This is a genomic window from Roseibium sp. MMSF_3544, assembly GCF_030732845.1.
Lineage (GTDB): Bacteria > Pseudomonadota > Alphaproteobacteria > Rhizobiales > Stappiaceae > Roseibium.
This window is the reverse complement of sequence record NZ_JASHKA010000021.1, coordinates 1-114,540: the sequence shown is the minus strand read 5'-3', so window position 1 is coordinate 114,540 and position 114,540 is coordinate 1. Positions and strand designations below refer to the sequence as shown.

The following is a 114,540-nucleotide window of genomic DNA, read 5'->3' as shown; positions in this document are numbered from 1 at the left end:
GACGGCGCGCTAAAACCCGTAAATGCAACAGCTGCAGCAGCCATCGCAATGAGTGTCTTCTTCATGCGTTCCTCCCAAACTGCAGGCACGTGATTGCGGCTTCTGTCATTGGAAGCCGTGCCTGAGATCAGACAATCACAAACGGGAAAATTTTGCAACCGGTTGCAAACAAATTGACCGAGTCTGTCATTCGTGTAGTTTCGAAGAGATCGGTGGCTGAATTGTTTGGACAAGCGACTTGGCAGTAACATTAAAGGATGTCGCGGAACTTGCAGGTGTTTCCCGCTCGGCGGTTTCGCGAACCTTCACGGTTGGCGCCAGTGTTTCCGCGCGTACGCGGGAAAAGGTGGAAAAGGCGGCCAAGTCACTCGGATACCAGCCGTCATTGATTGCGCGCAGCCTTGCGACCAGCCGGACGAAACTGATCGGTCTTGTCGCCAACAACTTTCAGAATCCGGCCTTTCTGGATGTCTTCGACCTCTTTACCAGCGAATTGCAGAAACGCGAGCTGCGTCCACTGCTGGTCAATCTCTCCGGAGAAACGTCGCCGAAAAAAATTGTCGATCTGCTAAGGCAATACAGTGTCGACGGAGTGATCGTCGCCACATCCACGCTGCCGACCAGCTTTGCAACCGCTTTTCAGGCAGCCGGTGTTCCGGTGATCCATACATTCGGAAAATTCCAGGCAAATGCGAATGTCCATGTCGTCGGGATCGACAATATTCACTGCGGCGCGATGGCGGCGCGGACGTTTGCCGAGCGTTCCTATCAAACCGTCGCGCTGCTCGGCGGCCCTGAATCGGCGACATCAACACAGGACCGGGCAACCGGGTTCCTGAACCTGGCCACAGAACTTGGCCTGAAGGTCGCGAAGGTTTGTTACGCTGACAACTACACTTATCAGTCCGGTCGCGAGGCGATGCGCGAGGTGCTGGACGATGCACGCGTCGAGGCGGTGTTTTGCGGTGACGACCTGATCTGCATGGGCGCGATGGATGCAGCGCGCGCTGCCGGCAAATCGATCCCCGAAGACATTGGATTTTTAGGCTTCAACGACATCGCGATGGCCGGGTGGGACGCCTACTCGCTGACAACTATCCGCCAGCCGATCCGTGACATCATCATGAGTTCGGTCGAACTTGTTGTCGGCATGGTGGAAAATCCGGGCCGAAGCCCGGAAATCCGGCTGTTTCCGTGTTCGGTGGTCGACCGCGGGTCGTTGCGGCCGATCGCCAAGTCCTAGGGTGCGCCCCCAGTCTCAGCATGCGAGGCGCACTGGATTTGCGTTAAAGATCCACCCAAGCGCCGCGGGATTTTGCCGATTTTGCTGCAGCTTCAATGGCGCGCATGGACCAGAGCCCGTCAACGGCGGTCGGGTAGTCGAGGGCGTGAGGGTCAGGCGCGTGGCCATGCTTTTCCGCCCTCAAGACGTCGGCCAGGTCATGGTAGATATTGGCAAAGGCGACCGGCATGCCTTCCGCGTGGCCAATCGGAATGCGCGAGGCACGGACTGCCTGGGGCGACAGGGCGGCGTCGCCGCGCTCAAGCACCTGTGTCCGGCCGTTTAGCGGTGTCCAGTGCAGCTGCTCAGGATGCTGCTGCTGCCAGGAGAGCCCGCCTTTTTCGCCGAAAACCTGCAGGGTGAGGCCGTGCATCCGTCCGACGGCGATTGCACTGGTCCAGAGCCTCAGGACCGTGCCCTCAGAAAGGCGCATGTTGATCATCGCGTCGTCTTCCAACTGCCTGTCTCCGACCATGGAAGAAAAGTCGGCGGAGAGTTCCGCCGGGGTTTGTCCGGAGACGAAACAGGCCATGTGAAAGGCGTGAATGCCGGCATCGGCGAACACGGCCGACGTGCCGGCCTGGTCCGGATCGTAGCGCCAGCGGATCCGGGGATTGTCGGCTTCGTCCGCGTCGGCGTGGAAGCCGTGGGCGAATTCCGCCTTGATCATGCGAACCTTGCCAAGCTCGCCATCGGCGACCATGGCGCGCATCTGCCGCACCAGCGGATAGCCGCTGTAGCCATAGTTGACGGCGCAGACCTTTCCGCTTTCCTTCGCAATGGCAACGATATGCTCGGCTTCTTCTGCCGTCATTGTCAGCGGTTTTTCACAAAGCACGTGAAAGCCGGCTTCCAGGAAGGCGCGTGAAATTTCGTAGTGTGTCGCGTTCGGTGTCGCGATCGTCACCAGATCGAGACGGTCCGGCCTTCCGCGCTCGCCCTCCAGCATCTCCTGCCAGTTGCCATAGGCGCGATCGTCCGCAATGCCGAGCGTTGACGCGAACGCCTTGCCGCGCGCCGGGTCGATATCGAGGGCTCCGGCGGTCAGGTGAAAATGTCCGTCCAAAGCAGCGCTGATCCGGTGAGCAGGCCCGATCTGGGAGCCTTCACCACCGCCGATCATTCCCCATTTGAGTCTGGTCATGCCGCGACCTCAAAGCCGATAGAGTGAAGATAAGTCCGGTTTTCCCTGGCATCGTCCAGGGGAGACTGCGCCTTTTCGGGGTCGCAGTCCTGTTCAACTGTGCACCAGCCCTTGAACCCTGCCGATTCAAGCTTGGCCTTCACGGCCGGGAAATCGACCGACCCCTTGCCGAGATTGCAGAAAATGCCGTCGCCACAGGCCTCATAAAAATCCGTCCTGTTGGTGACGGTCCTTTGACGCACCTCCGGGTCGATATCCTTGAAATGCATATAGGAAATCCGATCCATGTGACGATCCATGAATGCCAGTGGGTCAAAATCGGCATAATGGCTGTGACCGGTGTCGAGGCAGATTTTCAGCAGGCTCTCGTCGACTTCGTCGAGCAGGCGTTCGACTTCATCTTCGAAGTCCATAAACCCGCCGGCATGCGGGTGGATGGCGGTGATGAGCCCGTATTCCTCGGTTCCCATCCTGGCGATATCGCGGATCCGGTCGCGGTATACAGCCCATTCGGCTGCGGACATCTGTTCCGCCTCCGAAGGCCGTCCTGCGGTCGGCGCCCTGCGCGGCGAGATGGAATCAATCAGCACAAGGTGCCGCGCGCCGTGAGCCTTGAGTGCTTCGCAGGTGCGTACCGATCCGTCTTTGACATCGTCCCACTTTGCCGGATCATGGAAGGGGCGAAAGACAACGCCGCCGATCAGTTCCAGATCCCGCTCGGCCAGCGCATCGCCCAGTTCGGACGGGTCTTCCGGCATGAAGCCCACCGGGCCGAGTTCAATGCCCCGGTATCCGGCGTCGCGGCACTGATCCAATACTGTCTGCCAGGACGGGTTGCGCGGATCGTCCGCGAATTCAACACCCCAGGAGCAGGGCGCGTTTCCGATCTTGATGGTCATTCGATTTTTTCCAGATTTGACGATCTGTCTGACGCTGTGTCCTAGACGTCGGCGAGATTGATCCAGCTTTTGGAGTCGTTCGATTGCCAGGCCGCTTCAATGACCTGGTTCACATAAAGGCCGTCCTCGAAAGTCGGCCAGATGCTTTGCCCCGTCTCTATGGCGGTCAGGAAGTCCTTGGCCTCGATGATGATCTGATCCTGGTACCCGGTGCCGTGACCGGCTCCAAGGCAGAAATTCACATAGTCAGGGTGGTTCGGGCCTGTAAATATTTTCCGGAAACCCTCGCGAGACGGGTTTTGTCCGCCCTCGTATAGCCAGAGCGCATTCTGATCTTCCTGATCGAAGCGGATGGCGCCGTTGGTGCCGAAAATATCGTAGGCGTACCCCATTTTCCGGCCCCAGGCTGTGCGGCTGATATAGAGCGCACCGAGCGCGCCGGAGGTGAACCGGCACATGATTTGTGCCTGGTCGTCGTTGGTCACCGGAACCATGCCTTCGTCCGACGGGCGTTCCTTGACCACCGTGTCAATCTCCGCAAGGACACGTTCCATGGGCCCGGCAAGGGCCTGCGAGGCATTGATGATATGCGGTGCCAGATCGCCCATGTTGCCGTTGGCCCGGCCCTCGGCGCGCCATGTCCCTGGCAGGTTCGGATCTGCGAAAAAGTCCTCGGTATGTTCACCGCGCACATAAGTGACGTCACCGATCTCGCCGGCTTCAATTATTTCCCGCGCGAGCTGGGAAGCCGGTGTGCGGATGTAGTTGAAGCCGACCATGTTGATGCAGCCGGACACCTTGGCTGCCGCGGTCATGTCGCGGCTCTGGCTGAGATTCTGACCGAGTGGCTTTTCGCAGAACACCGGTTTGCCGAGCTGAAAGGCCGCTGTCGCGATTTCCAGGTGCGTGTTCTGGGGCGATGCAATCACGATTGCCTCGACACGGGGGTCATTGACCAACTCCCGCCAGTCAGACGTCGACCGCTTGAAGCCCAGTTCGCGGGCTTTTTTCGCAGCACCCTCCGGCGTGGTCGTGCAGATCATTTCCAGCACCGGGCGCAGTTTCGTTGCGAACACCGCGCCAACGGCATGCATGGCCACGGAATGGGCCTTTCCCATATATCCGCCGCCGATAATGCCAATGCCAATCTCGCGCGTTTCCATTCGTTTTTGATCCATTTTTGCAACCGCTTGCAAAACAGCTAAACACCCATTAGCTTTCACAGTCAAGGGTCCCTTGGACCACATTCAAAAAATCCGTTCCGGGAGGTGTCGAGGCTTATGGCCCAGAAGACAATTCGCCTGACCATGGCGCAGGCTCTTGTCCGTTATCTGTCTGCGCAATATGTCGAAATCAACGGGCAAACCGTGAGATTCTGCGCCGGTGGGTTTGGAATTTTCGGGCACGGCAATGTGACCTGCCTGGGAGAAGCTCTCTACGAGCATCGGGAGGCCCTGCCGCTCTGGCGAGGGCAGAACGAGCAGTCAATGGCCATGGCCGCCGTCGGCTATGCCAAGCAGCAACTGCGTCAGCGGTTCATGTTTGCGACAACCTCGGCTGGTCCGGGAACGACAAACCTCCTGACTTCAGCGGGCATCGCGCACACAAACCGCTTGCCTTTGCTGATGCTGGCGGGAGATGCCTTCGTCACACGTCTGCCCGATCCGGTGCTCCAGCAGGTCGAGCATCCAGGCAATCCCGGTCTTTCGGTGAACGACGCATTCAAAAGTGTCACCAGATACTGGGATCGCATCACCCACCCGGCCCAATTGCTGCAGTCGCTGCCCGCAGCACTCAACACGCTGATCGATCCGGCAGATTGCGGTCCGGTGTTTCTCGGCTTACCGCAGGACGTACAGGGATGGGCATATGACTATCCCGAAAAGTTCTTTGCACCGAAAACCCACTATCTGCGCCGGCAAGCTCCGGATGCCCGGGAACTGGCAGCTGCTGCCGAAAAGCTGAAGTCGGCAGACCGTCCGCTGATCATTGCAGGCGGCGGCGTTCAGTATTCTCTGGCGACGGCGGAAATGCAGGACTTTGCGCATCGCCACCAGATCCCGATCGTCGAGACCATCGCCGGGCGCGCCAATCTCGTCTATTCCGACGACCTGAATTGCGGTCCGATTGGTGTCACCGGCTCCAATTCGGCCAACAATCTTGCCAAGGACGCCGATGTCATCCTGGCGGTCGGAACCCGGCTTCAGGATTTCACGACAGGGTCCTGGACCGCTTTTGCAGCGGATGCCGAAATCGTTGCGGTCAATGTCGGGCGGCACGATGCTGGCAAGCATATGTCCCTGCCGGTGGTCGGTGATGCCAAGCTTACGCTGCCGGCTCTGTCCGGTACTCTCGGCTCTTATTCATCGCCTGCGGGCTGGCTGCAAAAAGCGGCGCAGGAGCGGCGCGAATGGGATGCATATCTTGACGAAAACACGTCACCGACTGCAAAGGACGGCAGCAACAGGCCCATGTCCTACGCCCAGGTGATCGGCGCAATCAATGACATTTGTGATGCTGAAGACCGGGTTGTCGCGGCAGCCGGCGGGTTGCCCGCGGAGGTGACCGCCAACTGGCGCACGAAATCCCTCGGTAGTGTCGACGTCGAGTTCGGCTTTTCCTGCATGGGCTACGAAATTGCAGGCGGCTGGGGCGCACGTCTCGGCCAGATGGAAAGCCATCCCGACAAGGAAACCATTATTTTCGTCGGTGACGGGTCGTATCTCCTGCTCAATTCGGACATCTATTCATCGGTGCTTTCCGGTGCGAAGATGATTGTCGTTGTCTGTGACAATGGCGGTTTTGCCGTCATCAACAAACTGCAGAACAACACAGGCAATGAAAGCTACAACAACCTGATCTCCGATTGTAAATTAGCCGTCGAACCTTTCGCAGTCGATTTCGAAGCCCATGCCCGCTCAATGGGGGCGAATGCGGAAACGGTTTATTCAATCGGCGACCTGAAGGAAGCCTTTGGAAGGGCGAAGCAGTCCGACCGAACCTACGTCATTTCGCTGAAAGTCGACGCATTTGATGGCTGGACCCAGGAAGGTCACGCCTGGTGGGAAGTCGGCACACCGGAAGTTTCCAACAGCGAAAAGGTCCGCAAGGCGCATGAAGACTGGGAAGCCGGACGAGCCCCCCAGAGAAAAGGCGTCTGATCTTGCCGACCTACCTAAATCCGCGATCGAAATTCTTGGTTCTCGGGCGCGCGGGAATGGATCTTTACGCCGATCCGCCGGGCACGGAGGCCGAGCATGCTGCCCGTTTCTCCACGGCTCTGGGCGGTTCTTCCGGTAACATTGCGGCCGGCCTTGCCCGCCACGGGCTGGCGGTCAGTCTGCTGAGCTGCGTCTCCGACGATGCTATTGGCCGTTTCGTGCTCAATGAGCTAACGAAATACGGCATCGGGTCGGAACATGTCCGTGTGCTTAGCGGAGAATCGCGGACCTCGCTTGCGGTCACTGAAACCCGGATCGAAAACACTCAGAACACGCTCTACCGGAACAATGCCTCCGATCTTCTGTTGAGCGAGGAGCAGGTTCTTGCAGTGCCTTTCGGGGACTTTGATGCCCTGATCCTGACAGGGACCGCGCTCGCCGCCAATCCGTCGCGGGAAGCAACACTTCGGGCCATGGAACATGCACGGCGCGCCGGGACTCTGGTGGTGATCGATCTGGACTACCGTCCCTATTCCTGGCCGAGCGCACACGAGGCAGCGGCCACCTATAGGGCGGCGATCGAGGCCGCGGACATTGTCGTTGGCAATGACGACGAATTTGCGGTTGTCGCCAATGGCACCCACGACGACGGGCTTAATCTTGCCCGAAGCCTGAGCACTGCCGACAAGACCGCAATCTACAAGATGGGCGAGCGCGGATCGTTGGTTTTCTCAAGCGAGGGCTCTTTCGAAACCGGGATTTTTGCGGTCGAAGCGCTCAAGCCGATGGGAGCAGGCGATGCCTTCATGGCTTCGCTAATGGCTTCGCTTGCGGCCGAATTATCTCTGAAGGAGGCCATCCTCAGGGGATCGGCCGCCGCAGCAATGGTTGTGTCGAAATTCGGATGCGCACCCGCGATGCCGACACCGGCCGAACTCGACGCTTTTCTTTCCAGACACTCAGCCCCACAGTCCTGAGGAGACACACGATGCATTTTCCTCCCTATGACAACGAAAACAAGGCCATCATCGATGTCGAGGACAGCAGGGTCCCGCTGAACTATTTCAACATCGTCAAACTGGCGCGCGGCCAGGCGTTCGAATACAGCGTGCCGGGCTATGAGACGGCGATCGTTCCTGCAACAGGCAGCGTCGACGTCGATGTCGAAGGCGTCGCCTTTGCTGCGTTGGGAAATCGCAGCAGCGATGTGTGGGACGGCGAGCCGGAAGGGGTTTACGTCCCGAGCGGTGCAAAAGCACGGCTCGTGTGTGTCAGCGATGACGCGGAAGTCTTCATCGCCGGTGCGAAATACGACAAGGTGCTGGAGCCGTTTGACGTGCGTGCCGCCGATATCGATCTCGTCCAGTACGGCTCGGACGACACCAAGACCCACCGCAAGATCAAGCATATTCTCGGAACCAAGTATCACGACAAAGTCGGCCGCCTGCTTGTTTCCGAACTGTTCACTGTCGGGCAAGGGGGGTGGTCCGGTTTCCCGCCGCACAAGCATGACACCGACCGAATTCCGGAAGAAAGCCGACACGACGAAACCTACAATTTCCGGTTCCGCCCCAACAAGGGGTTCGGCTTGCAGCTCGTTCAGCGCGAGGACGGCGCGGTTGGCGATGCCTATCATATTGTCGACGGGTCGACGATCGTGCTCGACAAGGGCTATCACCCCTGCGTGGTCGCGCCCGGATACGAAATGTACTACTTCACCATTCTCGGCGGTCTCTCGCAGCGCTCCCTGGTTCAGTACTTCCAGCCTGATCACGCCTGGCAGATCGAGACGATACCCGGCATCAAGGACATGATCGCGAAGTTCAAATGACCGCAGCGACTCTCGCGGAGGTTCTCGAGCCTGCCGAACGGGGCAGCTATGCACTTGCCGGGCTGGTCGTGCTCGGCTGGGAAGATGCTGTTGCCTTCGTTGAAGCCGCGGAAGAGGCAGGATGCCCGGTTATCCTGCAAGCCGGTCCCGGCTGCAGGGCGCATATTCCGGTGCCGGTCATCGGCAAGATGATGCGCCATCTTGCGGACCAGGCGAGCGTGCCGGTCGTTACGCATCTCGATCACGGTTATACGGTCGAAGACTGCCGGAGTGGCATTGATCACGGCTTCACATCTGTCATGTTTGACGGGTCGAAACTGCCAATCTCGCAAAATATCGAGCTGACCGCGGGCCTTGTTGAAGAAGCCCATGCCGCCGGTGTTTCGGTGGAAGGAGAGGTCGGCTATGTCGGATACGCGGAAGGGGCCGCTTCCGCCTTTACCGATCCGGAGGAGGCGGCGCGTTTCGACCGGGAAAGCGGCGCCGACGCCATTGCGATCTCGGTCGGCAACGTACATCTGCAAACGGAAAAGACCGACGGGATCGACTTTGACGCCCTTTATGCCATCGAGCAGGCCACCTCAAAACCGCTGGTTCTGCACGGCGGCAGCGGCATTCCACCTGAGATCCGCCGCCGTCTCGCGCGGGAAACCCGCGTCTGCAAGTTCAATCTTGGAACCGAGTTGCGCCAGACCTTCGGGGCGTCGCTCAGAAAGACGCTCGACGACGATCCGAACGTGTTCGACAGGCTGACTATTCTGCAATCGACCATGCCGGCGATGCGGGCCGGTGTCTCGGAAATTCTGGAAACGATAACGAAAACTTAGTCCATCACGCGTTCAGTCGAGCTGTGCCGTGGCCTCGATTTCGATCAGCGCGTCGTCTTCAATGAGCCCCGCAACAACGACCACGGACATGGCCGGGAAATGCCGGCCGAAAACGCGCCTGTAGGCCTGGCCAACTTCTTTTTGCCGGGCAAGGTATTCGCGTTTGTCGGTGATGAACCAGGTCAGGCGAACAATGTCGGTGACCTCGCCACCAGCATCCCTGACGATTTCGGCGATGTTGGTAAGCGTTTGTTCCATCTGACCGATGAAGTCGTGGCTTTCGAAAACCTGATCCTTGTTCCAGCCGATCTGTCCGCCGATATGCAACGTCCGAACATTGGTCAGCATTCCGTTTGCGTATCCCTTGGCAGGAGCCCAACCCTCGGGCTGAATGAGTTTCGATGGCATGGCTTCAGACTTTCCCTGGATGTTTCATACGCCGATATAGGTGGTGGTGATGTCGTCAGTCAGATCCGTGATTGATCCGGACCAGACGGTCTTGCCGCGCTCCAAAATGAGTGCGCTGTCGCACACTTCCTTCAATTCACGGATCGATTTGTCGATGACGAGGATGGAGAGCCCGGATTCGGCCTTCAGCTTGCGGATCACGGACCAGATTTCCTGGCGAATGATCGGTGCGAGACCCTCTGTTGCCTCGTCCAGAATAAGCAGTTTCGGATTGGTCATCAGCGCTCTGCCAATCGCCAGCATCTGTTGCTCGCCGCCCGAGAGCGAGGAGGCGTGCTGATTGCGCCGTTCGCCCAGCCTCGGGAAGAACTCGGTGACACGCTCGAACGTCCAATGGCCGGAACGCGCGGCTGCGATCAGATTCTCAAGAACCGTCAGGTTGCCGAAACAGCGCCGGCCCTCCGGCACCAGGCCCAGGCCAAGCCGGGCAGCCCGGTGGCTGGGGAGCCTCGTCAGATCATGACCGTCGAATGTCAGGGCTCCGGTTGAAGACAGCATGCGGCAAATGCATTTGACCGTCGTGCTTTTGCCCATGCCGTTGCGCCCGAGAAGCGCAAGCACTTCACCCTCGGCAATTTCAAGATCGACGCCGAACAGGGCCTGGCTGGCGCCATAAGAAGCCGTCACATTTGAAATGGTCAAAAGGCTCATGCGTCTTCCCCCAGATAGGCTTCTCGCACGGCAGCATCGGACCGGATTTCATCGACCGTTCCGGTAGCGATGACCTCGCCGTAAACGAGCACGCTGATCCTGTCGGCGAGGGCAAAGACCGCGTCCATGTCATGTTCGACAAGAAGGATCGGAGCTTCCGAGCGCAGTTCGTCCAGAAACTCCGTCAGCCGCTTCGACCCTTCTGAACCCATGCCTGCCATCGGCTCGTCCATGACAAAGGCCCGCGGTTCCTTGGTGAGAGCCACCGCCACTTCCAGCTGGCGGCGCTGCCCGTGGCTGAGCTCTGCCGTGCGGGTTCGTGCGTGATCCTGCAACCCGACCCGCTCAAGAGCACTCTCTGCTTTTTCGCGAAGGGCCCTGTCTTTCAAGGCGTCCTGCCAGAAGCGCCAGGGATTGCCCGCCGCGCCGAGCGCCCCGAGAACCGCATTTTGCAGAACCGTGTCTTCCATCGCCAGCGAGGAGATCTGAAAGGTGCGGCCCAGTCCTAGCCGCGCACGTTCCCGCGTTGCCAACTGCGTGACGTCCTCGCCGAGCAGCCTGACGGAACCGGAGTCCGGCTTCAGCGTGCCGCAAATCTGGCCGATGAGCGTTGTTTTTCCTGCGCCGTTCGGACCGATGACTGCGTGGATTTCACCCGCTTTCAGTCCGATGGAGATGTTCCGGCTGGCCCTGAGCGCCCCGAAGCTCTTGCAGATATCCTGCGTTTCAAGAACGAGTTCAGTCATGGGCAACCTTCCTCCCGGACGCCAGCCCGATCAGGCCGCCCCGGCCGAACAGGACGATGAGCAAGAGCAGGATACCGAGATAAATGTGCCAGTAGTCGCTGAGCCCGCCGAGCCAGTGTTCCAGCGCAACATAGGCGAGCGCACCGATCACCGGACCGTAAAGGCGTCCGACGCCTCCGAGGATCAGGAAGATCATGATCTCGCCGCTGGTCTGCCAGCTGAACATGGTCGGGCTGACAAAGCGGTTGAGATCGGCAAAGAGTGCGCCAGCAAGACCTGTGATTGCGCCCGAGATGACAAAGGCGATCAGCTTCAGGCGCGTCGGATCGAGACCGACGGTTTCCACACGGATGGGTGCTTGCCGGGCGGCATTCAGCGCCAGGCCGAAGGGCGATTTTGACAGCCGCCAGGTGAACAAGAGCACCAGGCACAGGATCACAAGGCACAGGCCGTAGAACTGGATCGGGGCAAGCGTGTTCAGGCCGGGAAAGCCGTTGCGAAGATAGATCGACAGCCCGTCCTCACCGCCGTATTCCGCCCAGGAGATCGTGAAGAAGAAGAACATCTGGCCGAAGGCGAGCGTGATCATGATGAAATAGACACCGGTCGTCCTGAGTGACAGCGATCCGATGACGAACGCGGCAAGCGAGGAGACGATCACCGCGACAAGCCAGATGATTGGCATCGACTTGGTGCCGTCGATCAGAAACGGCCATTCGGCAACAGGCGTATAGGTCTGTGCGTGGTAGGCGAGAATGCCCATCGCGTAACCGCCGATCCCGAAGAAGACCGCATGCCCGAGGCTGACAAGACCGCCGATGCCGAGTGCTATGTTGAGCCCGATGGCGGCGATGGCGAAGATCGCGGCCCGGGTCATCAGGGTGATTGTAAAGGGCTCGTCGGCCATGAGCGCCCAGGCCGGGATGAGGACGAAGAGCCCGAGTGTCAACGTGTTCAGATAGGTTTCCCGGATCATGCGCGTGCTCCGAACAGACCGGCAGGACGCAGGATCAGGACGGCGGCCATAAGAATGTAGATGGCCATGGAGGCGAGTGAGGAGCCCACCGATGTTGCGGTCGATGGATCGAGAAAAAGCTTCAGCGCTTCAGGCAGGAAGATGCCTCCGAGCGTATCGGTGAGGCCGACGAGAATGGCGCCGACCAGGGCGCCCTTGATCGAGCCGATGCCGCCGATGACGATAACGACAAAAGCAAGAATAAGGACCGGTTCCCCCATGCCGACCTGGACAGACTGGATCGCGCCCACAAGCGCGCCGGCCAATCCGGCCAGTGCCGCACCGAGGGCGAAGACGATCGTGTAGAGCTTGGCGATATCGATGCCGAGGGCGGCTATCATTTCACGGTCGTTTTCGCCGGCGCGGATCTGAATGCCGAGGCGTGTTCTGGAAATGAGCAGGTAGAGACCAAGCGCGACGAGAAGGCCGACGACGATGAGCGCCAGTCTGTACAGCGGATATTCGATCCCGCCGGGCAAGGTCACGGGGCCGGAGAGGAAGTCGGGGACATCGAGGAACAGCGGGAACGACCCGAAGACCCAGCGTGTTCCTTCCGAAAAAATCAGGATGAGTGCGAATGTTGCGAGCACCTGGTCCAGGTGATCCTTGTCGTAAAGCCGGCGGATAACGACCAGTTCCACGAGCGCACCCGCCGCCGCAGCGCCTGCGAGCGCGGCGACAAGCCCCAGAAGAAACGAGCCTGTCGCGGCGGCAACGGCTGCAGCGCAAAAGGCCCCGATCATGTAGAGCGATCCGTGCGCAAGGTTGATGAGCCCCATGACGCCGAAGATCAACGTCAGGCCGGCAGCCATCAAAAAGAGCATGATGCCGAATTGCAGGCCGTTCAGGACCTGCTCTATGAGCAACAAAAATGACATGGAAATTCAGCCCCTATGCCCTCCCGGCGCAAGGCCGGCAGGGCAACTGCGGAGATCGCTTACATGCTGCACTCGCCAGCATAGGCGTCTGCATGATCGGTAAGCGCGGCTGCGAGAATCTTGTTCGTGAACACGTCACCTTCCTTGATGACTTCACGGACGTAAATGTCCTGGATCGGGTGATGGTTTGGGCCGAATTTGAAGTCACCGCGCGTCGAAGCGAAGTCTGCTTCCTTTAGAGCCGCACGGAAGGCATCGGCATCTTTCACATCCGCCTTGGCCATTGCCGATAGGAGAAGGTTCGCCGTGTCATAGCCCTGTGAGGCGTAAAGCGACGGCAGGCGGCCATATTCGGCCTGAAACGCTTCGACGAACGCCTTGTTGGCTTCGTTGTCGATGTCCTTGTTCCACTGACTGGTGTTCTTCACGCCCAGTGCCGCATCGCCAACGGCCTGCAGGATGCCCTGGTCGAACGAGAAAGCAGGGCCAACCACCGGCAAATCAATGCCGCTGTCGGCATATTGCTTCAGGAACGAGATGCCCATGCCGCCGGGCAGGAAGAAGAAGACGCTGTCAGCGCCCGAGGCGCGGATCTGGGCAAGTTCGGCCGCATAGTCGGTCTGGCCGAGCTTGGTGTAGATCTCGCCTGCAAGGTCACCGCCGTAAAAGCGCTTGTAACCGGTCAGGGCATCCTTTCCGGCGGGATAGTTTGGCGCAAGGATGAAGCTGTTCTTGTAACCTGTTTCCTTGGCGTAGGCCCCAGCGGCTTCATGCAGGTTGTCATTCTGCCAGGCGACGTTGAAATAGTTCGGATGGCAGCCTTTGCCCGCCAGCGCGGATGGGCCCGCGTTCGGCGACAGGTAGAATTTGCCCTGGGCGGTGACCGAGGGAACGACCGCCATGGCGAGGTTCGACCAGATGATGCCTGTCAGGACATCGACCTTTTCGGACTGAACCATCTTGTCGGCCAGTTGCACCGCAATGTCGGGCTTGCGCTGGTCGTCCTCGACGATGACTTCAAGATCCGGGTTGCCGGCCTGTTTCACCGCGAGCATGAAACCATCGCGCACATCAATGCCGAGACCGGCGCCACCACCTGAAAGCGTGGTGATCATGCCGACCTTGACCGGTTCGGCCTGAGCGCCGGTTATGCCGATTGCCAGAGCGACTGTCGCCGCCATCGTCGTGAATTTCATTTCTTGCTCCTATTGGTCTCTTGAATGCTGTTCCCGTTGAGTTTTTTAGATCGGTGTCTTCTGTTGCCGGACACCGATTGCGGGGCTTTTGGTTTCTCCGTCGTCCACGTGCCCCAACGCAGATGATTACTTTATCTATTCGGTCTTGCGAAGCCGGAAGCGTTGGATCTTGCCGGTCTCGGTTTTGGGCAGGCTGTCGGTAAAGACAATGGACCGCGGGTACTTGAAAGGGGCAATGGCCGCCTTGACGTGATCCTGAAGGTCCTTTGTCGTCGCTTCGCCGGGATGTGTACCACTGCTGAGGACAACATGGGCCTCCACAATTGCACCGCGGGCTTCATCGGCGACACCTATGACGGCGCATTCCTGGACTGCCGGATGTGACAAGAGTGCCGCCTCGACTTCCGGACCGGCGATGTTGTAGCCGGAGGAGATGATCATGTCGTCGTTGCGTGCGGCAAAGTGGAGATGGCCGTCTTCGCTCATGGAGAAACTGTCGCCGGTAATGTTCCAACCATCGACAACGTAGTCCTGCTGGCGCTCGTCGGCGAGGTAGCGGCATCCGGTCGGTCCGCGCACGGCCAACCGGCCGACTTCGCCAGGCGGAACCGGCTTGCCCGCTGCATCCAGTATTTTGACTTCGTAGCCCGTCACCGGTTTTCCGGTGCAGGCGGGCTTGTGATCGTCAAAACGGTTTGAAACGAAAATATGCAGCATCTCCGTTGCGCCGATACCGTCCAGCATCGGCTTGCCGGTTTTTTCGATCCAGGCTTCATAAACGGGAGCCGGCAAGGTTTCGCCGGCAGATACGGCTGCCCGGAGCGAGGACAAATCGGCCCCTTCCTCCATGGCCTGAAGCATGACCCGGTAGGCCGTCGGAGCGGTAAAGCAGACCGTGGCTTTGTACTTCTGGATGATCTCGATCAATTTGGGCGGTGTGGCGCTTTCCAGAAGTGTAGCTGCTGCACCGAAGCGCAGCGGGAAGACCGCAAGACCGCCGAGACCAAATGTGAAGGCAAGGGGAGGCGAGCCGACGAATACATCATCCGGTCCGACTCCCAGGACTTCCTTGGCATAGCCATCTGCAATGATCAGGATGTCCCGATGGAAATGCATCGTCGCCTTGGGCGTTCCGGTGGATCCTGACGTAAAGCCGAGAAGCGCAACGTCGTCGCGGCCGGTTGGCACTGCCTCGTAACCGACCGCTTTTTCCAGCGCCAGGCGATCCAACTCGGCGTCGTGGTTGGACGTGCCGTCGAAGCCGATGACTTTCTTCAGGAAGGAAGAGGTCTTGGCGCAAGCGACGAGTTCGTCCATCAGACGCGTGTCGCAGAGAGCGAACTCCACTTCGGCCTTGTCGACGATTTTGGTCAGTTCACCGGCGCGCAACATCGGCATGGTATTGACGACGACGGCTCCGGCCTTGGTCGCCGCAAGCCAGCAGGCGACCATAGCGGGATTGTTGGCCGAACGGATCAGGACGCGGTTGCCGGGCTTCACACCAAGGTCTTCGGTGAGGGCATGGGCCAGCCGGTTGGTCCAGTCCGTCAGCTCCTTGTAGGTCCGCCGCCGGCCGTTTCCGATCAGCGCGGTGTGATCGCCGAAGCCCTTTTCAACCATTTTGTCCGTCAGCTCAACGGCCGCGTTGAGCCGTTCCGGATAGTCGAAGCCATCCAGCAAAAACTCAGGCCACTGATCTTCCGGCGGAAGATTGTCGCGTGAAAACGAATCCACATGGGCTGAAGGCGAGAGCGCACCGGCCATGACGAAAAGGTCCTTCTAGTCGTTGGCTTCGGGTGGCAGAAAATCGACGTCGTGCTCGGCCGAGACGCGCACGACGGCTTCCACATCCGTCATCTCGTGCAACTCGTCGAACAGTTCCTTGAGCTTGCCGGCCGGCGACACCCAGAAAAGGGCGCGGCAGGGGCTTTCGGACTTGTTGAAATAGCCGTGGGGGACGCCCTTCGGCATGCGGACAAGATCCCCGGCGCGGGCCTTGACCCATTGACCGTCAAGTTTGAGGTCAAGTTCACCTTCCTGCACCAGGATGAATTCGTCCTGGGTCGGATGAACGTGCACCGGCACGAACTGGCCCGGCATGGAATTGGTCTCGAACGCAAACGTGCTTTCGCACCAGGCCTTTGGATAATAGGTCTGTCCGAGAATATTGAGCGTTACACCGTTGAACCCTTCGCCATTCGGTGTGATGCCGCCGTCAAGTTTGTTGGTCATGGTCCTGTCTCACTTTCTTCTTGGAAGTCAGATTGATTGCTGCATGGTCTGGCGCGCAATAATAATCTTCTGGACGTCCGACGCGCCTTCGTAGATGCGCAAGGCCCGGATCTCGCGGTAGAGTCTTTCAACCGTGGTGCCCGACCGCACACCGTCTCCGCCGTGGAGCTGTACAGCCTTGTCGATCACCTGCTGCGCCTGGTCTGTTGCGAACAGTTTCGCCATGGCGGCTTCCCGCGTGATCCTGGGGGCGCCGCTGTCCTTGGTCCAGGCCGCCCGGTAGATCAGAAGCGCGGCCGCATCTATGTCGAGCGCCATGTCGGCAATGTGTCCCTGAACAAGCTGCAGATCGAAAAGCGGTGCGCCCTGGATCTTCCTTGTCGTTACGCGCTCAAGGGCCTCGTCAAGTGCCCGCCGGGCAAATCCAAGCGCTGCCGCAGCGACCGTCGAACGGAAGATGTCGAGCACGGACATCGCGATCTTGAAGCCGGTCCCGGTGTCTCCGATCAGATTTGTCTTTGGCACGCGGCAGTCCGTAAAGCGCAACGTTGCCAGCGGATGAGGGGCGATGGTGTCAAGGCGTTCGGTGACTTCAAAACCCGAGATGTCCGGTGTCACCACAAAGGCTGACAGGCCCTTGGCTCCCGGGGCCTCGCCGGTCCGGGCAAAAAGCGTATAGATATCGGCGATGCCGCCATTCGAGATCCAGGTCTTTTCGCCGTTAAGCACATAGGCGTCGCCATCGTTTTCAGCGGTCATCGTTGAGTTGGCGACATCAGACCCCGATTGCGGTTCTGTCAGGGCAAAAGCGGAGATCGCCTTGCCGCTGCGGGTGAGTGGTAGCCATTCTTCCTTTTGCGCATCAGTTCCGAACAGGGAAATGGCGCCGGTGCCGAGACCCTGCATCGCGAAGGCAAAATCGGCGAGCCCATCATGCCGCGCCAATGTCTCGCGGATCAGGCAGAGGCTGCGCACGTCCAGCGTACCCTCCGGTGATCCGGTATGTTTGAGAAAGCCGGCGTCGCCTAGATCGGTGACGAGCTGCTTGCAAAGCCCGTCAGTGTCGCCGTGATCAAGGTGTGCAAGATGGGTATTTGACCAATTCTCCAACTCGCCGGCCAGGACCCGGTGCCGGTCGTCGAAAAAAGGCCAGTTGAGGAAGGTCCTGTCAGCCATCAGTCACCCTCGAAAACCGGTTTTTTCTTGGCGACGAACGCTTCATAGGCGCGGCGGAAATCATTTCCCTGCATGCAGATCGCCTGGGCCTGCGCTTCCGCTTCGATCGCCTGTTCAAGGCCCATCGACCATTCCTGCGCCAGCATCGTCTTGGTCATGGAATTGGCGAATGTCGGACCGGCGGCGATTCGCCGAGCAAGTTCCATGGCAGCACCTTCGAGTTCTTCAGCGGTGACGATCGAATTGAAGAACCCCCAGGCATGCCCTTCTTCCGCCTTCATGGAACGGCCGAGATAAAGAAGTTCAGCAGCTCGCCCCTGGCCGATGATCCTTGGCAGGATGGCACAGGCGCCCATGTCGCAGCCGGCCAGGCCGACCCGATTGAACAGGAAAGCGACCTTGGCGTGCGGGGTCGCGATGCGCAGATCAGACGCCATGGCCATGATGGCTCCGGCGCCTGCACAGATGCCGTCGACAGCCGCGATCACCGGTTTGCCGCAGCCCAGCATTGCCTTGACCAGATCGCCGGTCATGCGCGTAAAGGCGAGAAGCTCCTTCATCGACATGCGCGTCAGTGGACCGATGATGTCGTGAACGTCACCGCCAGAACTGAAATTGCCACCGTTTGGCAGGATCACCACGGCATGCACATCGTCGGCATAATGAAGATCGCGGAACCAGTCACGCAGCTCGGCATAGCTTTCGAAGGTAAGGGGGTTCTTGCGCTCCGGCCGGTCCAGGGCGATCCGCGCGATGCCGCCTTCAATTTCACAACGAAAATGCTCGACGTCGCTACGCATCAGCGCGCTCCTTTTCCGTGCTTTGGGCAAGAACTCTTTCGAGCGTGTCCGACAGGGTTTCGAGGTCTTCCAGGCTGAGACCATCAAGCAGCGTATCGATCCAGTTTTCGTGATGACTGGCAAGGTTCTCGAACTCGGTCTTGCCCTTTTCGGTCAACCGGGCAACCTGGGCGCGTTTGTCGCCTGGAACGGCAACGCGCTGCGCCATGCCTTCTTCCGTCAATTTGTCGACAATGCCGGTGACGTTGCCGTTTGAAACCTTCAGGTAGGTGGAGAGATCGCTCATCTTGAGACCCTCGGGAAAGCGGGCGAGGGCAGACATGACGTCGAAGCGTGGCAGCGTTGTGTTGTGCCGGTCGCGAAGGTTGCGGCGGATCTCTGCTTCAATGCCGTTGGATGTTTTCAGCAGCTTCAACCAGACACGCAAACGCGCCTTGGAGAGCGGCTCTGAAACAGCGGTCATAGTTCCCCTCCCGACAAGCTGAGGGCCTGGCCGTTGACGGACCTGGCGCCATCGGAACAGAGCCACAGCGCCATTTCCGCAATCTCATCCGGCTGAATGAAGCGGCCCTGCGGATTGTCGGCCTTCAGCGTGTCTTCCGCCTCCTGGCGGCTAAGCCCGGTCTTTTCGATAATGTTTTCCAAAGAGCGCTCCAGCATCGGCGTCTCGACAAATCCCGGGCAGATCGCATTGACGGTGATCCCGGTCCTGGCGAGTTCCTTGCCGAGTGCACGCGTCAGCCCGACGACGGCATGTTTCGCGGCGCAATAGGCGCTCACATAGGGATAGCCTCTCAAGCCAGCCGTCGAGGCAATTGCGATCATCCGGCCCCAACCAGATGCCTTCATGTCCGCCAAGGCAGTTTGCCAGACATTGGAGACACCGATCAGATTGACGGCCAGCATGTCTTGCAGAACCTGCGGCTTCATCTTGGCAAAGGGCACGCTCTCGGCAGCTCCGGCATTCGCGATGACGACGTCGATCGGTCCAGCGTGCTCACGGGCGTTTCGAACAGCCGTTTCGACAGCGTCTGCATTCGTCACGTCGCACACCTGGAAGGGCAGGGATTGTGTTGCCAGTGTTGCTTCGGTTCGGCCAAGGATCGTGACCCTGGCGCCACTGTCAGCGAGAAGCCGGGCACAGGCTGCCCCGACGCCGCTGCCGCCGCCGGTGACAAGAATATGCCGGTCCGCAACACTCATGCCCTCAAGGTCTCCGCGTCGCGGTCCGCAAGCCGCCAGGCCTGATCGCGGCCAGCAAGGTAGGGAAGAGGCCAGTCCGTCGCGTTTCGATCGCCAATCCGGCTGGCTTCGTGCAGCGTCCAATATGGATCGGCCAGATGCGGACGCCCGACCGCTACGAGATCAGCACGGCCCGCCATAAGGATCGAATTGGCATGATCGGCCTCGTAGATGTTCCCGACGGCCATGGTCTGCATCCCACCTTCGTTGCGGATCTGATCGGAGAACGGTGTCTGGAACATGCGGCCATAAACCGGCTTGGCATCCGGGGTTGTCTGGCCCGCGGAAACGTCGATCAGGTCTGCGCCTGCCTCCCTGAACATTTTTGCAATCAAAACGGCGTCCTCGGGTGTGATTCCTTCTGCGCCGACCCAGTCGTTGGCTGATATGCGAACGGACATCGGCTTTTCCTGCGGCCATACCGTGCGCATTGCCTGGAAGACCTCGAGCGGCCAGCGCATCCGATTGTCCAGGGAGCCGCCGTATTCGTCGCTGCGCACGTTGGACACCGGCGAAATAAACGACGAGAGCAGGTAACCGTGGGCGGCATGGAGCTCGATCATGTCGAAGCCTGCGCGCTCTGCCATTTCAGCCGCCTGGACAAACTGGTCTTTGATCTCCGCCATTTCCGGTCTGGTGATTTCACGCGGAATGGCGTTCTTTCCGGACCAGGGGATCGGGGAGGCCGAGACAATGTCCCAGTTCCCACCAGGCAGCGGTTCGTCCATGCCTTCCCAGCCGATCTGGGTCGAGCCTTTCCGGCCCGAATGTCCAATCTGGCAGCAGATCTTTGCGTCGGTTTCCGTGTGCACGAAATCGGTGAGGCGCTTCCAGGCCGCCTCGTGTTCCGGTGCATAAAGGCCCGGGCAGCCGGGCGTGATCCGGCCTTCGGCGCTGACACAGGTCATCTCGACATAGACAAGACCGGCACCGCCCTTTGCCCGTTCGCCGTAATGGATCAGGTGCCAGTCGGTGGGTGTGCCGTCGACCGCCTTGTACTGTGCCATCGGCGAGACGACGATCCGGTTTTTCAGCGACATGTCGCGCAGCTTGAACGGTGTGAACATGGGTGCACGCACCGGAGCATTGGGTGAGACACCCGCCTGGTCCATGAACCAGCGTTCGGCCGATTCAAGCCACTCGGGATCGCGCAGGCGCAGGTTTTCGTGGCTGATCCTCTGGGACCGCGTCAGCAGATTGTAGTTGAACTGGACAGGGTCCTGATCGAGATAGCGCTCGACATTTTCGAACCACTCAAGCGAGTTGCGGGCCGCTGATTGCAGCCGCAGAACCTCGAGACGCCGCTCGTCCTGGTAACGCTGGAAGGCCTGCTGCATGTCCGGCTCGCTGTGCAGATAGTCGGCCAGCGCAATCGCGCTGTCGAATGCAAGCCTTGATCCGGAACCGATGGAAAAGTGGCCGGTTGCAGCAGCGTCACCCATCAGCACGACGTTCTCGTGATACCACTTTTCGCAGATAACACGCGGGAAGTTCATCCAGACGGCAGAGCCACGCAGATGGGCCGCGTTGGACATGAGGTCGTGACCACCAAGGTACTTTTCGAATATCTTGCGGCACGTCTCTACGGTTTCTTCCTTCGACATATCCGCAAAGCCCCAGCCGTCCCAAGTCGGTTGCAGGCATTCGACGATGAATGTCGCCGTGTTGTCGTCGAACTGATAGACATGCGCCCACACCCATCCATGCTCGGTCTTTTCGAAGATGAAGGTAAAAGCGTCATCGAATTTCTGATGCGTGCCGAGCCAGATGAACTTGCAAAGCCGTGTGTCGATGTCCGGCTTGAAAACGTCCTCATATTCGCCGCGAACTCTCGAGTTGATGCCGTCCGAGGCGACGACCAGATCGTAGTCCTTGCGAAACGTTTCGGCGTCTTCGAACTCGGTCTCAAATCGCATTTCGACACCGAGCTCGCGCGCCCGGTCCTGCAACAGGATCAACATCTGCTTGCGGCCAATGCCCGCAAACCCATGTCCGCCGGAAACGGTTCTGACGCCGTTATGCTCTACGGCAATGTCATCCCAATAGGCGAAATGATTTCGAATGGTTTCCGTGCTGACCGGGTCATTGTCCTGCATGCGGCTGAGCGCGTCGTCGGACAAGACCACACCCCAGCCGAATGTGTCGTTGGCACGATTGCGCTCAAGCACGACGATCTCATGGGAAGGATCGCGCAATTTCATGGAAATTGCGAAATAGAGCCCAGCCGGCCCACCGCCCAAACAAGCAATCCTCATCTGATCCTCCAAGAGATGCGAACAGGACCAGCGAACCACGTTTCCGAATTTGCTTCAAGTCTAAAATTTCAAACTTAAAATATTACCAAGCGACCGATACCTGCACTGTCACCGAATGGATTAGAGAATCTGCGAGCACAGATCGAAAAGTGAGCTTAGCGCGCGTGATGATCACGGCTCAGAATCCGCCTGTAACCACGCCTCAGATTGTTCGTAGCCAGTTCCTAATCGCGTTGCTTGAAGCTGACGGCGTCATTCCTGTTGTGTCGATCTTGAGTAAATTAACGGCATCACCGCCATAAAGCGTTTTGGCCTCGCTTTGGTTCCTTTTTGCCATTTCAGGATCGCGCGGCTTTCGTTTCATGTCTCGTTCTTCCAATTGAATTCGCCTGATATTTTCTTCAAGTGCGCATTCCACATGGACAACGCAAAAGGGCGGGCGGGCTTGGCCCAGGGCTACGATCCTACCCCACTCTTCATCGCCCCATTCTCCGCTGCCGGCAAGAACGGTTGTCAAAACGACGGGTTGACCAACGGGTAACTTCAGGATCAGTTCGTGTGCAATCGTCTCGACTTTCGCTACCGTTTCCCGAAACTCAGGTGATTTGAACTCGGTGAGCGCGAAGGCAACATTGTAGACAGAATGAATGTCGAGCAGCTTACCATCAAGCAAGTCTGCGAGCTTACGTCCGATTGTCAGTTTGCCGACGCCCGGATATCCGTTCAGGACCACGATCATTGTTTCTTTCAATCTATGTGTTGCAAGTGTTTGTAGAAACAATCTTCGCGGGTGGTTTTCGCAAAGTTTCAATGGCGCGGCAAGTGCAGCCTAGTTCTGACCCTAAACCTAAACCCTGCGACTGACCTGGCCGCGGACCCAGGTCAGGAATTCTGCGGCAGAGGGACTGAGTTTGCCGGGCGGTGTTGCGAGGTAGTAGTTGTGGCCGGAGCCGTCGCGGACTGGCGCCAGGCTGACAAGAGCCCCTGAAGCGAGTTCGGTTTCAATCAGATACGTCGGCAAAATTGCCGCCCCCATTCCGCTGACCGCAGCGGCGATCACAAGCGAAAACTGGTCGAAATAACTGCCCATCTGGACGTGTCCATCTGCACCTGGAATGCCTTTATGGAACGCCTTCCAAAGATGCGCTCTGGAAGTCATGTGCAGCAGCGGCATTTCAAGAATATCGGATTTCTCGGTGACCGGATGGGCCTCAAGAAGGGCCGGAGAGGCAACGACCACAAGATCTTCGGGACACAGCGGGCTCAGTTTTGCTCCCGGCCAGTCGTTGGCGCCGAAATGAATGGCGACATCGACACCCAGTTCGACAAGGTCGAACGGCTCTGACCGGCTGTAGACCATGAGATCGAGATTGGGGCGCTTTTCCTTGAAGTCCTTGAGCCGGGGCACGAGCCAGCGGGTTGCGAAGGTGGGCAGTGCTGCGATCGTCAGAAGCTCTTGCGTCTCACCGGCTGCGACCGCTTGCGAGATCGTCCGGCGCAGCCTTGAAAGATCGGAAAAAACGCTGTCTGCCAGAGACTTGCCAGCCTGCGTAAGCCTGATGCCACGTCCTTCGCGCCGGAACAGCGTCGCGCCGATCTGCTCTTCCAGTTCCTTCACCTGCCGGCTGACACCACTTTGGGTCAGGCCAAGTTCTTCCGCTGCAGCCGTAAAGCTCTGATGCTTCGCCGCAGCCTCGAAACATCGCAACACGGAAATGCTGGGGATCGGAATATCGCGTTCCATTTCAGGGTCCAAATGCATGAGTAATAGTCATGAATATAACTATTTTTCAGGTGTTTTTGTGCTGGTCAAGGGAAGGTATTCTGTGAGGAACACTTCTTCGGGGAATAGTTGCACATGCAAAGAATAGCGGTTCTTGGACTGGGCAAGGTCGGCGCGCTGGCGGGCGAGCTGCTTCACGAATGCGGCTTTCAGGTAACGGGCTTCGACGCCCATGACCCGCACGACCTGCACTACGACACGAAGCATATTGATGTCAGCCATCTGGATCAGCTCAAAGATGCCCTGTCCGACTTTGATGCGGTTCTTTCCTGCCTGCCGTATTTCCTGAATGTTGGCGTTGCCAGCACTGCGCATGAGCTTGGCATCCATTATTTCGACCTGACCGAGGACGTGCCGACGACCAAGGCGATCATGGAAATGGCCAAATCCTCCGAAGGACTGATGGCGCCGCAATGTGGCCTGGCGCCGGGCTTTGTCGGGATCGTTGGCGCCAGCCTGATCGAGGAGTTCGAGAACTGCCGGTCCTGCCGTATGCGTGTCGGCGCCTTGCCGCAGAACCCAACGGGCCTGATGGGCTACTCGTTCAATTGGTCTCCGGAAGGTGTGGTGAACGAATATCTCAACGATTGCGAGGTCCTGGAAGACGGTGAGATCAAGTGGGTGTCGCCGATGGAATGGATCGAGAAGATCGTCATCGGCGGGATCGAGCTTGAGGCTTTCACGACCTCCGGCGGACTGGGCACCATGTGCGAGACCTACAAGGACCGGGTGCCGAACATGGACTACAAGACCATGCGCTATCCGGGGCACGTGCAGCTGATGAATTTCTTCTTTCATGAACTGCTGATGCGCGACAGGCGCCAGGAGGCGGGCGAGATCCTTGTCAACGCAAAGCCGCCGGTCAGCGACGACATCGTTTACATCCACGTCGCCGCCGAAGGCGACGTGGACGGACGCATGCAGCGCCGGGAGTTCGTGCGCGGATTGAAGCCGGTTGAAATCGCCGGAAAGGAACGGACTGCCATCGCGTGGACGACGGCCTCTTCTGTTGTTGCCATCATCGAGATGGTTCGTGACGGAACGCTTCCGTCCAAGGGCTTCCTGAAACAGGAAGACGTCCCTTTGCAGGCCTTTTTGAAGACGCGCAACGGCGCGCGCTACAACGCGTAAGTTTCCAGGGAGACAAAAATGGAACACGCACAGGTCCTGAGCGCGCTCAGGTTCGGCGACAGTGAGCTGTCCGGCGGAACCCTCACAGTTCGCTCTCCAATCGACGGAGCAGATGTCGCGAAACTGGCAGAAACACCGGTCAGTGAAATGGCTGCCGTGATCTCCCGGTCCAAAGCAGCCTTCAAATCCTGGCGGACCGTTCCAGCACCCCGCCGTGGTGAACTTGTGCGTCTTCTGGGTGAAGAACTGCGGGCGGCCAAAGAAGATCTCGGCGCGCTGGTAACGCTGGAAGCAGGCAAGATCACGTCTGAGGGTCTTGGCGAAGTTCAGGAAATGATCGACATCTGCGATTTCGCCGTCGGTCTTTCACGTCAGCTCTATGGTCTCACGATTGCCTCGGAGCGGCCCGGTCACAAGATGTCTGAAACCTGGCACCCGATGGGTCCCTGCGGTGTCATCACGGCCTTCAATTTCCCCGTGGCCGTCTGGTCGTGGAATGCAGCGCTTGCTCTCGTTTGCGGCAATCCCGTCATCTGGAAACCGTCCGAGAAGACACCGCTGACAGCACTTGCCTGCAAGAAGATCTTCGACAAGGCGGTTGCCCGCTTCGGCGACGATGCGCCGGAAGATCTGATGCAGGTTGTCATTGGCGGCGCCCAAATAGGTGAAGCGCTGGTGACCTCCAAAGACGTCCCGATCCTGTCGGCGACCGGGTCAACGCGCATGGGCGGTATCGTCGGCCCGAAAGTATCGGCGCGCTGGGGCCGTCCTATCCTGGAACTCGGCGGCAACAACGCCATGATCGTTGCCCCGTCCGCGGACCTGGAAATGGCCGTGCGGGCGATTGTCTTTTCGGCGGTTGGCACCGCGGGACAGCGCTGCACATCACTTCGCCGCCTGATCGTGCACAAGTCGATCAAGGATGAACTCGTGGCCAAGCTGGTCAAGGCTTATGGCAGTTTGCCGATCGGCGATCCGCGTTCTGACGGAACGCTCATCGGTCCGCTTATCGACCTTAGATCTCTCGATGCCATGCAGTCAGCTCTCGCCAAAGCAACGGCCGAGGGTGGATCCGTCCATGGCGGGGGGCAGGTCACAGACGGCGTCCCGGGTGGCGCTTATGTTGCGCCGGCGCTCGTCGAAATGCCGGGCCAGACCGAGACCGTGAAGACCGAGACCTTTGCCCCGATCCTTTACGTGATGGAATACGAGGATCTGGAGGAGGCGATCGATCTGCAGAACGATGTCCCGCAGGGTCTTTCCTCCTGCATCTTCACGCTCAACATGCGCGAAGCCGAAACCTTTTTGTCCGCGACCGGCTCCGACTGCGGCATTGCCAATGTAAACATCGGTCCCTCCGGTGCGGAGATTGGCGGGGCGTTTGGCGGCGAGAAGGAAACCGGTGGCGGTCGCGAGTCCGGTTCCGACGCCTGGAAAGGGTATATGCGGCGGCAGACCTCGACCGTGAACTATTCGGCTGAACTGCCGCTCGCCCAGGGTGTGAAGTTCGACATCTGAGCGCAGACGGGCCCGCGCGTTGCGGGCGCGCCGCGTGCGGCGTCCCCATCAGTTGAGCGGCAGGACCCGGTGGTGTTTCGGCCGGGCCGGATCGTAGAAGTGGCTCATCGGGCCGTTTTCCGCGAACTGGCCTGCCCAGTGCCTCATGGCGTCGGGATCGAGTTCGACGCCAAGCCCCGGTCCTTCCGGGACGCGAATGACGTCGTTTGTCTGCCGGAACGGGCCGTTCTTGATCACATCGCCGACCTGCCAGCGGAAAAGGGATTGGGACGCTTCGCTGATCAGGGGTGTCGCTGCTGACACGTGAAGATAAGCGGCGGTCATGATGCCGAGATCATTTGAATAGCACCAGAAGCCCTTGCCCATCGCCTCACAGGCGGCAATGAATTTCAGCGTCCTGGAGATGCCGCCGAGGGCGGCAAAGTTGCAAACGAAATAGTCCGGTGCGCCCAGCGCGACAGCCCGTTTCAGATCCGGCACATGGGTCGAAAAGGGAATGAAACTGTGCTGGCGCAAAGCCGCCATTTCCTCGAAGGTTGCGACCGGGTCTTCATAATTGCGAATATTGAAGGGCTCGAGTTCGCGCAACAGCCAGCGGGCAGTGGTCAGCGAATACTGCATGTTGGAATCGAGCTTGATCTGCGCTTTGTCTCCAAGGCTTTCCCGCAACAGCTTGACTGTCCGGATCTCCAGCTCGGGATCGCCGAGGATCAGTTTGCCCTCGAAGATCGTCGAGCCGTGCTCTTCACGCATCCTCAGACAGTAGTCGCGGATGGCCTCGGGGCTCATCTCGCCGCCGGCACCATTGTGTTCCGGCCGGAAGGAGAAGTACTCGGAGAACTTGATGTCCTTGCGCACGGCCCCGCCGAGCAGCTTGTAGAGCGGCATGTCGAAGACCTTGCCGCGAATGTCCCAGAGCGCCATTTCAACCGCGCCGAACGCCACGGATGCCGCGCCTTCACCGGTGTTTGCCGTGATCTGCCAGGGTGGCACACAGCGGCTTTCACAATCGGCAAGGTCAAGCGGATCGGCGCCGATGAGGGCAGGCGCTATTTCCGCCTTGATGATCTCGCCGAAATGGTACCAGGGCGCTTCGCCGAGCCCAACGACCCCCTCATCCGTTTCGACTTCGATGATGGATTTGGAGGCTCCGGGATAAAGCCCGCCGGTCCACCAGAAAGGTGCATCGAACGGGACGTTGACATGTGTCACGCGGATATTTGTGATCTTCATGGGAAACCTCAGTGCCAGCGGTCTTCTGTTGCGGCCTTTTTCCGTTCGACGAAATCGCGCAGCGCGTCGTCGGTGCCGGGGTCGAGCGGCGGCGCCTCGTAATTGGCAAGGGCTTCTTTCCAGGCCTTGTTGGCGCGTGTTGCCGCATCGAGAGATCCATTTTCCTGCCAGGTTTCATACGGATCGTTGTCCGCGACCGACGCGTCGAAAAAGGCAGTCTCGTAATTACGCATGGTGTGCCCGCAACCAAAGAAGTGGTTGCCGGGCCCAACTTCCCGGAACGCGTCAATGGCAAGCGAGTTGTCATCGACCACAACGCCGTCGAGATAGGTGTGCAGGGCACCGCAGAAGTCCGCATCCATCATGAATTTCTCGTAGGACATGGACAACAGACCGTCGAGGAAACCGGCAGAGTGCAGAACAAAGTTCGCACCGCAGTGAATGGCCGAAAGCATCGACATGGTGCCTTCGTTCATGGCGTGGGCATCGGCGAGTTTCGACGTCGTGAAATTGCCGGCGCATCTGAGCGGCAGGTTCTGCCTGCGCGCCAGTTGACCGACGACCAGCGATCCCGACGCAGGCTCCGGTGTGCCGAAGGTCGGCGATCCTGACCGCAGGCTCATGGAGGACAGGAAGTTTCCGTAAATGACCGGGGCTCCGGGGCGTTCTAGCTGCGCAAGCGCACATCCTGCCAGCGTTTCGGCATGCGCTTGCGCGATTGCGCCGGCTACAGTCACCGGCCCCATGGCACCACCGAGAATGAACGGTACCAAGACCGATCCCTGGTTGGCGCGCGCATAGGCGCGAACCACCTTTGTCATGGTGCCGTCCCAGACAAGGGGTGAGTTCACGTTGACGTTGCCCATGATGACGCAGTGGTCTTCGACAAAATCCCGCCCGAAAGCGATCCGAGCCATCTCGACGGAATCCTCTGCGCGTTCTTCTGCGGTCACTGAGCCGAGGAAGGGGCGGTCCGACAAGGAAATATGGGCATAGACCATGTCGAGGTGCCGTTTGTTGACAGGCACATCAACTGGCTCGCATATCGTGCCACCCGAATGGTGCAGCCAGGGAGAAGACTGCGCCAGCTTGATGAAGTTCCGGAAGTCTTCGATCGTGCCGTAGCGGCGACCCTCTTCAAAATCCATCACAAACGGGCTGCCATAGGAAGGCGCGAACACCACGTTGTTGCCGCCGATCTCGACATTGTTTGCAGGATTTCGGGCATGTTGCGTGAATTGTCTGGGCGCCGTTTTCAGAACGTCCTGGACCATGCCCTTGGGAAACCGCACGCGGACGCCGTCGAGTTCAGCGCCGGCTTTGCGCCAAAGTTCGAGTGCCGCCGGATCGTCGCGAAACTCGATACCAATCTCGGCCAGAATCGTGTCGGCGGTGTCTTCGATGCGCACGAGGCTCTCTTCCGAAAGGAGATCGAGCGGCGGCAGATTGCGGGTAATGTACGGACGCCCGTGACCGGTCTTGACCTGCGTGCGCTTGGCCCTTCTTCCAGACCGACCGCCGCTGCGTGACGGCGGCTTGTGCGCACCGGGCCCACCACTTTCGAAACTATCTCCTCCCAAAGACATGTTTTCCTCCCGCTAACATCTCAATAATCGATGCTAAACTGCATTCTGACCCTTGTGATGCTTGAAAATTCTCATGTTTGGCATAAGGTTTTTTTATGACAAACTATCGCCGACTGCTCCCGTCCTTCCGCGGGCTGGTCGCCTTCGAAGCGGCCGGACGTCTTGGATCCTTTACCAGGGCCGGTCAGGAGCTGGGCATGACCCAGTCGGCTGTTTCCTACGCGATCAGGGCTCTTGAAACCGACGTCGGCCAACCTCTTTTTGAGCGGCGACATCGCGAAGTCAGCCTGACAATCGCCGGGACCCGGTTTCATGAAGACGTGTCGAAGACCCTTTCTCAGCTCGCAGAGAGTATCAACTCCGTAAGGACCAAACCGGCGGACGATGTCGTCACGCTGTCGGTGTCGACTGCATTTGCAACGCTTTGGATTGCCCCGCGCCTTCAGCTCATGCGCACGGACCTTCCCGACATTGAATTGCGGCTCCACACGGCGGACAGGGATCTTGATATCGAGGCTGAGGATATTCCACTTGGCATTCGAGGTGGCCGGCCGAAGAACTGGCCAGGTTACATTTGCGATCAGTTCGACACGGAGGAAGTGATTGCTGTTGCATCGCCAAGATATCTTGAGGCGCACGGTACGCCGGAGCATGCGCACGAGTTGTTGAACCATCACCTGGCGCATCTCGATGAACCCTACCGCTATGCGGCCACCTGGAAGGACTGGCTCAGATCGGCAGGTGTGAGCGGTGCGCATCAGGTCCGGGGATCTCGTGCAAATGAGTATGTGGCGGTCCTGCAAATGGCGCTCGACGGCGATGCGGTCGCACTCGGATGGCGGCATCTGGTGGATGTGTTTGTGAAGAACGGGCGGCTCAAGAAAGTGACGAACCACACCTTCAGGACCGGGAACAACTACTATCTGGTCTCATCAAGGTCCAAGGCCCTGGATGAGAATTGCCGAAAAGTGCGCGACTGGATTGTTGCCCAGGGTACAGTGGCGGAAAGGCAAGCGTCAGATAGGTTGGGACAGAGCAAACCGCGGCTGAACGCCATCCAGCCCGGACCTCGCGTTACCACAAGCCGAAAGCGTCGATCTGCATCTTGAGCGCCAGAATTCCCAGAATGTAAACCGGAATAAATATCAAGGGCGCATATCGGTCGACACGGACGACAAGATCGTCCCTGTTCCGTCCCGTGAGATACTCCACCACTGTGTTGGTTATGACGACGCAAAAGAGAACCGCCAGCGAAAACAGCGAGACAAGTTCGGGAAACGTCAACTCGGGAACTTCGGGATGCTGACGCATAGTGATGTTGCTGAAGGCGATATTGGTCAGGATTGCAGTGAAGGTAATCGCGTGCCGTCCGGTTGAGGCAGATCGCATCCAGAAAACGGAAAAACTTGCCAATGTGACCAGCATCTGCGGCAAAAGCATTCTGATGTAGAGGGGTCCAGACACGCGTGAGATCTCAACGCCGGCAACCAGCACGGCGAAATCTGTTCCGGTGTTCTCCGTGAAGACGGAAGGTTCCAACGCGCCGATGCTGTCAATCCGCCAGGACGGCACGATCAGATCGGTATCGATCGGCGTGCTTCTCAAAAGCGGGACCAGTTCGACCTGGGACAAGTCATAAGAGAAGGATTTGATGCGGATGTTCAGGACCTGGTCGTCAAAGGGGTATCGGCTGGAATCGATGCTCGTTTTCAGAATGGTCGTGAAGGATTCCGTATATTCGACCTTGTGGTTCTGGTCGACTGTGACGGCGAAATCGAGAATTGTCCGGGCAGCGGTTCCGTTGCCGAAGATTACGTCGGGGATCCAGATTTCGCGCAGCACCGCGGTCGCCTGGTTGTCGACGTAAACGTTGCGGACGCCGTCTCCCGTTTCCTTGTAAGGCACCCTTGGGTCGCACCAGGACAGTTTCAGGCGGCCGTGCAGGCGAAAACTGTCGGTGATGTCGCTGATGGTATCGATCCACTCAATGTCGAGCGTCACCTGAACCTTTGTCGGCTCGTCCGTCGTGGGCGGCGTGATGATCGCCACGGTCTTGTCGCCGGAAAACTCGGCGCCTACCCCGGTGTTCGCGGTTTTGGGGCACGTTGCCGCCGGACCGGTCTGTGCATTCCCGGAGATGGAAAACAAAAGCAGGGTCAGGAGAAATAGAAAGGCACCGATCCATCCATTGAACCGCCTGGTTCCAAACTGCCGCATATGCCGTTCCGCCTGATGACACTCCGAGAACGTTACTAAAGCCTCGCACGATGCTCAATGCGTTCGTGCCGGAGGTGGCCGCGTGTTCCCGTCAGATGCCGAGGCGATCCCGCATCCGGTAGACCAGGATGGAAGGTGCCAGAAACCAGGGATTGCCCGCGTAAAGCGGGCGGGTCGGGAACGAAATCTTTTCGAATGCCGACGGAGCACTTTCACGACCTGAAGCCTTGTGGCCCATGCGCATGCCAAGGTAGCTGGCCATACCAACCCCGGAGCCGCAATATCCAGCTGCGAAGTAAAGGCCGTTGTCTTCACCGCAATGGGCAAGCGTGTCGAACGTGTAACCGACAAATCCCATCCAGGCGTGGCTGATCCGGGTTGTGCCGAGATCGGGAAAGAGGGCGACCATATCCTGGTGCAGCTTGGCGGCGCTGCTGTGCGGATCGGACTCGCTCAAGGAGACGCGACCGCCGAACAGAAGCCGCTTCCGGTCGGGCGTCAGCCTGTAATAGTAGACCAGCTTGCGTGTATCGGAGAGTATGCGATCTGTTGGGAACAGCCGGTCGACCGTTTCCTTCGGAATCTCCTCCGTCGCAATCACATAGGACCCGATCGGGATGATGCGGCGCTGGTGCCACGGAGACAGAGATCCTGAATAGCCGTTGGTTGCCAGGATCACCTTGCCGGCCTTCAGACTTCCTTCACTTGTCAGAACCTTGAATCCGTTGCCGATACGCTCGATCGAAAGGGCGCGGCATCCCGCCTTGACCATCGCGCCCGCGACAAGGGTGTTTTGAAGCAGGGAGGGTAGGTATTTCGAAACGTCGATGCTGCAATGCCGGGGCAGAACCATGCCCCCATGGTAGGCCTCGGTCCCGAGTTCCGCCGCCATTTCAGCTTCGGAAACCATGAATGCGTCTGTTTTCCAGACCGGGTGTCCAGCTTTGCAATCGCGCGCAAGCGCTTCGTAAAGGTGCGGCTTGTGCGCCCCGTGGAAGCGTCCAACTTCATTCAGCCCGATGTCAAAACCGCTCTCTGCCGAGAGCGTGTGCATATAATCGAGAGAGGCCTGGCCTTCCTCACAGAGCGCCGTGGCGTGCTCCTTTCCGTATCTGCGCGCAAGCTTGGAAAAGGACGGCTTGAGACTGGTTGAGAGTTGGCCGCCATTGCGCATTGAACAGCCCCATCCGGGGTGTTCCGCATCTATGACCAGGGTCCCAAGACCTTCGCGGCTTGTCTGGAGTGCAGCGTTCAGGCCGGTGTAGCCTGCTCCAACGACCAGGACGTCGATCTCATCGGGCAGATCGGTATCAGGCAGGTCCACCTGCGGTGCAAGATCCTGCCAATATGGCGTCGTTTTGTAGTCGTTCGTGAAAAGCTCCGCCTGCATGCCGTGACTACGCTGCCTTTGTGTCTTCTAGGATCAGGTCTGCCCCTTTTTCGCCGACCATGATCGCAGGGGCATTGGTGTTGCCGGACGTCACGGTAGGGAAAATCGAGGCATCGACGATGCGCAGACCCTCGATACCATAGACTTTCAAACGTGCATCCACGACGTTCTCAGTCTCGTCAGGGCCCATTCGGCAGGTGCTTACGGGATGAAAGACGGTCGAACACCGGTTGCGGACATCTTCGAGCATTTCCTCGTCCGACTGGATCTCCGGACCCGGGCTGATCTCTTCCGCGATGACGGACTGAAGAGCCGGGCTGGAGGCGATCCTTCGCATTAGCTTGCAACCTTCGATCATCTCGTTGAGGTCGTGGTTGGTGCTAAGCGAATTCGGGTGAATTTCCGGTGTGTCGAACGGATCCTTGGAGCGCAATCCAATATGTCCGCGACTGGTTGGGCGGGTCGGCTGCATGCCAAGCAGAAAGCCGGGGAACGGATCCGGGTTCATCAACGGCCGCTTGCCCTTCGGCGCCTTTGTGTAACTCACCGGCGAAAAATAAAGCTGCATGTTCGGCCGTGCACAATCCGGATTGCTCTTCACAAATCCGCCGGCCTGATTGACGCTCAGCGACAGCGGACCGCGGCGCGTAAGCACGTAACGGATGCCTTGAAAGAGCTTGCCCCACCAGGGATAGAGCTGCTGGTTCAGCGTCGGCACCCTCGATTTATAGAGATAGTCGTGGCCAAGATGGTCTTGGAGGTTTCTGCCGACTGCCGGGCGGTGGAGCGCAGTTTCAATGCCCATGGCCTGAAGCGCATTGCCATCACCGATACCGGAAAGCATCAGGATCTGGGGTGAGTTGACGGCGCCTGCACACAGGACAACTTCCCGTCTGGCCCTGATCTCTGTCTCCTCACCGTTGCTGCTGTAGATGGCGCCGGTCACGCGCCCATCCTTCACAATGAGCCGTGTCGTGTGGGCCCTGGTGATGACAGTGACATTCGGGCGTCTCTTTGCGCGCGACAGATAGGCGCGCGCAGTCGACATTCGAAAACCGTCTTTGGCGGTTATCTGGTAAAGGCCGACACCTTCCTGGTCAGCGCCATTGAAGTCGGGGTTCCGTTTGAATCCGGCTTCAACAGCTGCGTCCAGGAAGTTTGTGCAGAGTGGGTGAACGTCCTTCGTCATGCTGGAAACGTGCAGCGGACCGTCGCCGCCGCGATACTCGCAAGGGCCGGCGTCGTTGGTTTCAGAGCGTCGGAAGTAGGGTAGGACGTCGTCCCAGCCCCAGCCCGGGTTGCCCATCGCCTTCCAGTCTTCGAAGTCGGCATGCTGACCGCGGATATAGACCATCGCGTTGATGGAACTCGATCCGCCCAGAACCTTGCCGCGCGGCCAATACCCGGAACGATCGTTGAGGCCAGGATCTGGTTCGGTTTGGTACATCCAATTGATGTGTCGGTTATAGAAGGCTTTGCCGTAGCCGATGGGCATCCAGATCCAGAAGTTCAGATCCGATCCACCGGCTTCCAATACACAGACGGAGTACTTACCGCTTTCAGAGAGACGGTCCGCAACAACTGCCCCGGCCGATCCTGCTCCGACGATGACAAAGTCGAATTCGGTCATGTTCGTGTTCAATCCACTCACCTGGATTTATCGGGCCGACTTGTCGCGTTGAACCACGATTGACAAGAGCGCAAGCAAACCTGAGCCCACCATCAGGAAGAAGGAAACCGCATTCAGAACCGGTGTCGAACCGACCTTGGCCATGCGGTCATACATCGTGATTGTCAAAGGGGCTTCAGATCCGACCAGGAACAGGGTTGTGTTGAAGTTCTCGAACGAAACCAGAAAGGCAACGATGCCGGCTGCGATCATTGCCGGGCGCAGGAACGGAAGGGTGATCGTACGCAGCACGCGGGCTCTGGATGCCCCAAGGTTGAATGCCGCTTCTTCCATGGTCGCATCGAATTTCTTCAGTCTTGCTGTGATCACCAGGGACGTGATTGTCGCAATGAACGAAAACTGCCCCAGCACCACAAGCATGAGTCCGGGCCTGAGGAACTCCAGTTCAAGGTCGAAGCGGTTCTCGACATAGTTGGCTGTATCGCTTGCTAGCACCAGGATGGAAATACCAAGGATCACGCCTGGGATGACCAGCGGCACCACCATCAGGATGTAGAAAAAGTTCTTTCCCGGAAATTCGCCGCGAACGAACAGGAACGCATTCGTCGTTCCGACAAAAACCGAGAGAGCCGACACGAAGATCGCAATGACGAAGGAGTAGTAGAGCCCTTGCAGCAGCCGCCGGTCGTGGAACATGCCGAGCTTTGGCTCCGTGTCGCCAAAGAACCAGTCCAGCGTGAAACCCTGCCACGGTAAGGCGGGGAAAAGACTGTCATTGAAGGCAAAAGCACCGGCGGAAATGAGTGGCGCCGCCAGGAAGATGAAGAAGGCCACCACATAGAGCCGGTATCCGAGAAGGAACGGCGTGGTCTTGTTTTGCGCAAGCATGATCGTCCTCCTCAGCTCTTGGCGACGGTGTTGGCCAGCGTCTGCCCACTCAACTTCAGGCCGAGCCAGATGACGAGGGACGTGAAGAGCAGGAGCAGCATGCCAAAGGCAGCCCCGCCCTCCCAATTGAAGCGGGTGATGAACTGGTTGTAGATCTGCTCGGTGAACCAGCTTGAGTTTTTGCCGCCGAGCAGGATTGGTGTCAGATAGGATCCCGCGGTCAGCATGAAAGTGACGATGCAGCCGGCGACGATACCGGGCATCGCGTAGGGGACGATGATCCGACGCAGCACTGTGAAGCCGTTGCCGCCAAGATTGTAGCCCGCCTCGATCATGGAATTGTCCATGCCATCAAGCGTTGAGACCAGCGGTACGATCATGAACAGGATCACCGTGTAGGTCAGGCCGATGATCACGGCGACGTCGTTATAGAGGAACTCGACCGGTGCGCCGACCAGACCGGTCCATTGCAGAAAATTCGAGATAACGCCTGTTTCGCGCAAGAGCAGGATCCAACCGAATGCACGGATCAGGTCGCTGACCCAAAGCGGAATGAGACACAGCAAAAACAAACCGCCCCGGGAGCGCGGGCCGGCGATTTTGGCAATGTAGTAGGCGATCGGAAATCCGATCAGAAGCGCCAGCGCCGTGACGAGCAACGACATTGAACCGGTTCGCAGGAGCGTATTCCAGTAGATCGGTTCGTTCAGAAATTCCAAGTAGTTGGCAAAACTGTACTCGTAGACGCGCGGAGCAACCTTTTCCTTCAGCGACAGGATCACCATGCCGATATGCGGCAGGATGATCAGAAGAATGATCCAGAGCGCAAAGGGCGCGAACAGCAGGAAGAGCGAGAGCCGCTTGATATCCTTGTTCTGCATTACGCGCTCCCCTGATCGGCAAAGCACATTGCCTGCCGGGACGACCAGACCAGTTGCACGTCTTCGCCCGGTTTCAGGTCGTTGTCGCCGGTCAGCGTCACGTCGGACTCGACCAGTTCACCGCTGCCGGTGCGCACGAGGACGCGGCTGTTTGCACCGTTGAAAAGCAGGCTGTCGACCACGCCCTCCATCCGGTTGTCGCCGGCTTCTGCAGTCGATTCTGCCTCGCTAGGCCGGACAGTCTTGATGAATTCCGGCCGGACAAAAATGGTGACTCTGGAACCTTCCTGGATGGCCTGTTTTCCGGCGGACGAAAAGCTCATCGGCAGGCCTTGTTCCGTTTCGACCTTGCCGCCGGTGCCATCACTCGCTTTCACAACACCGGACCAGCGGTTGCTGTCGCCGACGAAGCCGGCAACGAACGCGGTTTTCGGGTGGTGATATAGGTCTTGCGGTGTGCCGATCTGTTCAAATTCACCCTGGTTCATGATGGCGACATTGTCCGACATCACCAAAGCTTCGGACTGGTCGTGGGTGATGTAAACGAACGTGGTGTTGAACTGGTGCTGCAAAAGCTTGAGTTCGATCTTCATGGCCTCGCGCAGCTTCAGATCGAGGGCGCCAAGCGGTTCGTCAAGAAGCAACACATCCGGGTCGAGCACCATGCAGCGGGCAATTGCGATGCGCTGCTTCTGGCCTCCGGAGAGCTGGTGGATTTCGCGCTCCGCAACATCCGGCAAGGCGATGCGGTCCAGCACGTCCTGGACCTTGCGCTTGATTTCGGCGGTGCCGACACCGTTGCATCTGAGGCCGTAGGCGATGTTCTCGTAGACGTTCATCATCGGAAACAGCGCCAGGTGCTGGAACACCATTTTGACGTTGCGCTTGTTCGGTGGCGTGCCGAGCACCGACTTTCCCTTGATCTTGATGTCGCCGCCCGAGGGCTCTTCAAAGCCGGCTATCATGCGCATGAGCGTGGTCTTGCCGCATCCGGACGGCCCGAGAATGGAAAAGAACGATCCGCTCGGAATGTCGAAGGAGACCTCCTTGACCGCACGAAAGGTGCCGAAGTTCTTGGAGACACCGATGGCTTCAAGATCGTAGGTGGAATTGTCTGTCATTGGGGCACGCCAACTGGAAGGTCAGAAAGTTGGGGGGATACCGGGTTTCCGCGGCATCCCCCATATTTTAAGCGTTCTTACTCTTTTTGTTCAGGGCCGGGAGACCCGGCCCGTCATCAATCAGCCGCCGGTCGCAGCCTTGATTTTTTCGAGGGTCCTGCCTTCCATGTCCTCAACACCGGGAGGAATGTTGGCAAAGAATTTCAGATTGTCGATGTCCTCGGGTGTGAACGCAGCATTCACGGCAGCCTTCTTATCTTCCGGCAGCAGATCCTGACCGCCCTTGACGGCGGCAATCGCGCCTGTGCTTGAGGACATTGCAGTCACGTTCTCGGGACGCAGCACGAAATTGATCCACTTGTAAGCGGCATCGTCGGCCTTGCCCTTGCGCGGAAGAGCAAACGTGTCGATCCAGGCAAGCGCTCCTTCTTTCGGCGGAACGAAGACAATGTTTTCGTTCTGGTCGAAGAGTTTATAGGCCGTGGAGTCCCAGGTTTCGGAGCCGACGATTTCGCCCGACAACATCATGGCCGACAGGTCGTCACCGCTGTTCCAATAGGCCTTGATGTTGGCCTTGCACTCAATCAGCTTGTCCGCGACCTTGTCCAGAATGCCCTGATATTTTTCAAGGTCGGAATAGGCTGCAAAGGGGTCTTCGCCCATCGAGAACGCTGTGCCGAGCAGGATCGTGCGCTTCAGGCGCATGGACGTCTTGCCCTGGTATTCCGGGTTACAAAGATCGGCCCAGCTTTTCAGGTTCGGCGCCTTTGTCTTGTCGGCCATCAGACCGGATGTGCCCCACTGGTGCGGTACGGCATAGACCTCACCTTCGATGGTGGTGTTGGCCTTCACGCCGTCAAGCAGTTTGGCTTCCATGACGGAGGTGTCGATCTTCGACAGATCCAGCGGCTTGTAGATGTCATACTCGAGCTGCGCGGCGTAGATCCGGTCGTGGCTAGGCTGCGCAAGATCGAAACCGGCACCACCGGTTGCGCGCAGCTTTGCGATCATTTCCTCGTTGTTCGAGAACGTGACTTCGACCTCGATATCCGGATATTCTTTTTCAAACTTTTCGATGAGATCTTCCGGAGCATAGGATCCCCAGGTCAAGAGACGCAGAGTTTCCGCTTGTGCGGCTCCGGCTCCGGCGAGCATTGTCGCCGCCAAAAGGCCGGCTACGGTTGTTTTGAAATGCATGACTTCCTCCTCGAACACACGCAGAAAAACCAAATTTGAGCCTATGAGTGAATTGGCCTGTGAAATATAGCCATTGCAGATAATTTAGCAGTCCAATTGCTCAGGCCGACAAGCGGCCACTATGGCAATCTGGCAGAATTTTTTCCAGTATGTCGACACCTTTTCGGATTTCATCCGGTGTGGTGCTGCCGAATCCAAGCACAATGCCGCGCTGTTTAATCGGACTGAGCGCATAGCGGGAAAGCGATACCGTGGTAATGCCCTCTTCCGCCGCCTTGGCAACAATCCTGTCTTCGTCAATATGTGCGGGCACCAGACCAACTGCATGGAACCCGCTGCTGGTCGGTTGCAGATCTATCTGCCCGGCCAGCCGCTTGGCTTCTTCCATAAGCGTGTCGTGGCGCTCCTTGTAGAGCTGACGCATGGTGCGGATGTGTGTGGCGAACATGCCTTCGTCCATGAATTCGGCAACAATTGCCTGGGTGACGGTCGGAACGCCCGCCAGCCAGGTTTCGCAGACGCGCTCGAAGCTCTCCACGAGGGCTTCGGGGACCAAAGCAAAACCGAGTCTGAGCGCTGGAAAAAGGGACTTTGAGAAGGTGCCGACGTAAATTACACGGCCGTGGGTGTCGATGCTTTTCAGCGTCGGTGGTGGCTGGTCGCCGTAGTAGAATTCACCGTCGTAGTCATCTTCAACGATCATTGCGTCGGCATCGTTCGCCGCTTTCAACAGAGCGAGGCGGCGGGACAGGCTCATCACATGTCCAAGCGGTTGCTGATGCGACGGCGTCACGAAAGCCAGACGGAAGTGAGGTGCCTTGGACAGGCCGTCTTCGATACAAAGACCGTGATCGTCCACCTCGACAGGAACCGGGACGGCTCCGATTGCGATGAAGGCGTTGCGGGCGCCGATTGCTCCGGGATTTTCAAACCAGATCGGTTCGCCCGGATTAACCAGCATGCCACCGACAAGAGAAAAAGCGCGCTGGGCGCCGTTTGTTACGAATATCTGCTCGGGTGAACACTTGATGCCGCGCGATGCGTTCAGCTGCCGCGCGATGGCGTTTCTGAGTCCCGAATATCCAAAGGGTTCGCCGTAACCTGCAATGTGGTCCCTGTCTTTGCGCCAGTGCCGGGCGGACAGCTTGGCCCATTGCGCCATCGGGAAGGCATCAAGGGCGGGCAGCGCGGTCACAAATGCCTGGGACTTGTGCGGCAGGCGCGAACGCGGCGCGAAATCGGGGATGGCATGTTTTGACGCATGTGACAGCCGTGGGACGACCGCAACGACATTGTTCGCCGCGTGGGATGGTTTTGGGGCAAGGCGCGCGTTCAGCGCCTCGCTGACGAAAGTGCCCGACCCGACCCGGGCTTCCAGCAGGCCTTCCGAAATCAGCCGCTCGATGGCGTCGATCACGGTGGTGCGTGAAACGCCGATTTCCTGCGCCAGAGTGCGTGTCGCCGGCAACCTGTCGCCGGGGGTCAGCGCGCCGGTCAGAAGAAGATCGCGCAACGCCATATAGAGCTGGATCGAAATTTTCTTTTCTGCGGTCTTGTCGATCTTGATTGAAGACAGAACCGCGCCGGCATGCCGTTTCATGACGCCTCCCAATTGGTATGAGAGTTTCAGCAAAACGGACCTTATATCAAGTCCAATTATGAGTAGCTTTGCGTTTAAGAGCCAAAATTCCGCCTGGCGGAGACCCCGCCATAAGGACATTAGACGACATGAAAATACAATCCATAGAAACGTTTACAGATGAATTCGTCTGCTTCGTTCGGGTGACCGCGGATAGCGGCGCGACCGGGTGGGGCCAGGTGGCCCCTTATTTTGCGGACATTACCGCCGAAGTGGTGCATCGCCAGGTCGCGCCCTATGCACTGGGCGAAGACGTACTTGATGTGGCGCACCTGATGGACATCATTCCGGACCGGGAGCACAAGTTCCCAGGGTCTTATTTGCGCCGGGCCATGGGCGGGCTGGACACCGCGCTCTTTGACCTCAGGGGCAAGCTGGAAGGCAAGCCGGTCTGCGCGCTTCTTGGTGGTACTCCGGGCCGGGTGCGCGCTTACGGCTCTTCGATGAAACGGGACATCACACCGCAGGACGAGGCCGACCGGCTGAAGAGACAACAAGATGACTTCGGCTTCACGGCCTTCAAGTTCCGGATCGGCGCCGAATGCGGGCGCGACAAGGACGAATGGCCGGGGCGCACCGAAGAAATCGTGCCGACGATGCGCAAGGCCTTCGGCGATGAAACCGCCCTGCTGGTAGATGCAAATTCCTGCTACTCGCCACGCAAGGCGATCGAGATCGGACACTTTTTGCAGGACAATGGCATATCCCACTATGAAGAGCCTTGCCCTTACTGGCATTACGACCAGACCAAGCAGGTGACCGATGCGCTTGACATAGACGTCACCGGCGGCGAGCAGGACTGTTCGCTTGTTGACTGGAAACGCATGATCGATGAGCGCGTCATCGATATCATCCAACCGGATGTCTGTTATCTCGGAGGTATGCTGCGGAGCATGCAGGTTGCGCAGATGGCGCACGAGGCCGGCATCCCGTGCACGCCGCATGCCGCCAATCTGTCACTGGTCACGCTCTTCACCATGCATTTGCTGTGCGCAATCCCGAATGCCGGCAAATACCTGGAATTCTCCATTGAGCAGGAAGACTACTATCCCTGGCAGTATGATCTTTACGTCTCCTCGCCTTACGACATCACCGACGGTCATGCGACGGTGACCGATGCCCCAGGCTGGGGGGTCGAGATCAATCCCGAATGGCTGGCGAAATCATCCTACAAGATCAGTTCCCTGGAGCACTGACATGAGCGAAGCGAGCGACCTGATCGCCGAATACCGCGGTACCGGCACGCTGGAAGCGTTGCCGATTGGTCATTTCATCGACGGTGCCTTCACGCAGCCATCTCATAACCGAACCATGGAAAGTTTCGACCCGGGAAGAGGGGAAGCCTTCGCGCGGTTTACCGCCGGAACACGGGACGATATCGACCAGGCCGCGGCATCCTCCCGTCAGGCATTTGAAAACGTCTGGCGCGACATGGCACCGGTGGTACGGTCCCGGATCCTGCAGCAGGCCTCCGCACTGATCCTGGAAAATCTTGACCTTCTGGCCGTGGTTGAAACGCTGGACAGCGGCAAGCCTTTGCAGGAGGCAATGGGCGACGTGCGCGGGGCTGCCCGCACATTCGAGTATTACGCTGGCGCCTGTGACAAGCTGCAGGGAGACAGCTTCCCACTCGGTCCGGATTACATCGGCTATACGATCCACGAACCTGTCGGGGTGACGGCTCATATCATTCCCTGGAATTTCCCGATCTCCACGGCCGCGCGGGGGTTTGCACCGGCGCTGGCCGCCGGTTGTACGGTCGTTGCAAAGCCGGCGGAACAGACACCTTTCACCGCTCTGTTGCTGGCGGACCTTCTCTATAAGGCGGGGCTCCCGGCCGGTGTCTGCAATGTCGTGACCGGGACGGGCCTTGAAACCGGGGCTCCGCTGACGAGCCATAGCGGGGTCGACCACATCACCTTCACAGGCTCGGTCCAGACCGGACGCGCAGTGATGAAGGCCGCTGCAGAGGATATTACGCGCGTGGTGCTAGAACTCGGCGGCAAATCTCCTGTGGTCGTGCTCGGTGATTGCGACAAGGAACAGGCCCTTTCCGGTGTTCTCGGTGCGATCTATGAAAACGCGGGCCAGATCTGTTCCGCCGGGTCGCGGCTGGTGATCGAAAAGAGCATTCACGAGGAATTCCTCGCTGAACTTGTGGAGCGCACGAAGGGATTGAAACTCGGCCACGGATTGGACAATCCGGATGTGGGTCCGGTCAACTCCGCCGAACATCTTGCCAAGATTGGCGGCTTCCTGGACCGGGCCAGAACACGCGGCGCCGATGTGGTTGCTGGCGGGGCGATCACCCGGGATCCGGGGCGTGGGCGCGGCTGGTTCTTTGAGCCAACCATCGTCAATGATGTCGCAGCCGGTGACGAACTCGCCCAGGAAGAGATCTTCGGGCCGGTCTTGACCGTGCAGGTGGCCGATGATGCTGATCACGCACTCGAACTTGCAAATGACTGCCAGTACGGTCTGGTCGCCGGCATCTACACCTCGAACTTTGCCAAAGCCCATCAGCTCGCCCGCAAGATCGACGCGGGTCAGATCTACATAAATGAATATTTCGCGGGTGGTATCGAGGTGCCCTTCGGCGGCAACAAGAAGTCGGGCTTCGGCCGGGAAAAGGGTCTTGAAGGGCTTATCAGCTACTGCAAGACCAAAAGCATTGCGGCAAAGATCAGGTAGCCTGTACCCTCCTTTTCCAAGTCGCAAAGGCCGGCTTTCGGTTCCCCGAAGCCGGCCCTTTTTGTCCTTGTCTGACTTTCCATGCGAAGTCCGCGGAAACACACTCCGCAAATCGACTTCAGATTGGAAAATTTTGCCGCCTAAAAAAAGTCCAGAGGTCTTTGTTGACGGCCTGAGTCTTCAGAATTGTTTCCTTCACCAGCGAGATCTCGCGACTGTTGATCGGGCTGGACTTTCCATATTCGATGGCGTCCTTGTGATCGTTGATGCGCATGAGAATCGTTGACGCGTTCTGTCCCTCGTTGTCGAAAGAATAAATGCAATGATTGTATTTGTTTTTCAGTTTCAACGTGCTGTGCATTGCCTTGGTAAGTTTGAGAACATCCTTCTTGAGGGCATCGTCCGTGCCCTCCATCTTTGCGAGACGCTCAACCAGATCAATCCTGGCTCGGGACGTGTTCAGCGTTAGAAAAATGACGGTGGCGACATCCTTGTTGACGCGGGCCAGCCCGGCAATCATGTGGATCAGAAGACTTTCCGTATTCGTCCACGTGTAGTTCAGGTTGCCAACGAGGTTCAGAAAGGTCTGAAACTCGCTTTTGGTCCCGGACTGGCCGTTGTTTTTCATAGCTACATCCCCAGCATGGGCGTGCTCTGATCGGACTGCAGGTAGATTGCTGCCGCCTCCGTGCGGTTGGAAACACCAAGCTTCGAGATGATGTGGTGTATGTGAAGCTTGATGGTATGCTCGGACAGCGAAAGCTGCTGCGCGATGTTCTTGTTCTGGTGCCCTTCTGAAATCAGGTGAAGCACCTGGGTCTCGCGCTTGGTAAGCTTGTTGAATTTCTTCGTCGCCTGGGCAGGCTGAAATTGCTTAGCCGTCATAGCAAGGGTACCAGCTGCCTTGTCCGAATGCATGTACTTGATCACGTCGGCCGGCAGATAGTCTCCGCCGCTCAGCATCAGGCGGATAGCCCCAAGCCAGAGGTCCACCCGCAGATTCATCGGCAGGACGCTTTTGATCAGACCATTCTCGAAATAATCGCGAATTATCTTCGGAAAGGCCAGATCGTCGTTGATAAGTATGCAGAAATTCGCTTCCGGGTAGTGCCGGCGCAAACATGCGATGGCTTCGTTCTGCTCGGCGCCGAAATGCTCGTCGATCAGAAACAGGCGCTTGCTGTACTCGGCCTTCCGCTCGGCATTGGTCAGATCCTCTTTGCTGCCGAGGCGGATGAATTCGGCATCGTCCAATTCCCGATCGACACAGTCTTCGAGCTCCTTCGGGAATTTTTCAGATACACCAATATAATAAATTGAACCTTTATTCTGAAATTCTCTGCTGCTCATGTCTGTCACCTCCAAGGAGCAGGTTTTATTAAAATTTTATATTTTTGTTCTCGTAATTATTGCCGACCCCTGTCTGAACTTAACACAGGTTTCATTGATAATGTATGCATTCCTTCCGTAAGGTAAGTGACGCCCGTCACTGTCGCCGCTGTCTCTTTACAATCCTGTTTTTCAGTCTGGGTTGTATCGGGTTGCGGCGTATTTTTCCGCGTATAGGGTCTCCGATTTTTCCTTTAGGTCAAAAAAATATCTATATTTTTAAAAAACTTAGCCAAAACGGAATAATTATACGTAGCGGCTGTCCTGAAACGATATATATATCAAACCTACCTAGAGTAATACTAATAATTCGATATAGTTGCATAGCGATTGTACACCAAAGTGCCGAAAAACATAGCTTTTTTCCATCTGTTCAAATTTTCGATATCTAGACCTTTCGCAGAAATTTAATTGGTTAAGGTTTAGTTAACATTTCCGGCTTCTTTAAAACTCACCTTCTGTCATTGTATTGGATAGCGGATTGGGCGTAGACCTAACTAAAGCTGTGCTTAGATAATACAAAGAATAGATCACACCATCCCGCTAAAAAGTAAATGGCGCTTCAGGCAACGAAGATTGTTTGAAGTGAACGATGGACTTCGTCCATTTCCATTTAGAGCCGAAGCGGAAACGCTTCAAAAGACCTGACGGCTCCATGCAATTCGATAGAAGACGAATTGACGAGCTGTCCTAATTTGAGGACAGAGTTATGGTAGAATTTGTTTGGCATAAAGATGAGCTGGACATAGACGCGTACTACTACGATTGGTCGGATCACTACGACTATTCGCGCGACTATTCCCGCGAGTACAACTATGATTATTCTGATCATTACAAGTGGAACATTGATTATCGTTGGTCCGACGATGACACGACGCAGAAAATCAAGGACAACGATGACGTCGACAACGAAAACACTTTCACGCCGACCGTAAACATTAATTTTGGCGAAGAAGGTGGTCCGACAGACAACGACGCATTTGACCTTGACATGAAGGACAATGCCCACGTTGACGAAATGCTCGTCGGTGCCGGCGACATCAGCTACAACCCGGGCGATGACGTCACCGTCGAAGACCTTCTGAACGAAGCTCTGAACGGCAAAGGCAATGACACCGGCGTTGTGGTGACCAACACCAACCAGCTGGAAGACAACGACGTTGCGTCGGATACCTATGTTGATAACGATGGTTGGTTCCATCAGGACCTGAAGTCTCACGGTGGCTATTCCAATGCTGACGATGGCATTGCCTTCGGTGGCAACCGCCTGACCGTTGATGCCGGCGATGACGCAACTGTCATCGGTGACGTGCTTGCAGCGTCCAACGCCAGCAACATGACCGACGCGTTCACCAACGAGCTGGTCCAGGGTGCAAACATCCTGAACAACGGTGTCGACATGACGATCGTTGGTGGCAGCCTCTACACCGACAGCGTTGGTGAAGACGACGCATAAGTCATTTCAAGGCGCAGGACGGGTTAGTCCCATGTTCCGAGTGCCTTGCATTAGAACATTATGCGGTTTGTTTGCCTGCCATGCGATAGGCACACCGCTGGTCAAAAAGGAATATAGTTATGAGCAGACGTGGATCACATTACAACTATTCTGATTTCGACTCTGACATTGGCAATAACAACAGGAACGTCAACGACGTCGATGTGAACTTTGATAAGGGCTTTGTCTACGACGATGACGATGTCATTGACATTGATATGAAGGACAAAGCCTCCGTAGACGAAATGCTCGTAAGCGTCGATGGCGATATCGACTACAATCCGGGTGATGACGTCACCATTGAGGAAATTCTCAATGATGCGCTCAATGGTGCAGGCAACGACGCCGGTGCGGTGATCACTAACACCAACCAGTTGTCCGATAACGACGACGCATACAATACAACCGCCACGAACAGCAACAACTTCACGCAAAATCTGAACGCCAGAGGTGGAGACGCTGTTGCCGATGACGGTATCGCATCTGGTGGTCGTGACGTTACCGAAGACATCAGCCACGACGCGTGGGCTTACGGCCACGGCAGCTGGTACTACGGTCACTCGCACGGCATGCATACTGACTTTGACGGTAACCTGGAAATCGAAAACCTCGGTAACGGTTCTGCCACTATCAAAGCTGGTGACGATGCGCTTGTCGAAGGCCTTTCAACAGCAGAAGCTTCGGCTTCCAACGACACCTCTGCCTTCACTAACAAGCTGGTTCAGGGCGAAAACGTTCTGTTCAACACTGTCGAAATGACGGTTGTTGGCGGTGGCAGCGAAAGCTTCTCCACCGGCGAAGACCTGGTGGGTAGTTAAGCCCATTAACGCCTGAGTTACTCAAACCGGGCCGTTTTCCGGTTTGACAGACAAGGCGCGCGGAGCGGACGTTTCAAGCCCCGCGCGCCGAAAATGCGACCTCCTGTTAGCACTTTCGCCGTTTTGGCGAGTTCCATATATGTTCAGTATTGGGGTCTGGCATGTTTATTTATGATGACCTTACACGCCAATCTATTTCTCATTTTGTCGGAAGCTTTTACCTATCCATTGAAGAAGCGCGGGCGCGGCTAGACTACCTGAAATTCAAGGCCGCCCAACGCGAAGAGCAAGCCGAAGAAACCTCTGACGCGGAAGCGCCGGTGGTCAATGTCAGTGTCGGTTACAATTTGCCGGACCTGGATCCGGACATTCACTACGAGTATTCCACACCGTATCTTCTGGACGATATCCCCGCCCGGATGACATTCCCGGAATGGGATGAAATCGACTTCCGCGCGAGCATGGATTTTCCCGATGCCCCGCTGGGTTATCTGATGAGACCGCTGATTTTCGGCGAGTTCGAGTATGTCATCATCAACCTGCCGGTCCTGCCCAACCAGTATCTGATCCTGAGCATGTCGATCAACCATCTGGAAGACAATGACTACTTGTCGAACACTGGCATGGAGTACCAGTTCTCCGGAGCAGTGCCTGCTGTCGACGTGCTCTACGATGGTCTGATCGCAAACGGCATTCTGCACACCTTCGGGGTTCCGGATACTCCCGGAAAAACGGATGACCTTGCTGACGTTGTCACGGCATGGGCGGCGAGTGCTGAGAGCATGGCGGAGGCTGCGGGTGACCCCGACAGAGATCCGCTTCCAGGCGAACAGGTCATTGCCGTCGGCGAAGACACACAGGAGATTTACGTCAATGGCGTGATCAACGAGGAAGCGCCCGAGTTTGACACTGTGTTGAAGCTGCTCAAGGGCTATGAGGAAGAGGAGGACGAAGCGGAAGACGAAGATGAGGACGACGACGAGGCCCAAACGGAATTTTCTTCAGCGGCGGCTGAAGCTCCTCCAACATATGTCTCCGGCGAGTCAGCCCAACTGATTGAATTCAACGACAGCAAGACGTCGCTCGATGTGTCTGCCGGCGGCAACACGCTGACCAATCAGGCTGTTCTCAGGGACATTTGGGGGAAAGCCGGCGTGGTTGCTGTTGCCGGCGACTACTACGATCTCGACCTGATCAGTCAGGTAAACGTCAAGCTTCAATCAACGACGTCTCCCCACATGAACCTGGCTGGGGATCCGCTCGTCAGCAGCTACAACATTGCGTCCATTATCGAGGAAGACACAGCGCTTCCGATGGATGTCGCCAACGCTCCGAACGAGGCGAGTTGGCGGATCACTTATCACGAAGGCGACATGACGTTCGTGAATTGGCTGCAGCAGATCAATTACATCGTCGACAATGACACGATCATCTACCAGGAAGACAATTCGGGTACTACCCTGATCTCCGGCGACAATTTGCTCGCGAACTCGGCAACTTTCTTTGAATTTTCTTCCTTCTACGATCTCATCATTATCGGTGGTAACTATTACACTGCAAACGTGATCAACCAGACCAACGTCCTGGTGAACTTCGATGAGATGGTGCACTACGGTACAGCGGCTGGAGGCGAAGCCGGTACTGAAGGCGAGATCGACAATCTCCTTTGGAACGAGGCGTATATCTACTCCAATTACAACGCTGACGTCGAAAGCCTGGGAACCGGTCTGACAAGCGAGATTTCGGGTGCTGCCGAAGGTGAATTGGGTGACGATTTGATGGCGGCGCTCTATGGCAGCTCGACCACCATCTACGATGAAGTCAACGTGCTGTACGTTGCCGGCAGTGTTTACGACATAAGCTATCTTGAGCAGGTGAATGTTCTCGGCGACAGCGATTCCATCGCGACGTTCGGCGTAGACATGACCAGTGAGGACACCCAGATCAACGGCGATTCCAATCTGCTTTACAACGGGGCGGTGATCGAGGAAGTCGGTGTCGAAACGACCATCAAGGTCGGCGGGGAAGAATACTCCGAAGCGCTGCTTTATCAGGCGGAGTTTATTACCGACGACACCAGTTTTGCAGAAGCTGGTTCTTCGGACCTTGCTTCCGAAGCAGTGGTTTTCCTCGCGGACGGCATGCTCAGTCAATCAGATAACGAACTAGAAACTGTGAGCTTGAATCAGGTTCCAGACGAAGTGTCTGTGGACCCAATGGCCACAATGGTCGCTTAGAAGGTGCACGAAAATGAGCAATTCCCATGGCACTACGGAGCGGCCGGGAGACGGCCGTGCTGTCGAACCTGAGCTGATTACGCCCGACAAAAAGTGGGGCGACCCCAGGCTCGCTGGCGTCTCCGCGACGGCGACTGCCTCGCAATACGGTTCTACAATCGCTGCAAAACCCGCCCGGCGGGAGCCATCGACAGACGGCGGCAGCGGGTCAGAACCTCCGAAGTTTCATCAGCGGACCATTCCGCTCGATTTTTCCAAGGCGCTCGACAACGGCGTGTCCGCCGTCAGGCGTAACCTGTTCATTGTCATGGTTTTTTCATGCGTGATCAATGTGCTGGTCTTGTCCATTCCAGTCTATCTGTTCCAGATTTCGGACCGTGTTTTGACGAGTCGCTCCCTGGACACCCTGATCATGCTGACTGTGGTTATTGTCGGCGCGGTTGTCCTCCAGGCGGCTTTTGACGCGATCCGACGCTTTATCTTGATGCGGACAGCAGTTGAACTGGCGTCGCAATTGGGATCGCCTATCCTCGCCGCGGCTGCGAGAGCATCGCTACACAGCAACGGCAAGGAATATCAGATCCTGACCGATCTTCAGCAGCTGCGTTCGTTTCTGGTCTCAGGAACGATGATGTCGTTTCTGGACGGTCCGTTCGCGCCTCTGTTCTTGATTGCGATCTATCTCATTCACCCGCATCTGGGCATGATTGTCGCCGGAACCTGTGTCGTCCTTCTCGTGATCGCCGTCATTAACCAGAAGCTCACCGCGAAACATTTCGGCGAGGCAAACCAGAACCAGAGCAAGGCCAACCTTCATCTGGATGCGATGGCCAGGAACTCGCAGATCATCAATGCGTTGGCGATGATTCCGGAAGCCGTGCATATCTGGGGCAAGGATACGGCTACGTCTTTGAAGTCGCAGGTGAGCGCACAGGATCGGAACATTGTTTCAGCGTCAATCACCAAGGGCATTCGGCTGCTCACCCAGGTTGCCATGCTCGGCTGGGGATCTTTTCTTGCTATTCAGGGCGAATTGACCGGTGGGATGGTGATCGCCGCTTCCATCATCGGCGGTCGGGCTCTGGCACCTATCGAAGGGGCCATTGAAGGCTGGAACCAGTATCTGCTTTCAAAGAACTCATATGGCCGGATTTCGCAACTGTTGAAGTCTTCGCCTCTCAACAGTGAGCGCCTTGTGCTGCCGAAACCCAAGGGCAGGCTCGATGTTGAGCGACTTCTTTATGTGCCGCAGGGCACCAAGAGAGTTGTTCTCAATTCGGTAGGTTTCTCGCTCAAAGCAGGTGACTCGCTCGCGATCATCGGGAACTCCGGCGCAGGCAAATCGACGCTTGGCAAAATGCTGGTCGGTTCAATCCTGCCGACGTCGGGTTCCGTTCGTCTCGATCTAATGGATCTGCGTAACTGGAATCAGCGCCAACTCGGTGAAAACATCGGTTATCTGCCGCAGGATGTGCAGCTCTTCCCAGGTACGATCAAGCAGAATATCGGCCGGATGCGGGAAGACGCCTCTGATGAGCAGATCTACGAGGCCGCCTGTCTTGCCGACGTTCATGAAATGATTTCCGATTTGCCGCACGGCTATGAAACCGTCGTTGCTGCTGACGGTGCGCCGTTGTCCGGAGGTCAAAAGCAGCGGATCGCGCTCGCAAGGGCGTTTTTCGGTAACCCGAAGTTTGTCGTCTTGGACGAACCCAACTCAAACCTGGACACAAATGGGGATGAAGCTCTTGCGCGCGCTATGGCCCACGCAAAGGAGAACGGCATAACCGTTGTGGCAATTACGCAAAAACCGGCTCTTTTGAAGTGTGTCGACAAAATCCTCCTTCTTAACGAGGGAACGATTGGAATGTTCGGCATACGAAACGAAGTTCTTCAAAAGCTTGCGGAGCGCAGGAAACAAGGGGCGGTTCCGCAACCGGCCTGACCGGAAGCAGGTAGTTCACCGAGAAGACGGCGCCCGATTGAGGCATAGAACAAGCCCGCCGAGTGCGCCCTTCTTGGAAAAGAGTTTTGGGAGATGAACATGAGTAATGCGGTTGCAAATTATGAACATGTCGATTGGTATTCGACGGTTCCACGCTCAATCCGCTGGCATACATTTATTGGTGTGTTCTTGCTGGTATTCTGCATCGGAGGATTCGCGGCCTGGTCCTTCACCGCGCCTCTGGCGGCTGCCGTGATTTCCAGTGGTACCTTTGTTGCCACCGGCCAGAACAAACAAGTCCAGCACTATGAAGGCGGCATCGTAAAGAGCATTCTGGTCACGGAGGGCGCTTGGGTTGAACAAGGTCAGCCGATCCTTTTGCTCGACGAGACGGTTGCCTCGGCAAACGAGAGGCAGCTGTGGCTCAAACTGGCGCGCCTTGAGGCAATCAACGCCAGGCTCCGCGCAGAGTATCTTGGGCTGAAACAAGTTGAGTTTCCCAAGAGTCTTAGTGAAAACGACGGCGATTCGGAGATTGCGACAATTGTTGCGGGACAGAAATTGAACTTCGTAAGTTCGCGCAACAAGCTGATGAGCGATGTGAGCATTCTCGAAAGTACGATTGAAGCGCTTAAACACCGTCGGGACGGGTACTACGAGCAGCGTAAATCGATGGAAAGACAACTGGTTCTGCTCAAGGAAGAGCACGAGGGGAAGAAAAGCCTTTACGACAAGGGACTTGTTCTCAAGCCGACCATCAACGCACTTGAAAGAGCGATCGCAGAAGCTGAGGGACAAATTGGTCGGCTGACGGCTTCGATGGACGAAGCTCAAGCCCAAATCCTGCAGCACAATGAGCAGGTGAAACAGACCCATGCGGCATATTCGGAAAAGGTTCTTGATGACCTGCAGACCATTGAAGCCGAACTGGATGCGGCTAAAGAGCAGTCACGCAAGGCCCGCAACGTTCTGGAACGTGCGGTGATACAAGCACCGGTGTCAGGAACGATCGTGCGTCTCCACTATCACACGCCCGGTGGTGTTATCGAGAGCGGCAAGACAATTGCAGAGATACTTCCCTCCGACGCTCCGCTGATTATTGAGGCGCTGGTTTCACGCACCGATATCGATAGCGTTCATGTTGGCCAGTCCGCTACAATCCGGTTGAGTGCTTTGAATCAACGTACAACACCCGTTTTACACGGATCTGTAAATTACATTTCTGCTGACTCGATCACAGATAACAGCGCGGGTATGGTCCGCGAAGCTTATGTGACGCGAATTGACGTTTCACAGGCAGAACTCGGACGCGTACAGAATTTCAATCTGACGCCTGGAATGCCGGCGGAGGTGCTGATCCAGACGGAAGAAAGAACCTTCATGGAATACCTCACCAAGCCGATTACCGACAGTATGTCGAGGGCGTTCCGGGAAGAATAAGGAGCATCCTGATTTTAGGATCCGTCTTGTCGTTCCAAGCGGAGAGCCAGGCGATACAAATCGATCAAGATTTGGCAAGGCCGACGTTACCATCGTGACGCCGGCCTTGTGTTTATTGAAAGGCTTAGGCCGCGGGTCCACCCCCCAGCCCATAAGCCTTCAGAGCGTTCAACCCCAGAACCTTGCTGCGATCGTCCGGGCTCAGACCGTCAAGTAGTCTGTCGGTCGTCTCCACCCATCGCTCGTAACTGCTTGCCAGCAGGCAGACGGGCCAGTCGCTGCCCCAGATCAGCCGGTCGGGTCCGAAGGTGGACAGGAGGTGGTCGACATAGGGCTGCAGGTGCGGAAGCGACCAGTCCTCGTGTGCTTCGGTGACGAGACCGGAGAGCTTGCAAAAGGCGTTGCTGTCTTTTGCAAGGTCAGACATGTCCGCGGCCCAGGCGTCGATGTGGCCATCCCTGATCAGGGGTTTGGAGCCGTGATCGATCACGACCCGCATCTCCGGATACCGGTCCAGCAAGGTCTTCAGGTTGTCCAGGTGGTGCGGCAGCGTCAGGGCGTCGAAGGTCAACCCACCGGCGATCAAGGCCTTGAAGGCCGGCCCGAGATCGTCCCGCAGCATCCAGTCGTCGTCTTCAATGTCCTGGATCATCGGCCGCAAACCGACGAGGGAAGGGTGCTCAGCCAACTCTGCGATGGTGCCGGGCGCATCAGCGCTCTCGAAATCGACCCAGCCGACGACACCAAGGACTTCGGGACTGTCGTCTGCAATCGACAGCATGAAGCGGGTTTCGGCGACCGTTGGTGCTGCCTGCACCAGAACGGTGCCGTCAATCGCATGCCTATCCAGATGCGGGGTCAGATCGCCGGGAAGAAAATTGCGGTAGATCGTTTCCAGCTCGGGCGTGAGCCAGTGGTAATCGCCGCGGGCAAGGTCCCAGAAATGCTGGTGCGCGTCGATCCGCATCACCCGATCACTCCCTTTTTCAGGATGATGTTGCCATATAGGCGCCGTTCTCCGGTCTGCACGATCGCAAACGCGCCTGCCGCGCGTTCATAAAAGGCAAACCGCTCCAAAGTGCTGATCTTCGCCGGGTGATCGGCGGTCTGGTCGATGATTTTCTGAAAATCAGCGACCGCTTCGGGGATTTTGTCCGGATCGCCAACCACCTGCATTGTCTGGGCCGGGTCGGGTACAAAGCTGTCCAGCGGCATCACCGAAAGGATTGCCCGGAGCATGTCGCTTGCCGTTGAGCCGTCCGCGCGCACACAATCGGGTCCGAGGCTTTCGCCCGGAAAATTGGCATCCGAAATGACGATCTCGTCGCCATGTCCCATGGCCCTCAGGGCGTAAAGCAGTTCGGGCGACAGGATCGGGTCAATGTTACGCAGCATCACTGTCCTCCTTTGGAAGCGGCGCATCCGGACGGATCAGACCTTCGCTTCTAAGGTCTGACCAGAGCGCGGCGGGGACAGGTGTTTCAAGAACCTTGACGTTTGCATTGACCTGCGCGGCGTCGACAGCTCCCGGAATGACGGTTTTGACACTCGGGTGCCCGAACACAAACTGAAGCGCTGCTGCGATCAGCGGGGTGTCATGCGCTTTGCAGACAGCTTCGATCTTTTTGACCCGCTCCAGAATTTCCGGTGGTGCATCGTCATAATTGTATTTGGCGCCCGGGATCGGACCCGTGGCCAGAATGCCGGAATTGTACGGACCACCCAGAATGATGCCGACGTCGCGCTTTTCGCAGAGCGGGAGAAAGCTTTCCAATGCCTCTTGCTCCAGCAGGGTATAGCGGCCGGCCAGCAGAAAACCGTCAAAGTCGCCAAGCCCAAGAAGCTTTTCGCAGACCTGCCATTCGTTGACACCCGCACCGATGGCTGCGACGTCGCCGGCCTCCTTCAGTTCGCACAGGGCGCGGTAGCCGCCGCCGTCGAACAACTCCTTCACCTTGGCATCACTCTTTTCCTGCGATCCTTGCGAAAAAACGCAGACGTCGTGAACGAGCAGGATGTCGGCATTGGCAACATCAAGCCGTTCACGGCTGGCTTCGTAGCTGCGCATCACACCATCATAGGTATAGTCGAAGACGATGCGTTTTTGCGGCACGTCGACAAACGCCTCCGGGGTCACCTCATCCGGTTCGCAATCCAGCAGAAGACGGCCGATCTTGGTTGAGAGCTGAACATTGCCCCGGCCGAAACGTTTCAGCGCCACGCCAAATCTTCCTTCAGAGCGCCCAAGGCCATATTGCGGGGCCGTGTCGAAGTAACGGATGCCGGCGTCATAGGCCGCCTGGAGCGCAGCCTGCGCGTCTTCTTCGGAAACCTTGTGATAGAGGTTTCCGAGGGGAGCACCCCCAAATCCCATTCGGGTCAACGGCACTGGCTGACTGGTGCGGGCGTTCAATAATGTGGTGTCGGTGACCTTCATGGGTATCTGACCTAGCGAGAGTGGAAAAGTTCGGGTCGTTTTTGTGCGAGCGCTTCAATGCGCGGCATCAATTGCCCGAGATGGTGCTTCATCGCGCGTTGCGCGGCCTCCGGATCCCGGGCGCGGATGGCATCGTGAATGGCCTGGTGTTCTTCCAGGGTCTCTGTTGCACGGCCCGGTGTCGGCAGCAGCAACATTCGTGCACGTGTCACCTGAAGCGAGACCAAGCGAGCAACCGTTTTCAGACGCGGGAAACCGGTGAACAGCATCAAGAGGGCATGGAACTCTTCGTCTGCCTGGTAAAATCCCGGAAAGTCGCCGTCTTCGACCAAGAGGGCCTGCAGGCGCATGTTCCTGTTGATTTGCGTGAGCTGGTCCTCGGTACAGTCTTCGGCGACCTTCGCAACGCTGGCAAGTTCAAGTGCCTGGCGCAGAAACGTGCCCTCACGAATGTCTTCCATTGAGAAGTAAGCCACGCGTGTGCCGGATTGCGGGATGACATCGACCAGCCCCTCGTTGGCAAGACGCGCGATTGCCTCCGACACCGGAGACCTTGAGACGCCGAGCCTTTCGCAGATCGGTCCCTTGCGCACGACCTCGCCGGGCAGAAAATGCAGCGACAGGATCGCTTCCTGAAGGGCAAGGTAGACGCGTTGCGCCAGCGATCCGTCGAAGGCGTTGATATCCTGGAGTGTTGTCGCGTCGATATCGGTATTCGTCATATTAGCTCCCGGCTGACTAACATGTTAGTTGACATAGTAGGCAAGTCAAGCTAGTTCGTAGATACAACAGCACTTCCCAAAAGTGGAGGCGATCAGAGTTTCAGCTCTGACAGGGGAACGGGAGAGAGGCAGAATGACCGGAAGCGGGTTCATCAAGCTCAGGGCTGACGACAATGTTGTGGTCGCCTTGCGCACCCTTGCCGCCGGGACCGAGCTTGACGGCATTGAAGGCGCATTGTCCGCGCCGGTGCAGGCAGGCCACAAGATTGCCTGTGCGCCCATTCCCAAAAATGCGAATGTGCTTCGCTACGGGCAGGTCATCGGGCAGGCAAAGTCGGACATAAAGCCCGGCGAACATGTGCACTCACACAATCTTGGAATGGAAGACCACAGTCTCCAGAACCATGAGTTTGCCTCCCAGAACACGCCGCTGGCTCCCATCGATCACGAAAGAACATTTCAAGGCTACAGGCGTGCGGACGGCAGGACTGGAACCCGCAACTACATCGGCGTTCTCACCTCGGTAAACTGCTCGGGTTCCGTTGCCCGTTTTGTTGCGGAAGCGGCGGAAAAGACAGGGCTTTTGGACCGGTTCCCCAATGTCGATGGCGTCGTTCCGATTGTCCATGGCACCGGATGCGGCATGTCCGGGGTCAACGAAGGATATGCCGCTCTTTTCCGGACGCTGTCGGGCTATGCGCAGCATCCGAATTTTGCGGGAATTCTACTGATTGGCCTTGGGTGTGAGGTTATGCAGGTGTCCGATCTCGTCGGCGGCCGTCCGATCCGCTCCGACGGTGCCCTCAGATACATGACGATCCAGCAGGAGGGCGGGACCCGAAGGACGATTGAAAAGGCGCTGGCCGAGCTTGAGGGCATTGCCGATATCGCCAACAAAGCCGTTCGCAGCCCTGCTCCTGTAGGTGATCTGACCATCGGCATGCAGTGCGGCGGGTCCGATGGGTATTCGGGCATCACCGCCAATCCGGCTTTGGGATACGCCTCCGACCTGCTGGTGCGCCATGGCGGCACGACCATATTGTCTGAAACGCCGGAGATCTATGGCGCTGAGCACCTGCTGACGAGCCGGGCGGCATCGGCAGCGGTCGGCGAAAAGCTTCTGGAGCGCGTCCGCTGGTGGGAAGACTACACTTCGCGCAACGGCGGCGAGATGGACAACAATCCAAGTCCCGGCAACAAGCGCGGCGGCCTGACGACAATCCTGGAAAAATCGCTGGGTGCGGTCGCCAAGGGCGGGACGGCGCCACTTTCGGGCGTTTACGAGTTCGCCGAGCAGATCGACCGGAAGGGCTTCGTGTTCATGGACAGTCCCGGTTTCGACCCATGTTCGGTGACCGGCCAGGTTGCCTCAGGTGCGAACATTGTCGTCTTCACGACGGGCCGGGGATCCGTTTCCGGCTACAAGCCCACGCCTTGCATCAAGCTCGCGACCAATTCCGACATGTACCGGCGCATGTCCGAAGACATGGATCTCAACTGCGGTGACATCGTCACGGAGGGCATCAGCATCGAACGCAAGGGTGAAGAGCTGTTTGAACTCATGATCCGTGTTGCGTCGGGTGAACAGACAAAGAGCGAGGAACTGGGGTTCGGCGGCGTGGAGTTCGTACCCTGGCAAATAGGAGCGGTCATGTGAGTCGACTTCAGGGAAAAACCATACTGATGACTGCTGCCGGTCAGGGCATGGGGCGTGCCAGCGCACTTGCCTGTGCTGCCGAGGGCGCGCACGTGATTGCAACGGACAAGAATGAAGCCCTTCTGGACGGTCTCGACGGCATCGAAACGCGTGTTCTTGATGTCACCGACAAGGATGCGATTGCGCAGTTGGTAAGTGATCTGCCGGATCTGGACGGATTGTTCAACGTGGCCGGGTTCGTGCATCACGGAACGCTGCTCGACATTTCCGACGAGGATTGGGCGTTCAGCATGGATCTGAACGTGACCTCGATGATGCGGCTCGCGCGCGCTTGCCTTCCGGGCATGCTGCGGCGGGCAGACGCAACAGGATCTGCTTCCATCGTCAACATGGCTTCAATGGCCAGTTCGATTAAAGGCTTTCCCTTTCGCACGGCCTATGGCGCTACGAAAGCCGCGGTCATTGGATTGACCAAGGGGATTGCGGCCGACTTTGTCACCCAGGGCTTGCGGTGTAACGCGATCTGTCCGGGGACCGTGGACACGCCTTCTTTGCGTGGCAGGATCGATGCGGCTCCTGACCCTGTCCAGGCGGAAAAGGACTTCATTGCCAGACAGCCCATGGGACGCCTGGCGGTCGTTGGGGATATCGCGCCCCTTGCCGTCTATCTCCTGTCCGATGAAAGCCAGTTCGTTACCGGTCAGGCCCTTCTGGTCGATGGCGGCGTGACGATCTGAGCGTGGCATGGGGGGAGACGTGGCACCAATTGTGAAAATGACCGGCATCGAGAAGCGCTTTCCGGGCGTGCACGCGCTCAAGAACGTGCAATTCGAGCTGGAGCCCGGCGAAGTTCACGCGCTGATGGGCGAAAACGGTGCCGGCAAGTCGACGCTCATGAAGATCCTCGCAGGGATCTACCGGCGTGATGCGGGCGAATTGCTGATCGACGGACAGAGCGTCGATTTCGACTCTCCGCGCGCGGCACAGGATATGGGGATCGGGATCATTCACCAGGAACTCAGCCTGATGAATGACCTGACCACAGCACAGAACATTTTCATCGGTCGTGAACCGCGCAAGAGTTTCGGCCGGCTCGATGAGGTTGCCCTGAACCGGAAGGCAGCCGAAATCTTTGCGTCGATGAACCTCAGTCTGGAGCCGAAGACGAATGTCGGCAGCTTGACGATTGCCAAGCAGCAGATGGTCGAGATCGCAAAGGCGCTTTCCTACGAGTCGCGTGTTCTGATCATGGACGAACCGACCGCCGCCCTGAACGATGCCGAAATCGCCGAACTCTTCATAATCATCAACCGCCTCAAGGCGGAAGGCGTCGGCATTATCTATATCAGCCACAAGATGGACGAACTGAAGCGGATTGCCGACCGTGTCACCGTCATGCGCGATGGCGAATATGTTGCGACCGTCGGTGCCGCCGACACTCCGATTTCCAAGATCATCGCGATGATGGTCGGGCGGGAAGTCAAGGAAGACCCGGTCGATGTCCCCGACTTGTCTGACGCCGAAATTGCCCTGGAAGTGTCCGGGCTCACGCGCGGCAAGGAAATCCGGGATGTCGGTTTTTCACTTCGCAAGGGCGAGATCCTCGGCTTTGCCGGCCTGATGGGTGCGGGCAGGACGGAAGTGGCGCGCGCCATCTTCGGCGCGGATCCGAAGGACGCAGGTACCATAAGGGTTCACGGAAGGGACATAACTGTCTCGTCACCGCACGATGCGGTTGCTGCCGGCATTGGCTATCTTTCCGAAGACCGCAAGCATTTCGGTCTCGCAACCGGGATGAATGTGCGGGACAACATCGCGCTCGCATCCATGGCAAAGTTCACCAGCCGCAGTGGCGTTCTGAATGACGACGCGATGCGAAAAACCGCGCAGGAGTACATCCGCAAGCTCGGCATCCGTACGCCCTCCGACACGCAGGAAGTCAGGCTCCTGTCCGGCGGCAATCAGCAGAAGACAGTCATCGCAAAGTGGCTGCTGAGGGACTGCGACATTCTGATTTTCGATGAGCCGACGCGCGGCATCGATGTCGGTGCCAAATCGGAAATCTACAAGCTCCTGGAGAGTCTCGCGGCGGACGGCAAGGCCGTCATCGTGATTTCGTCCGAGCTCCCGGAAATCATGCGGCTCAGCCACCGGATCGCGGTCATGTGCGAAGGACGGCTCACCGGCATTCTGCCGGGCGGCAAGGACACAACGCAGGAACAGATCATGCAGCTCGCGACACAGCGTGAAGCGGCCATGCAACCGACGGGGGGGACACCGTGAAAACAGTGGAGGAATCGAAGCCGGTCAATCTGCTTTCGAGACTGGTCGATACGGGAGCGCACCAGAAACTGCTGGCGTTTGCATCTCTTATTGCGCTGCTGATCGCCTTTTCGATCGCTTCGCCGAACTTCATGCAGACGTCGAACATGATCGCGATCCTGCAGGCCACATCCGTCAATGGTGTTCTGGCCGTTGCCGCGACACTCATTATCATCACCGGCGGGATCGACCTCTCGCTCGGAACGCTGATGACATTCTGCGCCGTCATTGCCGGGGTCGTGTTGACGTATGCGGGCATGCCGCTGCCCCTGGGTGTTCTTGCAGCCATCGGTGCCGGTGCGTTTTGCGGACTGTGCTCCGGCACATTCGTCGCCAAGATGAAAATCCCGCCGTTCATCGCCACTCTCGGCATGATGCTGATCCTAAAGGGCCTGTCGCTGGTGATCTCGGGAACACGCCCGATCTATTTCAATGACACGCCGGGTTTTGACCAGATCTCCCGAGGCTCCCTGATTGGTGAGCTTATCCCCGCGCTGCCCATTCCAAACGGCGTCCTGATCCTGTTCCTTGTTGCGATTGCCGCCTCCTACATACTCGGTCGCACCGTGCTTGGACGCTATACCTTCGCGCTTGGCTCGAACGAGGAGGCCGTGCGCCTGTCCGGTGTGAACACGGACGCCTGGAAAATGGCGATCTATGCCCTTGCCGGGGGGATTTGCGGCATCGCCGGCATCCTGATCGCCTCGCGGCTGAATTCGGCACAACCTGCGCTCGGTCTCGGCTACGAACTGGAAGCCATCGCCGCCGTCGTCATCGGTGGAACGTCGCTCTCCGGTGGCCGCGGCACGATTATTGGAACGCTGATCGGGGCACTGATCATGGCGGTCCTGACCAATGGTTTGCGCGTTCTGTCCGTTGCCCAGGAATGGCAGACGGTTGTGACCGGCGCGATCATCATCCTGGCTGTCTATGCCGACATGGTTCGGCGTGGTCAGACCAAATGAATATCAAGAAGAGAACGATTGACGTTCCGAATTTTGAAGAAGCCTGTGAAACGTCTTAGAGGAGGAATTTTCATGTTTTCACGTCGTTTCGTAATTGGCGCAATCAGCGCAGTTGCATTGTCCCTTCCGGCGGCCGCCGTGCAAGCGGATGAAATGTACATTCCGCTCGTCTCCAAGGGTTTCCAGCACCAGTTCTGGCAGGCTGTGAAACTGGGTGCGGAAAAGGCTGCGGACGAGGAAGGCGTGCGCATCACGTTCGAGGGACCGGATAACGAAACCATGGTGGATCGCCAGATCGACATGCTGTCTGCCGCCCTTGCCAACAAGCCGGTTGCCATCGGTTTCGCAGCGCTTGACAGCCAGGCCGCCATACCGCTGCTGCGCCAGGCGCAGGAAGCTGGCATTCCGGTCGTTGCCTTTGACAGCGGCGTCGACAGCGACATTCCGGTCGCAACCGCAACCACCAACAATGTTGCAGCCGCTTCGCTGGCCGCCGACAAGATGGCCGAGAAAATCGGCGGTGCCGGCAAGGTCGCCGTTGTGGCTCACGATCAGACCAGCCGCACCGGCATTGATCGCCGCGACGGTTTCGTGAACCGCATGAACGAGAATTATCCGGACATTGAAATCGTGACGATCCAGTACGGACAGGGCGACCACCTCAAGTCCACCGAAGTAACCAAGGCGATCCTGACGGCCAACCCGGATCTGAAAGGCATTTTCGGGACCAATGAAGGGTCTGCCATCGGTGTCGTGAACGGTGTGCAGGAACTTGGCAAGGACGATCTGGTGATCATCGGATACGATTCCGGCAAGGCCCAGAAGGACGCGATCAAGAACGGCGTCATGGCGGGTGCAATCACACAGAACCCGGTCGGCATCGGATATGAGACCGTCAAGGCTGCTGTTGCCGCTGCAAACGGCAAGGAAGTACCGAATCTCATCGATACCGGCTTTTTCTATTACGATGCTTCCAATATGGATGATCCGGAGATTGCCGCAGTCCTTTACGACTGATTGGCAGCAATTCAATCCGATCCGCCGGTTCGCCGGCGGATCGAGAGCGCACAGGAAAGATCTGTTTCATGAAACTCTTGAGATACGGCCCCGCTGGGGGAGAAAAGCCCGGATTGCTTGATGACGAGGGGCGCGTGAGGGATCTTTCCGCGCAAGTAAATGATATCTCGGGCAGCGCGCTGCTGCCCGACACCCTTTCAAAACTGCAAGCCCTTGACCCGTCGGAATTGCCGCTCGTCGCGGGGCAGCCTCAGCAGGATCTGCGCCTCGGCCCGTGCGTCGGCAGCGTTGGCAAGTTCATCTGTATCGGACTGAACTACGCCGACCATGCAGCCGAATCCGGCCTGGAGGTTCCGCCTGAGCCCGTGGTTTTCGGCAAATGGACGTCGGCAATCGTCGGACCGGACGACGACGTTGAAATCCCGCGTGGGTCGGAAAAAACCGACTGGGAAGTCGAACTCGGTGTCGTGATCGGCAAGAGCGGCAAGTACATCGACGAAACCGATGCCTTGCAGCACGTTGCCGGTTTCTGCGTGATCAACGATGTTTCGGAACGCGACTTCCAGCTGAACCGGGCCGGGACGTGGGACAAGGGCAAGGGCAGCGATACATTCGGCCCGTTGGGACCCTGGCTCGTGACCCCGGACGAAGTCGGAGATTTCGACCAGCTTGGAATGTGGCTGGAGGTCGATGGTCATCGCTACCAGAACGGGTCGACGGCGACGATGGTCTACAAGGTTCCGCATCTCATCAGTTATTGCAGCCGTTTCATGAGCCTGCAGCCGGGTGACGTCATTTCGACCGGCACGCCACCTGGCGTCGGCATGGGACAGAAGCCGCCGGTCTATCTGAAGGGGGGCGAGGTCATGCGGCTCGGGATCGACAAGCTGGGCTCTCAGACGCAAAACGTCAAAAGAGCCGACTGAGCCATGCGGCTCCTCGGCTCACTTGGTTTCGGCAACGAATACGCCGTCCCAGTCGGCCGGCGGCGGTAACGACCGGAACGCTTCTATGCGCAAACGAAAGGTTTCGGCGAGCTGAGCAAGCTCGCCGTCATTGTCTTCCTGAACCTCTGCGCAATGTGACAGGGCGGCCTCCCAGTCCTGGTTCCGGTAGCTCTGCAACATTTCTTCAAAGCTTGCTTTTCGTCGGATGAATTCCTTGTCCAGCGCAAGGTCCATGTCGCCCAAGAGGCAATAGATCCGCTCCGGCTCCTTCTTGCCTTTCACCTGGATCAGGTCGGCTTCCACCATCGCGAAAAGGCCCATTGTCCTTTGGGCGGTCCTGTCGCCAATCAGGATCGTGACACCATACGTCTTTGTCTGTCCTTCCAGCCGAGCGGCCAGATTGACCGAGTCGCCGAGCACTGAGTAATCGAAACGGAATTCCGATCCCATATTGCCGACGACGACATCGCCGGTGTTGATACCGACACCCACATTCAGCGGGAAAAATGCGCCGCCGCCTGCGTCGGATTCCTGCTTTCGCTCCACGTTGATCGCCCGCATGCGCTTGACCATGAGAAGCGCTGCTTCACAGGCGTGAATTTCCTGTTCGTCATCGTCGAGCGGGGCGTTCCAGAAGGCCATGATGGCATCGCCCATATATTTGTCGATCGTGCCGCGTTTTTCCATGATGCCGTTGGAAAGGGGCGTGAGAAACCGGTTCATCAGGGTGGTCAGACCCTGCGGATTGTCGGCGAAACTCTCCGAGATCTTGGTGAAATTCCGGACATCCGAAAAGAGCATCGTCATGCGGCGGCGCTCGCCGCCGAGCGTCAGGCTTTCCGGGTCTCTGGCAATCTGCTCGACATAGTCTGGCGCAAGGTATTGACCAAAAGCCGACCGGATTTCCTGACGCTGGATTTCTTCGCGGCGGTAATTGATGAAGACCAGAAGTAGGAACACGCACAGGCTCGCAAACAACGGATAGCCGGCATCAAGAAGCAGTTTCTCACTGGAAAACAAGTACCAGCTTCCCGCAACCCAACTGGCTGCAAGAATGAATCCGAAAGCCATGACTGGCAACGCGCCGAGGATCGGGACCAGCAAGATTGTCAGCAGTGAGAGCACCGTCGTTGCCACGAGTTCGGCGCCGAGTGCGTAGTTCGGCCGTGTCAGAAACGACTGGCTGAGAATGTTCTCCAGGATCTGTGCGTGAACCTCAACACCGGGCATGGTCGGGTCGAGTGGCGTCGCCTTCAAGTCAAGCAATCCAGTGGCGGAAGGCCCGATCAGGATGAGGTGGTTCTGGATCTGAGCGAGATCGAAGTTGCCCGTGGCGATGTCAGAGGCGGACACATAGCGTTCGCCCATTGACGGCGTATAGTGGACCCAAATCCGCCCGTTTCGGTCGGTCGGAACTTCGACGCCGCCGACAACAAGGCCACTGATGCCTGCTTCATCGCTCTTGACGGCAAATGCGTTTTGTCCGGTTGCGACCCGCAGGAGCTCAACGCTCAAGGCGGGTTGGATCTTGCCGTCTGCCACGGCGGTGAGCGCCGCGCGCCGAACGATTCCATCCGGATCCGGGTATATGGAGAACAATCCTTTGCCGGCGGCCGCGTCTTCGAGCACCTGAATGTTCCGAAGAAGCTTGGGATATTCAAACATGTAGGCTGTCGGATCGGGGCCGAGTAGCGCGACTGGTGTCTGGCTCTGCTCCGGCCGGTCGGTTTCGACAAAGTCGACACCGCCCGCCTGACCGACAACAACCCGCATGCGGCGCATCGTGTCGCTCATGATCTTGTCGGTGCTCGGTAGTGCTGCCAATTCTTTGCTGACGTTCTCGCTCAGGCCGCTGATGGACTTGCTGTACTGATCCGGCGACAGCCGGTCTGCCTCCGGAAAAACGATATCGAAGGCGACCGCAATGCCACCGGCCTGCGCAATGTTCTGGAGAATGCTGGCCAGCGTCGACCGGGCCCAGGGCCATTGGCCGAGTTCGGCAAGGCTTTTCTCGTCGATATCGACAATCGTTACCGGGACGTCCTGATAGTCGCGGGGCTTGAGGACCTGATAAAAATCGAAAGTTTTCAGGCGCACCAGTTCAACGACGAGCGGGTCGAGCACCCGCACGGCCAAAAGAACAAACAACAGGAGAGTTGCCGACAATCGTGCGACACCGAAGACGGAATTCAGTTTTCTGAAAAGACGTTTCATCAAGCCCAGGTGTCAGCGGATCGAAAGGCCCGGTGCGTTACCCGGTCCATACCCTAGGCAACCACATTATCGGTTGACTGGACACCGTTATTTGAAAACACAAAGTCAATAATCCCCCCGGCCTCAACAGATTGAAGCACGGCGACGTCCCTGAAATCAGATCCATTCCCTGAGCCGTCCTTGTCAACGCTGACGATGGCGTCATCGCCGTCGCGTTCCACCTGAATGTAGTCAGAGCTTTCGGCCGGGGTAAAGTTGGCATCGAGAAGGGAAGACAGGTCCAGCCGGTCTTCACCGGAGCTGAAATCAACGATGATATCGGCATAATCATCGTGAGACAGGGCGAATGTGTCGGCACCAGCACCGCCGATCAGTATGTCGAACCCGGCACCGCCGTCGAGCGTGTTGGCAAGGTCATTGCCGATCAAGAGATCGCTACCGGCACCACCAATGGCGTTTTCGATCGATGTTCCCAGAGCAACACCGATGTTGTTGGTCATGCCGTTGACCGAGGAATAGGTGCCCGGGTTGAGGTTGATGATCGAAGGCGTGTCCCAACCGGAGAAGTCGAGCGTATCGACACCGGCAGCATCGTAGATCGTCAGGACCGGATCAGCGTTGGCTGCAAAATCGTAGGTGGAACCTTTTTCCGTGCTGTTGAAACCGTAGACCGTGTCACCGGCGCGCGTTTCCGTATTCACCCCGTAGGCAGCCTGAACGGCAGCAATGTCTTCAATCATCGGGGTTTGAGCGTAGATCCAGGTCCCACTTTCGTTCCACCAACTAACGCCCGAGGTATCCGGCGTGACATAAGAGATGACGCTTTGAGCCTGAGTTACGCCGCCGGCCGCTTGTTCCAGGCCAATCGCATGGCCCGTTTCGTGAAGCAATGCGTGGAAGCCATAGCTGCCGGCGTCCGGTGTGAGCGTTTCCGCGAACTCCGGATTGGTCGCGACCGTACCGATGCCATCTGCACCGAAATACTCAGCGAAGGAGACGTCTGCCGAGTTGAGAAACCTGACCGTGGCAATGTCGCCGACGCCTGCTTCGGCGATCGTCAGGTTGGACACCTCTGCCCACAGAGACAGGGCAGCAATGGCAGCAGCCTGTTGCGCGGGGGTGTAGCTGGTCAAAGCCGTTGCCGCCGGAGAGATCGTGGGAAAGGCATACGTCACCAAAGACCCCGGAAGCGGCGTGGGAAGGTCGACTGCGGTTCCTGTTATCGGCAAGTCGGCCGGGACGGTCGTTGTACTTGGTCCGCTCTGATCGGCAACCGGGTCGTAGGTCAGCGGGTCGCCATCCAGAAAGCCGCCTGTGCCAACAACACCGACGGATGCCCATGCCGTGCTGAAGCCGCCATTGCCGTCGGTGATGGTGTATTGAAACGAATCCGTTTCCGTTTGCCCGGGCAGCAGAAATCCATAGTTTCCTGTTGAGCTGTCAAAGACGACGTTGCCATTCACCAGAGTAACGGTTGCACCAAGAGCGCTTGTCGGCGCGACGCTGAACAAATCGAGGCTGTCGCCTTCCGGATCGGTTGCATTTTCCAGAAACTGAAGCTGGTCGAAGGTCTGGCTGTCTCCTTCGAGCACACCTGTGCGGATTATGCCGGCTGTTCCGATTGCGATACGGGCACCGACAACGCCGCCTTCAGTCGTGTCTTCGCTGCCAATCTTGAAGACAATCTTGTATTCGCCGGGATCAATGATGTCGACGGTAAGGTTCTTGGTGGTGCCTGCTTGCTCAAACGGCGTGTATTCGTAAAAAACCTCTGTGATTTCATTTGTTTGCTGGTTGATCAACTCGGCAGAGACGATTGCCGCGTCACCGTTGAGCACGGTTGTTCCGGCAAATGTGCGATACTCGAAAGTGACGATGTCACCTGCAAAAGCGGTGAAGGCCTGACTTTCGAGCGACGGACCAAACACGGTGCCACCGACGTTGTCCTGATCCAGCCTTCCCGAAAAACTTACGTCGGCGACATATGAATCGCCCGTAATGAGCGTTTCGGAAGTGTCGATCGTGAACGCGTTTTCATAGTTGGACAGCGGCAAACCATTTGGCACAGGTCCGTCTATCTCATTCCACTCTGCGTATCCGTTTTCGAAGCCGCTGTTGTTCGTGACATTGGCGACCAATGCAAAGTTATTGGCAACCGGCGGTTCGTTGCTTCCATTGATGGTGATCGTAACGTCCTGGTTCGCCGATGTTCCGTCGGCAGCTTGCGCTTCGACACCGAACGTTTTCACAATGACATCGTCGCCGCCGAGATCTTGAGCTGCGGCGTTGTCCAGCTGAAATTGCCAGTTTCCCTCCTGGTCGATCGAAAAAGGCCCGAGATCGTCCTGGATCGTTTGCTCAGTGAACAATACGGGCAGATCCGATGCGTCGGCGTCCGTCGCGGTCAGAAGGCCCGAGGCGACGAGATCGCCGTCTTCCTGCACTGTGCCACTGAGGTCGCCGGCAATCATCGGCGCATCTTCTGTACCGGTGATTACGAATTCTATGACTTCGCTGTCGACGCCGCCGGCGTTGTCGTCAACCGTTATCGTGTAGGAGAAGGTGATCGTTTCACCGGGAGACAGGAAATCGAGATCGGCGGTGGTGTCGAAGCGCCAGCTGTTGCCGTTCTGCAGATCAAGGCTGAAGCCAGCCAGCAATGTCGCAGCAAGGCCAGGCGCAACGGAGCCAAGATCGCCGCCATTCCAGACAGGTGTCCCATTTGAAACGAAACTGACAGTGTGCGTGTCCTGCTCGTCCACATCGCTTATTGCAATTGTTCCGGTCTCAAAGAGCTGCTGGTTCGAGGCGTCTTCCGCCTCGACGAAGCCGATTGGCTGTGACACCTCAAGGTCCGGGTCGTCGTTTTCACCGGTCACCGTGATTGTGACGATGGCCGGTTCCAGCGAAACGAGACCGGTGCTGTCCACCACGAAATATTCGAAGGTGATATCTTGCGTGGCCCCGGCGGACAGGCTTTCGAATTCGCCATTGGTGTCGAAAGAAAACGTTCCGTCGTTGAAGACGGTCAGTTCGCCGAGCGCCGGTTCCGTAAAGGACTCAAGCGCGAGAGTGTCGCCCGGGTCAGGGTCTTCGCCAAGAAAAGGCGTTGGCAGCGTGGTTCCGCTCTCAGTGACATTGACGGCAATATCGAAAGCCACTGGAGGGTCGGGAACAGGCTCGATCGCAATGGGAAGGTCGGCTTCAATACTTGACTGCCCGAAGCTCACGGTGATGTTCAGGCCACCTTCTTCAGCGTTCGGCGAGGGGGTATAGGTCAGGCCGGAAAGGGCAGCGTTAATGTCCGCTTCGCTTCCGGTGAACGTCATCTGTTCGTCGTTGAAGCCATCGCCAAGCGTGAATGTCAGCCCGTCGACCGAGGCAAGCGTGATTGTGGAACGCGCTATGATCGTGACCGTGCTGACGCCGTCTCCCGGGACTTCGATTGTCAGGCCGGTAATGTCAAACGACTGATCCTCAAATGTGATCGGCGTTGTCGGCGGCAGGAACAGAGCCAGATCGTCGCCCGGGGGAAGCGAAGACTGGTCATCGTCGTTGTTGTTGTTGTTTTGCGGCGGGGTCGAGGACCCGCCCGGGGACTGGAAAGAGTCCGATGGTGTCGGCGCACTCGGGGCCAGGAGTTCAAGGCCGCTCTCGTTGTTCTGCGCTTCGGAACCGTCACCACCCAGTCCGCCGTTCTCACCGCCAAGCGGGGAAAGGTCCGGATTTACAGGCTCGATCGGAGGACCGGCATCGGTCTGGTTCGGCTCATCGTCCTGCGACCCGTCACCGTCATTGTTGTTGGATTGACCCAGCCCAGCATCCCTGTAGGCATTGAATGCCTGTTGAAGCTGGTTTTGTTCGACACTGATATCGCCCGGGGACTTCGGGGTCACGACGGGCGTTGAACCGATCGACTCAACCAAAGTGGTGCTATCTGTCGTGTCCACAGTGCCGAGCAACTGGCCGGTCAGCCGGTCGAAGAGCTGATAGGATCCGAGCGGGCCGTCGGGGTCAACAGACAGGCCGAACCTGGTTGCCCCGTTCACGGCATCGATCTGGACGATCGGTGTTGTTCCGCGAATGCCCATCGTGGCGGTCGGCGTCTCAACGCGCATGTCGCCGGTGGGGGCCACTTGTCCGGTTACGAAAACGAAACTGCCCTGCACCAGGTTCATGACCATGGAATTGTCGGAACCGTTCGGTGAATAGACCAGTTCGTCCAAAACCATGCGCGCGTCAGCAGAAAGCGAGAACAGCGTCTCGTCAACGAAAACGATGATGAGGGAAGAGTCCCCACCTGTCTGGACGACGTCGCCCTGAAACACCGGGTCGCCGGTTGACAGCGTGACCGTGGTCCCGTCCGTTCGCTGGACGGTGACCTCGCCCGATGCGGTCTGGACGTTGCCTATCGGTGCGCCTGCAAGGCCGGAGCCTGCCTGCGCATACTGGCCCGGTGCAACTGGTCCGGCCAGACGCGCCACCGTGTCGCCATCGAGCATGGCGCCGTTGGAGGTTAATAGATTGGGCAGGTTGTCTTGAGCGAAATAATCGACAATTCTCAGCGTGCCGTGGTCCGGGTGACTGATCTGCAGGTCGGAGCCCAGGCGCGCGTAATCACCGCTGAAGACGAGCTCAGCATTCGGCAGCGGCGCAGCTGCGTCCGTGGCCGATACAACCAGCGCATCTGCTGTACCCGACGCTATGTTTTCGGCATACGAAATGCTCGACACGACCCACGCTCATCAGATGGTTAAAAAACTGCAGTAAAAGCGGTCACTAAGACTATCAATGGCAGTAACACTTTTTTAACAAAAAATCTTTGCTGCGTCCAAATAAACTGCGGTATGGTTATTGAGTGGGTTGAAAAATATACGAATCTTTCCGAGTTGGACGACGAAGGTGACGTTAAGTAAGATAATTGCAGCAGGTAGAGGCGGGTTCAGTTAGATTTATTTGTTGGTGTTGGGCAGGGTAGATGTTGTGCAGTGGTAAGTTGAGGCGCGTATGCGGAGGGTTGTCTTTTGGCCTTTTGCAATTGATCATACGTAGATCAAGCGATTTATACTTTTTGTTGCTTACTGCCGTTTCTGCAAGTCTTCTGATCTCCGAAGCGCAAGCAATGTCACTGGAGGAGGCGGTTACACGTGCCGTCACAACCAACCCGCAAGTGCTGGCTGCCGCGGCCAATCGGCGATCAGTCGATTCGGAGTTTGACCAGGCGCAGGGTGCCTATCTCCCCAAGGTGGATCTGGAGGCGTCGTTCGGCGCACAGTTTATCGACAGGCCGAATTCACTCGAAGTGACCGAGAATCGGGAATGGCGGAATGCCAGAGACGCCACCTTGATCGCAAGGCAGGTGTTTTTTGACGGGTTCGCGCGGGCCAACGAGATTTACCGCCAGTCTGCGCGGGTCGACGGGTCTGCCGCCAGGGTCATGGAGCGCGCGGAGCTGATCGGTCTCGACGCGACCGAAGCCTTTCTCGATGTCTTCCGCCATCATCGGATCCTGCGGGCTGCGGATCTGAATGTCCGCGAACACGTGCGGCTGCTGGGGATCGTTCGAACCAAGGTCCAGGGTGGGTCGGCCACCGAAAGCGAATTGCGCCAGGCGGAAGAACGGGTTGCAGCCGTTCACGCGGTGCGTGCAGATGTCCTTCGGGAACTCGGCGCCGCCAATGCGCGGTTTCAGAACGTTATCGGCGTTGCGCCGCCCGCTCTCAAAACGCCCCGGCGGCCGAAATCCCTGCCACAGAGCGAGGCAACAGCCATTGCGACCGCGCGCGGCAATCATCCCTCGCTGCGGGCCGGTACAGCCGACGTCGATGCGGCAACCGCCGATTTCGACAAGTCCCAGTCGCTGTTTCTTCCGAGTGTGGGTGTGGAAGGTGTCGCCTCGGTCGGAGAAGATCTTGATGGCACACCGGGCCGGAACAATGAATTTGCCGTGCGCATGACCATGTCGTGGAACCTTTTCAACGGGACCATCGATACGAGCAAGCGGCGCCAGCTCGGAGAAAAGGTCACCGAAAGCAAGATGCAGCTCGATCAGCTTCGACGCACGGTCGACGAAAGCGTCCGCAGATCCTGGAGCGATATCGTTGCCAACGACATTCGTCTCAAAGCCCTGAAGGAACAGACTGTTGCGGCAGACGCAGTGATCGCGAGCTACGAGAAGGAATATGAAGCCGGGCTCCGCGATCTTCTCGACCTCCTGATCGCGCAGAATTCAGCGTTCACCTCGCACGTGCAACTGATCAGCTCGGAAACCATAGCTGTGTTTTCCCGCTATCGTCTTCTTGCTTCCACTGGTAGCCTGCTGTCATCCTTCGGTGTTGCAGCACCGCCTGAAAGTCAGACGGGACCCGGGGAAGTTCCCTGGTTCGTGGGGTCCAGGGGACTGATCGAACCGCTGCGCAAGTGGTGAGACGGCAAACGTGGACGGCAGGGAGCCTACAGTCCGATTGGAAAGTCACCTTAGTGGTACCGAAAGCGGCGACGAGGCGTCTGATAACGCTGACGGTCAAGCCGGTGTGTCCAACGGCCTTCTTGAAGCCCTGATCCAGATTGCCCGGTATCACGGACTGGTCGCCAACAAGGCGGAGCTTTCCCGCGGTCTCCCCATGACAGAAGGCGGTTTGCCGGTCAGCGGTCTGGATGAAGCTGCGCGCCGGCTGGGTCTGGTGGTCCGGATCGAACAGCGTGATCTGTCTGCGGTTCCCAACGTGACCCTGCCGGTCATCATGCTCGTGGAAGGAGAACCTGCGGTCGTGGTTGAGAAGATCGACCGCGAACGGGGAATGGTTCAAATCCAGGGCGAAGCGCCGAGCGGGATCCGGGAGGTGGAGACAAAAAGCCTCATCGGGCCGAAACTGCCGGTCGTCGTTTTCGTCAGTCTGGCGTCCCGCAAGACCGAACGGGATTTACCAGCTGAAACACCGAGGGACTGGTTCTGGAGCGCTGTGCGCAGGTTCTGGCCCAACTATACGCAGGTCGTTGTCGCGGCCTTGATCGGCAACCTGCTGGGGCTGGCCAGTCCCTTGTTCATCATGAACGTCTACGACCGGGTGATCCCGAACCTGGCCATTCCGACGCTTTGGGTTCTGACGCTCGGCGTTCTGATCGCGTTTCTTTTCGATTTTCTCTTCAAAATGCTGCGCATGCAGATCGTTGACGAGACCGGCCGGCGTGTCGATATGGCTGTCGCCGGGAGGCTGTTCGACCACTTCCTGAGGCTCAAGATGATCGGCAGGCCGGCGTCGACCGGCGCAGTTGCCAACCAGGTCAGGGATCTGGATTCCGTGCGCGACGCCTTGACCTCTTCAACGGTCATTGCCGCGACCGACCTTCTGTTCATCGGTATTTTCGTCTGGGTGATGTGGTTTTTGGTCGGTCCGCTCGCCTGGGTGCCGGCACTCGCGGTTCCGATCGTCATTGCGGTAACAGGCTGCGTTCAGATCCCGCTCTCAAGAGCGCTATCGGAAAGCCAGACCGATGCCGCGCGGCGGCAGTCGGTTCTTGTTGAAACCGTGTCTTCTCTGGAGACGATCAAGGTCAGCGGCGGGGAAAGCTGGTTTCGCCGGGCGTGGGACAGGGCCGTTGCCGCCGCCAGCCGTTCGACCACGAAGGCGCGTTACTGGGCCAACATCGCCGCATCCTTTACCGGCGTTGTCTTCCAATTGGTCTCGATTGTGATCGTGGTCTGGGGTGTGTTCCTGGTCCTGGAGGGCAGGATTACGGTCGGAGCCCTGATCGCGGCGAATATTCTGGCCGGACGCGTCCTTGCTCCCCTGAACAATATCTCCCAGACACTGGCGCGATTGCTCCATGCCCGAAATGCGCTGCGTAGTCTCGATGCCCTCATGAAGTCGGAAACGGAAACGGGAACGACCTCGCGCGATATCGCCTCTTCTGCCAATGGCGGGATTACCTTCCAGAGCGTTTCCCTGACTTATCCGGGAGGCGGTGTGCCGGCACTCGACGGCATCAGCTTTGCCGCCGAGGCGGGCGAGAAGATCGGCATTATCGGGCGTGTCGGATCGGGCAAGAGCTCGCTGGTTCGAATTCTGTCGGGATTGTACGAACCGCAAAGCGGAACCTATCTCCTCGGCGGTATCGACACCCGGCAGTTCTCGGCTGCCGATGTGCGCGCAACGGTTGGCCTGTGTCTTCAGGATGCCGAACTCTTCACCGGAACACTGCGCGAAAACATTCTGATCGGTGCGCCTTATGCGTCTTCGTCCGATCTTGAAAGGGCCGTTCAATTGGCCGGCGTCGATTTCTTTTCCGCACGCCATCCCGACGGGCTGGACATGCATATCGAAGAGCGTGGCCGCAGCTTGTCGGGTGGACAGCGCCAGGCCGTTGCCCTTGCGCGATGCCTGATCAGATCTCCCAAGATCATCTGTCTCGACGAACCGACCGCATACCTGGATATCATGTCGGAACGTCAGCTCTGCGACCGTCTGCGCCAGATTGCCGGCGAGGGGATAACGCTGTTCATTGCAACGCACCGGGACGGGCCGCTCGATCTTGTCGACCGTATTCTTCTGCTCGACAAGGGCAAGCTCTTGATGGACGGGCCGAAGGATGTCGTGGTCGCACGGCTGAAGGCAGGTGCGCAGGCCGGATACAAGGCGCACTCCACTGGTACGGGAGGCAGCCGTGCCCCGGGTTGACGAGGACTTCGCAAACGATGTGCGAGCTGCACTCGATCGACGCAGCAGTGCCAGTGTCTGGGGACTGCTGCTCGCCGTGCTTTTGCTGTTCGGCGCGTTGCTGGTCTGGGCGTATTTTGCCGAAATAGAGGAAGTGACGACGGGTGACGGCAGGGTCATTCCTTCCAGCCAGATCCAGGTGGTTGAATCCCTGGAAGGGGGACTCGTTGCGGAAATTTTTGTCAGGGAAGGCGACGTCGTCGAGGCCGGCGAACCGCTGATCCGGATCGACGATACGGATTTTGCAGCCGATCTCGGAGAACTGGAAAAGCAACGTGACGCGCTGCAGATCAGGGCGAAACGTCTTGACGCGGAAGCTTTGGGCAATCCTCTCGTCCTTCACGGAGACGAGCGGGACCAGCCGGTGGCTGCGCGCGAACTGGCCCTGTTTGATGCCCGGGAGACCGCCCTGAAGCAGGAATTGTCGGTCATCGAGCAGCAGCTTTCACAGCGGCAACTGGAAAAGGTTGAGCTTGAAACACGGCTGGCCAGCGTTCAGCTGTCCTCAGGGTTGCTCAATGAGGAACTGGATCGGGCACGGGAACTCTCCGAAGCAGGCGCCTTTCCGAAGATGGACCTGTTGAGGCTTGAACGTGAGGCGCAAGGCGGCAAGCTTGAAGTCGAGCTTCTGAACGCTTCCATCCCGCGGTCGGAAGCCGCGATCACGGAAGCTTCGGCCCGTCTGGAAAGTGCCGTTCTGGGGTTTCGTGCCAAGGCACATGAAGACCTCACGCAGACTCTCAACGAGCTGACAATCCTGGATGAAACAATCAAGTCGGCGCAAGACAAGGTCAGGCGCACCGTGCTGAGGGCACCGGTGCGCGGCATCATCAACAAGTTCTCGGTGGCGACCATCGGTGCTGTTGTTTCACCCGGTGAAAGCATTTCGGAAATCGTGCCGCTGGACGACACGTTGCTGATCGAGGCACAGATCCGGCCGCAGGATGTTGCGTTTCTGTTTCCCGGTCAGCCGGCCCGCGTTCGCGTGACCGCTTATGACTTCACGGTCTATGGAGACCTGCCCGGAGTGGTCGAACGCATCGGTGCCGACACCATATCCAATGAAGATGGTGAAACCTTTTACCGGGTTATCGTCCGGACTGACCGGAACTGGCTCGGCTCCGAAAGCAACCATTTACCAATAATACCGGGAATGGTGGTAAGCGCTTCTATCTTAACCGGCAATAAAACAGTGCTCGACTATCTGTTGAAGCCAATAATAAAGGCGCGATCGGAAGCTTTAAGAGAAAGATAACCAAGTATCGACGCGCCTGAACAGGGCAGATGTCGATGCGTATCTTTTGCGACCTTCGGTGGTCACTTGCGCGCGCGTGTATTTTGCTAATTGCCGTTTGGTCCGGTTTCGGAGCAACGGCCATGGCGGCAGAGCTTAAGCGCGCAGCTCATATCGTCAATCACGTAACGGCGGCAAAGGCGGCCGGCCGTACGGGCGATGCGTTCCAGACTGTTGCGCTGACCGGACCGACGTCAAAACTGACACGCCGATCAGACACGGTCCTTGCACGGCGCTGGGCAATGGCGAGGGCGCGTTTGGTGGTTGAAGCTGACTGGCTTTCGTCCTGCGAAAGAGGTGCCTGCAGGGATCCGCGGGCCGCGACATGGCTGAAGACGGTCTCGCTCATCCGCTCCGTGCCGCACCTGGAACGGCCGGCGCTGGTTCAGAAGCTCTTTTCCCGCCGTATCAGGTATGAACGGGACCCGTCATTCGACGATCACTGGGCAACTCCGCTCGCAACGCTTCTAAGGGGCGCCGGTGATTGCGAAGATCATGTGCTGCTTAAGCGGGCGGTCCTGATGGCTGCCGGGTATGGCGACACCGACACGCGGCTCCTGATCCTGCGAACCGCGTCGGGAGCAGGTCATATGGCACTGGAAGTCGATGGCCCTCAGACACTTGTTCTCGACAACCGCTATCGATACCCGACGAATACCCGATCCATGACCGGCGACCGGGTTGCGGCGATTGCCACCGGACAGGGCTATTTTACGCTGAACTGACGGCACATCAGAACGTGTTCCTGAAACGCTGCCTGACCGGCCAGCCGCACGCCATTGCCGATGCTTTCAGTCCTAGCCACTGCCAGTGCTGCCCGTAGAGCGGCGGCTTATGTCTGTTTCGTATCAATCGTTTCAGGTTTTGCCCGCAACGCGACGACTTAGGTACAATCTTTACGCAATTCCTTCCCGCGCGATGCCTGGCAGACACGTTGCCAACCGATATAGGCCCTGTGGTTCAATGGGGTCGTTCTCAAATGCTCCAGCCACGTTGAAACGCTTGCGGCAGCAATCCGCACAACGCTGGAAGGCATAGGTAAATGGCACTGAGACATGCAACGAAGTTCAGGTGGAAGTCGAAATTTGAAGCGCGTGAAACTGATCGGCGCGCCCGCGACGGCAAACAGGACAAAGAGACTGACGCGCACATAGAACACTTGGATTTTGAGGACGCGACCGCAGACGGGTCTCGCAGGGGTCAGGAACCCGGCCGATTCGATACCAGCGGGAGCGTCGGTCGGCAAGACAATGACACCATAGAGACCTCGCGCCTGCGAGAAGAGGTTCAAGAGATTGCGGAAGAACGCAGCGCGGCCTCGGAAGAATATGCTTCTGCCGCGACGGACGCTGTCTGGCTGGGTCGATCCGGTATAGGCGGCAGCTTTGTCTCCGGATTGTTGCAGACTGCCCAGTTTGTCGGTTTGCCGGGCAGCGGCCTGATCCAGAACCCCTGGTGGGACGTTGCCGAAATTGTGCCGATCAATATCTGGGTCGACTGGAACGGGGACGATTTCTTCAACGGCACAAACGGCAAAGACATCGCCTACGGCCTTTGGGGCGACGATGACATTTTCCTGTTCGATGGCGCCGACACGGCTTACGGCGGCTTCGGCAACGATCTCATACAGGGCGGGCGCGGCGACGATGCGCTTTACGGACAAGTCGGTAACGATGTTCTTGTCGGTGATGTCGGCGACGACATGCTGGACGGCGGTGCCGGCAACGACAGCCTGAAGGGCGGGCATGGCAAGGACTTCATCCTCGGTGGCGACGGCAATGACCGGATCGAAGGAAACGGCGACCGGGACTGGATCTGGGCGGGTGAGGGCAACGACCGGATTGAGGGCGGCAGCGGCGACGATCAGATCATGGGCGAAGACGGCCGCGACCTGATCTTCGGCGACGACGGCGACGACAACCTGTTTGGCGGATCCGGCAACGACGACATTGAAGGCGGCCTCGGAGACGACACCATCCATGGCGGCACGGGCAACGACCTGCTTCAAGGCGGCCTGGGAAATGACTCGCTTTATGGCTCCGTCGGCAACGACCGGCTGTTCGGGTTTTTCGGAGATGACTACCTTGATGGCGGTTCCGGCAACGATGAACTGGACGGAAGCTCCGGTGACGACACGATCCTCGGCGGTGAAGGTTCAGACATCATCTCCGGCGGATTTGGCAATGATATCATCAACGGCGGCGACGGCATCGATCACATCACCGGTGGTCAGAACGGCGCAGGAACGCTTGGTGACACCATGGCCGGTGGCGCTGGCGTTGATGCGTTCTACTTCAGTCCCGGTGACAGTGGTGGCGCGTCCAGTGCAGTGGATCTCATCGAGGACTTTGTTTCCGGAGAAGACCTGCTTGTCATCCAGGGTTTTGCAGCCTCCTACATGGGCGAGCAATCCGGCTTTTCCAATGCGCCCGGGGCAGAGGTTTATTTCGAACACACGCAGCGTGATGGTTTCGGTGACGTCACCAATGTGCATGTCCGCGACGACGGCGACCTTGTCGGTGACATGTCGTTTTCGCTGCTTGGCCATATCGCGCTTTCGGAGAACGACTTCTTTCTTGTCTGATTGAAATCATTCCAGGTCCTGTGGGCGGCAGGAAACCCTGCTGCCCGGACCGCATAGTCCCGCCAAACGTGTCGGCGGGCCCAAAGAAAAAGAGGTGAAACGCAACATGAAAGCCCACGGATCCTTTGCGGCGGCGCTAACAGCCCTGACGATGGGTGCCGCTGTGGTCATGTTCCAGCCTGGGTCGTCATTTGCTGGCGACCGGATCGTGGAATGCATGGACGGGACGGTTTTCAATCTCGATCCACGGAGTGCGATCAGCGGCAAGGCCGCTTGCACCGGGCATGGCGGGGTCAGGGCTTCTTCGGTATCAGAACCGCCAAGAATTGGATGAGGCGACAGGGTGGTATCAAACGCGAAGCTGTCGCCGCAGCAAGCAGGACTGAACGGCAAAGAAATCCCCGCAGCCGGTTACAGCCGCGGGGTTTCTTTTTTACGTTGATGGGGCAACGTGGAGAGGGTTCTAGTCGAATACGTAGCCGATGCCACGCACGGTCCGGATTGTTTCCGGTTTTGTCGGATTGAGTTCGATCTTTCTTCTCAATCTGGAAATACGAAGGTCGATGGAGCGGTCGAACGGTTCCCATCCCTTGTCATGGGCCTGTTCAAGCAACTGGTCGCGATTGAGGACGCGTCCCCGGTTTTCGGCAAAGACGCGCAGCAGGCTGAATTCCATGGCGGTGATCGGGATCTCTTCACCGTCCTTGCCGAACAGTTTTGCTCCATCCAGATCCAGGCGGCAGGTGCCGAAGCCGACTGTTCCGCCAATCTTTTCCTTTTGTTCCAGTTCAACATTCACAAGGTTCTGGCGGCGCAACGTAGCCTTGATCCGCGCTTCCAGTTCCCTCAGATCAACGGGTTTGCCGACATAGTCATCGGCACCCATTTCAAGGCCGATGACGCGGTCGATGACTTCGCTCGCGGCGGTCAACATGATGACCGGGATTTCGGACGTTGCGCGGAGCTCGCGCAGTGCGGTCAATCCATCGGTTCCAGGCATGTTCACGTCCAGCACGATAAGGTCCGGCTGTGTCGTCTCCAGGCGCGATTTCAGTTCGTTGGCATCGGATGCTTCTGTCACGCCATAGCCGCGCTCGCTCAGATACTCCGCCACCATTTCGCGCAAATGCGGCTCGTCGTCACAAACGAGAATGCTCCTGTTGTCCGGCATCGTGTTCATGACCGGTTGTCTCCTGCGCATAACCGCTTGACCAGGGCTTCCAGTTCTTCTGCGGTAATCGGTTTTTCAATAAAGGGACGCTGGCTCTCAGTCAGGAAGCGCGTGACTGCTTTGCCCATGGAATCGCCTGTTACAAATCCAATCCGGTCTGCATAAGCGGGCAGCCGTTTCTGCAAGGCCCGGTAAAATTCCTCACCGTTCATACCCGGCATCTTGAAATCGCTGATGATGATGTCGAATGCCTTGTGGGTCAGCTGCAAAAGCGCTTCACGCGCATCCGCGCACAGGGTCGGTTCGCAACCCAACTCCACGAGCAGGTCGTTGATGAGTTCACCGACGGCAGGTTCGTCGTCGATGATGAGAACCCGTTGTTTTGTCAAGGCTTCGGCGGTTGCTTCGCTTTCGGGGCGCTGCCCTGCATCCGGTTTGATTGCCCGAAGGCGCACATAGAAGCTGGTTCCCTTGGCGGGGTTGGAGACGACGTCCAGAATGCCGCCATGCGTGTCGATGATGCGGTGGCTGAAAGCAAGACCCACGCCCGTACCCTCGCCGACATCCTTGGTGGTGAAAAACGGTTCGAAAATGCGCGCCTGAAGATCCTCGGGAATACCGGGACCGTTGTCCCTGATCTCGATGACCGCGTGATCACTGTCGACATCGTAAAACGACCGGAATGTCAGAACGCCTTCTTCCCCCATCGGCGCAAGTGCGTGTTCCGCGTTGACCATCAGATTGGTGAAGACCTGCACGAGCTGGTCGCCGTCGCCGGAAACAAGCGGGAGGTCGTCGTCCAGCTCGGTGACCACCTTCGTTCCATTGGCACGCAGTCCATAGCCGGCGACTTCGTGGGCGACGGTGACGATTTCGTTGAGCGAGCACTGTTCGATCTTGGCCGGCTTCTGCCGCGCCATCGCCAGGAATGTCTTGACGATCCGCGCACTCCGGTCTGCCGCCTGAGCGATGCGGTCGACCCGTTTTGAAAGCACCGGATCATCCAGCTTGCCTTCCAGCATCTGTGCGTAGCCCACAATGATGGAAAGCGGGTTGTTAAGTTCGTGTGCGACCCCGGCAAGAAGCTCTCCCAGCGCAGAGAGTTTCTCGTTCTGATGCGCGATTTCGCGCTGCTTCTGAAGTTCTTCCTGCATCGCCAGTTGATCGGAAATGTCGCGTGTCGACGAGACGATCACGTCCTCACCCTTGTAGTCGGTGACGCGTGCAGCGGTCAGGCCCTGCATGATAGAACCGTCGGCGCGCCGGAACTGCACCCGGTAATCGTCAAGGGCACCGGTTGGAAGCAGTTCCGCCAGATATTTTTTCCGATCATCAGGTGTCAGGAAGAAACTCAGGGTCGTCTCGATCTTGCCGAAGCGTTCGCGCGATGCCGGCGGGCAATAGATGATCTTGCCGTCCTCGACGCGCGACACCAGGAAGTTCGCCGGACAGGCTTCGACAATCGTGCGCAAAAGCAGATCGGCTTCACGCTGTTCTTCTTCGGCTTTGCGCTGTTCGGTGATGTCCGTAAACGAAATAAGGTAGCCGTCCAGCTCGGTTTTGTGAGCCGAGGCAAGGAAAATCGTACCGTCGGCGAGCTTGATTGTTTCCCTCTTTCTGTAGCCACGGATCAATCCGATGAGTTTTTCCGTGTAGTCTTGCCGGTTCGTATCCTCCGGGATCAGCATGACACCGCCATCGAAGATCCGGTCCATCATCGGAACGATGTTCTCGTTGCCTTCCGGGCGCGCAATTTCGCTGAAAAAGAATTCGTACCAGCGGCGGTTGGCCATGACGAAATTCAGGTCGCCGTCAAACAGAACCAGGCCTTCGTCGAGGGACTGGATGGCATCGTTCAGAACTTCAAGACTTTTGGTCTCGGCCCGTTTAAGCGCGGTAATGTCGGTCACGACGACAACCCGGCCGTCATCCTCGGTCACAGCGCGCTCGACGATGTAGTGCCGACCGTCCTTGAAGCTGACTTCGAACGGCATCAGCGTCGCGCGCTGCAGTCTGACTGCCTGCTTGAAGACTTCTGCCGCATTGCCTTCCACCGGTTTGCCCTTGATCGCAGAGATTTGCGGCGCGAGGAGCGCAATGCGCTCCACGTCGGTGAGTTCCAGGATCTCCTTGGAGTTCAGGTGGAAAGGCGCAGCAAAGGCATCGTTGCAATGGGTGAACTGCCCGTCGGGACCTTCGATCGCGACGCCGACGGGAAGGCGGGCAACCGCGTCGGTGAACAGGCGCTCCGCCCTGACTTGTCCGGTCACGTCCTCGATCGTGAGCAATCGGCCCTGAAGCGCCGTTTCGTAGACATTTCCGACAAGCGTGCTGCCATGATTGTTGGGAATCGGGAACCCCTTCATGGCGTGCCGGAGCGTTAGATCCAGTTCGTCGAGCACGGCCTCTGCGGGAACACCGGGCGGCAAGGGAAACAGACCCGTTTTGATGGCGTCGGCATGGATTTCGCGCATGGTGCGCCCGGCCGTCAGGAGATTGTTGTTGGGATCGCCGAGTTCCCGGAATTTCCTGTTGGCAAAGACCAGCCGTTCATCATCGTCAACCAGAGCGAGGCCGAAATCGACGCCCTCAATGGCATCGTTCAGGAGTTCGCGCGCCCGCGCCTGTGTGGTTCTTTGCTGGGTAATGTCGAGCACCGTCCCGACGATGCCGCCATCGGTCAGTTTTGTAACGGAAATTTCTTTTTCGGTGCCGTCTGCAACAGCAACTTCCACCTTGAGGCTGCCCTGTTGCTCCAGGGCGCGCAGAATGCCGGGAAGACCGTCCTCCGGCCCCCTTGTGATCCAGATTTGCCCTCCGCGGATTGTCTCGCCAATGATCTCCAGCATGGGCGTGCCGGGAACCAGAAGGGACTTGTAAGGACCGAGCATGTCGGCGTAGCGGCTGTTTGCGAAAACCAGGCGTTTTTCACTGTCATAAAGGACGAAGCCTTCTTCGAGCGCATCAACCGCATCACGCAAACGCGCGTTGGCATGATCGTGTTCGTCGCGGAACGCAAACGTGTCTGCCTGGTCAATTGGCGAACAGGAGATCAGATAACCGCCGCTGTCGGTTCGGCGGCATGACATCAAGACGCAACGGCCGTCTCTTCGCCGCAGCCTGATGTCCTTGACACATTCGCTGAAGACGTCGACGGCGGCGGAACTGAACGCCCGGATGTCCGTGTTGTCGGGAAACAGGAACAGGCCGCTTGAAAAGTGCCTGTGCAACAAGCTCTCTGCGCTTTCGTTTACCTGCGGCGGAGGAATATCGGAGGAACAGGCGAGATCGGAGAACGTTTCATTGCACATCCGGAACTGCAGACCGGCATCGAACAAGGCGAAGCCTTCGCGCAGGGCCCCCATGGCTTCCTGCAGCATGGCCAATTTATCTGCGCTGTCCGGGACGCCGGCGTTTTGGCCGACAGGTCCACCTTCGACCTTGCGTAACATCACTACCCACTCATCCTGCCGGCTGTCCGCTCCTATCGGGAAAGACAGACCGCCCAATTCTTTATAAGGGGCCAAGTTATCAGTTTGGCATTGCCGAATGTATCAATTGTATCAGGAATGAAAAACGGGCGTCCGCGGGCCCTTCAGGGCGTGGGTGAAGCCGTCCGCTCAATTGCCGAGGAAAAGCATGTCTGCGACGCTGTCGCCAACGCGTTGGGCGAAGGCTTCCCTGTTTTCAGGCAGTGTGTTGGGAGAAATCGCGCCTGACTGGATCATTCTGATGAGGGTTGGCGAATTCGCAAAGGTCGCATGGGAGGCACCGTCCTTGCCGTCGCTGATCTCGGACAGATCAAGTACGGTGATACCGAGCTCCTGAAGGTCCTCAATGTTGTCGCCCTGGCCGATCCGGGATGTGCCACCGCGCAGATCCCTTGAGAGTTTAAGCGCCTTGTCTTTTCGGGATGCCAGAACAACGAACGGATCCGGTTTGGGATCGATCACCGAAATCTGTGACACAAACACGTCCTGGTCGATATCGGGAGACGCGAGCACAAGTGGACTGATCCTTTTGAGAACTGCTGCCTTCTTCGATAGGGCAAGCTGACGCACAGCTTCCATGGTCAGGAGCGTCCCCATCGAATGTGCCACGACCGCAACCGCCCGTGCATCACTTTGGGCGGCAAGCTCGATGGTGTCCTGCAAACCGTCGCGGGCGAACTGGACACTGTCCCTGTCATACAGATAAGCGCTGGTTTTGCCTGCTGACGGCCACGAGTAGTGAATGCCAACCACGGGCTGTTTGAAGTCGTGGATCAGCTGGGCCTGCCGGTAAATTCCCGAGACATACGAGACGTTGTAGCCATGAATGAAAATCATGACGATCCGGTCGGAGGGCGGCAGGCGCCGAAGTTGCGCGTTTACAATCGCAAGCGCGTCCCGCTGCGAGGCGACATCCCGAAACGAGGTTATGCCAAATTCAATGGAAGGGTCGGGCGCGCGTGAGGGTGTTCTTATCGTTCCAAGATCGCGATTTTCAGGAACCCAGACGCCTATGTCGGCATAAGACAGCTCAGAGTTTCGACCGCCGCCGTATCGCAGTGTCGGGTCGTCCACCGGTTTTCGCGGCGTGACCGCGAGAATTTCGACCGAGGTTCCGTTGGCTTCAGTCGCGTTATAGAACGCGAACTCGGCGGGACGCCCCGCGCAAGCAGCCAAAAACAGTGCCAATATAAGGATTGCAAGACCGGGTTGGAGTGCCAACAGGCTCACCCGATCCGCGTTCAGTCGCCGTTCCGCAAATGGCGGTCTCATCATCTGTGCGGTGTTGATGAGTGCCCTCTCAGACTTCATCGGTCAGACTGCCTGGCATTGAATATGGCGGCACCAGTTCATCCAATTTAGTGGGTCCTGACCCTGGATGATACAAATGTAAACCTGTACGTAAATGTGCTGCGATGCGCAGTGGCTGCGCGAATTTGCAGTCCTGACACTTTTTGCGGTCCAACTAAATAACAGGCGCAAAAAAGTTGAAGGGGCCCATGGAAAACTGGAATGAAATCCGCACAGCTTATGAGCTTTTGAGGTGCGGAACGGTCAGCGCTACGGCGGATGTTTTGAAGATCCATCGGGCCACTGTCATACGCCACATAGATGCCCTGGAGGCGCTGCTTGGCGAAAAACTCTTTATTCGGAGTGCGAAGGGATATGTCGCGACCGAGGTAGGTGCGGACCTGTTGAATGTCGCCGCCCAGGCAGATGAGCACTTCCGGCAATTCGCAACGCGCGCCAAATCGGGAGAGGCGGGACTGACCGGTGACATCATCCTGACGGCCGACGGGCCGATCCTGATGTTTCTGCTACCGACGATCCGGGAGTTCCAAAAGAGCCACCCGCACATCACTGTCAGGTTTATTGCAGAACGGCGCGTCCTGCGTTTGGACTATGGCGAAGCGCATGTTGCGATCAGACTGGGAAACAGACCCGAAGAGCCAGACAATGTAGTTCAGCATTTCAAGACGATCTGGTTCGGCCTTTACGGCAGTGAGTTGTACATAAAGAACCAGGGTGACATCGACAAGAAGAACCTCTTTACCGCGAACAGATGGGCGCTTGCCGACAACGACGACTACGTCCCGGATTTTTACAAGTGGCTGCGAGACCGGGTTCCAGAGGAAAACGTCGCGTTCCTGAGCAATGACCCCCTCGGCACGTTTCACGCGGTTGAGGCCGGCATCGGACTGGGATTTCTACCCCGTGACCGCGCGGCACGACAACCCGGTCTGAAACAGATCGTACGGTCGGATCCGGACTGGGGCCTGAAGCTCTGGCTTGTGACCCATGTCGATCGGCACAGAAGTGCGAAGGTCCAGACATTTCTGGAGTTCCTGAAGGAACACCCTGTCGAATCCGTGGACTACTAGGTGCCGCTTTGTGCTGGAACAGGTGCTCCTGTCACCGGCTTCTCGTTTCGCATGAGAAGGTAACAGACGCTCGGCACGAAGATCAGGGTCAGTGGAGAGGCAACGACCAGACCGCCGATCATGATGGTCGCCATCGGCTCAAACAGCGCCCCGCCATTTATTGCCATGGGAATGAGACCGCCCACCGTCGTCAGCGAGGTCAGAATAACCGGCCGCGCCCGTTGCTCGGACGCTGTCACAATGGCCTCCTTCACGTTCATCGCCTCCAGATTGATGTCGATCTGATTGATGAGAACGATCGCATTGTTGATGATGATCCCCATCAGCGACATCAAGCCGAGGATCGCGAAGAAAGACATCGGGCGGTCCGTCATCATCAATGCAAAGGGAGCACCAATCAGAATGATCGGGATTGTCATGAAAGTTATGAGGGTGCGGCGGATCGAATTGAACTGGAAGACCAATGCCAGGATCATGACGCCAACGGCATAGGGCAGGTTGCCCGCCAACTGGTCATTGACGTCCGCATTGTCTTCGAGCTCACCACCGATCTTGATCGAGTAGTCTTCGCCGAGGTTCAGATCATCCAATGTTGGTTGGACCAGTTCCAGAAGCTGGTTTGCTGCCATGCTGTCGCTTTTCGCCGAAACGATGATCTGCCGGACCTGGTTTTCGCGCCTGATCTCCGAATACTCGAGTTGCGGACGGAAATCGGCGACCTGGTCGATTGAAATCAGTTCTCCATTTGCTGCAATCGACAGGTTTGCAAGGTCCTCGACACTGTCTCGATTGTTCCTGGACGCACGCAGGACAATCGGGATCTGTTCGTCTCCCTCGCGGAATGTCGAATAGATCGTCCCTGAGAAATAGGAGTCCATGACACCGGAGATTTCTTCCGATGTCACCCCGAACTCCCGGGCCTTGTCCTGGGCTATGTCGACAACGACTTTCAGGACCTTGTTACCCCAGTCGCTCTCGTTCTTGACCACATCGGGCGCTTGAGCGAACGCCGCTTCGACCCTCGCTCCTGCCGCAAGGAGCGTGTCGGCATCAGGGCCGCTGATTTCCACATCCACCAGTCCGGCTTCGCCGCCACCGTTTGAAAGCCGCGTTACGCGAAAGCGTGCGGCCGGAAACTGCGCGACGAAAACGCGGCGCGCCCGTTCTACTGTTTCCTTCGCTTGTTCGAAGGTTGTCGTGTTGACAACGAAAAAGGCACTTGCCGGGTCAGGGTCGGCGGGGTTCAGCGAGAGATAGAACCTTGGCCCGCCTTCACCCACGAAAACCGTCGTTGAAACGACGCCCGGGTTAATGGTCTCGTCCATCAGCCACTGGTTCACCGCAAGTGCCTGACGCTCCGTTTCGGAAATCGCCGCCTCTTTCGGCATATCCATGTAGATCAGGAAATCCGCGCGTTCCGTGAGCGGGAACATTTCGGATTTTACCTGCGAGAACTGGGTGGCACTAAAGCCGACAGCCGCGTAGGTCAGGACAATGATCGGAATGCCGAAAGGGAGCAAGCGTTGTGTCAGTCCACCGTAGAAGCGCAGCAGCCAGGATTTTCCGGTTTTTTTCTTCGGCTTCTGTTTCAGCAGACGGACGCTGAGAAAGGGAAGGATGTAAAGAGCCGTCAGCCACGACCCCAGGAGCATCGACGCGACGACGGCTCCGAGCGAGAACGCGAACTCGCCTTCGACCCCATTCATGAGCAGCATGGGGATGAAAGCCGAGACAGTTGTAATGGAAGCGGCGGCCAGTGGGATGACATATTGGCCTCCCGCGTCGATGGCCGCTTCCTGCGGACTTTCGCCGGAGTTGATGCGCCCTTCGATGTCCTCCACAACGACGAGACCGTTGTCGACGAGGAGCCCGAGCGAAATGATGACTGCGGCAATGGAAACCTGTTCGACATCGACGCCGATAATGCCCATGCTGGCGAGTGCAAAGCCGATGGTGAACGGAACGATGCTGGCAATGACCACAGCTGCACGAAAGCCGAGGAAAAGCAGCATTGCCAGGAAGACGACTGCAAACGTCTGAGCGACATTCGACAGAGCTCCGGTCACCGCTTCGGTAACGTTTGTTTCCTGGAACGTGGAAACGTTGACCGAAATGCCGATCGGCTGGGTGTTCTCGAATTCGACAAGGCGCTTTGCCAGCTCCTGTCCAAGGATCTGAATGTCTGTGGCATCGGCCATCTCAAGGCTCAGGAGAACCGCCGGCTCACCATTGAAGAAAACGGGGGCGTCTTTCGGATCCACATAACCGCGCCTGACTTCAACCAGATCGGACAGACGGACATATCCTGACAGGCCGCTGACCTTCGTCAGAACGCCCCGGATTTCCTCGACCGAGCTTAAGTCTCCATTGGCCTCCAGGACAATACTCGTGCCACCCGCATCGATTTCGCCGGCGGGCAAGATGACGTTCTGTGCCTGGAGATCCTCCAGGAGTTGATTGAGCTGGACGCCGATGGACGCGAGTTTGCGCGTGTCGAGGTCGAGCCAGATCCGTTCGTCCTGTTCGCCGAAAAACGTGACCTTGGTGATGCCCGGAACGCGATAAAGGTCCTGCCTGAGATTTTCTGCGACGTCTTCCAGATAGGCCAGATCGAAACCGTCACCCGTCAGCGCGACAGTTGCGATCGCGACGTCGCCGTAGTCGGTGTTGACGAACGGACCGTTGGTTCCCTCCGGCAGTTCGACGACAACATCGTTCATCTTGTTGCGCAGGTCTTCCCAGGCGCTTTCGATATCCGCACCATAAACAGTGTCATAGAGATTTGCGTAGAAGAGCACCTGGCCGTTGGTGATGATGGTCTCGATGTCTTCGACTTCACCGATCTCCCGGATCTTTCGTTCAATCGGGATGGCGATCAGGTCTTCGATCCGGGTCGGTGCCATGCCGTCGAAAGTTGCCTGGACGGCAGCCGTGCGGATGGTGATTGCAGGGTCGGCGCGTTTGGGCAGGTTCAGATAGGATGTCACACCCATGATCAGGATGAGGGTCATGACCAGGTAGGTCATGCGGGACTTTTCAAGTCCGAAGCGCGTGAGGAAATCCATCTATTCCTCCGCTTCGATCAGGTTCACTTTCATGCCGTCACGCAGAAAGGAGACACCGGCGATCGCAACCCGCTCGCCGGGTTGAAGACCGTCGATGATCAGCAGCTTGTTTTCCCGAATGCCTGCCATGACGACTTCGCGCTTGCGCACCGTTCCGGTGTCAGCGTCGAAGACAAAAACCGGAACGGGCACGACACTGCCCGGCCCTGCGTCTTCGGGGATCTGCCCTTCGTTGATCGCCGCCGTCATCGGGATCAGATAGCCCTGGTCTGCAGGCAGCGCGAATTCAAAGGAAACTTCGACCGCCATACCGGCCCTGATCAGGGGGTGGCTGTCCCTGAGTTCGACGATCACCGGAAAGGACGACACCGTATCAGCGCGTTCGCCGAGTTCGTTGACGACCGCGGCGAGTGCAATCGAGGGATCGTCTGCGAGCCTGACGGTCGCCGGTGTGCCGACGACAAGCTGCGAGACCGTGTCGAAATTTACCGAGAAAGAAACTTCGTAGGAAGAGGCGTCATAGAGCGAGGTGATAACGGTGCCGGAGGCAACCGTTGCAAAGGAATCCGCGTCGACGCTGTTGATGATGCCGTCGAAGGGCGCGAAGATCTTGGTGTCAGCAAGGTTTTCTTCAGCCGACGTCAAACTCTTTTGCGCCTGGACAAGCTGCGCCTGCCGTGTCTGGACGTCGGTGCGGGCATTGTCGACGGTGACCTTGGAAACCACGCCACGTTCAAAGAGGGTTTCCTGCCGGCCCAGATCGTCCTCAGCCTGCTTGAGCAGCGCGGCCGCCTCGTCCACCGAGGCGCGCGCGTTTTCGATGGAAACGATGAACTGGGTGTCGTCGAGGACGGCAAGCTGTTCACCCTTCACAACCCTCTGTCCGACCGCAAGACTGACAACGTCGAGCTTGCCGCCGACCTCAAAGGAAAGCGACGTGATTTCCGAAGGTTCCAGGACACCCGGGTACTTTCGCTCGGTGCTTTCGGATGTTTCCTCGATTGTTTGCGTGATCAGCCCCCTGACGGGCGGGTCCTGCGGTGGAGCGTTCGAGTCCTGCGGGCTGCAAGCGACCAGAACAAAAAAGGCTGCCACCGACGGCGCTGACAATCGCATAAACCGACCTCGCAAACTTGGCACAGACGGGCAATGAGCCACATGCTGCTTTGCGACAGGTTTGCATCAAGCGCGTTCGATTTGAATGCATCACGGTCATACACCCCATGCGCGCTGGAGCGCATCAGGTTTGCGTCTGGATCCTTATGGTCAGAGGTCTGGAGCGGGCAGCAGCGTTGCCTAATCAAACATCGCGTTCGGGATCAGGAGCGCGATATCGGGGAAGGCGACGATGAGGGCCAGGGTGACGATCATCGCCAGCCAGAACGGCATGATGCCGGCAAAGATCGTTTCGATCGGAACGTCCGGAACCACGCTCTTGACGATGAAAACGTTGACGCCGACAGGCGGCGATATCAGGCCCATCTCCAGAACGATCACCATGACGACGCCGAGCCAGATCGGGTCGAAGCCGAGGCCGGTGACAAGTGGGAAGACGATCGGCAGGGTGATCACCAGCAACGAAAGCCCCTCGATGAACATGCCCAGGATGACGTAACCGAGCAGGATCAGGAACAGGGTACCGTAGGTGCCCAGCGCAAGCCCCGTCATGCCGTCGGCAATTGTCGCCGGCAGGTGGGAGAGCGCGACAAAAGGCGCGAAGACATTCGCGCCGATCAGAATGAAGAAGGCCATTCCCGTGGTTTTCAGTGTCTCTGAACTGATCTGGTAGAGCGCCGGCAGCGTGCATTTGCCCCGCAGGATCAGCATGATGAAGGCGAAGAAAGCGCCGACGCCGGCGGCTTCGACCGGTGTGAAAAAGCCGGTATAGATGCCCCCGATCGTGATCAGGATGATCACCCCGATGCCGGTTGCCCGGAACAGGCTGACCAGTTTTTCACGCAAGCTGAATTGAGGCCCCCTGGGCCCTTCTTCCGGGCGCAGGACCGTCACGGCTGCGATCGCGACAAGAAACATGGTTGTGAGCAGGAGACCGGGCAGGACGCCGGCCATGAAGAGACGGCCGATCGATTGTTCCGTCAAGATTGCATAGATGACGAAGCCGGTTGACGGCGGAATGAGAATGCCGAGCGTACCGCCGGCTGCGATCGATCCGGTGGCGAGCCGTTGCCCGTAGTTGAACCGGCGCATTTCCGGATAGGCGACCTTGCCCATGGTGACCGCGGACGCAATGGAGGAGCCCGAAAGAGCAGCAAAGCCCGCGCAGCCCATGATCGTCGCGGCTGCCAAGCCGCCTTTCAGATGGCCGATGACCTTGTGCGCCGCCTCGAAGAGATCCCGGCTCAGCCCGGCTGTCGAGGCGAGATTTCCCATGAGAATGAACAGCGGGATGATGGTCAGTTCATAGACCGTGACCGTCGCAAAGACCTGTCCGCTCAAGGTGAACGCCGCCGGGGTGAAGCCCGAAAGCAGCACTGTTCCGGAAAAGCCGACGACAAGAAGCGCAATGGCGACCGGTGTTCCGAGCGCCAGCAATGCGAAAAGGGCCAGAAAACCGAGCGCGCCGTAGATTTCCGGGCTCATTTCGTCAGTCTCTCCACCAGGAGAACCAGCGCGGACAGACCGCAGCCAAAGGCAACCGCATAATAGGACGGGGCGAAGGGAAGTTGCAGCAGCAAGGTCGTTTCACCGAAGGAGGCTGCCTCGAGAGCGTTGGAAAAAGCCCGCCAGGCGAGATAGGCGAGCATGACGATGCCGAGGACCGAGGATGCCCAGTCCAGAAAGACTTGCATTCTTTCGGGAAAGAACCGCATGAGCGTATCAATGGCGATCAGGCGGCCGGAGAGGACGCAGAGGGGAAAACTGACCGCGACGACGAAGGACAGAAGGATTTGCGCATAGTCGTTCGCGCCGAAGATCGGGCTGTTGAGCACCGACCGCAGGAAAGCATCGGTGACGGAAAGGCCCATGAGTGCGAACACCAGCACGGTGCCTGACAGGACGAGTGGAACTTCGAGCCACTTGCGCCAGCCCGCTTGACGCGGGCCGGCTTCTTCGGGGGCAGATGATGCCACGGGTTACTGGCCGCCGAGCGCTTTGACGATCGCGTGCGCGTCGCTCCCGGACTGCTTGCCCTTCTCGTCGATGACCTTTGTCAGCGAGGGGGCCATCTTTTCCCGGAATTCGGCTTCGGCTTCCGGCGTGATCTCGATCAGCTCAAGACCGCTTTCGGAGGCCAGTTTCAGCCCGGCCTGACCGGCCTCATAAAACGCCTTTGCACCGCGCAGGCTGAGCCCGCGTCCGGTCAACTCGTCAAGCTTGGCCTTGTTCTCGTCAGAAAGGCCGTCCCAGCTCGACTTGTTCATCAGGAGATAGAAGCTGTCGACCGCGGACGGAATGTTCGTGGTGACGTATTTGCCGGTTTCGTTGAGCTTGTAGGAGCGGATGCCGGACGGGCCGATCATGACCGCGTCGATGACGCCGGTGTTCATGGCGTTGTAGACATCGGGCACGGGCATCGAGACCGGAATGCCGCCCCAGCCTTCCACCAGCGCTGCCATCACCGGATTGGGGGTCCTGATCTTCATGCCCTCCATGTCCGCCACGGTGTGGACGGGCTTTTCGCGTGTGATCAGGACGGACGGGTTGTTCGCCCAAAGCCCGAGAAGTTTCGCCTTGGCGAATTCGTCTTCAATCAGGCCGATATTGTCCCAGAGCGCGTTGGTGGCATCGGTGCCGTTGGCGAAGAGGCCGGGAATGTGCACCAGCCCGGTCTTGGTGAATTGCGCCGGTGTATATTCCGGGATGCCGAAGACGATGTCGGCAACGCCCGTGACCACGCGCTTGTATTGCTGGACGGGCCCCTTGCCGAGTTCGCCGGAGGGGTAGATCCGCATGGTGACTTCGCCGTTGCTGGCCTCTGCCATTTCTTCTGCCAGCGGCGTCATGACACCCCGGTCCATCGGGTGCATGGACGGCATGAAATGGGCGATCTTGAGTTCGTCGGCAGAAGCCGATTGCGCAGCGAACAGGACGAAGGCAGAAGCCATCGCGGCCGTCAGTTTCGTCCGCAGACCTTCAGCATTCCCTTTCATTGTTTCTCCCTCCCGAAACTTGCACTTCAGTTAATTAACGTGAATAATTATCATTGTTAATTGTATATGAGGATATGGTGGAAACCAAGTCAACCGCTTTGTCGGCGACCAACAGAATGGCAGAGGGCTACCGGCTGCACAACCGGATCGGCTTCAAGGTCACGCGCCTTGCAAGGATCATGGAAGCGCGGCTGGAAAAGCGGCTGTCCGAACACGGTATCACCCGGCTGATGTGGTGCGTCCTCAGCGGTGTCGGCCTGGAGAGCGTCACCACGCCGTCGACGCTTGCCGACTATATCGGCATCGCCCGCCCGGCCGTATCCCGCCTTTTGAAAACCATGGAGGAGCGCGGCCTGATCGAGCGCACCTGCATCGGCGACGACAAGCGCTACACCGAGCTGGCGCTGACCACGCTCGGTCAGGAGAAGCTGAAGGCCTGCCATGTCTTGGTGCGCGAACTGAACGATCATTTTGCCGGCAAACTGGATCGCAGGCTCTACGAAACCTTCATGGAGACGATCGACGAGCTGACCCGGGACGAGCATGTCCAGCTGATGCGTCTTTGATCACACAGGCAGCTTTTGAGGGAGGGATGAAAGAGTGAAGTTGTTTTCCGACAAGTCGCGGCCCGTGCACCTTGGGCCCTTCCCCTTGGAGCGGCTTGCCAGGATGGCGGACCAGCCGGATTTCGGGCCTGTTCCGGGCTTTTCGCAGATGCAGTTCAAGCATGACGATCCGGAAAACATCATCAATGCCATGAGCGAAGCCCAGGCGATGCTGGATGCAATTCGCGACGGCATCGTCAACAAGCGTGCGGATGTCCCTTCCGACCCGCAGGAGCGGGCCAACCATCTGAAGGGTTTCGGTTATTTTTCCGACGCCTCGATGATCGGCACCTGCGCCTTCACGCCAGAGATGAAGCTGGAAACACCGGTCCGCAACCCGGATATCGACCGGCTGGCGGAAAAGCTGCGCACCACCCAGACCAAGACGCTGGCGTCCGGCATCGACATGATCATGGCGGACCTGCGCGATGCCATGAACGCGCCGCCGAAAGGTATCGACACCCACAAGCACGCGCTCGTCTTTATCATCCAGTCGCCGCGCGAATTGCACTCCGGAGAACCGGGCGAGGCCTGGTTGAAGGGGGCGGGTGCCCATCGCTCGGCGCTCCGGGCAACGGAAATCGCGGTGGTGCTTGCGCAATATATCCGCCTGCTTGGATATGAAGCTGCAGCCCACAGCCCGTCGACGTCGGACGCCGATCTCAACCGGCTTGCCGTTGCCGCCGGTCTTGCAACGGTCGAGGGCGGTGTCCTCAGCAATCCCTATCTCGGCACCGGGTTCTCAATGGCCGCGATCACGACCGATTTCGAGATCGCCCATGACAGGCCCTTGCTGCCAATGGCAGAGCAGCCGACATCGAAAACCCACGGGCTTGCCTGGAAGGTCGGCTACAGGACCGCGAAAAGCGCGCGCACGCTCGACCCGTTTGCCAAGCGCCGTTTTGTCGACGGGCCGCATCCGTTTGAAAAGCTGAAGCGGGTCGACAAACCGACCACCTATTTCGATGAAGAGCGCATTGCCCGGGTGCCCAAGCGCACCGACATGTTCGCCCGCTCCCAGTTCGGCGACATGGGCAAGAAGAACCAGCAAGCGGCCACCAACGGCCATTATGCGCGCAAGTCCGCCCCTTCCATGGCCCAGAGGCGCGCGCTCGGCGCCTTCGTGCTCTTGCAGGACGGGGATGCGGCGCCCGAAAAGGCCGCCTCGACATCCGATCCGCAAAAGAATGCCGAGAACCTGAAGGCAATGTCCTATTTCCTCGGCATCGATGCCGCCGGGGTTTCCAGGTGCCCCGACTGGGCCTGGTATTCACATGATGCCACCGGCGCGCCGCTTGATCCGCCGCATGACCAGGCAGTCTCCATGGTGATCGACCAGGGCTACGAGACCATGGAAGGCGCCTCCGGCGATGACTGGATTGCCGTTTCGCAGTCGATGCGCGCCTATTTGCGCTTTTCCATTCTCGGCAGCATCGTTGCCAAACAAATCCGCAATCTCGGCCACAAGGCCAAGGCGCATACGGTGCTGGACGGTGAGGTGCTGCAGCCGCCGCTGCTGCTGCTCTCCGGTCTTGGCGAGGTCAGCCGGATCGGCGAGGTGATCCTGAACCCGTTTCTCGGCCCGCGTCTGAAATCCGGCGCCGTCACGACGACGATGCCGGTCGCCCATGACAAGCCGATCTCCTTCGGCCTGCAGGCGTTCTGCGAGGCCTGCAACAAATGCGCACGCGAATGCCCGGCCGGGGCGATCACCGCCGGGCCGAAGCTGATGTTCAACGGCTACGAGATCTGGAAATCCGACAGCCAGAAATGCACCACTTACCGCATCACCAACGAGAACGGCGCCATGTGCGGGCGCTGCATGAAGACCTGCCCGTGGAACCTGGAGGGCATCTTCGCCGAAGCGCCGTTCCGCTGGGCGGCGATGAACATGCCGGGCACCGCGCCGGTGCTGGCAAAGCTCGACGACATGGTCGGCAATGGCGAGCGCAACCCGGTCAAGAAATGGTGGTGGGATATCGAGCTTGCCGAGGACGGCGCCTATCGGGCTGCCAGGAACCCGGTCAACGCGCGCGGCCTTCAAAAGGATCTTGATCTGAAATACGAGGACCAGACGCTGGCCGTCTATCCTGCCAACCTTGCCCCGCATCCCTGGCCGTTTCCCTTTCCGATGGACCGGGAAAAGGGGATCGAGGCCTATCAGGCGCTGATCACGGCGCGGGAATACAAGGCGCGGCTGGAGCGGGGCGAGACGGAGGGCCTTGCCCATGAATACCGGATTGCCGGCGATGCCCCGGTGATCCGGGTGGAGATCGTCAGGGCCGAGCACATGACAGACGGCGTCACCAAATACGAGTTCGGCGCGCTCAACGGCGAGCCGCTGCCGGAATGGCAGGCGGGCGCGCATCTTGATATTGTCGTCGCGCCGGAATTCCTGCGCCAGTATTCGCTCTCCGGCGATCCCGCCGACCGCAGCAAGTACCAGATCGCGGTCTTGCGAGAAGACGCGGGCAGGGGCGGTTCCAAGCTGCTCCACCGGATCTTTACCGAAGGCCGCAAGATCTTCATCTCCAAGCCGATCAACCACTTCCCGCTGCACGCGGCCACCAAAACCTTCTTGATGGGCGGCGGCATCGGCGTCACCCCGATGATCGCGATGGCGCATGAGCTTCACGCACAGGGCGCCGACTTCGAGCTGCATTATTCCGCCAGCCGAAAAGCCGATGCCGGGTTCCTGGAGGATCTGGCCGACTTTCCCTGGCACAACAAGGTGCAGCTTTATTTCAGCGACCAGGGCACGCGCGCCGATCTTGATCAGGTGCTTGGCGGCTACCAGCCGGGCAGCCACGTTTATGCCTGCGGCCCGGACCGCTACATGACCTCGGTGATGGAGGCGGCTGAGCGCGCCGGCTTCACCGACGACGAACGCCATGTTGAATATTTCAACGTGCCAGAGGTGCCCGACTACGTGAACCACCCCTTCACCTTGAAGCTCGCCCGCTCCGGCCGCGAGCTGGAAGTCCCGGCGGACAAGACCGCGACGGATGTTCTCAACGAAAACGGCATCCCCATCGACATCAAATGCTCCGACGGCATCTGCGGCGTCTGCAAATGCGGGCTGGTGTCAGGCGAGGTGGAGCACCGGGATTTCGTGCTGTCGAAAAAGCAACGGGAAGGGGCGGTTATTTTGTGCCAGTCCCGCGCGGCGGAAGCCGGGGGTGTGGTTGAGGTGGATTTGTAGAGGGGGGTGGAGTTTAGGTGTCTGCTTTGCGCCGCCAGTTAGGTCGTTCGACTGCTACCTCACTGTTCCTAAAAAGCAGCCGCCCGTTGTGGTCAAATTGAATGGGATAGATTTGGGACGGGGCTGCCCTTAGCATGCGAGTCAGTGTAGATCAAAATCGTTCGCTATCGGTTAAAAGTATCTAAGAATTCCAGAGTATTATCATACTTTCTGACTACTTCTGGCGGCGCATTTTTTTTCATTTTTAAAAGTGCTGTTCGAAAAGGGTTGCTGCCATTCACCTTTCCGTTATTAAACGCGAACGCATACAGGTAGTCCGCATCTGCCTTTCTCAAGATTTCTCGATTTGAGATTTTTTTGTAAAATGGCCGCTGTTCCAGCGGGAGGTCACACTTCAATTTTGTCTCAACACTAGGAGCTAAGCAGAAACCTATCCAGTCTAGGGCTTCCCCAAAGTGGTGAGCCTCTATCAGTGCAGAACCTACAAAAATATTCTTCCTCGCTTGGGAGTAAAGTTTGCCGTGGCTGATACAACCGCGGGCAGGAATACGCTTAATGAGAAGTAGCTCAAAAAAGATTCGTGCGGCATTCTCCAAGTATGCGAATTCTTGAAGGCTGTCAGACCGAGAGTAAATAATGAAGGTGTCTGAGAACCAAGAACTAATTAGTCCAACCTTTTTTTTCCCGAGTTCGCATGCCTCACTCATGCGCCCGATCGCCTCAGAGTAAACCGGAAGCACGTCTTCCATGGACTCCGAATGAACGAGGTTTGTAAACCCTAGCAGATCGATATAGGCGAACCAACGATTGTGGTATCGAAGGGGACTATAAGTGAGACTGGTCATGGTTTCCCCTTTTTATGTGAGATGACAATAAGATGAGATTGCACCTACGAGGTCAATGCGAATTGCTCATCAAAAAAACCGGTTGTCCGAGGCGGTAGGAACACCTGCTTCCGAGCCATCATCCGCTTCAAGGCAATCCTGCGAACGCCTGAAAAGAGCTCCAAGCCGACATTCATTGTGGGCGGAGTGTGCGCCCGCTTTGCGTCCTCATTTCGGTCGTTCTGCAATAAACCTGAACGCACCAAAAGCTGCGATTTCTGTTGCTGTTTTTGTGCAGATGATGTGCGCCATTTAGAGCAGACCATATCGACCGGTATTGGGATTGCTCGTAAACACAGTCAGAGCCACTTGCTCCTCGATACGTTCGGGTGGATGCTGGTTTTCGATGATGATGACTTGGCTATCCTTACCGTGGTGCTCAATGAGATAGTCGTAAAAACGCTCTTTCAGGTCTGTGCCTCTCAGAGCGACCTCTTCGTCTTCTTCAGGTTTGAAATAGGCAAGCAATGGAGAATCGAGAACAACGAAACCAGGATGTGATAAGCCGTACGACTGGCAGTATTCGAGCAAGGCTATGTTCACTGCGGCATGAGTGATCGCGCGAAGACCCTTGCCGCGACTGGATCTTGGTTTTCCGTCGATAACGAAATCGGACGAGTCCTTTTCGTAGTACACATGGCACTCGCCAGGGAAATGCCATGCCTTCAATATTTCGGAAACCTTTGATGAGAACTCGTGCGCAACAGACTCTGGTATGCCAGTCGTTACTTCCGAACTTTTAGATCCAAGATCTTCTTCTTCCAGCAAGCCGGCTTTTCTAACGACGAGCTTGTCGTATCTCGTAAACAGATCAGCGGCCTTTTGGGCACTTGAACGCTCCTCTACGAGCGCCGAGAATGAAACCCGCGCTTCGGTTACCACAGGACCAACAGATTCCTGGATTTCGACATTTAAGGAATCGTAAATGGTTTCGGTATCCTTCAAAGCTTCCGAAAGCTCTTCGGACTCTGCCTTCAAATCCGAAACAGTCGAGTTGAGTTCCACCTGAAAGCGCAGAATTTTTTCAATCTCGGCCGTTGCCGCCATGACGACGGCCTCGACATCACCGTCGCATGTCTCGTCAAGATGCTGCGCGTCAGGAGCTGCACCGCACATCGGGCAAACCACCTTTTCGACGTGGGCAAACATTGAGCCGCTCTCTTGAATAGCCGACAGTCTCTTTAGATCGATATCATAGTGGTCGGCGAGCAAATTGAAGCGGGCGAGAAGTTCGCCGATTTCATCGAGCCTATCCGAAGTTTCCTGCTTTTTCTCGAATAACTGCCGACGTTTGCCAATTAGATCGTCGAAAACTTTCTGTGAAGCAGAAAGCTCTTCGCGCCGGGTTTCAATTGCCCTCTCCAACCTTTCGAGTTGTTCTTCCAGCTCTTCTCTATCTTCGCCAAGGTCTTCGATCTCTGTTTGTAGGTCAGAGAGAAGCTCTTCGATAAGCGCGATTTGGCGAGCATTGTCGAGAGATTGATCGGCATCCGGTAAAACAGAAGAATCATCGATACCAGTCAGAAGCAGCTTGACCGTGGCGATCTCGGAGGTCTTGGTCGTGTACTGGCCACTCCAGAATGGTGAGCCAGTCTGCTGGATTTCGCCTTCTTGGACGATGACGAGTCGCGCAAGATTTCTGAAACTCAGGCTCTGGGTTGTGCCTTTGGCCTTGCTCTTGAGTATACGCTTTCCGAGGAGCCCGATCTTGTCGAGGAGATATCCTGATAGGTTATCTGTTTTCTCGTGCGCATGGTTCTGTTTGAGTGTTGAGGGCTCGGCGTCATCAATTTTGCTTGTATCAAACAGCTGAAAATTGCCGCCAGAGATGGAGCGTCGCAGTTTGAAGTCTTCGGCTCCGATTGCCGCCAAGCTAAGTCTGAGTTGATCATACTTTGCCCGTTCCGGAATTTCCTTCAGAGCAGAACCGCCCAACATGAAGTCGATTGAGTCGGCTAGGAACGATTTTCCGGTGTCGGAAGCACCACAAATCACATTGACGCCTGGCTTAAAATCCAGATCCGCTTCGGCCTTTGGACCACGGAAGCTTATGTTTCGAAGTTGGAGATAGTTATCGGTCATGCGCTATCTCCAATCCTCGGGATAGACTGGAACTGACTATCCCAGCGCGCGAAGAACTTATGTGTGAATCGGCGCACCTCATCCGTCGACGCGTCCGCGAAGCGGTGCACGGCCCATACGGCGCGCTCTTTTAGGTTCACGGAATATTCGTCGCTCAAGGAGGAGATGAAAGGAGCGGCGGCCTCACTGGCGATATAGGTGAAGCCTTCTTCAGAAGGCAATCTTTGCACGAGGCCACGGCTCATCATCAAAACCAGACCCTTTTCAATCAGGCCACGGCGAACAAGCAACTCCCCGGCTCGCAGGGGCGACGGTGCGTGGAGGCTTTCCGGCCCTCCGGCGTCACCTGAATGCACGACCAGATAGTCCATCTCAATCAAACGCTGGAGATCAAACGTCGCGGGAAAGGCAGCATGCAGGATTGCCAGCGACCGAACGCCAGTCTCTAGTGGGCTATTGAATGGTGTGGGTGTGAGATCGCTATCCATCTTTCGGTACCCACGTCAATAGATCATCGTTGGCTAACTGATGACAGATCCCTTGGCAGTCCTGCTTCTTGGTCACAGACGAGAGTGGATTTGCCGTAAGTGAGAGCGCTGCTGCCTGCGCCAGCGTTGCGCGCATTCTTTCAAACCCGTCCGCATGATGCCCCTCGCAGATATCGATGACACCATGGCAAACCTCATCTTGTAACGCTGCGTAAGTTCCTTCCGGCACGGTGTCACGCGCGAAATTGCGTAGCGACTCGGCATGGTAGAAGCGCTCCCGTTGTCGAAGGAAGTCGCGCTTTATCGGAGTGTGGGCATCAAGTGCAAACGGGTCACTGATTGTCGTTCCCAACTGATCACCGTAGGCGTTGAGGAGCTGTCTAATGTAGCGGCTTTCGATTTCCGCAGGGGTCGCTGGCGGTTTGTCCGAGGCAGGACGTAGGGGCAATCCTCCACCGAACCGGATGGCGTGATAGCCAGTCGTGCTATGACCTTCGATCAACTCGATATGAGACTTTGATGAAAAAATGCTAAAGTCAAAAGCGTCGAAGTAAGTTTCGAGAGCACTGGTAAGGGGTATTCCTTGGGTCGAAGAAATACCCTTTTTGCAGTGCTTATCCCAGTTTTCACACGCCTTGTTTTTGAGCGTATCGGGTTTGTTGAGAAGTTGTTCGAGGGAGGTGCCGATACCCTGCGAGGCCACGAAAAAGTGCTTCCTTGGCGGGAGATACTCCCCTTTGAACGAGTAGTAGACGATCTTCCCAATCTCGACCCATATATCGCTAGGACGCAGGGGGTGATCATAGCGCTTGCACTGGTAGTTATCCCAAATGTCTTGAAAACCATCCGCTGACGTAAACCCTGCAATATCGACACCAAGATCTCTCGATCCACCAAAACGTCTGACTTTGGCATATGCACCCGACATGCTCGTGGACCATTCTTCGATGAAATCTTCCCAATCGTCGGGACTGAAGGTGCGGATGCGCATGACCTTCGGGATCGGCACACCGCTGCCCACATGTTCCGGCGACGCCGAGCATGTCGAAGGTTTGGGCTTAATCTCCTTGAGGTCGGTATCCTTGATCAAGCGCTTCGTTCTTTAGAAATTTCGATCAATCATTGTTTTTCGGCGGCGAGTAGTTTGAGCATCAGAATTATGACAGACATTCTATTCGAATACCGCAACCCTTGGTGGTAGGCAAGAGTTCCTTGTCGTTCAGTATTGACGCGCATAAGAAAAGTCTTTGCATTTCTAGCGGTTTCTTCCACAAGCGCAGCCTTTAGACCGCCTTAACCTGTTGGCGCGTTTACTAACGCGCAACTGAAGCTGAGACGCGATCGGTACGTTCGAACGTCTGCAACGCGCCTAATACCCTCGATACGCGATAGTCCACTTTCGGCCCTACCGTGGACTTAGTGACAGCAACAAGGACGATCCAGTTTTTTTGCTGTATCAAACGTCGTAAGGTGCAAAATTCATCGTAAGAGCGATCCGAATATTCAACTTGGCAACTTCGCAGAATTCCTTTAGCGGCATACACTCGCTATCTTCCTGCTAAATAAGTACTAATTTGCTCCGCTAAGCCGGTCCAGGAAGCTGGAAAGCGTCGACAAGGGCGGGGACGGCTCGATTGTACGATCAACCGGTCCAACAGAAACGAGCCGCTTGGTGTTGTCAGCGTCTGTCCGATGAGAGCGGGCGAATTCGGAACCGATTTGACGGTCTAGGACGAGAATTACCGCGCAATCGTCTCACTGCCGCGCGTGGCTCGCGTCACATCGCACTCATTGTCACCACGTAGAGCGTGCTCAGGAGTGCCGACAGGCCGCAGCAGAACTGCGTCTTGGGACCGCCAAGAAACAGGGCAGCGGAAATCAAAGCACCGTATAGAGCAAAACATCCCGCCGAGAACTTGCTTGCACCGCCGTGTGGGGATGTTTCCCGGAGGCAGCGAGATATTGTTGCTGACGACCGTTCAAACCGGTGACACCTGCGGCCAGAACCTCTCCCAGGCGAACCGCACTCACGGACCCTTGTTGCGGCAGCCATCGCTGGCTCTAGACCGGTTGAAGCCCTTGAGACCGGTCTCGCGACTTCAGCCGGTGTTTATCAGCACTTTCGCATGACGTTCATTATGACGTCGCGTTGCGCGTTGCTCCTGGCGGCAATCAGTGCGGGGTTGACCCGGTCCTGCTTCTTTTTTGCCGTGATGGCCCGCTCCGCCTGGCCTTTGGCGGTGTCTATCATAAAGCCGCTCGTTGTCCCGACAATCTGTTCCATCTGGTCAGGGTCGATCGTTTTCTTGGCCTGTTCATAGGCCTTCTTGTATTGTTCAAGGCGCTTTCCGGCATAGTGGCTCACGCCCTCGCCGACGAGACCTGCCAATACATCAAGCCCGATCTTGGTAAGTGTTTCAGAGGCCGGCGTTTTTTCAACCGATCCTGCACCAACGGTAAAGGCGGCCCCCTGGATCATTCCAAGGCCGACCATGATGCCCTTACCAAGGCCTTCTACCTTGCCCACGCTGGCCGCAGCGCCCCAGCCAAATCCAACCAGCTGACCGAGGGATTCAATCGCGGCCGCTTCAAACTTGCCGGTATCCTGATACTTGGCAACGCCCTTGCCACCCGCACCGATCGCCGCGGCGCCGGCGCCCACCAGGGACGCCCCGCAGCAATTGGCGTAGATCATCACGATCGTAAATCCGGTGTCCCGGGCAAATTTCGCCATCTCAACATTTCGGGTTGTCCGGTCGATGGCTATCTTCTGGTATTTCTGTATTGTCGCAATATAATTCTGGTGTATGCCGCGCATCTGTCTTGTTGATGTCATGTAGTAAACAAGATCATCGAACGCCCGGCGTCCACTCGACCTGCGGGTTACATGAAAGAAGTTCAAGGAATCCTTGAATTCGTTCTTGGCTGTCTCCTTGATTTTTTGAAGATCGCAATCGATGACAGGCATCGTGCCGCTCATGTGGCCAAGCTTCTCATGCCGCAAATCCGAGTTGGCAGGCATCGCGCTCATGAATTCATAGGCCATTATCACGCGCTCGACCGTTACCGGATTATACTGCCAACGCTCACCGTAGGAATCTCTGTATGTTTGAAATGCGCTCATTGTCTTAAGCCTCCCTTGAAAAGTTTTTTTGTGCGTCCGGTTTCAAATTCCCTTGTGCAATATGCCGACCGAAACAGGTCGTGTTGGTCATCCGGTATCAGGCCGTTTGTTGGGGTTTGCCTTATGCGACGGGCCAAAAGGCCAGACCTTGCGAGTGCGGCGGCACCCCACCCCCCAAATGGCTGGCGCGTGCTTCACCGATCCGCGTATTTAAAAAGCGCCTGAAGCGATTGGTTCCCGATTTTGCCGTCAATTTTGCCGTGATAGGTTCCGGCCTCCTTCAGCCGGCGTTGAACCGCCTTGTTGAAAGAACGCGGGTAGTCGTCGGAATTGATCAGAAACCAGTGCTCTGCCTCGAGCCTGCCGCCGGACTTGAGCGCCTTCATGAGCCAGTCGACGGCGATTTCCTTCTGATCGCTCTGGAACGTACCGGCGAGGTATTGACGTGCCAGTTCCCGCATCGCAAGCACATCGTCTGCCGCTGCGGCCTGTTCCAGCAGCTCCCGGGCCCGCTCGGTGTTCTTGTCGCCACCGCGCCCTTCAAGATACATCGATGCAAGGTTGGTCGCCGCCAGACCATCGTCGTCCGACGTCAGGGCGTTCTGGTACCAGAAACGCGCTTTGACATCGTCCTGCGCAACGCCTTCGCCCCTGTCATAGGCTCCGGCGACATAAAACGCCGCCTCCGGATTTCCGGCCTCAGCCGCCCTTTGAAACCACTGGAATGACCTGACTTCATCGTAGTCGACGAGATTGCCTTCGGCATAAAGGTGCGCGAGATGGGTCATGGCTTCGGCGTTGCCGCGGCGGGCGGACTTTTTGAACAGCCGCAGCGTTTCTTCCGGCTGCCATTCGACGCCCTTGCCAAGGTCATAGGCAATGGCCAGTTCAATCATGGCATTCGTGTTGTTGAGTTCCGCCGATTGCCTGAATTGGCGTGCAGCCTCCGGTTCGTTGCCGTCGCGATCGAGAACCTTGCCGTAGAGCAGCCGGAGCAAGGCAGAGTTCGGGAAAAGCGCAACTGCGTCATAACAGGCCTGCACCGCGCCATCGGGCACACCGCGCCCAAGGTCAATGTCCTCAACCGCCAGGCAGGTTTTCACCGGCAACGACGTCGACTGAAGGGCCTTGGCATCCTGGTTGTCGGAGATGGAGGGATGCTTGTTGCCAAGGGCTTTGTTCAGCAGCTCCAAAGCGCTCTTTGCAAACTGGCCATTTGGATAACGCTTCAGGTAGAGGCGGACCTCATCCGGATTGTCTCCGTATCTGACGGCTTCCCATAGGGCCGCTTCGCTCGACGCCAGTTCCACCGGGCCCTGTTCTGCGGGCTTGAAAGTGAAATCCAGGACCAGAGACGAGTTTTCCCAGGGAATTTGAGCGCCATCGGTGGTCTCGATCACATCCGTCCTGACCCGCCGCAGCATGCGGGCAACGTCCAGATTGGGTGTGGAGATATGGTTCAGAAGCGCTTTGGTGAAAGGGCTGTTTCCGTCCGTTCCATCAAGCGCGACATTTCCCGGTTCCGTTGCGTAGGCGATCAACGTTCCAGGACCGGTATCCACCCGGGCGAGGCCTTGCCCGACCTCGACCGATCTTGTGCCCATCGAGCGGGCGAGACCTGCCGAAAAGGGGTTGTCCCGGCATGCGTCGAGCAGAATGATCTTGGTGGCTGCCGAGCCTTCCATCTGTTTCAAAAGCGCCTTGACGGGGATCAGTTCGACATTGATATCGCTCTCTTCCTGGAGATTGGCATCAGAAGGGACCAGATAATTTTCGCCAGCCACCTGGATGCCGTGTCCGGCGTAGAAAAACAGAGCAACATCGGCCCCTTCAAGGGACCTGGAAAACCTCTTGATTGCTTCCAGAAACGCGGAACGCTGCAGGTTTTCTTCCAGATGAACTTCAAAATCGAGATTTCTCAGGGTTTCGCCCAGTACGCGGGCGTCATTGACCGGATTTTCGAGCGTGCCGGCCCAGGTATAGGCCCCGTTCCCCACAATGAGTGCAACACGCTTTTCGGCATGTGCCGACGCTGTGAAAACCAGAAATGTGAAAACAAGACAAAAGGATCGCAATGCGTTGCCGCTTGTAAAAAACACCTGACCACTCCTTCGGAAAGGCTTCCTTGAAAATGTCTACAAACAAGTGCGCTGGCGAAAATAAATTCTCGAGGCCTGTTGTCACAGGAAACGGGATGCCAGCATCCCGATTTAAGCTGCTTTACTTTAGGGAAGCAAGTGCGCTTCTCAACTCGGAAACACTCCGATGAAATCAGGAGAAGCAAGGCCTTTGCGTCCGGCAATTCATCAGTACTGAGCCAAACCTCATCAGAGTGCGGTATCTGGCAGGACCGCGATCTGATTGATGGACCTTGCTGAAGCGCAAAGCAGGCGCTTCTTCTATTGTGTCCGCAACCGGGCTTTCGTCGCGAGCAAGCTCAAGGCGCCAACACGGCCCCGGGGTTCATGATCCCCTTTGGGTCAAGAGCGTGCTTGATTGCTGTCAATGCGGAAAGCTTGGCCGGGTCGGCATAGGTCTTCAGCGCTTCCACCTTGATACGCCCGATGCCGTGCTTCCTAGTCGGTCAAGCCAAAGCCAACCACATGAACGGTGAAATTGATACCGCTTTGCTCAAGCAGAGAAGCCATGGTGCACGGATCGGATCCGCAAGTTTCCAGTCCGTCACTGACCAGGATCACTGAAGCCGGATCTTTTACATGACGCAGTTCTTTGGCCGCGAGCAGCAAGGATCCCGCGATGGGTGTATTGCCTTTCGGATTGATGCTGCGGACGCGCAAGGAAAAATTGGAGGCTTCAAGCGGCGCAGCGGGTTGAATGACTTCAATGTCCGCACAATCACCCTTGCGGCGATGGCCATATGTGATCAGTCCCAGATCGACGGTCGGGTCCCATTAACCCAGGACATTGTCAATAACGTCACGGTCACTACTGATTTTCGGTACACCATCAATCTGGCCCCACATGCTTCCCGAGGCATCGAGCACCATCATAACCTTGCCGCGTTCTTTTGGGTCCTGATCCTTTGCGGGCTCAGTCAATATAATGCCGCTGGCAGCAACAAGGACGCCCCCTAGGCAGGAGGCAATATACTTATTCATGATTTCTGACTTCGATAAATTTACGTAATGAAACAGTTGAAACAGAATGTTCGGTAGCACGCTCTGAGACTTATGAATAGCGACCTTTCCGGTCACATTTTCATTATCTGTACGGTAGAGGATGTGCTCTTTTTACGGAAATTTCCTCCAATCCTCGTGTCCCCCTATGGATTTCCATAACTATCCGCTTGAGCATCCGTGTGGTTTGTTTCCGCCATCCGGTCTCTGACCGGACACGGATTTGCAGATTTCTTTTTTCACACCGCTGCTCTTGTGCGGCTTTCCAAATTTCAAAAGCCAGGACAATTCCATTGTTCAAAAACATCACGTTTCCCTTCCTCTTTGTGCTTGCGATCGGGCTGGCGGGCTGTAACGGGCAAGACTCTGAAGGAAGTAGCCAGCCGCAGAGCGTCGACGGTCTGACAATCGTTCCGGTGTTCGGTCCCGACCGGACCGACGTGACCGCTGACGTTGAGTGGACTTTCAGCCGGGTCGGCAAGGTGGAGAGCGTCGACGAGGGCGCGGACGGTTCGATTTTCTGGATCAACTGGGCCGAGAGATACGAGCCGCTTGGCGTTGATGGCGTCTATCCGGTCGCCGACGGCGAGATTGGCGTTGAGCTGAAATTCAAGGGACATGATCACCGCGAGCTCGTCGAACTGCCGCCTGCAGAGAACGGCAATCAGCGTCTCGAACTGGAAATCACCGGCCAGGGCCGCCTGGTGCTTGAAGCCGAGGGGCTGGCAGACGACGCGCTCATGGAACTCGGGTTTCATGGCAAGGGGGGCGGCGCGGGTGGCAGTGAAATCGGCAGGACCGGCTGGCGAAACCAGCGCGGCGCCAACTATGTGGCGCCGGGGATCTACGACATCACGCTGAAGAACGAAGACACCGGCGAAAGCCACACACAGTCGGTGACCATCGGCGAAGGCCAGTCGAGCACGCTGACATTCACCTTCACCCAGTAGGCGGCCAGAACCTCATGAATCTTCTGTTCGGAACCGAGGGAACGATCGGGCGCGGCAAGTTCTGGATCGGGTTCTTGATCCTGTTCGTCGTCGGCATACTGGCGTCCTTGCTGGTAACCGGCCTTGTGCTCGCTCTCGGTACAGTCGGCCAATGGATCAGTTTCGGGATCCTCCTCATTCTGTTGTACCCGGCCGTTGTCCTCTCCATGAAACGTCTGCGAGACCGTGGACGTGACAATCTCAACATCTGGCTGTTTGCCTATTTCGCACCGGGCGTTCTGGTGAATTTCGCGCAGACCACAGGCATCGGCTTTGTCCGAGAAGATCTTGGCGGGCTGACCGTTTCAAGCCCGACCGCACTCGGGGGCAGTCTCACGTTCCTCGCATTTCTCGCCTTTATCGTGGCGATCGTCGATCTGGGTTTTTTGAAGGGCGCTGAGCGACCCGCCTGAGGCGCGCAACGGAACAAACGCCTCCTGGCAACAGCGGGCGTTGCCGATGCCGCGCGCATTCTTTTTGCAGGCGCGATCCCTTGAGATCGGGATAAGTCGCTGGGCATATTTTACTTGTGCCAGGTGCGCGGCCAGTCCCAGTGGTTGGCTTTCCAGAAGCTCTGCAAATCAGCCCAGTTGTTGATTACGAACATCTGAGCGGAGGGGCGGCCGGTCTTGTTCTTGACCGGAAGGAAGACGATCAGCCGTTCGTCGATCCATTCGCCGTTTTTCTCGAACGGTTTCCAATGCCCCTGGCCGCGGGCATCCTGCATCGCCGCATGACCGGCGCTGCCGGTCCTCCCGCCGTGGTTTGCCGATGTCGTGGGCCGGTTTGTGAATTCATTTGAGTAGTCCCAGACCCGCCGGTTTATGTCGTATTCAAGAACCGCCGAGTCCTCGGGATTGCGGATTTTTTTATCCGTGTCCATCGAAGCATAGTGCCCCGGTCCCTTGGCACGCGGATCAATCCGGGCTGCAATGTCGACGTCAGCAGCGACGGGACCCTGGGTCTTGTTGACGACCATGTATTTTTGCTTGCCGTTATGGGCACCGAGATCGACAAGGTAGTGCCCCTCCATCATGACGTTGCCGGCTCCGGCATTGTCATAGTCGATGCCGGGTATCTTGCGGCCGTCGGTCGGCAATTCGTACATCGGCAATCTGCGCGTCCGGCCCTGTCCGCCCGGCTGAACATAGTTGTCGATCTCCTTGCTGATACCGATCAGATTGCCTGTGTCGTACGTCCCGGCGGGCTTGAGATCGTGCGACCAGTCACCTTTCTCAAGGCAAACAAACCCGTGAAAGCCGTCACTTGATTTCGCCTTGAGCCAGGTATGCTTGGAGCCGTGCCAGACCTGGGAACGGGCGATCTGCGTGCGCGCTTCTGATCCTTCGCGAACGACGATGACCTGAAAGCTGTCACGTGCGGCATCCGAGTGCGCCTTGATCTCGGCATGGGTCATCTGAACGTTGTGAGGATCCTTGAGGTGATGCTCGCCGCCATATCCCATGCGGGTTGCCTTGTTATGCGCCGCCTTGCTGTGAGCTTCAGCGTGCTTTTCCTTGGCCTTGGTACGCCACTCTTCAGGGCCAATCTCCCTGAAAGCGGCGCAGAGTTTGCGAACAAGCACTCCAAGCGCGTGAATGCCAAGGGCCATCACCAGGTCCTGCAACAGCCTGACAAGAATATCCTTGATCAGCTTGGCACCGTATTTCAGATCGCGTTCCTCGCGCCTCGGCTCGAGCATGATCTTGTTCAGCTGGCGGAAGTGGGATTCGTATTCGGCAATGTCGGCAGCAAGGTTGCCAACGCCCAGAATTGCCTGGACAGCGTAGACAAAGGCGGCTCCGCCGAGATATTCCGCGCCGACAAAAACCAGAAAAATACCCGCCATCGGCAGCAGGACCACCGGATTGGCGAACGCACCGAGATGTTTTTCCAGATCGTCCCGAAGTGCCGGATCCGTACAGGCGATATCAATCATCTCCGCCAGGCGGTCATAGGGTGACATGATGCTGACGTCGCGCACGCGCCACCAATAGGTCCGCAAAGCATAAAGGCTGGGATTTGACGGCTGCGTGCTCCAGTAGGCGTTTCCTTCAAGCGCCGGAGCAGAGCCCCAGAGATCGAAGTAATCGAGTATGAGAACGGGATCGTTGCGCCTGCCGAGCAAGGGAACCGTCTTGCCGCGGTTCGGGCTTGTGTCCACCGCCCCGGTGACGACAGGTTCCTTCAGGAAGTCGCGAAGCTCCTGCCAGTTTTCTCGCGCCACCCACATCCTGTTGTCCCAATCGACAAGCACGGACGCCATTGAACCTTGGGGCGATGCGGGGGGAAATCGATGCAGTGTTGCCGGCACCTTTTCCCATCTAAGCCGGACGCGGATCAAATATCTCGCCATCTGTTGCACCTCTCCTTTTTCACTTCGCGAACGCGGTGCAAAAAGGGCCTGCCAAACCGGCAGGTCGAGTTTCACTATTTTTGTTCTGTCAAATCATGCTTCCCGAGCGCTGCGTCCGCAGCGCACAGCCAATTCCAAAAACGAACCTGTCACGGTGTTTGCTCAGCAGGTGGAAACCCTGAAAAGCCTTGTCGACAGCAGTCGCTCGCTTTGCCAAAGAGCTGCTTGACCCTGAAAAGAAAGAAGTTTCGGTACACACATCTGGGCTCAGCGCCGTTGTCGACACGCCGAACGCGAGCATAAATCGGTCACGCCAGCGATTGTTGCCACCGGATCCTGACGACCCTTGAAAGAGTGCAGCTGCAGCCGAGGAAAACATTGCAAGGCTTACAGCTGCCGTGAACTGAAATCCTTTCATGAGGCGAGCCCCATTCTATACTTGAAAAAACTTCAATCCTTTTCAGGTTTGAAGCACGTTTTTTGGCTAACAGATGTATAAAATTAGCGCCTGTTGGTTATGTCAATATCGACAACAGGAGATTTTCAAAATGAAAATCTAATTTAATTTGACTTAGTCTCGATTTTATCCTGATCAACTTAAAAAATCATATGTTTCAGATAATTGACCCACATATGATCTAGCTTGCACCTGCGTCATTTTCAAAATGAAAACTAGAGTTTCGACTGCTTCGACCAGATCCTGACCGGTTGCGAGGGGGCGGCGGGCGACTCGATATAAGACCTGATGAGCCGGTCGATGGCGCGGCGCGTTACCATGTTGTGCTCCTCGGAATATCCGAGCGAAGCAACCATCTTCCAGTGTCCATACATTGTGCTGACAAACAGAAATGACAGCTCAGACGCTGATTGCTGGCTGAGTTCGGGATATTGAACGACAAATTCGTGGCTAAGAACCTGTCCGAGAAGTCCATACTGATCAGCAAGCGCTGTCCGGATCGGGTCTGATCTGGCTGCCAAAGCCATCATTGCATCGTAAACCTGATCGTCACGCGGCTTTGGTTTGTCCGACAGCAAATCAAAATAGAAATCGAGAAAAACTGTAATTCTCTCCGGGCCGTCGAGTGCGCTTGCCGCTGCTATCAAAGGTTCACTGTAAAGTCGCGCGAGATATTCACATAATGCGAGCATCAAAGCTTCGTGGTCGGGAAAATAATGACGAACCAGTTGTCGGGACATTCCGGATTTGCTGGCGACAAGATCGAATGACAGCTCCCCAAGCCCATGGGTCATGAGCGCGTCAAACGCTCCCTGAATTGCTTGTGCGCGTCTGTCCGGCGCTTCCTCTTCAGATGGTGGCATGTGGCAATATCCAAATTAACGAAACGGTGAAATGGTCACACAAAACACATCTGTAAAATTGCCTTCCTGTTCTGGTTCTTTCAAGTATCCGTTTTTGTTGGCACCGAGGCTTTCAATGAGGCATGGCCCTAGGTTCCATTCCCTAGTCTCCTGGTACACGTTTCACTGTCGCTTCTGATGTGATCGTCAACGCCGCCTCAGATCGCGCGTATCCGGTTGTTCCGTGCGTTGTGCTCGAGTTCTGCCAGCCCCAACAGTTCCAGTGTCGGGCCGACATAATTTGCAAAACGCCCCCGGTAGCCCTTTCGCAGACCGTAGTAGCCGCCGACGGGATTGTCTGCCGAGCGGGCCCAATCCTCCAGGGTGCCGGGTTTGGTCGGTTTTCCTTCGTCCGCGTTGCCGAGCGGCATCCAGTCGCCGTAGCTTTTCAGCATCTCGTGGGCGTCTTCAAGAGCGCGGAGCTGATAGGAGAGCCGTGTCTTGCCCACTTGCACCACCAGCGCAGGCGGGTCGTTCGCTTCGTCCTTCCAGACCTGGAATTCGGATGTCAGCGGCGGCGTTTTCAAGATCCACGGGTCCTCCTGAGTGCCCGATCCGTATACGACATCAGTCATGCTGCTCTGCCTTTTCCTTTAGTGCGTTTGCAAACTTTTCGAAGCTGGGTGTCAGGTCCGGAATGGACGCCGCAATCAGTCCGGACAAGAAACCGCTAAAGACCTCTTTCATGTCAAATCTCGTCGTCTGGTCCCTAAGTGACAAGCTGAATGTCCTTGTTCCCGTGAACAATCCGAGCGGCATTCCCCCACGCCAGACCATCCCGTGAGGTGGCTCGAAGTCGGTGATGGTCAAGGCAAAAACCCTTTTGGGATCAAGCTCGGAGCGGATCCTGATGCGGCTGCCCGCGGCAAGCGTGCCGTCGATCTGTAACAGGCCGAAGGGATTGGGATCACGCGGCAGATCTTCGGTCAGGACGCGCCAGACCTCATCGACCGGGGCGGCGATGTCGATGGATGTTTTGAAGATTTTCATGTCACTCCTCTTGATTGACAAGAGGAGGCTTAAAGGAGGTAACATGACATCTTATGTCATGTTTGGAGATGTCCCATGCGCGCGGCCCGCTTGCTGCAAATCCTTTTGATCCTGCAAAACCGTGGGCGGCAAACGTCGATCCAGCTGGCGGATGAGCTTGAGGTTGCCCCGCGCACGATCCTGCGCGACGTTGATGCCATGACCGAGGCCGGCCTGCCGATTATCGTGCATCAGGGCAATGGCGGCGGCATAGAACTGGGGTTCAATTATCGCACACGCCTGACGGGCCTTGCACAAGACGAGGCGACGGCGCTCGGCCTGATCCTCACCGCCGACACACCTATGGTATCTGCGCTTGGCCTTGAACACGCGGCAAAGCGTGCCCAGGCAAAACTGATCGAAAGCCTGCCGGACAAGACACGTCTGGAGGTCAAGACCGCGACAGAGCAATTCAAACTGAACCGGAAGACCGTCGTGGAGGATGCGAGAATTCATGCCATGACGTTGGCAATCCGGGCCGGGACGCTCGTCCGGTTGCGCTTCGCTACGCCGGACGAGCTCCCGATACATCCGGTCGCGCTAACGCTCGACGATACGGACTGGTCAGTCAGGGATGATGTCAGCCAGGCGCTGATACCGCTCGCGGACTGGGGACGGCTGAATGTTTCTTCCCTGAAGTTTCGACGGCAGCCGGCCATTTGATCTGTCTCCTGCCGGAGGGATCTTGTGCCGAAGAAAGAGAAATCTCCGCCGCGAGCACTGCAGAAGACGCACCTTCGCAAATCCTGACAGCAGCGAGCCGGCAACCGGACTTGCGCGGTGCATTTCCCCGACATTCTCTCTTTGCGGAATCAAGGTGTTTAACCTCTCTTACTCAGGAATCATGTATGGTATTGGTGACCATCTGGAAATGAAGCGTTTGTGTTTATCAGTTTGATCTTGGTTCATCCGGATTTATGGAGATTGAAATGACACCAAAACCGGCCACACTCGGCATTGTGGCGTTCGTTGGCGGGGTGCTGTTGGCAACACAGGCTTTCGCGACGTCTTGCATTACCAGCAAGGGGCAGTTTGACACCTATAAGCAGCAATTGGCGCGCGAAGCCGCATCGGCCGGTGTCGGTCAGCGCGGATTGAAGGCGCTTCAACAGGCCCGGCTTTCAGGCATTACCTGGCGCTTTGAATCAAACCCCTCGTCACAATCCAGCATGCGCTATCGCAGTCCCGAGCAGTTTTTGAAGAGCCGGTTTTCGAGCGTGAATGCCTTTGTCTCCGGCGGCAAACGAAAGCTGAAGCAAAACGCCCGATTGTTCCAGGCCCTTGAAAAGCGATACGGCGTGCCCGGGCCAATCCTTGTGGCCATCTGGGGCTATGAGACCAACTGGGGCGGCTTTAAAGGTGACACGCGCATCGTCAGCGGCGCCGTTACTCTGGCGTCCTATTGCCGCCGGTATCCGCGCTTTGAAGACGATGCCGTCGCAGCCCTGCAGCTCGTCGACAGGGGGCTCATTACCGGCAACAGCCGGGGTGGCCCGTCAGGTGAACTGGGGCACATGCAGTTTCTGGCCGGCAACTGGGTCCGCTTTGCCGTGGATGGCAGCGGCGATGGCCGGGCCGATCCCAACAATGCCGCCGACGCGCTTGCAACAGCTGCCAACATGCTGCGGCGAAATGGTTGGCGGGGCGGACGGTCCTTCGCTGAAGGGTCAGCCAATTTCCGGGTCTTGTCGAAGTGGAACGACAGCGGCAACTACCAGCGTGCGATCGCTTATGCTGCCGGGTTGATCGCCCAGTAGGCGCCGTCTTCAGCATCATCCGATCACAAAAAAGACCCGCGTTGACCGATGTCAGCGTGGGTTTTTTGCCGCGAGCCCTTGTCAGCCTTGACCAAAGTGGCCTTCGGGGCAGGTGAGTTCCTGGCGTGAATTGCACCAGCTTCACGATTTCCCTGTATCTGCGCCAGAAATTACGTGCGCGCAAAATCCCGGGCCGGTACGCTCACAGATGAGGCTGGCCTGGGGCCCGATCTTCAGAGCGATCTGCCACGCCTGCGAGGCCTGCTTTGATCGCAGGCGTCAGGACTTGTAGGAAACGACGGTCAGGTATGAACCATGGCAAAGGCACCCAGATCCAGGAGCGTGCTGACGACGATTGCCGTTTCGGCATTCGTGATCGTCACGGCTGCGCTGCTGCTGCCGGGATATCTGAAAAACGCGGCCACACCGGCGCCGGCAGCCTATGAGCACTACCTGACGGAGTTCATTGAAGATCGACAACGCGTCTTCGGGGTCGGTGTTTCATTCGGGCGCCTGCCTGCCGGAACGCAATTGGGCGAGATGGAAAGGTTCGAATGTGCCCGGTCCGCCGATGCGCGCCGCGAGTTTTCGTGGCGTGGTGCCAGAGAACTGCTATTCGATTGCGCCGTTGTTTTTAAAGACACGGAGAACCGTCGCTGGGCCTCCGTCATTCGCCTCGCCCATGACGGTGAAACACCACCAGAAGGCTACTCCTGGAACTCATCCGCGCACATCGACAAAGCCGATATCCTTATTGAACTCGGCATCGTTCCGCTGAAGTGAGGCCGGTTGGGATACCAGGCCGCTCCGCAGGTCGACACCAGCTATGGTGCCTGCGGCTTTTCAGTATGATGTAACCTGCCGTGCCCACTTCTTCATGCTCGGTTTTGAAATTTGAAAGACGCTAAGATTTGAAGCAGTTTTCTCGATGCCAAGTCACAAACTCAAGCCTGGGTCGGTTAGCGAGGCGTTCTGGTGCCAAGAGTTTGCCAGAAGCATTGATCATCGTCTTCACACTGTCTAGGTCGTTGCACTGCCGCGAGGCAAGTATGGTTAGATCATCTGAAAGCCCTATTAGCCCACGGTCAAACATCCAATGCACTGTTCCGGACAAAGCGAGTCCGTTGCTCACAATGTCCGGACCGTTGTGCTCAACCGGTCTTATGTGAGCAGCTTCAACCTCGGCGCGACCACCACCATTGATAAGGCGTAGTCCAGTTACTGCGCAGCGTTCTCCGTATGCACGAAGGACATTTTTGCGAAAGTTTCGGTCGCGCACTGCGCGGTTAGTCAACTGTTTGACTCTCTCTCGATTCAAAACGTGACGAAAAGGAGTATGGACCTCCTGTAAACCCTTCGTGGCAGCGGTTTCGTCTAGCCGAGGAAGAATGTCGTCTTCTTGCCCAAGGCCGCGTTCGATTATCCGTGAGAAATCTTCTGGAGATAGCGTTCTTACGGCCGCCTGTGCTCGCCCAGAAATGTTTCCGGCCTCATTCAACAGGCCCTTCTCAACGATAGTGCCAGCTTCGCGAAAAGTTACCGGGTCGCCAAAGTCCAGGTATGTTCCAGGTTCGATGATAGCTAAATACATGTCATCATTTCTAGGGTCTGAAATAATTTCCTGTATTTTTGCGATGGCAAAGTAGCCCTTGGTGTTTTTTATCTTTCTAGGCTCTAAATAAACAATCCAATCACCTTCACATTGCTCGGCCCGTGAAAGGTATTGTTTTGGAAATTGATATCTCTCTGAGGGGACGTCGTCATAGACAGAATCGGTTCTGTGAATAAAAACTCCAAATGCCATGTCGCGAAATATGCACTAAATCGTTTATGCCGCCAATCCTTGTTACGCTGAAAGTTTCACCTTCAGCGCTAGTGGAAGCGGTCGGATCTCCACCCGAAACTTTCGTGAACAAACTGCAACAGCCGCCGTGGTTGTTTCGGCACATCTTGAGAGCCATACTGCAAATATGCCCAAGTTTGAAAGCCATGAAGCCTATATCGCTGCGGCTCCGGAGCCGTTTCGGGAGCTGTTGGGGAATCAGCGCACGCAGCTGTCAGCGGCGCTGCCGGATGCGGACGAAGTCATCAAGTATGACATGCCCGGTTTTCAAATAGGCACCACAATCGTTGCCGGCTATGCCGCCTTCAGCAAACAGTGTGGTCTTTACGTGGATCCAGGTGCAATCGCCGCCCACACGGACGAACTCGCTGAGCTGAAGCTCAAGGCGACCAAAACCGGCGTCACCTTTCCGGTGAAAAAGCCGATCCCAGAAGCGCTTATCCGGAGGCTGGCCGTTGCCTCCCGCAGTCAAAAAGGGGTCTAGGTGTGAAATCTAAGAAGGTTGTTCACTCACATTGAAGATCTGAGACTGGTTGGTGACCAAACACAATCAGTTT

Annotated in this window: 92 protein-coding genes and 1 pseudogene; 37 read left to right on the top strand and 56 right to left on the bottom strand. The window is 57.4% G+C overall.

Going from position 1 to position 114,540, the window contains the following annotated elements:
* Positions 1 to 238: 238 nt before the first annotated feature.
* A complete protein-coding gene (locus RBB47_RS24335) occupies positions 239 to 1,243 on the top strand; it encodes a LacI family DNA-binding transcriptional regulator (RefSeq protein ID WP_305988503.1) in 1,005 nt (334 codons plus the stop codon).
* A gap of 43 nt (positions 1,244 to 1,286) precedes the next feature.
* On the opposite strand, the gene RBB47_RS24330 is transcribed toward RBB47_RS24335, so the two are convergent.
* Genes RBB47_RS24330 through RBB47_RS24320 form a run of 3 tightly spaced genes read right to left on the bottom strand, consistent with a single transcriptional unit; the run spans position 1,287 to position 4,503 of the window.
* On the bottom strand, positions 1,287 to 2,426 hold the full coding sequence (locus RBB47_RS24330; protein WP_305988502.1) for a Gfo/Idh/MocA family protein: 1,140 nt from the start codon (positions 2,424 to 2,426) through the stop codon (positions 1,287 to 1,289).
* Complete coding sequence (locus RBB47_RS24325) at positions 2,423 to 3,325, bottom strand: TIM barrel protein (RefSeq protein WP_305988501.1); 903 nt, start codon at positions 3,323 to 3,325, stop codon at positions 2,423 to 2,425. Before RBB47_RS24325 ends, RBB47_RS24330 begins: the two co-directional genes overlap by 4 nt.
* Before the next feature lie 41 nt (positions 3,326 to 3,366).
* The gene (locus RBB47_RS24320) at positions 3,367 to 4,503 is read right to left on the bottom strand and encodes a Gfo/Idh/MocA family protein (RefSeq protein WP_305988500.1); all 1,137 of its coding nucleotides are present in this window, start codon (positions 4,501 to 4,503) and stop codon (positions 3,367 to 3,369) included.
* A gap of 102 nt (positions 4,504 to 4,605) precedes the next feature.
* Here RBB47_RS24320 and iolD point away from each other — a divergent pair, with 102 nt between their 5' ends.
* From iolD to RBB47_RS24300, 4 genes are read left to right on the top strand one after another with little or no spacing between them, the layout of a single operon-like run.
* Complete coding sequence (iolD, locus tag RBB47_RS24315; RefSeq protein ID WP_305988499.1) at positions 4,606 to 6,486, top strand: 3D-(3,5/4)-trihydroxycyclohexane-1,2-dione acylhydrolase (decyclizing); 1,881 nt, start codon at positions 4,606 to 4,608, stop codon at positions 6,484 to 6,486.
* Positions 6,487 to 6,488: 2 nt separating this feature from the next.
* Complete coding sequence (gene iolC, locus RBB47_RS24310; protein ID WP_305988498.1) at positions 6,489 to 7,463, top strand: 5-dehydro-2-deoxygluconokinase; 975 nt, start codon at positions 6,489 to 6,491, stop codon at positions 7,461 to 7,463.
* Between the two features lie 11 nt (positions 7,464 to 7,474).
* The gene (locus RBB47_RS24305) at positions 7,475 to 8,317 is read left to right on the top strand and encodes a 5-deoxy-glucuronate isomerase (protein WP_305988497.1); all 843 of its coding nucleotides are present in this window, start codon (positions 7,475 to 7,477) and stop codon (positions 8,315 to 8,317) included.
* The gene (locus RBB47_RS24300; protein ID WP_305988496.1) at positions 8,314 to 9,144 is read left to right on the top strand and encodes a class II fructose-bisphosphate aldolase; all 831 of its coding nucleotides are present in this window, start codon (positions 8,314 to 8,316) and stop codon (positions 9,142 to 9,144) included. The genes RBB47_RS24305 and RBB47_RS24300 overlap by 4 nt, the downstream gene beginning before the upstream one ends.
* 12 nt (positions 9,145 to 9,156) lie before the next feature.
* On the opposite strand, the gene RBB47_RS24295 is transcribed toward RBB47_RS24300, so the two are convergent.
* From RBB47_RS24295 to RBB47_RS24225, 15 genes are all read right to left on the bottom strand, one after another.
* Positions 9,157 to 9,552, bottom strand: a complete 396-nt coding sequence (locus RBB47_RS24295) for a RidA family protein (protein WP_305988495.1) — start codon at positions 9,550 to 9,552, stop codon at positions 9,157 to 9,159.
* 24 nt (positions 9,553 to 9,576) lie between these two features.
* Positions 9,577 to 10,263: an ABC transporter ATP-binding protein gene (locus RBB47_RS24290; RefSeq protein ID WP_305988494.1), complete on the bottom strand. Its 687-nt coding sequence runs from the start codon at positions 10,261 to 10,263 to the stop codon at positions 9,577 to 9,579.
* The gene (locus RBB47_RS24285) at positions 10,260 to 11,009 is read right to left on the bottom strand and encodes an ABC transporter ATP-binding protein (RefSeq protein WP_305988493.1); all 750 of its coding nucleotides are present in this window, start codon (positions 11,007 to 11,009) and stop codon (positions 10,260 to 10,262) included. The genes RBB47_RS24290 and RBB47_RS24285 overlap by 4 nt, the downstream gene beginning before the upstream one ends.
* On the bottom strand, positions 11,002 to 11,985 hold the full coding sequence (locus RBB47_RS24280; protein WP_305988492.1) for a branched-chain amino acid ABC transporter permease: 984 nt from the start codon (positions 11,983 to 11,985) through the stop codon (positions 11,002 to 11,004). The genes RBB47_RS24285 and RBB47_RS24280 overlap by 8 nt, the downstream gene beginning before the upstream one ends.
* Positions 11,982 to 12,902 carry a branched-chain amino acid ABC transporter permease gene (locus RBB47_RS24275; protein ID WP_305988491.1) on the bottom strand — a complete coding sequence of 307 codons (921 nt, stop codon included), beginning with the start codon at positions 12,900 to 12,902 and terminating at the stop codon, positions 11,982 to 11,984. Before RBB47_RS24275 ends, RBB47_RS24280 begins: the two co-directional genes overlap by 4 nt.
* A gap of 59 nt (positions 12,903 to 12,961) precedes the next feature.
* Positions 12,962 to 14,098 carry an ABC transporter substrate-binding protein gene (locus RBB47_RS24270; RefSeq protein ID WP_305988490.1) on the bottom strand — a complete coding sequence of 379 codons (1,137 nt, stop codon included), beginning with the start codon at positions 14,096 to 14,098 and terminating at the stop codon, positions 12,962 to 12,964.
* Positions 14,099 to 14,233: 135 nt separating this feature from the next.
* The gene (locus tag RBB47_RS24265; protein ID WP_305988489.1) at positions 14,234 to 15,862 is read right to left on the bottom strand and encodes an AMP-binding protein; all 1,629 of its coding nucleotides are present in this window, start codon (positions 15,860 to 15,862) and stop codon (positions 14,234 to 14,236) included.
* A gap of 15 nt (positions 15,863 to 15,877) precedes the next feature.
* Positions 15,878 to 16,330: a cupin domain-containing protein gene (locus RBB47_RS24260; RefSeq protein WP_305988488.1), complete on the bottom strand. Its 453-nt coding sequence runs from the start codon at positions 16,328 to 16,330 to the stop codon at positions 15,878 to 15,880.
* A gap of 27 nt (positions 16,331 to 16,357) precedes the next feature.
* Entirely contained in the window at positions 16,358 to 17,506 is a 1,149-nt protein-coding gene (locus tag RBB47_RS24255; RefSeq protein WP_305988487.1) for an acyl-CoA dehydrogenase family protein, read from the bottom strand.
* A complete protein-coding gene (locus RBB47_RS24250; RefSeq protein ID WP_305988486.1) occupies positions 17,506 to 18,306 on the bottom strand; it encodes an enoyl-CoA hydratase family protein in 801 nt (266 codons plus the stop codon). The genes RBB47_RS24255 and RBB47_RS24250 overlap by 1 nt, the downstream gene beginning before the upstream one ends.
* Positions 18,299 to 18,769 (bottom strand): MarR family winged helix-turn-helix transcriptional regulator, encoded by a 471-nt coding sequence (locus tag RBB47_RS24245; RefSeq protein WP_305988485.1) that lies wholly within the window; start codon positions 18,767 to 18,769, stop codon positions 18,299 to 18,301. Before RBB47_RS24245 ends, RBB47_RS24250 begins: the two co-directional genes overlap by 8 nt.
* Positions 18,766 to 19,509 carry an SDR family NAD(P)-dependent oxidoreductase gene (locus RBB47_RS24240; protein ID WP_305988484.1) on the bottom strand — a complete coding sequence of 248 codons (744 nt, stop codon included), beginning with the start codon at positions 19,507 to 19,509 and terminating at the stop codon, positions 18,766 to 18,768. The genes RBB47_RS24245 and RBB47_RS24240 overlap by 4 nt, the downstream gene beginning before the upstream one ends.
* Positions 19,506 to 21,803 carry a bifunctional salicylyl-CoA 5-hydroxylase/oxidoreductase gene (locus RBB47_RS24235; protein WP_305988483.1) on the bottom strand — a complete coding sequence of 766 codons (2,298 nt, stop codon included), beginning with the start codon at positions 21,801 to 21,803 and terminating at the stop codon, positions 19,506 to 19,508. Before RBB47_RS24235 ends, RBB47_RS24240 begins: the two co-directional genes overlap by 4 nt.
* Before the next feature lie 202 nt (positions 21,804 to 22,005).
* Complete coding sequence (locus tag RBB47_RS24230) at positions 22,006 to 22,542, bottom strand: AAA family ATPase (protein ID WP_305988482.1); 537 nt, start codon at positions 22,540 to 22,542, stop codon at positions 22,006 to 22,008.
* 108 nt (positions 22,543 to 22,650) lie between these two features.
* Complete coding sequence (locus tag RBB47_RS24225; protein WP_305988481.1) at positions 22,651 to 23,547, bottom strand: LysR substrate-binding domain-containing protein; 897 nt, start codon at positions 23,545 to 23,547, stop codon at positions 22,651 to 22,653.
* A gap of 108 nt (positions 23,548 to 23,655) precedes the next feature.
* Between RBB47_RS24225 and RBB47_RS24220 the strand changes: the two genes are divergently transcribed.
* Positions 23,656 to 24,717 carry a saccharopine dehydrogenase C-terminal domain-containing protein gene (locus RBB47_RS24220; RefSeq protein ID WP_305988480.1) on the top strand — a complete coding sequence of 354 codons (1,062 nt, stop codon included), beginning with the start codon at positions 23,656 to 23,658 and terminating at the stop codon, positions 24,715 to 24,717.
* 18 nt (positions 24,718 to 24,735) lie between these two features.
* Positions 24,736 to 26,235, top strand: a complete 1,500-nt coding sequence (locus RBB47_RS24215) for an aldehyde dehydrogenase family protein (RefSeq protein ID WP_305988479.1) — start codon at positions 24,736 to 24,738, stop codon at positions 26,233 to 26,235.
* 48 nt (positions 26,236 to 26,283) lie between these two features.
* Here the strand turns inward: RBB47_RS24215 and RBB47_RS24210 are convergent, their stop codons facing one another.
* Positions 26,284 to 27,468 carry a mandelate racemase/muconate lactonizing enzyme family protein gene (locus RBB47_RS24210; RefSeq protein WP_305988478.1) on the bottom strand — a complete coding sequence of 395 codons (1,185 nt, stop codon included), beginning with the start codon at positions 27,466 to 27,468 and terminating at the stop codon, positions 26,284 to 26,286.
* 8 nt (positions 27,469 to 27,476) lie between these two features.
* Positions 27,477 to 29,054, bottom strand: coding sequence for a trimethylamine methyltransferase family protein (locus RBB47_RS24205; RefSeq protein ID WP_305988477.1), 1,578 nt, complete (start codon positions 29,052 to 29,054; stop codon positions 27,477 to 27,479).
* Positions 29,055 to 29,149: 95 nt separating this feature from the next.
* Between RBB47_RS24205 and RBB47_RS24200 the strand changes: the two genes are divergently transcribed.
* On the top strand, positions 29,150 to 30,163 hold the full coding sequence (locus RBB47_RS24200; RefSeq protein WP_305988476.1) for a LysR substrate-binding domain-containing protein: 1,014 nt from the start codon (positions 29,150 to 29,152) through the stop codon (positions 30,161 to 30,163).
* Here the strand turns inward: RBB47_RS24200 and RBB47_RS24195 are convergent.
* The 8 genes from RBB47_RS24195 to RBB47_RS24160 form a co-directional block, all read right to left on the bottom strand.
* Positions 30,129 to 31,271, bottom strand: a complete 1,143-nt coding sequence (locus tag RBB47_RS24195) for a hypothetical protein (RefSeq protein ID WP_305988475.1) — start codon at positions 31,269 to 31,271, stop codon at positions 30,129 to 30,131. The two genes, RBB47_RS24200 and RBB47_RS24195, sit on opposite strands and share 35 nt — an antisense overlap.
* Before the next feature lie 91 nt (positions 31,272 to 31,362).
* Positions 31,363 to 32,661 (bottom strand): FAD-binding oxidoreductase, encoded by a 1,299-nt coding sequence (locus tag RBB47_RS24190; protein ID WP_305988474.1) that lies wholly within the window; start codon positions 32,659 to 32,661, stop codon positions 31,363 to 31,365.
* A 7-nt stretch (positions 32,662 to 32,668) separates the two neighbouring features.
* Positions 32,669 to 34,291: a GMC family oxidoreductase gene (locus RBB47_RS24185; protein WP_305988473.1), complete on the bottom strand. Its 1,623-nt coding sequence runs from the start codon at positions 34,289 to 34,291 to the stop codon at positions 32,669 to 32,671.
* Between the two features lie 27 nt (positions 34,292 to 34,318).
* Entirely contained in the window at positions 34,319 to 35,179 is an 861-nt protein-coding gene (locus RBB47_RS24180; protein WP_305988472.1) for an ABC transporter permease, read from the bottom strand.
* 11 nt (positions 35,180 to 35,190) lie between these two features.
* A complete protein-coding gene (locus RBB47_RS24175) occupies positions 35,191 to 36,060 on the bottom strand; it encodes an ABC transporter permease (protein ID WP_305988471.1) in 870 nt (289 codons plus the stop codon).
* Positions 36,060 to 37,181: an ABC transporter ATP-binding protein gene (locus RBB47_RS24170; protein ID WP_305988470.1), complete on the bottom strand. Its 1,122-nt coding sequence runs from the start codon at positions 37,179 to 37,181 to the stop codon at positions 36,060 to 36,062. Before RBB47_RS24170 ends, RBB47_RS24175 begins: the two co-directional genes overlap by 1 nt.
* A gap of 120 nt (positions 37,182 to 37,301) precedes the next feature.
* Positions 37,302 to 38,378, bottom strand: a complete 1,077-nt coding sequence (locus tag RBB47_RS24165) for an extracellular solute-binding protein (protein WP_305988469.1) — start codon at positions 38,376 to 38,378, stop codon at positions 37,302 to 37,304.
* A gap of 100 nt (positions 38,379 to 38,478) precedes the next feature.
* Positions 38,479 to 39,978, bottom strand: a complete 1,500-nt coding sequence (locus tag RBB47_RS24160; RefSeq protein WP_305988468.1) for a PLP-dependent aminotransferase family protein — start codon at positions 39,976 to 39,978, stop codon at positions 38,479 to 38,481.
* 128 nt (positions 39,979 to 40,106) lie between these two features.
* On the opposite strand from RBB47_RS24160, the gene RBB47_RS24155 reads away from it, so the two are divergent.
* Both RBB47_RS24155 and RBB47_RS24150 read left to right on the top strand, forming a co-directional pair.
* A complete protein-coding gene (locus RBB47_RS24155) occupies positions 40,107 to 41,213 on the top strand; it encodes a mandelate racemase/muconate lactonizing enzyme family protein (RefSeq protein ID WP_305988467.1) in 1,107 nt (368 codons plus the stop codon).
* A 1-nt stretch (position 41,214) separates the two neighbouring features.
* Positions 41,215 to 42,708, top strand: coding sequence for an aldehyde dehydrogenase family protein (locus RBB47_RS24150; protein ID WP_305988466.1), 1,494 nt, complete (start codon positions 41,215 to 41,217; stop codon positions 42,706 to 42,708).
* A gap of 118 nt (positions 42,709 to 42,826) precedes the next feature.
* Here RBB47_RS24150 and RBB47_RS24145 read toward each other — a convergent pair whose 3' ends face one another.
* Together RBB47_RS24145 and RBB47_RS24140 are read right to left on the bottom strand one after the other, a co-directional pair.
* Positions 42,827 to 43,336, bottom strand: coding sequence for a hypothetical protein (locus RBB47_RS24145; protein ID WP_305988465.1), 510 nt, complete (start codon positions 43,334 to 43,336; stop codon positions 42,827 to 42,829).
* A gap of 2 nt (positions 43,337 to 43,338) precedes the next feature.
* Positions 43,339 to 44,058, bottom strand: coding sequence for a response regulator transcription factor (locus RBB47_RS24140; protein WP_305988464.1), 720 nt, complete (start codon positions 44,056 to 44,058; stop codon positions 43,339 to 43,341).
* 748 nt (positions 44,059 to 44,806) lie between these two features.
* Between RBB47_RS24140 and RBB47_RS24135 the strand changes: the two genes are divergently transcribed.
* The 5 genes from RBB47_RS24135 (at position 44,807) to RBB47_RS24115 (ending at position 52,032) form a co-directional block, all read left to right on the top strand.
* Entirely contained in the window at positions 44,807 to 45,553 is a 747-nt protein-coding gene (locus RBB47_RS24135; RefSeq protein WP_305988463.1) for a hypothetical protein, read from the top strand.
* 119 nt (positions 45,554 to 45,672) lie between these two features.
* Complete coding sequence (locus RBB47_RS24130; RefSeq protein ID WP_305988462.1) at positions 45,673 to 46,410, top strand: hypothetical protein; 738 nt, start codon at positions 45,673 to 45,675, stop codon at positions 46,408 to 46,410.
* A gap of 161 nt (positions 46,411 to 46,571) precedes the next feature.
* Positions 46,572 to 48,647 carry a hypothetical protein gene (locus RBB47_RS24125; RefSeq protein ID WP_305988461.1) on the top strand — a complete coding sequence of 692 codons (2,076 nt, stop codon included), beginning with the start codon at positions 46,572 to 46,574 and terminating at the stop codon, positions 48,645 to 48,647.
* A gap of 13 nt (positions 48,648 to 48,660) precedes the next feature.
* Positions 48,661 to 50,592 carry a type I secretion system permease/ATPase gene (locus RBB47_RS24120; protein WP_305988460.1) on the top strand — a complete coding sequence of 644 codons (1,932 nt, stop codon included), beginning with the start codon at positions 48,661 to 48,663 and terminating at the stop codon, positions 50,590 to 50,592.
* 99 nt (positions 50,593 to 50,691) lie between these two features.
* The gene (locus tag RBB47_RS24115; protein ID WP_305988459.1) at positions 50,692 to 52,032 is read left to right on the top strand and encodes an HlyD family type I secretion periplasmic adaptor subunit; all 1,341 of its coding nucleotides are present in this window, start codon (positions 50,692 to 50,694) and stop codon (positions 52,030 to 52,032) included.
* 124 nt (positions 52,033 to 52,156) lie between these two features.
* On the opposite strand, the gene RBB47_RS24110 is transcribed toward RBB47_RS24115, so the two are convergent.
* The 4 genes from RBB47_RS24110 to RBB47_RS24095 are packed head-to-tail and all read right to left on the bottom strand — an operon-like array spanning position 52,157 to position 55,191.
* Positions 52,157 to 52,999, bottom strand: coding sequence for an amidohydrolase (locus RBB47_RS24110; protein WP_305988509.1), 843 nt, complete (start codon positions 52,997 to 52,999; stop codon positions 52,157 to 52,159).
* Positions 52,999 to 53,427: an RbsD/FucU family protein gene (locus RBB47_RS24105; RefSeq protein ID WP_305988458.1), complete on the bottom strand. Its 429-nt coding sequence runs from the start codon at positions 53,425 to 53,427 to the stop codon at positions 52,999 to 53,001. Before RBB47_RS24105 ends, RBB47_RS24110 begins: the two co-directional genes overlap by 1 nt.
* Complete coding sequence (locus RBB47_RS24100) at positions 53,417 to 54,469, bottom strand: aldo/keto reductase (RefSeq protein WP_305988457.1); 1,053 nt, start codon at positions 54,467 to 54,469, stop codon at positions 53,417 to 53,419. Before RBB47_RS24100 ends, RBB47_RS24105 begins: the two co-directional genes overlap by 11 nt.
* Before the next feature lie 11 nt (positions 54,470 to 54,480).
* Positions 54,481 to 55,191, bottom strand: coding sequence for a GntR family transcriptional regulator (locus RBB47_RS24095; protein ID WP_305988456.1), 711 nt, complete (start codon positions 55,189 to 55,191; stop codon positions 54,481 to 54,483).
* A gap of 133 nt (positions 55,192 to 55,324) precedes the next feature.
* On the opposite strand from RBB47_RS24095, the gene RBB47_RS24090 reads away from it, so the two are divergent.
* The 6 genes from RBB47_RS24090 to RBB47_RS24065 all read left to right on the top strand — a co-directional run bounded on the left by RBB47_RS24090 (position 55,325) and on the right by RBB47_RS24065 (position 62,078).
* Positions 55,325 to 56,848: a UxaA family hydrolase gene (locus RBB47_RS24090; RefSeq protein ID WP_305988455.1), complete on the top strand. Its 1,524-nt coding sequence runs from the start codon at positions 55,325 to 55,327 to the stop codon at positions 56,846 to 56,848.
* Between the two features lie 26 nt (positions 56,849 to 56,874).
* Positions 56,875 to 57,585, top strand: coding sequence for an SDR family oxidoreductase (locus tag RBB47_RS24085; RefSeq protein ID WP_305988508.1), 711 nt, complete (start codon positions 56,875 to 56,877; stop codon positions 57,583 to 57,585).
* Positions 57,586 to 57,592: 7 nt separating this feature from the next.
* Complete coding sequence (locus RBB47_RS24080; protein WP_371932846.1) at positions 57,593 to 59,131, top strand: sugar ABC transporter ATP-binding protein; 1,539 nt, start codon at positions 57,593 to 57,595, stop codon at positions 59,129 to 59,131.
* Positions 59,128 to 60,135, top strand: coding sequence for an ABC transporter permease (locus RBB47_RS24075; RefSeq protein WP_371932845.1), 1,008 nt, complete (start codon positions 59,128 to 59,130; stop codon positions 60,133 to 60,135). The genes RBB47_RS24080 and RBB47_RS24075 overlap by 4 nt, the downstream gene beginning before the upstream one ends.
* Positions 60,136 to 60,207: 72 nt before the next feature.
* The gene (locus RBB47_RS24070) at positions 60,208 to 61,152 is read left to right on the top strand and encodes an ABC transporter substrate-binding protein (RefSeq protein ID WP_305988454.1); all 945 of its coding nucleotides are present in this window, start codon (positions 60,208 to 60,210) and stop codon (positions 61,150 to 61,152) included.
* Between the two features lie 68 nt (positions 61,153 to 61,220).
* The gene (locus tag RBB47_RS24065) at positions 61,221 to 62,078 is read left to right on the top strand and encodes a fumarylacetoacetate hydrolase family protein (protein WP_305988453.1); all 858 of its coding nucleotides are present in this window, start codon (positions 61,221 to 61,223) and stop codon (positions 62,076 to 62,078) included.
* A gap of 18 nt (positions 62,079 to 62,096) precedes the next feature.
* Here the strand turns inward: RBB47_RS24065 and RBB47_RS24060 are convergent, their stop codons facing one another.
* Positions 62,097 to 64,313: a CHASE2 domain-containing protein gene (locus RBB47_RS24060; protein ID WP_305988452.1), complete on the bottom strand. Its 2,217-nt coding sequence runs from the start codon at positions 64,311 to 64,313 to the stop codon at positions 62,097 to 62,099.
* A 53-nt stretch (positions 64,314 to 64,366) separates the two neighbouring features.
* Positions 64,367 to 69,046 (bottom strand): M10 family metallopeptidase C-terminal domain-containing protein, encoded by a 4,680-nt coding sequence (locus RBB47_RS24055; RefSeq protein WP_305988451.1) that lies wholly within the window; start codon positions 69,044 to 69,046, stop codon positions 64,367 to 64,369.
* Between the two features lie 389 nt (positions 69,047 to 69,435).
* Here RBB47_RS24055 and RBB47_RS24050 point away from each other — a divergent pair, with 389 nt between their 5' ends.
* From RBB47_RS24050 to RBB47_RS24025, 6 genes are all read left to right on the top strand, one after another.
* A complete protein-coding gene (locus tag RBB47_RS24050; protein WP_305988450.1) occupies positions 69,436 to 70,740 on the top strand; it encodes a TolC family outer membrane protein in 1,305 nt (434 codons plus the stop codon).
* A gap of 37 nt (positions 70,741 to 70,777) precedes the next feature.
* Positions 70,778 to 72,991, top strand: a complete 2,214-nt coding sequence (locus RBB47_RS24045) for a type I secretion system permease/ATPase (RefSeq protein WP_305988449.1) — start codon at positions 70,778 to 70,780, stop codon at positions 72,989 to 72,991.
* Positions 72,978 to 74,285 (top strand): HlyD family type I secretion periplasmic adaptor subunit, encoded by a 1,308-nt coding sequence (locus tag RBB47_RS24040; protein ID WP_305988448.1) that lies wholly within the window; start codon positions 72,978 to 72,980, stop codon positions 74,283 to 74,285. The genes RBB47_RS24045 and RBB47_RS24040 overlap by 14 nt, the downstream gene beginning before the upstream one ends.
* Positions 74,286 to 74,407: 122 nt before the next feature.
* Positions 74,408 to 75,049 carry a transglutaminase-like cysteine peptidase gene (locus RBB47_RS24035; RefSeq protein ID WP_305988447.1) on the top strand — a complete coding sequence of 214 codons (642 nt, stop codon included), beginning with the start codon at positions 74,408 to 74,410 and terminating at the stop codon, positions 75,047 to 75,049.
* Positions 75,050 to 75,366: 317 nt separating this feature from the next.
* The gene (locus tag RBB47_RS24030; protein WP_305988446.1) at positions 75,367 to 76,908 is read left to right on the top strand and encodes a calcium-binding protein; all 1,542 of its coding nucleotides are present in this window, start codon (positions 75,367 to 75,369) and stop codon (positions 76,906 to 76,908) included.
* Positions 76,909 to 77,014: 106 nt separating this feature from the next.
* Positions 77,015 to 77,242, top strand: coding sequence for a hypothetical protein (locus RBB47_RS24025; protein ID WP_305988445.1), 228 nt, complete (start codon positions 77,015 to 77,017; stop codon positions 77,240 to 77,242).
* A gap of 129 nt (positions 77,243 to 77,371) precedes the next feature.
* On the opposite strand, the gene RBB47_RS24020 is transcribed toward RBB47_RS24025, so the two are convergent.
* From RBB47_RS24020 to RBB47_RS24010, 3 genes are all read right to left on the bottom strand, one after another.
* Positions 77,372 to 78,088 carry a response regulator gene (locus RBB47_RS24020; protein WP_371932844.1) on the bottom strand — a complete coding sequence of 239 codons (717 nt, stop codon included), beginning with the start codon at positions 78,086 to 78,088 and terminating at the stop codon, positions 77,372 to 77,374.
* The gene (locus RBB47_RS24015) at positions 78,085 to 81,531 is read right to left on the bottom strand and encodes a PAS-domain containing protein (protein ID WP_305988504.1); all 3,447 of its coding nucleotides are present in this window, start codon (positions 81,529 to 81,531) and stop codon (positions 78,085 to 78,087) included. Before RBB47_RS24015 ends, RBB47_RS24020 begins: the two co-directional genes overlap by 4 nt.
* Before the next feature lie 168 nt (positions 81,532 to 81,699).
* Complete coding sequence (locus RBB47_RS24010) at positions 81,700 to 82,881, bottom strand: alpha/beta hydrolase (RefSeq protein ID WP_305988444.1); 1,182 nt, start codon at positions 82,879 to 82,881, stop codon at positions 81,700 to 81,702.
* A 188-nt stretch (positions 82,882 to 83,069) separates the two neighbouring features.
* Here RBB47_RS24010 and RBB47_RS24005 point away from each other — a divergent pair, with 188 nt between their 5' ends.
* Positions 83,070 to 83,951: a LysR family transcriptional regulator gene (locus RBB47_RS24005; RefSeq protein WP_305988443.1), complete on the top strand. Its 882-nt coding sequence runs from the start codon at positions 83,070 to 83,072 to the stop codon at positions 83,949 to 83,951.
* Here RBB47_RS24005 and RBB47_RS24000 read toward each other — a convergent pair.
* The 5 genes from RBB47_RS24000 to RBB47_RS23980 form a co-directional block, all read right to left on the bottom strand.
* Entirely contained in the window at positions 83,948 to 87,016 is a 3,069-nt protein-coding gene (locus RBB47_RS24000; protein ID WP_305988442.1) for an efflux RND transporter permease subunit, read from the bottom strand. The two genes, RBB47_RS24005 and RBB47_RS24000, sit on opposite strands and share 4 nt — an antisense overlap.
* Positions 87,017 to 88,132, bottom strand: coding sequence for an efflux RND transporter periplasmic adaptor subunit (locus RBB47_RS23995; protein WP_305988441.1), 1,116 nt, complete (start codon positions 88,130 to 88,132; stop codon positions 87,017 to 87,019).
* 180 nt (positions 88,133 to 88,312) lie between these two features.
* Entirely contained in the window at positions 88,313 to 89,617 is a 1,305-nt protein-coding gene (locus RBB47_RS23990) for a TRAP transporter large permease (RefSeq protein WP_305988440.1), read from the bottom strand.
* Positions 89,614 to 90,108 (bottom strand): TRAP transporter small permease, encoded by a 495-nt coding sequence (locus RBB47_RS23985; protein ID WP_305988439.1) that lies wholly within the window; start codon positions 90,106 to 90,108, stop codon positions 89,614 to 89,616. Before RBB47_RS23985 ends, RBB47_RS23990 begins: the two co-directional genes overlap by 4 nt.
* Before the next feature lie 3 nt (positions 90,109 to 90,111).
* Positions 90,112 to 91,128: a TRAP transporter substrate-binding protein gene (locus RBB47_RS23980; RefSeq protein ID WP_305988438.1), complete on the bottom strand. Its 1,017-nt coding sequence runs from the start codon at positions 91,126 to 91,128 to the stop codon at positions 90,112 to 90,114.
* Between the two features lie 77 nt (positions 91,129 to 91,205).
* Between RBB47_RS23980 and RBB47_RS23975 the strand changes: the two genes are divergently transcribed.
* Positions 91,206 to 91,694: a MarR family winged helix-turn-helix transcriptional regulator gene (locus RBB47_RS23975; RefSeq protein WP_305988437.1), complete on the top strand. Its 489-nt coding sequence runs from the start codon at positions 91,206 to 91,208 to the stop codon at positions 91,692 to 91,694.
* Positions 91,695 to 91,728: 34 nt separating this feature from the next.
* Positions 91,729 to 94,935 (top strand): 2Fe-2S iron-sulfur cluster-binding protein, encoded by a 3,207-nt coding sequence (locus RBB47_RS23970; protein ID WP_305988436.1) that lies wholly within the window; start codon positions 91,729 to 91,731, stop codon positions 94,933 to 94,935.
* A gap of 164 nt (positions 94,936 to 95,099) precedes the next feature.
* On the opposite strand, the gene RBB47_RS23965 is transcribed toward RBB47_RS23970, so the two are convergent.
* From RBB47_RS23965 to RBB47_RS31045, 7 genes and pseudogenes are all read right to left on the bottom strand, one after another.
* The gene (locus RBB47_RS23965; RefSeq protein WP_305988435.1) at positions 95,100 to 95,780 is read right to left on the bottom strand and encodes a hypothetical protein; all 681 of its coding nucleotides are present in this window, start codon (positions 95,778 to 95,780) and stop codon (positions 95,100 to 95,102) included.
* Positions 95,781 to 96,071: 291 nt separating this feature from the next.
* A complete protein-coding gene (locus RBB47_RS23960; RefSeq protein WP_305988434.1) occupies positions 96,072 to 97,901 on the bottom strand; it encodes a hypothetical protein in 1,830 nt (609 codons plus the stop codon).
* A complete protein-coding gene (locus tag RBB47_RS23955) occupies positions 97,898 to 98,389 on the bottom strand; it encodes an ABC-three component system middle component 2 (protein WP_305988433.1) in 492 nt (163 codons plus the stop codon). The genes RBB47_RS23960 and RBB47_RS23955 overlap by 4 nt, the downstream gene beginning before the upstream one ends.
* Positions 98,382 to 99,479 (bottom strand): ABC-three component system protein, encoded by a 1,098-nt coding sequence (locus RBB47_RS23950; RefSeq protein ID WP_305988432.1) that lies wholly within the window; start codon positions 99,477 to 99,479, stop codon positions 98,382 to 98,384. Before RBB47_RS23950 ends, RBB47_RS23955 begins: the two co-directional genes overlap by 8 nt.
* 1,023 nt (positions 99,480 to 100,502) lie before the next feature.
* A complete protein-coding gene (locus tag RBB47_RS23945; RefSeq protein WP_305988431.1) occupies positions 100,503 to 101,513 on the bottom strand; it encodes a hypothetical protein in 1,011 nt (336 codons plus the stop codon).
* 194 nt (positions 101,514 to 101,707) lie between these two features.
* Positions 101,708 to 103,612 (bottom strand): caspase family protein, encoded by a 1,905-nt coding sequence (locus RBB47_RS23940; RefSeq protein WP_305988430.1) that lies wholly within the window; start codon positions 103,610 to 103,612, stop codon positions 101,708 to 101,710.
* A 338-nt stretch (positions 103,613 to 103,950) separates the two neighbouring features.
* Positions 103,951 to 104,082: pseudogene (locus RBB47_RS31045) on the bottom strand (FAD-linked oxidase C-terminal domain-containing protein); the annotation flags it as partial.
* Positions 104,083 to 104,230: 148 nt separating this feature from the next.
* Here RBB47_RS31045 and RBB47_RS23935 point away from each other — a divergent pair.
* The 3 genes from RBB47_RS23935 to RBB47_RS23925 all read left to right on the top strand — a co-directional run bounded on the left by RBB47_RS23935 (position 104,231) and on the right by RBB47_RS23925 (position 106,052).
* The gene (locus tag RBB47_RS23935; protein WP_305988429.1) at positions 104,231 to 104,608 is read left to right on the top strand and encodes a hypothetical protein; all 378 of its coding nucleotides are present in this window, start codon (positions 104,231 to 104,233) and stop codon (positions 104,606 to 104,608) included.
* 335 nt (positions 104,609 to 104,943) lie between these two features.
* A complete protein-coding gene (locus RBB47_RS23930; protein ID WP_305988428.1) occupies positions 104,944 to 105,600 on the top strand; it encodes a hypothetical protein in 657 nt (218 codons plus the stop codon).
* Between the two features lie 14 nt (positions 105,601 to 105,614).
* Positions 105,615 to 106,052, top strand: coding sequence for a DUF805 domain-containing protein (locus tag RBB47_RS23925; protein WP_305988427.1), 438 nt, complete (start codon positions 105,615 to 105,617; stop codon positions 106,050 to 106,052).
* Between the two features lie 110 nt (positions 106,053 to 106,162).
* On the opposite strand, the gene RBB47_RS23920 is transcribed toward RBB47_RS23925, so the two are convergent.
* From RBB47_RS23920 to RBB47_RS23905, 4 genes are all read right to left on the bottom strand, one after another.
* On the bottom strand, positions 106,163 to 107,995 hold the full coding sequence (locus RBB47_RS23920; protein ID WP_305988426.1) for a hypothetical protein: 1,833 nt from the start codon (positions 107,993 to 107,995) through the stop codon (positions 106,163 to 106,165).
* Positions 107,996 to 108,667: 672 nt separating this feature from the next.
* Positions 108,668 to 109,315, bottom strand: coding sequence for a TetR/AcrR family transcriptional regulator (locus tag RBB47_RS23915; protein ID WP_305988425.1), 648 nt, complete (start codon positions 109,313 to 109,315; stop codon positions 108,668 to 108,670).
* 197 nt (positions 109,316 to 109,512) lie between these two features.
* Positions 109,513 to 109,929: a DUF6855 family protein gene (locus RBB47_RS23910; protein WP_305988424.1), complete on the bottom strand. Its 417-nt coding sequence runs from the start codon at positions 109,927 to 109,929 to the stop codon at positions 109,513 to 109,515.
* On the bottom strand, positions 109,922 to 110,344 hold the full coding sequence (locus RBB47_RS23905) for an SRPBCC domain-containing protein (RefSeq protein ID WP_305988423.1): 423 nt from the start codon (positions 110,342 to 110,344) through the stop codon (positions 109,922 to 109,924). Before RBB47_RS23905 ends, RBB47_RS23910 begins: the two co-directional genes overlap by 8 nt.
* Before the next feature lie 75 nt (positions 110,345 to 110,419).
* Between RBB47_RS23905 and RBB47_RS23900 the strand changes: the two genes are divergently transcribed.
* The 3 genes from RBB47_RS23900 to RBB47_RS23890 all read left to right on the top strand — a co-directional run bounded on the left by RBB47_RS23900 (position 110,420) and on the right by RBB47_RS23890 (position 112,923).
* Positions 110,420 to 111,046, top strand: a complete 627-nt coding sequence (locus RBB47_RS23900; RefSeq protein WP_305988422.1) for a YafY family protein — start codon at positions 110,420 to 110,422, stop codon at positions 111,044 to 111,046.
* Between the two features lie 266 nt (positions 111,047 to 111,312).
* Positions 111,313 to 112,140 carry a lytic murein transglycosylase gene (locus RBB47_RS23895; RefSeq protein WP_305988421.1) on the top strand — a complete coding sequence of 276 codons (828 nt, stop codon included), beginning with the start codon at positions 111,313 to 111,315 and terminating at the stop codon, positions 112,138 to 112,140.
* A 315-nt stretch (positions 112,141 to 112,455) separates the two neighbouring features.
* Complete coding sequence (locus RBB47_RS23890; protein ID WP_305988420.1) at positions 112,456 to 112,923, top strand: hypothetical protein; 468 nt, start codon at positions 112,456 to 112,458, stop codon at positions 112,921 to 112,923.
* A gap of 121 nt (positions 112,924 to 113,044) precedes the next feature.
* Here the strand turns inward: RBB47_RS23890 and RBB47_RS23885 are convergent, their stop codons facing one another.
* The gene (locus tag RBB47_RS23885) at positions 113,045 to 113,944 is read right to left on the bottom strand and encodes an HNH endonuclease (protein WP_305988419.1); all 900 of its coding nucleotides are present in this window, start codon (positions 113,942 to 113,944) and stop codon (positions 113,045 to 113,047) included.
* A gap of 166 nt (positions 113,945 to 114,110) precedes the next feature.
* Here RBB47_RS23885 and RBB47_RS23880 point away from each other — a divergent pair, with 166 nt between their 5' ends.
* On the top strand, positions 114,111 to 114,467 hold the full coding sequence (locus RBB47_RS23880) for an iron chaperone (RefSeq protein WP_305988418.1): 357 nt from the start codon (positions 114,111 to 114,113) through the stop codon (positions 114,465 to 114,467).
* The last annotated feature ends 73 nt before the right edge of the window (positions 114,468 to 114,540 follow it).

Bases quoted from the DNA above. Each gene is read 5' to 3' on its own strand.
- RBB47_RS24180 (WP_305988472.1), bottom strand. From the start codon at position 35,179: ATGCTTGCGCAAAACAAGACCACGCCGTTCCTTCTCGGATACCGGCTC.
- RBB47_RS24065 (WP_305988453.1), top strand. From the start codon at position 61,221: ATGAAACTCTTGAGATACGGCCCCGCTGGGGGAGAAAAGCCCGGATTG.
- RBB47_RS24285 (WP_305988493.1), bottom strand. From the start codon at position 11,009: ATGACTGAACTCGTTCTTGAAACGCAGGATATCTGCAAGAGCTTCGGG.
- RBB47_RS23910 (WP_305988424.1), bottom strand. From the start codon at position 109,929: ATGACTGATGTCGTATACGGATCGGGCACTCAGGAGGACCCGTGGATC.
- RBB47_RS24330 (WP_305988502.1), bottom strand. From the start codon at position 2,426: ATGACCAGACTCAAATGGGGAATGATCGGCGGTGGTGAAGGCTCCCAG.
- RBB47_RS24215 (WP_305988479.1), top strand. From the start codon at position 24,736: ATGGAACACGCACAGGTCCTGAGCGCGCTCAGGTTCGGCGACAGTGAG.
- RBB47_RS24225 (WP_305988481.1), bottom strand. From the start codon at position 23,547: ATGGAACGCGATATTCCGATCCCCAGCATTTCCGTGTTGCGATGTTTC.
- RBB47_RS24265 (WP_305988489.1), bottom strand. From the start codon at position 15,862: ATGGCCGGTGCGCTCTCGCCTTCAGCCCATGTGGATTCGTTTTCACGC.
- RBB47_RS23915 (WP_305988425.1), bottom strand. From the start codon at position 109,315: ATGCCACCATCTGAAGAGGAAGCGCCGGACAGACGCGCACAAGCAATT.
- RBB47_RS23935 (WP_305988429.1), top strand. From the start codon at position 104,231: ATGACGCAGTTCTTTGGCCGCGAGCAGCAAGGATCCCGCGATGGGTGT.
- RBB47_RS23965 (WP_305988435.1), bottom strand. From the start codon at position 95,780: ATGACCAGTCTCACTTATAGTCCCCTTCGATACCACAATCGTTGGTTC.
- RBB47_RS24165 (WP_305988469.1), bottom strand. From the start codon at position 38,378: ATGCATTTCAAAACAACCGTAGCCGGCCTTTTGGCGGCGACAATGCTC.
- RBB47_RS23955 (WP_305988433.1), bottom strand. From the start codon at position 98,389: ATGGATAGCGATCTCACACCCACACCATTCAATAGCCCACTAGAGACT.
- RBB47_RS24170 (WP_305988470.1), bottom strand. From the start codon at position 37,181: ATGACAGACAATTCCACCTACGATCTTGAAGCCATCGGTGTCTCCAAG.
- RBB47_RS24185 (WP_305988473.1), bottom strand. From the start codon at position 34,291: ATGACCGAATTCGACTTTGTCATCGTCGGAGCAGGATCGGCCGGGGCA.
- RBB47_RS23900 (WP_305988422.1), top strand. From the start codon at position 110,420: ATGCGCGCGGCCCGCTTGCTGCAAATCCTTTTGATCCTGCAAAACCGT.
- RBB47_RS24115 (WP_305988459.1), top strand. From the start codon at position 50,692: ATGAGTAATGCGGTTGCAAATTATGAACATGTCGATTGGTATTCGACG.
- RBB47_RS23905 (WP_305988423.1), bottom strand. From the start codon at position 110,344: ATGAAAATCTTCAAAACATCCATCGACATCGCCGCCCCGGTCGATGAG.
- RBB47_RS24270 (WP_305988490.1), bottom strand. From the start codon at position 14,098: ATGAAATTCACGACGATGGCGGCGACAGTCGCTCTGGCAATCGGCATA.
- RBB47_RS24325 (WP_305988501.1), bottom strand. From the start codon at position 3,325: ATGACCATCAAGATCGGAAACGCGCCCTGCTCCTGGGGTGTTGAATTC.
- RBB47_RS24175 (WP_305988471.1), bottom strand. From the start codon at position 36,060: ATGCAGAACAAGGATATCAAGCGGCTCTCGCTCTTCCTGCTGTTCGCG.
- RBB47_RS24140 (WP_305988464.1), bottom strand. From the start codon at position 44,058: ATGAGCAGCAGAGAATTTCAGAATAAAGGTTCAATTTATTATATTGGT.
- RBB47_RS23945 (WP_305988431.1), bottom strand. From the start codon at position 101,513: ATGAGCGCATTTCAAACATACAGAGATTCCTACGGTGAGCGTTGGCAG.
- RBB47_RS24300 (WP_305988496.1), top strand. From the start codon at position 8,314: ATGACCGCAGCGACTCTCGCGGAGGTTCTCGAGCCTGCCGAACGGGGC.
- RBB47_RS24110 (WP_305988509.1), bottom strand. From the start codon at position 52,999: ATGCGGATCGACGCGCACCAGCATTTCTGGGACCTTGCCCGCGGCGAT.
- RBB47_RS24250 (WP_305988486.1), bottom strand. From the start codon at position 18,306: ATGCGTAGCGACGTCGAGCATTTTCGTTGTGAAATTGAAGGCGGCATC.
- RBB47_RS24090 (WP_305988455.1), top strand. From the start codon at position 55,325: ATGACCGGAAGCGGGTTCATCAAGCTCAGGGCTGACGACAATGTTGTG.
- RBB47_RS24025 (WP_305988445.1), top strand. From the start codon at position 77,015: ATGAAAGCCCACGGATCCTTTGCGGCGGCGCTAACAGCCCTGACGATG.
- RBB47_RS24290 (WP_305988494.1), bottom strand. From the start codon at position 10,263: ATGAGCCTTTTGACCATTTCAAATGTGACGGCTTCTTATGGCGCCAGC.
- RBB47_RS24120 (WP_305988460.1), top strand. From the start codon at position 48,661: ATGAGCAATTCCCATGGCACTACGGAGCGGCCGGGAGACGGCCGTGCT.
- iolD (WP_305988499.1), top strand. From the start codon at position 4,606: ATGGCCCAGAAGACAATTCGCCTGACCATGGCGCAGGCTCTTGTCCGT.
- RBB47_RS23880 (WP_305988418.1), top strand. From the start codon at position 114,111: ATGCCCAAGTTTGAAAGCCATGAAGCCTATATCGCTGCGGCTCCGGAG.
- RBB47_RS24200 (WP_305988476.1), top strand. From the start codon at position 29,150: ATGACAAACTATCGCCGACTGCTCCCGTCCTTCCGCGGGCTGGTCGCC.
- RBB47_RS24160 (WP_305988468.1), bottom strand. From the start codon at position 39,978: ATGAAACGGCATGCCGGCGCGGTTCTGTCTTCAATCAAGATCGACAAG.
- RBB47_RS24035 (WP_305988447.1), top strand. From the start codon at position 74,408: ATGGCGGCAGAGCTTAAGCGCGCAGCTCATATCGTCAATCACGTAACG.
- RBB47_RS24155 (WP_305988467.1), top strand. From the start codon at position 40,107: ATGAAAATACAATCCATAGAAACGTTTACAGATGAATTCGTCTGCTTC.
- RBB47_RS24275 (WP_305988491.1), bottom strand. From the start codon at position 12,902: ATGTCATTTTTGTTGCTCATAGAGCAGGTCCTGAACGGCCTGCAATTC.
- RBB47_RS24130 (WP_305988462.1), top strand. From the start codon at position 45,673: ATGAGCAGACGTGGATCACATTACAACTATTCTGATTTCGACTCTGAC.
- RBB47_RS24100 (WP_305988457.1), bottom strand. From the start codon at position 54,469: ATGAAGGTCACCGACACCACATTATTGAACGCCCGCACCAGTCAGCCA.
- RBB47_RS24190 (WP_305988474.1), bottom strand. From the start codon at position 32,661: ATGCAGGCGGAGCTTTTCACGAACGACTACAAAACGACGCCATATTGG.
- RBB47_RS24195 (WP_305988475.1), bottom strand. From the start codon at position 31,271: ATGCGGCAGTTTGGAACCAGGCGGTTCAATGGATGGATCGGTGCCTTT.
- RBB47_RS24205 (WP_305988477.1), bottom strand. From the start codon at position 29,054: ATGTCTTTGGGAGGAGATAGTTTCGAAAGTGGTGGGCCCGGTGCGCAC.
- RBB47_RS24295 (WP_305988495.1), bottom strand. From the start codon at position 9,552: ATGCCATCGAAACTCATTCAGCCCGAGGGTTGGGCTCCTGCCAAGGGA.
- RBB47_RS23980 (WP_305988438.1), bottom strand. From the start codon at position 91,128: ATGAAAGGGAATGCTGAAGGTCTGCGGACGAAACTGACGGCCGCGATG.
- RBB47_RS24005 (WP_305988443.1), top strand. From the start codon at position 83,070: ATGGAAAACTGGAATGAAATCCGCACAGCTTATGAGCTTTTGAGGTGC.
- RBB47_RS24070 (WP_305988454.1), top strand. From the start codon at position 60,208: ATGTTTTCACGTCGTTTCGTAATTGGCGCAATCAGCGCAGTTGCATTG.
- RBB47_RS23990 (WP_305988440.1), bottom strand. From the start codon at position 89,617: ATGAGCCCGGAAATCTACGGCGCGCTCGGTTTTCTGGCCCTTTTCGCA.
- RBB47_RS23920 (WP_305988426.1), bottom strand. From the start codon at position 107,995: ATGGCGAGATATTTGATCCGCGTCCGGCTTAGATGGGAAAAGGTGCCG.
- RBB47_RS24080 (WP_371932846.1), top strand. From the start codon at position 57,593: ATGGGGGGAGACGTGGCACCAATTGTGAAAATGACCGGCATCGAGAAG.
- RBB47_RS24255 (WP_305988487.1), bottom strand. From the start codon at position 17,506: ATGGCTGACAGGACCTTCCTCAACTGGCCTTTTTTCGACGACCGGCAC.
- RBB47_RS24230 (WP_305988482.1), bottom strand. From the start codon at position 22,542: ATGATCGTGGTCCTGAACGGATATCCGGGCGTCGGCAAACTGACAATC.
- RBB47_RS24060 (WP_305988452.1), bottom strand. From the start codon at position 64,313: ATGAAACGTCTTTTCAGAAAACTGAATTCCGTCTTCGGTGTCGCACGA.
- RBB47_RS24030 (WP_305988446.1), top strand. From the start codon at position 75,367: ATGGCACTGAGACATGCAACGAAGTTCAGGTGGAAGTCGAAATTTGAA.
- RBB47_RS24050 (WP_305988450.1), top strand. From the start codon at position 69,436: ATGTCACTGGAGGAGGCGGTTACACGTGCCGTCACAACCAACCCGCAA.
- RBB47_RS24085 (WP_305988508.1), top strand. From the start codon at position 56,875: ATGACTGCTGCCGGTCAGGGCATGGGGCGTGCCAGCGCACTTGCCTGT.
- RBB47_RS24135 (WP_305988463.1), top strand. From the start codon at position 44,807: ATGGTAGAATTTGTTTGGCATAAAGATGAGCTGGACATAGACGCGTAC.
- RBB47_RS24000 (WP_305988442.1), bottom strand. From the start codon at position 87,016: ATGGATTTCCTCACGCGCTTCGGACTTGAAAAGTCCCGCATGACCTAC.
- RBB47_RS24240 (WP_305988484.1), bottom strand. From the start codon at position 19,509: ATGAGTGTTGCGGACCGGCATATTCTTGTCACCGGCGGCGGCAGCGGC.
- RBB47_RS24150 (WP_305988466.1), top strand. From the start codon at position 41,215: ATGAGCGAAGCGAGCGACCTGATCGCCGAATACCGCGGTACCGGCACG.
- RBB47_RS24010 (WP_305988444.1), bottom strand. From the start codon at position 82,881: ATGAAGTCTGAGAGGGCACTCATCAACACCGCACAGATGATGAGACCG.
- RBB47_RS23885 (WP_305988419.1), bottom strand. From the start codon at position 113,944: ATGGCATTTGGAGTTTTTATTCACAGAACCGATTCTGTCTATGACGAC.
- RBB47_RS24125 (WP_305988461.1), top strand. From the start codon at position 46,572: ATGTTTATTTATGATGACCTTACACGCCAATCTATTTCTCATTTTGTC.
- RBB47_RS24260 (WP_305988488.1), bottom strand. From the start codon at position 16,330: ATGACCAACAAACTTGACGGCGGCATCACACCGAATGGCGAAGGGTTC.
- RBB47_RS24095 (WP_305988456.1), bottom strand. From the start codon at position 55,191: ATGACGAATACCGATATCGACGCGACAACACTCCAGGATATCAACGCC.
- RBB47_RS24020 (WP_371932844.1), bottom strand. From the start codon at position 78,088: ATGAACACGATGCCGGACAACAGGAGCATTCTCGTTTGTGACGACGAG.
- RBB47_RS23995 (WP_305988441.1), bottom strand. From the start codon at position 88,132: ATGCGATTGTCAGCGCCGTCGGTGGCAGCCTTTTTTGTTCTGGTCGCT.
- RBB47_RS24235 (WP_305988483.1), bottom strand. From the start codon at position 21,803: ATGAGGATTGCTTGTTTGGGCGGTGGGCCGGCTGGGCTCTATTTCGCA.
- RBB47_RS23960 (WP_305988434.1), bottom strand. From the start codon at position 97,901: ATGACCGATAACTATCTCCAACTTCGAAACATAAGCTTCCGTGGTCCA.
- RBB47_RS24280 (WP_305988492.1), bottom strand. From the start codon at position 11,985: ATGATCCGGGAAACCTATCTGAACACGTTGACACTCGGGCTCTTCGTC.
- RBB47_RS23895 (WP_305988421.1), top strand. From the start codon at position 111,313: ATGACACCAAAACCGGCCACACTCGGCATTGTGGCGTTCGTTGGCGGG.
- RBB47_RS24320 (WP_305988500.1), bottom strand. From the start codon at position 4,503: ATGGATCAAAAACGAATGGAAACGCGCGAGATTGGCATTGGCATTATC.
- RBB47_RS24145 (WP_305988465.1), bottom strand. From the start codon at position 43,336: ATGAAAAACAACGGCCAGTCCGGGACCAAAAGCGAGTTTCAGACCTTT.
- RBB47_RS24015 (WP_305988504.1), bottom strand. From the start codon at position 81,531: ATGTTACGCAAGGTCGAAGGTGGACCTGTCGGCCAAAACGCCGGCGTC.
- RBB47_RS24210 (WP_305988478.1), bottom strand. From the start codon at position 27,468: ATGAAGATCACAAATATCCGCGTGACACATGTCAACGTCCCGTTCGAT.
- RBB47_RS23925 (WP_305988427.1), top strand. From the start codon at position 105,615: ATGAATCTTCTGTTCGGAACCGAGGGAACGATCGGGCGCGGCAAGTTC.
- RBB47_RS24245 (WP_305988485.1), bottom strand. From the start codon at position 18,769: ATGACCGCTGTTTCAGAGCCGCTCTCCAAGGCGCGTTTGCGTGTCTGG.
- RBB47_RS23890 (WP_305988420.1), top strand. From the start codon at position 112,456: ATGGCAAAGGCACCCAGATCCAGGAGCGTGCTGACGACGATTGCCGTT.
- RBB47_RS24105 (WP_305988458.1), bottom strand. From the start codon at position 53,427: ATGCTGCGTAACATTGACCCGATCCTGTCGCCCGAACTGCTTTACGCC.
- RBB47_RS24305 (WP_305988497.1), top strand. From the start codon at position 7,475: ATGCATTTTCCTCCCTATGACAACGAAAACAAGGCCATCATCGATGTC.